Origin of the sequence: Duganella sp. 3397, from assembly GCF_031456625.1 — a bacterium.
Classification (GTDB): Bacteria; Pseudomonadota; Gammaproteobacteria; order Burkholderiales; family Burkholderiaceae_D; genus Rugamonas; species Rugamonas phyllosphaerae.
Map to the genome: position 1 here is coordinate 281,813 of NZ_JAVDVB010000005.1, position 115,343 is coordinate 397,155.

The 115,343-nt window shown below is 64.9% G+C and carries 93 protein-coding genes, 4 tRNA genes and 1 pseudogene (2 of these 98 running past the window's edge); 52 read left to right on the forward strand and 46 right to left on the reverse strand.

Annotation, left to right across the window (positions count from 1 at the left end; genetic code table 11):
* A protein-coding gene (locus tag J2X54_RS17750; RefSeq protein WP_310182348.1) for a TetR/AcrR family transcriptional regulator crosses the window boundary here: on the forward strand, positions 1–155 show its 3' end. The gene continues 424 nt to the left of window position 1, outside the view; the window shows 155 of its 579 coding nt (coding positions 425–579); the start codon falls outside the window, past its left edge; it ends in the stop codon at positions 153–155.
* Between the two features lie 9 nt (positions 156–164).
* Here J2X54_RS17750 and J2X54_RS17755 read toward each other — a convergent pair whose 3' ends face one another.
* The 6 genes from J2X54_RS17755 to J2X54_RS17780 form a co-directional block, all read right to left on the reverse strand.
* Positions 165–2,510: an ATP-dependent DNA helicase gene (locus J2X54_RS17755; RefSeq protein WP_310182349.1), complete on the reverse strand. Its 2,346-nt coding sequence runs from the start codon at positions 2,508–2,510 to the stop codon at positions 165–167.
* Position 2,511: 1 nt separating this feature from the next.
* Positions 2,512–4,164, reverse strand: coding sequence for a VRR-NUC domain-containing protein (locus J2X54_RS17760; RefSeq protein ID WP_310182350.1), 1,653 nt, complete (start codon positions 4,162–4,164; stop codon positions 2,512–2,514).
* Between the two features lie 244 nt (positions 4,165–4,408).
* Complete coding sequence (locus tag J2X54_RS17765) at positions 4,409–4,975, reverse strand: phasin family protein (RefSeq protein ID WP_310182351.1); 567 nt, start codon at positions 4,973–4,975, stop codon at positions 4,409–4,411.
* A gap of 57 nt (positions 4,976–5,032) precedes the next feature.
* Positions 5,033–5,203 (reverse strand): hypothetical protein, encoded by a 171-nt coding sequence (locus tag J2X54_RS17770; RefSeq protein ID WP_310182352.1) that lies wholly within the window; start codon positions 5,201–5,203, stop codon positions 5,033–5,035.
* 75 nt (positions 5,204–5,278) lie between these two features.
* Entirely contained in the window at positions 5,279–7,486 is a 2,208-nt protein-coding gene (locus J2X54_RS17775; protein WP_310182354.1) for an ATP-binding protein, read from the reverse strand.
* Positions 7,487–7,493: 7 nt separating this feature from the next.
* On the reverse strand, positions 7,494–7,910 hold the full coding sequence (locus J2X54_RS17780) for a helix-turn-helix domain-containing protein (protein WP_310182355.1): 417 nt from the start codon (positions 7,908–7,910) through the stop codon (positions 7,494–7,496).
* 157 nt (positions 7,911–8,067) lie between these two features.
* On the opposite strand from J2X54_RS17780, the gene J2X54_RS17785 reads away from it, so the two are divergent.
* Positions 8,068–8,916 carry an SDR family oxidoreductase gene (locus J2X54_RS17785; protein WP_310182356.1) on the forward strand — a complete coding sequence of 283 codons (849 nt, stop codon included), beginning with the start codon at positions 8,068–8,070 and terminating at the stop codon, positions 8,914–8,916.
* Positions 8,917–8,967: 51 nt separating this feature from the next.
* Here the strand turns inward: J2X54_RS17785 and J2X54_RS17790 are convergent.
* Together J2X54_RS17790 and J2X54_RS17795 are read right to left on the reverse strand one after the other, a co-directional pair.
* A tRNA-Leu gene (locus J2X54_RS17790) sits at positions 8,968–9,052 on the reverse strand.
* Between the two features lie 204 nt (positions 9,053–9,256).
* Positions 9,257–9,341 (reverse strand) — tRNA-Leu (locus tag J2X54_RS17795).
* 140 nt (positions 9,342–9,481) lie between these two features.
* On the opposite strand from J2X54_RS17795, the gene J2X54_RS17800 reads away from it, so the two are divergent.
* Complete coding sequence (locus J2X54_RS17800; protein ID WP_310182358.1) at positions 9,482–10,309, forward strand: hypothetical protein; 828 nt, start codon at positions 9,482–9,484, stop codon at positions 10,307–10,309.
* Positions 10,310–10,374: 65 nt separating this feature from the next.
* On the opposite strand, the gene J2X54_RS17805 is transcribed toward J2X54_RS17800, so the two are convergent.
* Positions 10,375–10,459 (reverse strand) — tRNA-Leu (locus tag J2X54_RS17805).
* A 330-nt stretch (positions 10,460–10,789) separates the two neighbouring features.
* On the opposite strand from J2X54_RS17805, the gene rnr reads away from it, so the two are divergent.
* From rnr to J2X54_RS17825, 4 genes are all read left to right on the forward strand, one after another.
* Positions 10,790–13,297: a ribonuclease R gene (gene rnr, locus J2X54_RS17810; RefSeq protein WP_310182360.1), complete on the forward strand. Its 2,508-nt coding sequence runs from the start codon at positions 10,790–10,792 to the stop codon at positions 13,295–13,297.
* A gap of 4 nt (positions 13,298–13,301) precedes the next feature.
* A complete protein-coding gene (rlmB, locus tag J2X54_RS17815) occupies positions 13,302–14,045 on the forward strand; it encodes a 23S rRNA (guanosine(2251)-2'-O)-methyltransferase RlmB (RefSeq protein ID WP_019922191.1) in 744 nt (247 codons plus the stop codon).
* Between the two features lie 205 nt (positions 14,046–14,250).
* Entirely contained in the window at positions 14,251–14,988 is a 738-nt protein-coding gene (gene cysE, locus J2X54_RS17820; protein WP_310182362.1) for a serine O-acetyltransferase, read from the forward strand.
* A gap of 30 nt (positions 14,989–15,018) precedes the next feature.
* On the forward strand, positions 15,019–15,696 hold the full coding sequence (locus tag J2X54_RS17825) for a YceH family protein (protein WP_070250865.1): 678 nt from the start codon (positions 15,019–15,021) through the stop codon (positions 15,694–15,696).
* Positions 15,697–15,816: 120 nt separating this feature from the next.
* Here the strand turns inward: J2X54_RS17825 and J2X54_RS17830 are convergent, their stop codons facing one another.
* The 4 genes from J2X54_RS17830 to J2X54_RS17845 all read right to left on the reverse strand — a co-directional run bounded on the left by J2X54_RS17830 (position 15,817) and on the right by J2X54_RS17845 (position 18,813).
* Entirely contained in the window at positions 15,817–16,767 is a 951-nt protein-coding gene (locus J2X54_RS17830; RefSeq protein ID WP_310182364.1) for a hypothetical protein, read from the reverse strand.
* A complete protein-coding gene (locus J2X54_RS17835) occupies positions 16,764–17,639 on the reverse strand; it encodes an ABC transporter ATP-binding protein (protein ID WP_310182365.1) in 876 nt (291 codons plus the stop codon). The genes J2X54_RS17830 and J2X54_RS17835 overlap by 4 nt, the downstream gene beginning before the upstream one ends.
* The gene (locus J2X54_RS17840) at positions 17,636–18,016 is read right to left on the reverse strand and encodes a GntR family transcriptional regulator (protein WP_310182367.1); all 381 of its coding nucleotides are present in this window, start codon (positions 18,014–18,016) and stop codon (positions 17,636–17,638) included. The genes J2X54_RS17835 and J2X54_RS17840 overlap by 4 nt, the downstream gene beginning before the upstream one ends.
* 86 nt (positions 18,017–18,102) lie before the next feature.
* Positions 18,103–18,813, reverse strand: a complete 711-nt coding sequence (locus J2X54_RS17845; RefSeq protein WP_310182368.1) for a DUF72 domain-containing protein — start codon at positions 18,811–18,813, stop codon at positions 18,103–18,105.
* Positions 18,814–19,293: 480 nt separating this feature from the next.
* On the opposite strand from J2X54_RS17845, the gene J2X54_RS17850 reads away from it, so the two are divergent.
* From J2X54_RS17850 to J2X54_RS17860, 3 genes are all read left to right on the forward strand, one after another.
* Positions 19,294–21,492 (forward strand): SulP family inorganic anion transporter, encoded by a 2,199-nt coding sequence (locus tag J2X54_RS17850; protein ID WP_310182370.1) that lies wholly within the window; start codon positions 19,294–19,296, stop codon positions 21,490–21,492.
* A 77-nt stretch (positions 21,493–21,569) separates the two neighbouring features.
* Positions 21,570–22,151, forward strand: coding sequence for a DUF1439 domain-containing protein (locus J2X54_RS17855; RefSeq protein WP_310182372.1), 582 nt, complete (start codon positions 21,570–21,572; stop codon positions 22,149–22,151).
* Between the two features lie 94 nt (positions 22,152–22,245).
* Positions 22,246–22,995, forward strand: coding sequence for a tetratricopeptide repeat protein (locus J2X54_RS17860; RefSeq protein WP_310182374.1), 750 nt, complete (start codon positions 22,246–22,248; stop codon positions 22,993–22,995).
* A gap of 76 nt (positions 22,996–23,071) precedes the next feature.
* On the opposite strand, the gene J2X54_RS17865 is transcribed toward J2X54_RS17860, so the two are convergent.
* The 3 genes from J2X54_RS17865 to J2X54_RS17875 form a co-directional block, all read right to left on the reverse strand.
* Positions 23,072–23,860 carry a UDP-2,3-diacylglucosamine diphosphatase gene (locus J2X54_RS17865; protein WP_310182376.1) on the reverse strand — a complete coding sequence of 263 codons (789 nt, stop codon included), beginning with the start codon at positions 23,858–23,860 and terminating at the stop codon, positions 23,072–23,074.
* A gap of 6 nt (positions 23,861–23,866) precedes the next feature.
* The gene (locus J2X54_RS17870; protein WP_070250856.1) at positions 23,867–24,361 is read right to left on the reverse strand and encodes a peptidylprolyl isomerase; all 495 of its coding nucleotides are present in this window, start codon (positions 24,359–24,361) and stop codon (positions 23,867–23,869) included.
* Between the two features lie 62 nt (positions 24,362–24,423).
* Positions 24,424–25,059 carry a peptidylprolyl isomerase gene (locus J2X54_RS17875; RefSeq protein WP_310182378.1) on the reverse strand — a complete coding sequence of 212 codons (636 nt, stop codon included), beginning with the start codon at positions 25,057–25,059 and terminating at the stop codon, positions 24,424–24,426.
* 250 nt (positions 25,060–25,309) lie between these two features.
* On the opposite strand from J2X54_RS17875, the gene cysS reads away from it, so the two are divergent.
* The 9 genes from cysS to J2X54_RS17920 all read left to right on the forward strand — a co-directional run bounded on the left by cysS (position 25,310) and on the right by J2X54_RS17920 (position 34,038).
* Positions 25,310–26,701, forward strand: a complete 1,392-nt coding sequence (gene cysS / locus J2X54_RS17880; protein ID WP_070250854.1) for a cysteine--tRNA ligase — start codon at positions 25,310–25,312, stop codon at positions 26,699–26,701.
* The gene (locus J2X54_RS17885; RefSeq protein WP_070250853.1) at positions 26,701–27,372 is read left to right on the forward strand and encodes a DNA-3-methyladenine glycosylase; all 672 of its coding nucleotides are present in this window, start codon (positions 26,701–26,703) and stop codon (positions 27,370–27,372) included. Before cysS ends, J2X54_RS17885 begins: the two co-directional genes overlap by 1 nt.
* Positions 27,373–27,583: 211 nt before the next feature.
* On the forward strand, positions 27,584–28,558 hold the full coding sequence (locus J2X54_RS17890) for an acetyl-CoA carboxylase carboxyltransferase subunit alpha (protein ID WP_070250852.1): 975 nt from the start codon (positions 27,584–27,586) through the stop codon (positions 28,556–28,558).
* Positions 28,559–28,807: 249 nt separating this feature from the next.
* A complete protein-coding gene (gene tilS, locus J2X54_RS17895; protein WP_310182380.1) occupies positions 28,808–30,289 on the forward strand; it encodes a tRNA lysidine(34) synthetase TilS in 1,482 nt (493 codons plus the stop codon).
* 141 nt (positions 30,290–30,430) lie between these two features.
* Positions 30,431–31,678, forward strand: a complete 1,248-nt coding sequence (locus J2X54_RS17900) for an aspartate kinase (RefSeq protein ID WP_310182381.1) — start codon at positions 30,431–30,433, stop codon at positions 31,676–31,678.
* 113 nt (positions 31,679–31,791) lie between these two features.
* Positions 31,792–31,884: transfer RNA gene (locus J2X54_RS17905), tRNA-Ser, on the forward strand.
* 231 nt (positions 31,885–32,115) lie between these two features.
* Positions 32,116–32,922: an integrase arm-type DNA-binding domain-containing protein gene (locus tag J2X54_RS17910; protein ID WP_310182383.1), complete on the forward strand. Its 807-nt coding sequence runs from the start codon at positions 32,116–32,118 to the stop codon at positions 32,920–32,922.
* Positions 32,832–33,461, forward strand: coding sequence for an RHS repeat-associated core domain-containing protein (locus tag J2X54_RS17915; protein ID WP_310182385.1), 630 nt, complete (start codon positions 32,832–32,834; stop codon positions 33,459–33,461). Before J2X54_RS17910 ends, J2X54_RS17915 begins: the two co-directional genes overlap by 91 nt.
* Before the next feature lie 10 nt (positions 33,462–33,471).
* Entirely contained in the window at positions 33,472–34,038 is a 567-nt protein-coding gene (locus tag J2X54_RS17920; protein WP_310182387.1) for a hypothetical protein, read from the forward strand.
* A gap of 563 nt (positions 34,039–34,601) precedes the next feature.
* Here J2X54_RS17920 and J2X54_RS17925 read toward each other — a convergent pair.
* From J2X54_RS17925 to J2X54_RS17935, 3 genes are read right to left on the reverse strand one after another with little or no spacing between them, the layout of a single operon-like run.
* Entirely contained in the window at positions 34,602–35,114 is a 513-nt protein-coding gene (locus tag J2X54_RS17925; RefSeq protein ID WP_310182389.1) for a DUF1302 family protein, read from the reverse strand.
* 46 nt (positions 35,115–35,160) lie between these two features.
* A complete protein-coding gene (locus J2X54_RS17930) occupies positions 35,161–35,928 on the reverse strand; it encodes a coniferyl-alcohol dehydrogenase (protein WP_070252154.1) in 768 nt (255 codons plus the stop codon).
* Between the two features lie 9 nt (positions 35,929–35,937).
* Positions 35,938–37,419, reverse strand: a complete 1,482-nt coding sequence (locus J2X54_RS17935; RefSeq protein ID WP_310182393.1) for a benzaldehyde dehydrogenase — start codon at positions 37,417–37,419, stop codon at positions 35,938–35,940.
* A gap of 278 nt (positions 37,420–37,697) precedes the next feature.
* On the opposite strand from J2X54_RS17935, the gene J2X54_RS17940 reads away from it, so the two are divergent.
* From J2X54_RS17940 to J2X54_RS17950, 3 genes are all read left to right on the forward strand, one after another.
* Entirely contained in the window at positions 37,698–39,515 is a 1,818-nt protein-coding gene (locus J2X54_RS17940; RefSeq protein ID WP_310182395.1) for a sigma 54-interacting transcriptional regulator, read from the forward strand.
* A gap of 69 nt (positions 39,516–39,584) precedes the next feature.
* Positions 39,585–39,857 (forward strand): type II toxin-antitoxin system Phd/YefM family antitoxin, encoded by a 273-nt coding sequence (locus tag J2X54_RS17945; RefSeq protein ID WP_310182396.1) that lies wholly within the window; start codon positions 39,585–39,587, stop codon positions 39,855–39,857.
* Positions 39,858–39,865: 8 nt separating this feature from the next.
* Positions 39,866–40,186 (forward strand): type II toxin-antitoxin system RelE/ParE family toxin, encoded by a 321-nt coding sequence (locus tag J2X54_RS17950; protein ID WP_070252161.1) that lies wholly within the window; start codon positions 39,866–39,868, stop codon positions 40,184–40,186.
* Between the two features lie 26 nt (positions 40,187–40,212).
* Here the strand turns inward: J2X54_RS17950 and J2X54_RS17955 are convergent, their stop codons facing one another.
* Positions 40,213–41,928, reverse strand: a complete 1,716-nt coding sequence (locus J2X54_RS17955; RefSeq protein WP_310182397.1) for a methyl-accepting chemotaxis protein — start codon at positions 41,926–41,928, stop codon at positions 40,213–40,215.
* A gap of 237 nt (positions 41,929–42,165) precedes the next feature.
* Here J2X54_RS17955 and J2X54_RS17960 point away from each other — a divergent pair, with 237 nt between their 5' ends.
* The 6 genes and pseudogenes from J2X54_RS17960 (at position 42,166) to J2X54_RS17985 (ending at position 49,040) form a co-directional block, all read left to right on the forward strand.
* Positions 42,166–42,501 carry a hypothetical protein gene (locus J2X54_RS17960; protein WP_310182398.1) on the forward strand — a complete coding sequence of 112 codons (336 nt, stop codon included), beginning with the start codon at positions 42,166–42,168 and terminating at the stop codon, positions 42,499–42,501.
* Between the two features lie 97 nt (positions 42,502–42,598).
* Positions 42,599–43,810 (forward strand): TolC family protein, encoded by a 1,212-nt coding sequence (locus J2X54_RS17965; protein ID WP_310182400.1) that lies wholly within the window; start codon positions 42,599–42,601, stop codon positions 43,808–43,810.
* Complete coding sequence (locus J2X54_RS17970; protein ID WP_310182401.1) at positions 43,807–44,382, forward strand: hypothetical protein; 576 nt, start codon at positions 43,807–43,809, stop codon at positions 44,380–44,382. The genes J2X54_RS17965 and J2X54_RS17970 overlap by 4 nt, the downstream gene beginning before the upstream one ends.
* Positions 44,379–45,488 (forward strand): efflux RND transporter periplasmic adaptor subunit, encoded by a 1,110-nt coding sequence (locus tag J2X54_RS17975; protein WP_310182402.1) that lies wholly within the window; start codon positions 44,379–44,381, stop codon positions 45,486–45,488. The genes J2X54_RS17970 and J2X54_RS17975 overlap by 4 nt, the downstream gene beginning before the upstream one ends.
* A gap of 6 nt (positions 45,489–45,494) precedes the next feature.
* A pseudogene (locus tag J2X54_RS17980) lies at positions 45,495–48,598 on the forward strand (efflux RND transporter permease subunit).
* A 67-nt stretch (positions 48,599–48,665) separates the two neighbouring features.
* Positions 48,666–49,040 (forward strand): hypothetical protein, encoded by a 375-nt coding sequence (locus J2X54_RS17985; RefSeq protein ID WP_070246315.1) that lies wholly within the window; start codon positions 48,666–48,668, stop codon positions 49,038–49,040.
* A gap of 13 nt (positions 49,041–49,053) precedes the next feature.
* Here the strand turns inward: J2X54_RS17985 and J2X54_RS17990 are convergent, their stop codons facing one another.
* The 4 genes from J2X54_RS17990 to J2X54_RS18005 all read right to left on the reverse strand — a co-directional run bounded on the left by J2X54_RS17990 (position 49,054) and on the right by J2X54_RS18005 (position 53,359).
* Positions 49,054–50,424: a Dyp-type peroxidase gene (locus J2X54_RS17990; protein ID WP_310182404.1), complete on the reverse strand. Its 1,371-nt coding sequence runs from the start codon at positions 50,422–50,424 to the stop codon at positions 49,054–49,056.
* Complete coding sequence (locus tag J2X54_RS17995; protein WP_310182407.1) at positions 50,424–51,137, reverse strand: hypothetical protein; 714 nt, start codon at positions 51,135–51,137, stop codon at positions 50,424–50,426. The genes J2X54_RS17990 and J2X54_RS17995 overlap by 1 nt, the downstream gene beginning before the upstream one ends.
* Before the next feature lie 19 nt (positions 51,138–51,156).
* Complete coding sequence (locus J2X54_RS18000; RefSeq protein WP_310182409.1) at positions 51,157–52,242, reverse strand: catalase family protein; 1,086 nt, start codon at positions 52,240–52,242, stop codon at positions 51,157–51,159.
* 238 nt (positions 52,243–52,480) lie between these two features.
* Positions 52,481–53,359: a LysR family transcriptional regulator gene (locus tag J2X54_RS18005; RefSeq protein WP_310182411.1), complete on the reverse strand. Its 879-nt coding sequence runs from the start codon at positions 53,357–53,359 to the stop codon at positions 52,481–52,483.
* A gap of 123 nt (positions 53,360–53,482) precedes the next feature.
* Here J2X54_RS18005 and J2X54_RS18010 point away from each other — a divergent pair, with 123 nt between their 5' ends.
* The gene (locus J2X54_RS18010; RefSeq protein WP_310182412.1) at positions 53,483–54,229 is read left to right on the forward strand and encodes an SDR family oxidoreductase; all 747 of its coding nucleotides are present in this window, start codon (positions 53,483–53,485) and stop codon (positions 54,227–54,229) included.
* A gap of 40 nt (positions 54,230–54,269) precedes the next feature.
* On the opposite strand, the gene J2X54_RS18015 is transcribed toward J2X54_RS18010, so the two are convergent.
* The 3 genes from J2X54_RS18015 to J2X54_RS18025 are packed head-to-tail and all read right to left on the reverse strand — an operon-like array spanning position 54,270 to position 61,179.
* Positions 54,270–55,208 carry a transglutaminase family protein gene (locus J2X54_RS18015; RefSeq protein WP_310182413.1) on the reverse strand — a complete coding sequence of 313 codons (939 nt, stop codon included), beginning with the start codon at positions 55,206–55,208 and terminating at the stop codon, positions 54,270–54,272.
* Positions 55,205–57,793: a circularly permuted type 2 ATP-grasp protein gene (locus tag J2X54_RS18020; RefSeq protein ID WP_310182414.1), complete on the reverse strand. Its 2,589-nt coding sequence runs from the start codon at positions 57,791–57,793 to the stop codon at positions 55,205–55,207. The genes J2X54_RS18015 and J2X54_RS18020 overlap by 4 nt, the downstream gene beginning before the upstream one ends.
* 41 nt (positions 57,794–57,834) lie before the next feature.
* The gene (locus J2X54_RS18025) at positions 57,835–61,179 is read right to left on the reverse strand and encodes a transglutaminase family protein (protein ID WP_310182415.1); all 3,345 of its coding nucleotides are present in this window, start codon (positions 61,177–61,179) and stop codon (positions 57,835–57,837) included.
* Positions 61,180–61,390: 211 nt separating this feature from the next.
* Between J2X54_RS18025 and J2X54_RS18030 the strand changes: the two genes are divergently transcribed.
* Positions 61,391–62,185, forward strand: a complete 795-nt coding sequence (locus J2X54_RS18030) for a transglutaminase family protein (RefSeq protein ID WP_310182416.1) — start codon at positions 61,391–61,393, stop codon at positions 62,183–62,185.
* On the opposite strand, the gene J2X54_RS18035 is transcribed toward J2X54_RS18030, so the two are convergent.
* On the reverse strand, positions 62,112–63,317 hold the full coding sequence (locus J2X54_RS18035) for a putative zinc-binding peptidase (RefSeq protein WP_310182418.1): 1,206 nt from the start codon (positions 63,315–63,317) through the stop codon (positions 62,112–62,114). The genes J2X54_RS18030 and J2X54_RS18035 overlap by 74 nt on opposite strands.
* 181 nt (positions 63,318–63,498) lie before the next feature.
* Here J2X54_RS18035 and acnA point away from each other — a divergent pair, with 181 nt between their 5' ends.
* The 9 genes from acnA (at position 63,499) to J2X54_RS18080 (ending at position 75,643) form a co-directional block, all read left to right on the forward strand.
* A complete protein-coding gene (gene acnA, locus J2X54_RS18040; RefSeq protein WP_310182905.1) occupies positions 63,499–66,135 on the forward strand; it encodes an aconitate hydratase AcnA in 2,637 nt (878 codons plus the stop codon).
* 34 nt (positions 66,136–66,169) lie between these two features.
* Positions 66,170–67,075 carry a GntR family transcriptional regulator gene (locus tag J2X54_RS18045; protein ID WP_070246339.1) on the forward strand — a complete coding sequence of 302 codons (906 nt, stop codon included), beginning with the start codon at positions 66,170–66,172 and terminating at the stop codon, positions 67,073–67,075.
* 22 nt (positions 67,076–67,097) lie between these two features.
* On the forward strand, positions 67,098–67,847 hold the full coding sequence (locus tag J2X54_RS18050) for a transporter substrate-binding domain-containing protein (protein ID WP_310182420.1): 750 nt from the start codon (positions 67,098–67,100) through the stop codon (positions 67,845–67,847).
* Positions 67,848–67,927: 80 nt separating this feature from the next.
* On the forward strand, positions 67,928–68,308 hold the full coding sequence (locus J2X54_RS18055) for a DUF2946 domain-containing protein (RefSeq protein ID WP_310182421.1): 381 nt from the start codon (positions 67,928–67,930) through the stop codon (positions 68,306–68,308).
* A 104-nt stretch (positions 68,309–68,412) separates the two neighbouring features.
* On the forward strand, positions 68,413–70,542 hold the full coding sequence (locus J2X54_RS18060) for a TonB-dependent receptor (RefSeq protein ID WP_310182422.1): 2,130 nt from the start codon (positions 68,413–68,415) through the stop codon (positions 70,540–70,542).
* A 12-nt stretch (positions 70,543–70,554) separates the two neighbouring features.
* Entirely contained in the window at positions 70,555–72,075 is a 1,521-nt protein-coding gene (locus tag J2X54_RS18065) for a PepSY domain-containing protein (protein WP_310182423.1), read from the forward strand.
* Between the two features lie 86 nt (positions 72,076–72,161).
* On the forward strand, positions 72,162–72,704 hold the full coding sequence (locus tag J2X54_RS18070; RefSeq protein WP_310182424.1) for a response regulator: 543 nt from the start codon (positions 72,162–72,164) through the stop codon (positions 72,702–72,704).
* A complete protein-coding gene (locus J2X54_RS18075) occupies positions 72,683–73,201 on the forward strand; it encodes an HD domain-containing phosphohydrolase (RefSeq protein ID WP_310182907.1) in 519 nt (172 codons plus the stop codon). Before J2X54_RS18070 ends, J2X54_RS18075 begins: the two co-directional genes overlap by 22 nt.
* Before the next feature lie 72 nt (positions 73,202–73,273).
* Positions 73,274–75,643 (forward strand): ATP-binding protein, encoded by a 2,370-nt coding sequence (locus J2X54_RS18080; RefSeq protein ID WP_310182426.1) that lies wholly within the window; start codon positions 73,274–73,276, stop codon positions 75,641–75,643.
* 3 nt (positions 75,644–75,646) lie between these two features.
* Here the strand turns inward: J2X54_RS18080 and J2X54_RS18085 are convergent, their stop codons facing one another.
* Entirely contained in the window at positions 75,647–77,023 is a 1,377-nt protein-coding gene (locus J2X54_RS18085) for a chloride channel protein (RefSeq protein ID WP_310182427.1), read from the reverse strand.
* Positions 77,024–77,196: 173 nt separating this feature from the next.
* On the opposite strand from J2X54_RS18085, the gene nhaA reads away from it, so the two are divergent.
* The 3 genes from nhaA to J2X54_RS18100 all read left to right on the forward strand — a co-directional run bounded on the left by nhaA (position 77,197) and on the right by J2X54_RS18100 (position 80,328).
* Positions 77,197–78,369 carry a Na+/H+ antiporter NhaA gene (gene nhaA / locus J2X54_RS18090; protein ID WP_310182428.1) on the forward strand — a complete coding sequence of 391 codons (1,173 nt, stop codon included), beginning with the start codon at positions 77,197–77,199 and terminating at the stop codon, positions 78,367–78,369.
* Positions 78,366–78,995 (forward strand): phosphatase PAP2 family protein, encoded by a 630-nt coding sequence (locus tag J2X54_RS18095; protein WP_310182429.1) that lies wholly within the window; start codon positions 78,366–78,368, stop codon positions 78,993–78,995. Before nhaA ends, J2X54_RS18095 begins: the two co-directional genes overlap by 4 nt.
* Positions 78,996–79,155: 160 nt before the next feature.
* On the forward strand, positions 79,156–80,328 hold the full coding sequence (locus J2X54_RS18100) for an aldose epimerase family protein (RefSeq protein ID WP_310182431.1): 1,173 nt from the start codon (positions 79,156–79,158) through the stop codon (positions 80,326–80,328).
* A gap of 16 nt (positions 80,329–80,344) precedes the next feature.
* Here J2X54_RS18100 and J2X54_RS18105 read toward each other — a convergent pair whose 3' ends face one another.
* The 9 genes from J2X54_RS18105 to J2X54_RS18145 form a co-directional block, all read right to left on the reverse strand.
* Entirely contained in the window at positions 80,345–81,505 is a 1,161-nt protein-coding gene (locus J2X54_RS18105) for a hypothetical protein (protein WP_310182432.1), read from the reverse strand.
* A 20-nt stretch (positions 81,506–81,525) separates the two neighbouring features.
* The gene (locus J2X54_RS18110; protein ID WP_310182434.1) at positions 81,526–84,270 is read right to left on the reverse strand and encodes a TonB-dependent receptor; all 2,745 of its coding nucleotides are present in this window, start codon (positions 84,268–84,270) and stop codon (positions 81,526–81,528) included.
* Between the two features lie 134 nt (positions 84,271–84,404).
* On the reverse strand, positions 84,405–85,685 hold the full coding sequence (locus J2X54_RS18115) for a hypothetical protein (RefSeq protein ID WP_310182435.1): 1,281 nt from the start codon (positions 85,683–85,685) through the stop codon (positions 84,405–84,407).
* A 206-nt stretch (positions 85,686–85,891) separates the two neighbouring features.
* On the reverse strand, positions 85,892–86,644 hold the full coding sequence (locus tag J2X54_RS18120; RefSeq protein WP_310182436.1) for a FadR/GntR family transcriptional regulator: 753 nt from the start codon (positions 86,642–86,644) through the stop codon (positions 85,892–85,894).
* Positions 86,645–86,688: 44 nt separating this feature from the next.
* Positions 86,689–87,312: an ABC transporter ATP-binding protein gene (locus tag J2X54_RS18125; protein WP_310182437.1), complete on the reverse strand. Its 624-nt coding sequence runs from the start codon at positions 87,310–87,312 to the stop codon at positions 86,689–86,691.
* Between the two features lie 8 nt (positions 87,313–87,320).
* On the reverse strand, positions 87,321–88,517 hold the full coding sequence (locus tag J2X54_RS18130) for a hypothetical protein (RefSeq protein WP_310182438.1): 1,197 nt from the start codon (positions 88,515–88,517) through the stop codon (positions 87,321–87,323).
* 52 nt (positions 88,518–88,569) lie between these two features.
* Entirely contained in the window at positions 88,570–89,535 is a 966-nt protein-coding gene (locus tag J2X54_RS18135; protein ID WP_310182439.1) for an acyl-CoA desaturase, read from the reverse strand.
* A 31-nt stretch (positions 89,536–89,566) separates the two neighbouring features.
* Complete coding sequence (locus tag J2X54_RS18140; RefSeq protein WP_070247886.1) at positions 89,567–89,881, reverse strand: metalloregulator ArsR/SmtB family transcription factor; 315 nt, start codon at positions 89,879–89,881, stop codon at positions 89,567–89,569.
* Positions 89,882–89,955: 74 nt separating this feature from the next.
* Entirely contained in the window at positions 89,956–90,282 is a 327-nt protein-coding gene (locus J2X54_RS18145) for a nuclear transport factor 2 family protein (protein ID WP_310182440.1), read from the reverse strand.
* Between the two features lie 108 nt (positions 90,283–90,390).
* Here J2X54_RS18145 and J2X54_RS18150 point away from each other — a divergent pair, with 108 nt between their 5' ends.
* Complete coding sequence (locus tag J2X54_RS18150; protein ID WP_310182442.1) at positions 90,391–91,290, forward strand: LysR family transcriptional regulator; 900 nt, start codon at positions 90,391–90,393, stop codon at positions 91,288–91,290.
* Positions 91,291–91,309: 19 nt separating this feature from the next.
* Here J2X54_RS18150 and J2X54_RS18155 read toward each other — a convergent pair whose 3' ends face one another.
* On the reverse strand, positions 91,310–91,765 hold the full coding sequence (locus tag J2X54_RS18155; protein WP_310182444.1) for an RES family NAD+ phosphorylase: 456 nt from the start codon (positions 91,763–91,765) through the stop codon (positions 91,310–91,312).
* Entirely contained in the window at positions 91,762–92,247 is a 486-nt protein-coding gene (locus J2X54_RS18160; protein ID WP_310182445.1) for an antitoxin Xre/MbcA/ParS toxin-binding domain-containing protein, read from the reverse strand. The genes J2X54_RS18155 and J2X54_RS18160 overlap by 4 nt, the downstream gene beginning before the upstream one ends.
* Positions 92,248–92,401: 154 nt before the next feature.
* Between J2X54_RS18160 and J2X54_RS18165 the strand changes: the two genes are divergently transcribed.
* The gene (locus tag J2X54_RS18165) at positions 92,402–94,600 is read left to right on the forward strand and encodes an OsmC domain/YcaO domain-containing protein (RefSeq protein WP_310182446.1); all 2,199 of its coding nucleotides are present in this window, start codon (positions 92,402–92,404) and stop codon (positions 94,598–94,600) included.
* A gap of 98 nt (positions 94,601–94,698) precedes the next feature.
* On the opposite strand, the gene J2X54_RS18170 is transcribed toward J2X54_RS18165, so the two are convergent.
* Positions 94,699–95,454 carry an NAD(P)-binding domain-containing protein gene (locus J2X54_RS18170; RefSeq protein ID WP_310182447.1) on the reverse strand — a complete coding sequence of 252 codons (756 nt, stop codon included), beginning with the start codon at positions 95,452–95,454 and terminating at the stop codon, positions 94,699–94,701.
* A gap of 90 nt (positions 95,455–95,544) precedes the next feature.
* Here J2X54_RS18170 and J2X54_RS18175 point away from each other — a divergent pair, with 90 nt between their 5' ends.
* On the forward strand, positions 95,545–95,925 hold the full coding sequence (locus J2X54_RS18175; RefSeq protein ID WP_310182448.1) for a helix-turn-helix domain-containing protein: 381 nt from the start codon (positions 95,545–95,547) through the stop codon (positions 95,923–95,925).
* On the opposite strand, the gene J2X54_RS18180 is transcribed toward J2X54_RS18175, so the two are convergent.
* From J2X54_RS18180 to J2X54_RS18190, 3 genes are all read right to left on the reverse strand, one after another.
* Complete coding sequence (locus tag J2X54_RS18180) at positions 95,926–98,994, reverse strand: efflux RND transporter permease subunit (RefSeq protein WP_310182450.1); 3,069 nt, start codon at positions 98,992–98,994, stop codon at positions 95,926–95,928.
* Positions 98,991–100,148, reverse strand: a complete 1,158-nt coding sequence (locus J2X54_RS18185; RefSeq protein ID WP_310182451.1) for an efflux RND transporter periplasmic adaptor subunit — start codon at positions 100,146–100,148, stop codon at positions 98,991–98,993. The genes J2X54_RS18180 and J2X54_RS18185 overlap by 4 nt, the downstream gene beginning before the upstream one ends.
* Before the next feature lie 84 nt (positions 100,149–100,232).
* The gene (locus J2X54_RS18190) at positions 100,233–100,850 is read right to left on the reverse strand and encodes a TetR/AcrR family transcriptional regulator (protein WP_310182452.1); all 618 of its coding nucleotides are present in this window, start codon (positions 100,848–100,850) and stop codon (positions 100,233–100,235) included.
* A gap of 92 nt (positions 100,851–100,942) precedes the next feature.
* Here J2X54_RS18190 and J2X54_RS18195 point away from each other — a divergent pair, with 92 nt between their 5' ends.
* Entirely contained in the window at positions 100,943–102,400 is a 1,458-nt protein-coding gene (locus tag J2X54_RS18195) for a TolC family protein (RefSeq protein WP_310182454.1), read from the forward strand.
* Here J2X54_RS18195 and J2X54_RS18200 read toward each other — a convergent pair.
* The gene (locus J2X54_RS18200; protein ID WP_310182455.1) at positions 102,397–103,332 is read right to left on the reverse strand and encodes a LysR substrate-binding domain-containing protein; all 936 of its coding nucleotides are present in this window, start codon (positions 103,330–103,332) and stop codon (positions 102,397–102,399) included. The two genes, J2X54_RS18195 and J2X54_RS18200, sit on opposite strands and share 4 nt — an antisense overlap.
* A 120-nt stretch (positions 103,333–103,452) precedes the next feature.
* On the opposite strand from J2X54_RS18200, the gene J2X54_RS18205 reads away from it, so the two are divergent.
* The 4 genes from J2X54_RS18205 to J2X54_RS18220 all read left to right on the forward strand — a co-directional run bounded on the left by J2X54_RS18205 (position 103,453) and on the right by J2X54_RS18220 (position 113,063).
* Positions 103,453–104,466 (forward strand): NAD(P)-dependent alcohol dehydrogenase, encoded by a 1,014-nt coding sequence (locus tag J2X54_RS18205; RefSeq protein WP_070250968.1) that lies wholly within the window; start codon positions 103,453–103,455, stop codon positions 104,464–104,466.
* Positions 104,467–104,613: 147 nt separating this feature from the next.
* Positions 104,614–107,199, forward strand: coding sequence for a bifunctional aconitate hydratase 2/2-methylisocitrate dehydratase (locus J2X54_RS18210; protein ID WP_310182457.1), 2,586 nt, complete (start codon positions 104,614–104,616; stop codon positions 107,197–107,199).
* 296 nt (positions 107,200–107,495) lie between these two features.
* Complete coding sequence (locus J2X54_RS18215; RefSeq protein ID WP_310182459.1) at positions 107,496–109,499, forward strand: hypothetical protein; 2,004 nt, start codon at positions 107,496–107,498, stop codon at positions 109,497–109,499.
* Positions 109,500–109,622: 123 nt separating this feature from the next.
* Entirely contained in the window at positions 109,623–113,063 is a 3,441-nt protein-coding gene (locus J2X54_RS18220) for an ATP-binding protein (protein WP_310182460.1), read from the forward strand.
* On the opposite strand, the gene J2X54_RS18225 is transcribed toward J2X54_RS18220, so the two are convergent.
* The gene (locus J2X54_RS18225) at positions 113,050–113,946 is read right to left on the reverse strand and encodes a LysR family transcriptional regulator (RefSeq protein ID WP_310182464.1); all 897 of its coding nucleotides are present in this window, start codon (positions 113,944–113,946) and stop codon (positions 113,050–113,052) included. The genes J2X54_RS18220 and J2X54_RS18225 overlap by 14 nt on opposite strands.
* Positions 113,947–114,045: 99 nt before the next feature.
* Between J2X54_RS18225 and J2X54_RS18230 the strand changes: the two genes are divergently transcribed.
* A complete protein-coding gene (locus J2X54_RS18230; RefSeq protein ID WP_310182465.1) occupies positions 114,046–115,209 on the forward strand; it encodes a mandelate racemase/muconate lactonizing enzyme family protein in 1,164 nt (387 codons plus the stop codon).
* Positions 115,210–115,312: 103 nt separating this feature from the next.
* Positions 115,313–115,343: the beginning of a hypothetical protein gene (locus J2X54_RS18235; RefSeq protein ID WP_310182466.1), read on the forward strand. It continues 365 nt past the right edge of the window; only the first 31 of its 396 coding nucleotides appear in the window; its start codon is at positions 115,313–115,315; its stop codon lies beyond the right edge, outside the window.

Sequence of the window (115,343 nt, forward strand, 5' to 3'; positions counted from 1 at the left end):
CCGGCCTGGCCCTGTCGATCTGGGCCGCGCTCGACGGCATGGTCATGCTGGAAATGCTCAACATCCGCCAGTTCAGCGAAACCGAACGCACCCAGATGCGCGAAGCGATGACGTCGATGGTGCGCCGGCAGTTTGCCGAGGCAGCTGCTAAATAAGGCGCGGTATCACGCCGGTATGGTCGGCATCGTCGGCATCACCGGTACTGCCGCCGTATCGATACGCCACCACGACGGCATCAGCGCCTGGATCTCGGGGCGGCCGAAGCGGTCGTCGATCAGGAATACGGTGCCCTGGTCGGATTGGGTGCGGATCACGCGGCCCGCTGCCTGCACCACTTTCTGCATGCCGGGATAGGTGTAAGTGTAATCGTAGCCGGCGCCGAAGATGGCGTCCATGCGCAGGCGGATCTGTTCGTTGACGGGATTGATTTGCGGCAGGCCCAGTGTGGCGACAAAGGCGCCGATCAGGCGCGCGCCGGGCAAGTCCACGCCTTCGCCGAACGAGCCGCCGAGCACCGCAAAACCGATGCCGCGGCTCTCGAGCGTGAAGCGCGCCAGGAACTGGGCGCGCTCGGCCTCGTCCATGCGGCGCGACTGGCGCCAGGTGGGCACGTCGGGGTGCAGTTCTGCAAACTTGTCCGCAGCCTTGGTCATGTAGTCGAAACTGCTGAAGAAGGCCAGGTAGTTACCCGGCTGGCGCAGGTACTGCTCGCCGATGAGCGCGGCGATCGGCTGCAGCGACCGCTGGCGGTGCTGGTAGCGGGTGGAAATATGCGACGCCACCTGCACCGACAACTGCTCGGCCACGAACGGCGACTCGACGTCCACCCAGGCGGTGGATTCGGGCATGCCCAGCATGTCGCCGAAATAATTCCAGGGGCTGAGCGTGGCCGAGAACAGCGCCGTGGTATGGGTGCTGTCGAAGCGCGGTTTTAAAAACGGCGCCGGCACGATATTGCGGATGCACACCAGCGAATCGGCGTGGCTGGCGCGCGCGCCCTCGGTCTTTTCGATGTCGAACAGCGCATGGTCGCCGAACGACTCGCCCAGTCGGCCGAACAGCAGCGCGCCGAAATAGAATTCCTGCAGTTCGGGATCGTGGTGGGTGGGATGCTCGGCCATGTAGTCGGAAATGGCAGCCGCCGTGGTTTGCAGCGCGATCATGAATTTTTCGGGCAGGGTGGCGTACGACTTGTAATCGACGTCCTGCTCTTTTTCGAGCTGGTTCCACAGCTTGTGCACGCGGTCGAGCGGTTTTTTCAGTTCCGGCGGCGCGGTCTTGCGCAGCAGGCGCAAGCTGGCGTGTTCCAGTTCGGCCGAGTACATCTTGCGCGCGCGCGAGACCATGTTGTGGGCCTCGTCCACCAGCACGCTGACCTTCCAGTCGTTGAGCACCGTCAGGCTGTGCAGCATCGCGCTCAGGTCGAAATAATAGTTGTAGTCGCCGATCACCACGTCGCACCAGCGCGCCAGCTCGGTGCCCAGGTAGTACGGACAGACGTCGTGCGCCAGCGCGACTGCGCGCAGGGTTTCGCGGTCGAGCGACAAAAACGCCGAGCCGTCGGCCGGCGGCCTGGTGATATCGAGCGCCGACTGGCGCGCGGCCGGCAGGCGGTCGTAAAATCCCTTGGCCAGCGGGCACGAATCGCCGTGGCAGGCCTTGTCCGGGTTGATGCAGGCGGTGGATTTCGACGCCAGTTCCAGCGTGCGCAGCGGCAGTAGCGGGGCGCCGTGGCGGATCACGTCCACCGCGTCGAGCGCCATTTGCCGGCCCGAGGTTTTGGCGGCCAGGAAGAACACCTTGTCCACGCCGTGCGCGCACGCGCCTTTCAACATCGGGAACAGGCTGCCCACGGTCTTGCCGATGCCGGTGGGCGCCTGCGCCAGCAGGCACACGCGCCGGTTGCTGGCCTTGTACATGGCTTCGGCCAGCTGGCGCTGGCCGGGGCGGAACTCTGGATGCGGGAACTGCATCGCCTTCAATTGCTCGTCGCGCGCGGCGCGGTGCGCCAACTCCTGCCGGGCCCAGTCGAGGAACCGGCCGCACTGCTGCTGGAAGTATTCCTGCAAGTCGAGCGCGCTGACCTCTTCCTGCAGGCGGGTTTCCTTCTGGCTGGCGATGTCGAAATACACGAGGGCGAGCTTGATGGTGTCGAGCCCGCGATTGCTGCAAAACAGGTAGCCGTAGATTTTCACTTGCGCCCAGTGCAGCTGGCGCTGGTTGGCGGCCATCCTGGTCAGGTCGCCGCGATAGGTCTTGACCTCTTCCAGGCGGTTGGTGCGCGGGTCGTAGCCGTCGGCGCGACCGCGCACGTGCAAGGGGCCGAAGTCGCCCGACAGCGCAATCTCGGTCTCGTAGCCATCGGCGCGGCGCGAGGCGACTACCGCGTGGCCGGCCATGCCTTCCTGCGCCGTGGGCGAGGGCGTGAAGCGCAGGTCGAGGTCGCCCTCCTTGGCGGTGAACTCGCACAGCGCGCGCACGGCGATGGTGTAGGTGCCGGCAGTTTCCACGTCAGGCCGCCCACTGCAAATAGCACACGGCCACCGGCATTTCGTGCGTGGCGCAGTAATCGATCCAGCGCAGCTGGTTGTCCTGCAGGCGGTCGCCCGGCCCTTTCACTTCGATCATGGTGTAGCGCCGCTCGGCGGGCCAGAACTGGATCAGGTCGGGAAAGCCGGTGCGGTTGGCCTTGATGTCTTGCAGAATGCGCTCGAAAGCGCGGCGCAGGTGCACCGGCGGGATGCACTCGAGCGCCAGGTCCAGCAAATCGTCGCTGAGCGCCTGCCAGTGCAGGAACGGCGACTGGATGCCGCGCTTGGCGCCGTGGTTGGCGCGGATGGTGGCGCGGTAGTCGCCGCTGTCGAGCTGGGCGAAGCAGGCGGCAAACTGGGCGGCGCGGCGGCGCTGGAAGTCGGCGCTGTGCAAGTCGGCCGGAGCGCGGTGGTACGGGTGGAAAAAAGCGCCCGGCACCGGGCAGAACACGGCTTCCCAGCACAGCAGCCCGAACAGCGAATTGATCAGCGAATTTTCCACGTAGTACACCGGTGCGTCTTCGCGCGCCAGGTGGTCGCGCACGACGAATTCCACGTAATGGTGCTCGGTGGGCAGCGGCAGGCTGAGGTCGATGCGCAGCGGCCTGGCCGGTGGCACCGGCGGCGGCTTGGCGTGACCGAGCTTGCGGGCCAGCCGTGGCGCCATGCGCAGCAGTTGCTGGCGTTCGGCTTCGGTTTCGGGCGCAGCCATGGCCTGCTGCAGCAGGTCGAAGGCGGCGCGCGGCTGCTCGTCTTTTTCCAGCACGCGGATGGCGCGGGCGCGCGCGCCAGGATACGGACACGCTGCGTACACGGCGTGCGCGGCCGGCCAGTCGCGCAGCTTTTCCAGGTGCTGGCCGATGGCAAAGGTGAGCTTGTGACGGCGGCTGAGCAGCCATTCGTTATCGTCCGCGCAGGCGGGCAGGTCGGCGATGATGGCGGCCGGGTCTTCACCAAGCTCGAAGCGTTCGCGGCAGCGGTGCAGGGCCAGGAAGTCGTCGATGTCGCGGCGCGTGCGAAAGCCGCGCGCTGCCGGTGGAAAGTCCACTTTCTCGTACTGGAAAATGCCGAGGTCCGACAGCACGAACTCGGTCCAGTCCTGGTGAAAATTGCCGAAGAAAATCAGGCGCAGGCGGTCGCACAGGTCTTGCACCAGGTTGCGGTAGGCGTGGTCGCCGGAATCGTTCCACCACTGCGAATACGGTTGCGGCGTTGCAAACTGTTCGCGCAGCGCCGCCAGCTGGTCGGCCTTGCGCAGGTGGCGCACGTTGGCGCCGAGCTGGAATATCTTGCCGATCTCGGGCTTTTGCAGCAGCTCGAACAATTGGTCGAGGTCGAGCTGGGGATCGTGTTCGATCAGGCCCAGCGCGGCCAGGGGCAGGGCGGCCGCGTGGGTGTCGCCGATTTCGGCGTAGATCAGTTTACTAGCGCGAAAGACCGTACCCTTGCGCATGACCATGCGCACCAAGAGCGCGCGCGAACACTGCGGCAGGGTGGGAAAGTGGTACAGGAAATCGCGTTCGTCGGCCGTGAGCAGGTCGTCGTAGCGTTCGCCTATCCACGTCAGTACCCGGTGAAAATTCTCCAGGTAGTAGAAAGGATTGTCGAGCGGATTGGCGAAAACATTGTTCATTGCGGGCACGGCAGGGAAAGGCGATGGCTGTATTTATGTACAGTGTATCGCTTTCCGAGGTGGATGCCCAGAGAAATTCTTGCGGCAGGTCCTGGTCAACCAGGATCCGCGACGTCCTCTCCGTCATTCCCGCGAAAGCGGGAATCCATGGAACATTTGCTTCGTCTCAGCATCGAAGACAGGAAACACGGGTCACAGGTGCTATGGATCCCCGCGTCCGCGAGGATGACGGAGCCGCAGGCTGCTATTTAGGTTCCGCAGCCTTGGCCGCTTCGGCCGCCTTCTGCTCGACCAGCGCATTGGCCTTGGCAATCTGCTCTTCCACCGACTGCACCGCCTGCTTGGTGGCCTTGGTCACCTGCTCGTAGCCGCTGAAGGCATTGTCGATCGCCGATTTGACGATCTGCACGGCGTTTTCCGAACCGGGACGGACGTTCTTGGTGACGTCGTAGATCAGCGCGCTGAGGTTGGTCTTGGCTTCGGCCATGTGGGCGTCGGCGGCGCGCGTAAACTCTTCGCGGATGTCGGCGATGATGGCGCCCAGTTGCTGGTTGTAGGCGGTGGCACCTGCCACACCTGGCTGCACCTTGGCGGCGGCCAGGCTCATCGCTGCCTTGGGATCGGCAGCCTGGCTCATTTCCTTGCCGGCGGCCAGGCCGTCGGCCATATGCGACTTGGCGGTGGCCATATTCAGGGCGACGACTTGCTCCACGCCTTGCACCGCGCGCGCGGTCAGGGTGTTGAAGGTTTCCAGTTGAAATTCAAACAGGGCTTTGGTGGCGTTGGCAAACTGCTCGGGATTGGTGAACATACGGTCTCCTCATGTGAATGATGGGCTGATGCTCCGGGGTGGTCCCCATGTTGTTATTTATTTGATGACGATGGCCAGTTTTTCGCAGCGGCTGTCGCGGAACGGACCACGGAACTTTTTCCAGCCCGGCCCCAGTTGCGTGGGCGAGCAAGTGAGCACCTTGGCATCGACGATGCTTTGCCATTGCCAGTAGTGCGCCGGTCCAGCCTGAAGTTGCCCACTGAACATAGTAAACGACAATAATGTTATGACACGAAGAAAGTGTTTAGACATGGCGCAAGAGTACAGCAAATCGCTGCGCCCTCAAAGTGGTGCGCTTTTTGGCAGACGCAGGGTGAACCGCGTGCCCAGGCCCACCTTGCTGGCCACGTCGATATGGCCGCCCAGCACGCCGGTGACGATGTTGTGGGTGACGTACAGGCCCAGCCCCGAACCACCGGCGCCCATGCGGGTGGTGAAGAACGGATCGTAGATGCGCGGCAGGTTGCCGCCGGCGATGCCGATGCCGTCGTCGATGACGTCGATCACAACCTCCTCACCGCTGTCGTGGGCGGCCACGCGCAGGGTGCCGGTCCTGCCGTCTTTGCCGCTGCCGAATCCGTGCACCACGGCGTTGTCGATCAGCTGCCGCAGCGCCTGCAGCAGCGGGGCGGGGTAGCTGTCGAGCTCGAGTGATTGGTCGAGCTCCTGTTCCAGGGTGACGCCTTGCCGGCGCAGGTCGGCTTCCAGCGCGTGCAATAGCTCGCCCACCTGTTCGCCCAGCCGGAAACGGCTGCGCTGCGACTGCGCACCATCGACCGCGATGCGGCGGAAGCTGGCTACCAGCGCCGCCGCCCGGTTCAGGTTGCGCAGCACCACCTGGTCGGCGCTGGCGGCCTGGTCGAGATAGGTTTCCAGCACCGAACGGCGCAGTCCGCCTTCCAGCTCGCGCCGCAATTCGGCCGTGCGTTCGCTCATGGTGCTGGCCATCACCAGGCTGTTGCCGATCGGCGTATTCAGTTCGTGCGCCACGCCAGCCACCAGCGCGCCCAGCGCCGCCAGCTTGTCTCGGCGCACCAGCTCGTCCTGGGTCAGGCTGAGGTTTTCCAGCGCCGCCGTCAGTTCCTCGTTGACTTGCTCGGCCTGGTCTTTAGATCGCAGTAGCTCCAAGGTGCGCGCCGCAACCAGCTCTTCCAGGTGCTCGCGGTGGCGCAGCAATTCTTCCTCGCGCCGGGTACGCGTGATGGCAATGCCGGCCAGGTGCGCGGCGGCGCCGATCAGGTCCAGTTCCTCGGCATCGGGCGCGCGCACGGTGCGGTAGTACATGGCGAACGAGCCGATCACGGTGCTGCTGTCCTGCATGATGGGGATCGACCAGCAGGCGCGCAGGCCGTAGCGTGAGGCCACGGCGCGGTAGGGCGCCCACAGCGGGTCATTGTCGATATCGGCCACGATCACGGTGGCGCGGCGGTGCATGGCCGTGCCGCACGAGCCGGCTGCGGGGCCGATGGGCAGGCCGACCAGCGCGTCGAGATAGGCGCTTGGCATGCTGGGGCCGCTTGCCGCCGCCACCGTGCGCCCGTCCGGCCCCAGCAGCATCACGGTGCAGAGCACGTCCGGCGACTGCGACTCGATCAGCTGCATCTGCCGTTCCAGCGTCTCGCCCTGCGGGGCCGAGCGGGCGATCATTTCCAGCAGCTTGTTCTTGCCGTTGCGTAGCGCTGCCGCGCGGTTGCGCGCAGTCACATCGACCACCCGCACGTGCATCAGCCGGTGCTCGCCGGAATTGAGCGGCACCATGCGCAGCTCGCAATCGATCAGGCGGCCGGTGCTGTGGCGCATGGTCAGCGCCACCATTTGCGTGGCGCCTGCCATCACGGCGTCCACCTGTTCGGCGAACACCTCGGTCGACGCACGGCCATCGGGCTGCAGCGGCGGGCACAGAGACGGCAGGCGGGTCTGCACCAGTTCCGCTTCGGTCAGGCCGAAATGCTGGCGCGCGCGGCGGTTGACGTCGAGCAGCAAGTTGCTGCCGCGCTGCATCAACAAGATGGTGTCGGGCGAGCCCGCCAGCATGGTGTGGTAATTGACTTCCAGCGTGGCCATGGTGGGCAGCGCGCGCGTGGCCGGCGCCGGCAGCATCACGTTCAGGCGCACCAGGATTTTGTCGGCCAGGTGGTCGGACTCCATCGACAGCGGCAGGTAGTCGGTGGCGCCGATGTGGAACGCGCGCGCGTGCTCTTCGGCATTAGGCGCGGTAGAGAGCAGGTACAGCGGCACGCCTGGTCCGCACAGCTGGCGCACCATCTGGCACAGCTCCAGGCTGGCGCTGCCTGCCAGCGCCACATCGACGATGGCCAGCGCCACGTCGCCGCTCCGCGCGGCCGCCAGTGCCTCATCGCCGCGGCTGACGGCATGCACCCGGTAGCCATGGCGCGCCAGCGTCTGCGCCAGGCTGGCGTGGTCGTACGCCGAGCTGGTGGCAAGCAGTATCGTGTGCGGCGTGCCGAGGGAAGAGGGGGGCGTCGGCATCAGGTTCTCACGCCGCCTCGGTGGCGGCCGCCCGCTGGGCTGCTTCGATCCGGGGGTAATTGGTCTCGATCCAGTTCACCAGTATTTCCAGCCGCGTGGCCGCCTCGCGGCCCAGCTTGGTCAAGCTATATTCGACGTGCGGCGGCACCGCCTGCTGCGCCACGCGTAACACCAGGCCGTCGTCGGCCAGGGCGTCGAGCGTCTGCGCCAGCATCTTCTCGCTCACGCCGCCGATCGCCCGCCGTAACTCGCTGAAGCGGTGGGTGCGCTCGAGCAGCACGATCAATACCAGCGTGCCCCAGCGGCTGGTGATATGGCCGAGCACGGCGCGTGACGGGCACTCGGCCACCAGCACGCGCGCTTGCAAATGTGTTTGCAACTGGCTTTCGCGCAGGGCCGCGCGCAGCGATTTTTGGTCGGTCATGGTCTGTCCAAAGCAAGAGGTGTACTTACCAAATTGTACGTACTTACAAAAAGTAAGTACAGCGTTTAGTATGAGGCCATGTCGCGTCCCTTAAGACAAACCTAACCGTGCGGCTTTACGCTGGCACATACTGTAACCAAGAAAAAAAGGAAACAACATGATCGTCATTACTGGTGCTACCGGCCAACTGGGCCGCCTCGTGATTACCCACCTGCTGAAAACCACGCCGTCCGGGCAGATCGTGGCCGTTGTGCGCGATCCGGCCAAGGCTGCCGACCTGCAGGCACTGGGCGTGCACGTGCGCCAGGCCGACTACAACGATCCGGCGTCACTCGATACCGCCTTTGCGGGCGCCGACAAGGTCTTGCTGATTTCGTCCAATGACATCGGCAACCGCGTTGCCCAGCACCAGAATGTGATCGACGCCGCCGTGCGCGCCAGCGCCGCGCTGCTGGCCTATACCAGCGTGCTGCACGCCGACACCAGCCTGCTGGGCCTGGCTGGCGAACACCGCGAAACGGAAGAGGCGATCCGCGCCTCGGGCCTGACCTACACCTTGCTGCGCAACGGCTGGTACCTGGAAAATTACACGGCCGGTCTCAAGGGCGCCCTCGAACACGGCGCGCTGAGCGGCGCTGCCTCGGACGGCAAGGTCGCGGCCGCAGCACGCGACGACTACGCGCAAGCTGCCGCCGTGGTGCTGGCCAGCGGCCAGCCTGTGGCGCAGGTCTATGAGCTGGCGGGGGATACCGCATTCACGCTGAGTGAACTGGCCGCAGAGACGGGCAAGCAGGCCGGCCGCGACCTGCCGTACCACAACCTGGGCCAGCACGAGTACCGCGAACTGCTGGTGACCGTCGGCCTGCCGCCGATCATTGCCGACATGCTGGCCAACTCGGACTTCGCCGCCTCCAAGGGTGCGCTGTTCGACGACAGCGGCACCCTGGGCAAACTGATCGGTCGTCCGACGCAGTCGCTGGCCGATGCGGTAAAAGCGGCGCTGTAATGAAAAAAGCCGCAAACCTTTAAAGGAATGCGGCTTTTTTGCGGAATTTTGTGGTGCCCACGGAGGGACTCGAACCCCCACACCTTGCGGCACATGGACCTGAACCATGCGCGTCTACCAATTCCGCCACGTGGGCACTGGTGCTGCTATTTACTGCTTTGCTTCTCTCTATCGCCTGTTCTGCAACAGAGGACCGAATCTTAAAGTAGCCTCGCCACTGCGTCAAGGGCATGGGCATGCTTTTGTGAAATTACTTTTGTTAAACTAATTATTGGCTCGTTCTGGAATGAAAAAAGCCGCAGACTCGATGAAAAGTCTGCGGCTTTTTTGCGGAATTTTGTGGTGCCCACGGAGGGACTCGAACCCCCACACCTTGCGGCACATGGACCTGAACCATGCGCGTCTACCAATTCCGCCACGTGGGCACTGTTACTGCTTTGCTGCTCTCTGCTGCGTGTTCTGCATCAGAGGCCAGAACTATACGGGACACTGCGCGCGCCGTCAAGTATGCGCCCGAAGTTTTTGTGAACGTGGGAAGATGCTGGCTTCACTGTCACCATGGATCATGATGAAGCTTTTATATTCCCGCGCGCCGCGCGTGTTGCTGGGCGCGCTGCTGCTGCAGCTCGCCGTCGTTGTTAACCACGCTGCCGCCGCCGAGCAGTGTGCCGCCGCAGTGGTGGCGTCAGTCAAGGCCACGGTGGAGGTCGGCGAAGCCGGTCAGCCCGATGGTCAGGATGGCGTCAGGATCGGCGACCTGGTGTCTGCCACCTGCAAGGTGTGGCCGCACGACCGCAAGGTGCTGCTGGCGGCCATGGTCTTTGAAACTGAAGTCGAGGACGGCAAGCACCTGGTGGTGGCCACCGTGGATGCCGCCACCAACCGCGTGCTGGCCAGGTACGGCAACAGCGTGGGCGAGGATGCCGCCACCGCCTTCGGCCCCAACAGCATCGTCATCGACAGCGCGCCTTACCAGTTGGCGCCAGCGGTGCGCGCGTTCGGCATCCGCTTTACCAGCAGCGCGCGCGGCGCCAGTTGCCCTGACGGAATCTGGAGAGATGAGCTGACCCTGTTCGTCCCGCGCGGTCAGTTCTTGTTGCCGGTGTTGCAGGGGGTGGCGATGTCGCGATCCGAGGCGCGGGAAGGGTGCTTCGGCGGTTCGTCGCCTACGCTGATCTATGACGAAGCCAAGCTGGCGATCGCCATCGACAAGGCGGTCAGCCATGGCTACGCGGATTTGCTGGTGAATGCGCGCATCGTGCGCAGCGAGCCGGGCAAGGATATCGTCGGCAAGGCGAGCACCGAGCGCGCGGTGCTGCGCTTCGATGGGCAGCAGTACCGGCCGATTAAACAAAAGCCCTGGTGGCTGTTGCTGCACTCGTTGGAAGAGTAAGCGGTGCGGCAATGAAAAAAGCCGCAGACCCGGTTAAAAGTCTGCGGCTTCTTTGCGGAATTTTGTGGTGCCCACGGAGGGACTCGAACCCCCACACCTTGCGGCACATGGACCTGAACCATGCGCGTCTACCAATTCCGCCACGTGGGCACTGGTGCTGCTAATACTAAAAAGGGTGGTCTCGTGCCAGATGAACTTGCGTTCCATACTGCACATCAACCCGGTCTAGCATTTCCTGCTATCTTACGTTTTTCAACGTTGTCGCTGCAAGAGGGCTAGATTATAGAGTAATCTTGCGTGATGTCAAACATCATTTTTGCGTCATGTCAGAAAAAACCGCCAAACTGCTTGCGAATTAGGCTATCCAGGCGTTTCCAAGTACACTACGGCTGTCGTCGCGGCATATATATGCACCGCGACGACTTTGCCAGGCCGGAAACACCGAGAACACTGTCAATCACAACACCATAGAAATAACTTTTGAGCCAAATTACACACACCATTCCAAGCCGTGAGGAAATTCTCGGCATCTTCCGCAGCGCCCAACGGTCGCTTGACCTGCTCGCGGTAGCGAAGTCGCTCGACGTTTCGACCGACGCCCAGGCCGTGCTCTCGCGCCGCCTGAATGCCATGCAGCGCGACGGCCAGATCGTCGTCGACGAGGCCGGCAATTTCACCCTCGCTGAAGATACCGGCTTCATCGCCGGCAAGGTCAGCAGCCACCGCGACGGTTTCGGCTTCGTGATCCCGGATGAGCCGGGCGAAGACCTGTTCCTGCCAGAAAAAGAAATGCAGAAAGTGCTGCATGGCGACCGCGTGATGGCCAAGGTGATCGGTGTCGATCGTCGTGGCCGCAAGGAGGGCACGATTGTCGAAGTCGTCAGCCGCGCCAATACCCACATCATCGGCCGCCTGCTCAATGAAAACGGCGTCTGGGTGGTCGCACCCGAAGACCAGCGCATCGGCCAGGACGTCCTGGTCGAAGGTTCGGTCGGCAAAGCCAAGGCCGGACAGGTCGTCAGTGTTGAGCTGACCGAGCAGCCGATGCGCTTCAAGCAGCCGGTGGGCAAGATCGTTGAAATCCTCGGTTCGCTCGACGACCCGGGCATGGAGATCGAAATCGCCGTGCGCAAGTTCAACGTGCCGCACGTGTTTTCGCCAGCCGCGCTCAAGCAGGCCAACAAGCTGCCCGACCACGTGCGCGAAGGCGACCTGGGCGAGCGCGTCGATTTGCGCGATGTGCCGCTGGTGACCATCGACGGCGAAGACGCGCGCGACTTCGACGATGCGGTCTATTGCGAACCGGTAAAAATCGGCCGCAGCAACGGCTTCCGCCTGATCGTCGCTATTGCCGACGTCAGCCACTACGTCAAACCGAACGACGCCCTCGATACCGACGCGCTCGAACGCAGCACGTCGGTGTACTTCCCGCGCCGCGTGATCCCGATGTTGCCGGAAAAACTGTCCAACGGCCTGTGCTCGCTGAACCCGGCCGTCGATCGCCTGACGCTGGTGTGCGACGCCGTTGTCACCGCCAAGGGCGAGATCAAGGCCTACCAGTTCTACCCGGCCGTGATCCATTCGGCCGCGCGCCTGACCTACACCGAAGTGGCCGACATCCTCGGCGACAAGAAGGGGCCGCAAGCGAAGCGCCGTCCGGGCCTGGTGCCGCACCTGGAAAACCTGTACGACGTGTTCCAGGCCTTGTTGAAAGCGCGCAGCGAACGCGGCGCGATCGACTTCGAGACCACCGAAACCTATATCGTCAGCAATCCATCGACCGGCAAGATCGAAAAGATCATCCCGCGCACCCGCAACGATGCGCACCGCCTGATCGAGGAATGCATGTTGACCGCCAACGTCTGCGCGGCCGATCTCTTGATCCGCAACAAGCACCCGGGCACGTACCGTATCCACGCCAGCCCGACCGCTGAAAAGCTCAAGCAGGTGCGTACCTTCCTCAAGCAGGTGAACCTGACCCTGGAAGGCGGCGACAAGCCGTCCGCCGGCGACTACGCGTCGCTGATGCGCCAGATCAAGGAGCGCCCGGACGCATCGCTGCTGCAAACCATGCTGCTGCGCTCGATGCAGCAGGCGGTGTACAGCCCCGACAATATCGGCCACTTCGGCCTGGCGTACGAGGCGTATGCCCACTTTACCAGCCCGATCCGCCGCTATCCGGACTTGCTGACGCACCGCGCCATCAAGGCGATTTTGGCCGGTAAAAAATACGAGCCGAAGATCCCTGAGTCGAGCGTACTGAACACCAACGTCTCTAACGCCACGCGCAAGCAGCAGGCCAAGGACAAGGCCGAAGGCAAAGAGAAAAAAGCCGCCGACCTGACGATCTGGGATGCGCTCGGCGTGCACTGCTCGGCCAACGAGCGCCGTGCCGACGAAGCGTCGCGCGATGTCGAAGCCTGGCTCAAGTGCTACTTCATGCAGGATAAACTGGGCGAAGAATTCACCGGCATCATCACCGGCGTGGCCACGTTCGGCATCTTCGTCCAGCTCGACCAGTTGTTCGTCGAAGGCATGGTGCACGTGACCGACCTCGGTTCCGACTACTTCCAGTACGACGACGCCCGCCATGAGCTCAAGGGCGAGCGCACCGGCAAGCGCTTCCAGCTGACCGACCGCGTGACCGTGCAAGTGGTGCGGGTGGACCTGGAAATGCGCAAGATCGACCTGCGCCTGTCCGGTCCCGACGCGCCGCCGCCGAAGCCTGAAGGCAGCGGCAACAATGGCAATAATGGCGGCAAGGATCGCAACAAGACCAACATCAAGCCGGGTCCGACCACGTCGCAGCGCCACGAGGTGAAAGCCACGGCAGCGGACAATAATGGTGGCAACAACGGTGGCAACAACGGTGGTAGCAAACCCAAGTCCCGTTCCCGTGGTGGCCGCAGCAAGAACAATGCCGCGGCGCCTGCCCCGGCAGCACCCCAGGCAGCAAAACCTGCCGCAAAAAGTAAGAAGAAGCGATAAGTAAATGAAGAACAAAATGATTTTCGGGTTCCACGCGGTGACCTCGCGCTTGCGTCACGAGGCCTCGTCGGTGGAAGAGATTTTTATCGACGCCACGCGCGACGACCGCCGCATGAAGGACCTGGTCGCCAACGCCAAGGCAGCCGGCGTGCGCATCATGCCGGTCGATTCGGCCCGCCTCGACAAGATCGTCGGCACCCGCCGCCACCAGGGCGTGATCGCCTTTGCGTCGCAGCTGGCGCTGGCGCGCAACCTCGATGAACTGCTCGACGCCATCGACGGCCCGCCGCTGTTGCTGGTGTTGGACGGCATCACCGATCCGCACAACCTGGGCGCCTGCCTGCGCGTGGCCGACGGTGTCGGCGCGCACGCGGTGATCGTGCCGAAAGACCGCGCCGTGGGCCTGAACGCCACCGCCGCCAAGGTCGCCAGCGGCGCTGCCGAAACCGTGCCTTACATCACGGTGACCAACCTGGCGCGCACGCTGCGCGAACTGAAAGAGCGCGACATCTGGCTGATTGGCACGTCCGACGACGGCGAAAAAGGCTTGTACGAAGCCGACTTCACCGGCCCGACCGCGCTGGTGATGGGTTCGGAAGGCGAGGGCATGCGCCGCCTCACGCGCGAAACCTGCGACGTGCTGGTGAGCATTCCAATGTTCGGCTCGGTCGAGAGTCTGAACGTGTCGGTGGCGTCGGGCGTGTGCCTGTACGAAGCGCGCCGTCAGCGTATCGCCAAGGAAGCGTAACCGCAAAACCAATGGGGGCGGACCCCGTACGGGCGCTGTTTACCCCTGAGACCCATGGGGTCGGACCCCGTACGGGCGCTGTTTACCCCTGAGACCCATGGGGTCGGACCCCGTACGGGGTCCGACCCCGCTGTGCCGGGGGTTCCTCCGGCGCATCCCCTCCAGATACGCTACCATACGCGTTTCCGTTGTCACTCGAACACCCATGTTCCACCACCTGCGCCAAGACATCAACAGCATCATCGAACGCGACCCTGCTGCGCGCAACGCCTGGGAAGTGCTCACCTGTTATCCGGGCCTGCAGGCCATCGTCATGCACCGCTGGGCGTCGTGGTGCTGGTGGCATGGCGCCAAGTGGCTCGGCCGCTTCATCTCCTATTGCGCGCGCATTATCACCGGCATCGAAATCCACCCCGGCGCCACCATCGGCCGCCGCGTGTTCATCGACCACGGCTTCGGCGTGGTGATCGGCGAGACCGCCGAAATCGGCGACGACTGCACCATCTACCAGGGCGTCACCCTGGGCGGCACGTCGCTGCACACCGGCGCCAAGCGCCACCCGACCCTGGGACGCGGCGTGATCATCGGCGCCGGCGCCAAGGTGCTCGGCGGTTTTACTGTCGGCGACTACGCCAAGGTGGGTTCGAACGCGGTGCTGCTCAAACCCGTGCCGCCGGGCGCCACGGCGGTCGGCAACCCGGCCCACATCGTGCAGAAGGATCTGCTCAATGCCGCCGCCAATCCGTTTGCTGCCTACGGCGTCACACCCAACGGCGACGATCCGCTGTCGAAAGCGCTGCGCAGCCTGATCGAAAACGCCGTGAAGCAGGAAGCGCGCATCGAGCGCCTGGTGGCTACCATGTGCGCAGCCGGGCTCGAGTGTCAGGGCGTGCCTGAATGTGATAAATTAAATTCCGATCAATTGAACAAGCTCGTCGAATAACACGAATAACCACAAGAAGGAACGCTGCAGATGGAAACTACGCCCGAAGGCCTCGAGATACTGGACCCGTTCGAGTTGCGCGTGCTGGCCGTGCTGGCCGAGAAGGAAGCGCTCACGCCCGACAACTATCCGCTGTCGCTCAACGCGCTGGTGAACGGCTGCAACCAGCTGTCGAGCCGCGACCCGGTGATGTCGATCTCGGAAGACACGGTGGCCGAGGTGCTGCAGCGGCTGATGCAGAACAAGTACGTCAACGGCATCACCCAGGCCGGCGCGCGCGTGACCAAGTACGAGCACCGCCTGCGCATCAAGTTTTCGCTCGAGCAGGACAAGCTGGCGGTGCTGACCATGCTGATGCTGCGCGGTCTGCAAACGGCCGGCGAAATCCGCACCCGCAGCGGCCGCCTGCACGACTTCAAGTCGGTGGCCGAGGTGGAACATGCGCTGCAATTCTTGATCGACAAGTATCCGCCGCTGGTGTCGAAACTGCCGCTGGCGCCCGGCACCAAGGAGCCGCGCTACGGCCACCTGCTGGCCGGCGAAGAAGCGCTGGCACGCGAGGAAACTGCGGCCAGCCTCGGTGGGTCTGTCGGTGGTGCGGGGCAGGGAACAAAAATCGGCGCGCTGGAGCAGGAAGTCCAGCAACTGCGCCGCCAGGTCGAGGACCTGACCGCGCAGTTCGCAGAGTTCCGCCAGCAGTTCGAATAACGACAAACGCCGCAAGCGCCGCAAGCGCCTGATCCAGCCTTCAGAGCAAGGCGCAGCGACGAAGGCAGTACGAAAGTACGGCGAGGAGTTGCAACGCCGCGCTGGAGGCTGGGTCAGGCGCTAGCCTTCTTCGCGGCGGCGGCGCATGCGTATCGCCACCGCGATCATCGCAATTCCGGCCGCGACACCGATCCACAGCCCCACGTTACCCAGCGTCGACCACGAATACATGAAGGCGGAAGCCGCTGTCGGCAGTCCATGCTCTTCCGACAGCACCAATGTGCGACCGTCAAACCATACCCACGAACCCGGCACCACGCCCAGCAATACCCGGTTGGTGATATTGCTGATGAACCAGCCGACGTTCAGGTCGAAGCCCAGCATCTTCTGTCCCCACACCATCAGCAGCGCAGCGCCCAGCGGCAGGCCTACGGCCCACACGAACACTTTCGAACGCACCATGCTCGAGATCATCAACAGCCAGCCCACCGTCGGCAGCGCCCACAGCACATACACCGGCAACAGGCCCAGCACGCGCAGCGGCGCCAGGTACAACTCGGGCGTGGCCAGCAGGTCGCCGAACAGCACCGTGCCATGCAGCGACAGCTTGATGACCACCGCCAACAGCAGGACCAGCGACAGCGCCAGGGCGATGCCCACCACGATCAGCGGTGCCACCACCAGGGCAGTGAAGGCCTTGGACAGCACCGTGGTCCGGTCCGATACCGGCAGCGACTTCCAGAACAGGATGCTGCGGTCGCGGCGTTCGTCGTTGAGCGCCCCCAGGCAATAGAAAAACACCAGGAAGCCGAGCACCATGTACACCGGCACGGCGGCGACGATATAGCCTTGCGCCAGCGTGTCCACCAGGCTGGCGCGAGCCTGGCCGTGGATGCTGACGGTGAGGCTCTGGGCGGCGGCCGCCTCGCCGGAAAACTGTACCTGCTTGCCGAGGAAAATCGCCAGCAGCGCCAGCGCCGCGATCATTCCCGCGACCACCACCGGCGTCCACACCAGCATGCCCTTGTGTTCCCACAGTTCGCGCTTGACCAGCCATTTCATGGTTTTCATTGTGGTTGTCCTTTCATGGTGGCGACAAACAGGTCGGCCACGCTGGGGGTGCGCACCTCGCCGAAGGTGGCTAACTGGGTACGGTCGGCGCGATCGAACAGCATCACCGACTTGCCGAACACGGTGCGCTGCGAGATCGGTCCCAGCGCGCTGGCCACGGCCACGAACTGCGGCTCGACCATCACCTCGGTAAAGCGTTCGCCCACTTCGTCCATGCTGGCGGCGAGCGCAATGCGGCCGTTCTCGATGAACATCAGGTCCGACAGGATGTGCTCGACTTCCTCGATCTGGTGGGTGGTGATGACGATGGTCTTCTGGTCGTCGAAATAGTCTTCCAGCAGGTTCTGGTAAAACTGTTTGCGGTACAGGATGTCCAGGCCCAGCGTGGGCTCGTCGAGCACCAGCAGCTTGGCGTCGATGGCCATTACCAGCGCCAGGTGCAGTTGCACCACCATGCCCTTGGACATGGCGTTGACTTTCATGTTCGGCGTGAGCTTGGTGCTGGCGATGTACTGCTCGGCGCGGGCGCGGTCGAAGCGCGGGTGCACGCCGGCCACGAAGTCGATTGCATCCTTTACTTTGAGCCATTTGGGCAGGATGGCGACGTCGGCAATGAAGCAAACGTCGTTCATCAGCAGTTCGCGCTCGGTGCGCGGGTCGCGGCCCAGCACTGACAGCGCGCCTTCGAACGGTGTCAAGCCGAGGATGGCCTTGAGCGTGGTGGTCTTGCCCGAGCCGTTGGGACCGACCAGGCCGACGATGCGGCCGGCGCCGATGGTAAAGCTGGCGTTGTCGAGCGCGACCTGTTTGCCGTAGTGCTTGGTCAGGCCGGTGGCAGTGATCACGGGCGAGTTGTTCAGTTCGGCATTCATGGCTGCGCTCCTGCTGGTGTGGTCGTGGCGGCGCCGAGCAGGGCAGCGGTGTCCAGCCCCAGGCGGCGGATGCGTTCGAGCATGGCCGGCCATTCCTCGCGCATGAAGCGCTCGCGTTCGCTCGCCAGCAATTTGTCGTGTGCGCCTTCGGTTACATACATGCCTAATCCCCTGCGTTTTTCCACCAGCGCCTCGTCCACCAGTTCCTGGTAGGCCCGCGACACCGTGATTGGGTTGAGTTGATAATCGGCCGCCACCTGGCGCACCGAGGGCAGGGCATCGCCTGCCTTGAGCAAGCCGTCGAGCATCATGCCGACCACCTTGTCCTTCAACTGCCGATAAATCGGCGCGTTGTCATTCCAGCCTGTCGTTGACATACATGGAGTCCTCTATTGATGTGGTGTTGTAGTGAACTATAACACTAAAAATCAAGAAGGCAACGGTGCTGTGGTCGTCGTTGGTTTCACGCCGTTTCGCGTTGGAGTTGCAAGGCGTTCGGCAGCGCCGCGCCCGACGCCGTGTTATCGAAGATGCACCAGGCCGCGCGCCCGGCAAGGTATGCCGCCACGTCGCGCAGGTACTCGTCGGCGTACGACGAGTAATACATGCGCGGGCTGCCGTGCAGGCGGACGTACACCATCTCGGTCGTGGGCACGAACGGCCCTGCTGTGCCCGCCGGCGGATCGGCGATCACGCGCGTGATGGCGTGGGATTGCAGCAGCGCCGTGGCGTCGTCGTCGAACCAGCTGCCGTGGCGGGCTTCGCAGGCGAGGGCACAAGAGAAATGCTGGCGCAGGCCGGTGAAGAAGGCGCTGGCCACCGCGGCATCAAACCGCAGGCTGGGGGGCAGTTGCACCAGGATGCAGCCGAGCTTGTCGCCGAGCGTGTTGGCCTGGCCGGCAAATGCAGCGAGCAACGTCTCGATATCGACCAGGCGCTGGTCATGGCTGATGCTGCGCGGCAGTTTGACGGCAAAGCGGAAAGCGGCCGGCACGCTGGCCGCCCAGCGCGCGTAGGTGGCGGGCTGGTGCGGCTTGTAAAACGACGAATTGATTTCTACCGCGTTGAGCACGCGCGCATAACGCTCGAGATGGCTGCCGTCGCCGGGAAACGAAGACGCCACGTCGCGGCCGATACTCCAGCCGGCGCAGCCGATGCGGATGGTGGTGTTCATCGGGGGATTGTAGGGCGCCGCGCAAAATCGCGTCGCCCGCATTCTAGCGTGATGGGCTACGTATAATCAATTACGTAAAAATACGTAGATCGAATAATTATTGATTTGCATAATGATTATTCACATTGCCGAGAATAAAAATCATTTTAATTTCCGATGGATAATTTGAATATATTTCTCAGAAATTTTAATTTCTGGAAATAAAAATATTAAAGCAAATTAACTTGAAAAACTTTTGTGCACTGCAAAAGTCCATGCTATATTTATTACCAAGCTCAACGCCAGACAAGTCCTCCACCCATGCCAGGCGATCCTTCGGCAAGGCAGAGCAGGACGCGGCACGCGGAATAACCGCATCGCCAGCATAAAAAACTTTGTTTTCATCTTCGTTATTGTTTTATCCCAGCTCATCCGGGAGGACGTCCTGCGCCTTGATGTAAAGCGCTGGTCGCCATTCACACTTTTACATGGACGCCCATCATGAAGAATCTTAAATATGATATTCCGGCCGCCCTCGTGGTCTTTCTCGTGGCTTTGCCACTGTGTCTCGGTATTGCGCTCGCTTCCGGCGCACCGCTAATGTCGGGGATTATCTCCGGCATTATCGGCGGCATCGTGGTGGGGGCGCTCAGCGGCTCGCAGACCAGCGTCAGCGGCCCGGCTGCCGGCCTGGCGGCGGTGGTGCTGGCGTCGGTGACCAAGCTCGGCGGCTTCGAGATCCTGCTGGTGGCGATCCTCATCGCCGGCGCTTTGCAAGTGGTCATGGGGCTGTGCCGCGCCGGCTTCATTGCCAATTACGTGCCGTCGAGCGTGATCAAGGGACTGCTGGCGGCGATCGGCATCCTGCTGATCCTGACCCAGATTCCGCACGCGTTCGGCTACGATCCGAAGAACGCCGACAATTTCTCCTTCTTCCAGGGCAATGGCGAGAACCTGGTCTCGATGCTGGGCCGGGCCGTCGAATTCATCACGCCGGGTGCGCTGGTCATCTCGGCATTGTCGATATTGATGCTGGTCTACTGGGGCAAGACGCCGCTGGGCAAGTTCAAGATGCTGCCGGCGCCGCTGTTCGTGGTGGCGTTCGCCATCGGCCTGAACGCTTTCTTTGCCGCGTTCGCGCCGTCGCTGGCAGTGACCGCCACCCACCTGGTGGACCTGCCGCAGCTCGACGCCAGCAATCCCGGCGCCTTCCTGCTGCTGCCCGACCTGCGCCACCTGGCCAACCTCGACGTCTGGATGGTGGGCATCACGATTGCCATCGTGGCGTCGCTGGAAACCCTGCTCAACGTGGAAGCGGTGGACAAGGTCGATCCCCTCAAGCGTGAAACCCCGGCCAACCGCGAATTGCTGGCGCAAGGCGTGGGCAATATGCTGGCCGGCCTGTGTGGCGGCTTGCCGGTGACGTCGGTCATCGTGCGCAGCACCGTGAACGTCCAGTCGGGCAACCGGACCAAGGCCTCGGCCGTGCTGCACGGCATGTTCCTGCTCGGCGGTGTACTGTTGCTGAGCCCCGTGCTGAACATGATTCCGCTGGCAGCGCTGGCGGCGATCCTGATCACCACCGGCTACAAGCTGGCCAACGTGGCGGTGTTCCGCGAGATGTACCGCAAGGGCGGCACGCAATTCATGCCGTTCGTCATTACTGTGGTGGCGATCGTCGCAACCGACCTGCTGACCGGCGTGGTGATCGGCCTGGCCGCCGGCCTGTTCTATCTGCTGCGCAGCAACTTCCGCAACCCGTACTCGCTGCAGCAATACAAGCTGCACATCGGCGACGTGATCAAGATGGAGCTGCCCAACCAGGTCTCCTTCCTGAACAAGGCCACCATCAAGGAAGCGCTGTGGAATATCCCGGACGGCTCGCAAGTGGTGATCAATGCCTCCGCCACCGACTATATCGACCACGATGCGATGGAAGTGATCGAAGACTACCGCACCGTGGCGGCCGAGCGCGACGTGCAACTGAGCGTGGTGGGCCTGCGCGAAGTGTATCGCCAGGATGCGCCCGACCAGTTCGTGCCGGTGCTCGACCACGCGACGCAGAAAAAGCTGGCGCCCGAAGCCGTGCTGCAAGTGCTCAAGGAAGGTAACCAGCGCTTCCGCGAGGGACGCCGCTTCGAGAACGATTATGTGCACCAGGCCAGCGCCACGGCCGGCGGCCAGCATCCGATGGCGGTGGTAGTCAATTGCATCGACTCGCGCACGTCGCCGGAAATCATTTTTGATGCCGGCCTGGGCGACCTGCTGACCATTCGCATTGCCGGCAACGTGATCAGCCGCGAAATCATCGGCAGCCTGGAAATTGCCGCCAAGCTCGGCGCCAAGCTGATCGTGGTGAAAGGCCACTCGTCGTGCGGCGCGATCGGCCTGGCCATGCAGCAGGAAGGCTCGCACAGCATCGGCGCCATTACCGGCAAGATCCAGTGGGCGATCCACCAGTGCGGCGACCACGCCCACCTGGGCGACAAGCAGCTGCGCGACCGCGTGGCGCGCCACAACGTGGAAAACTCCCTGGCCGAAATCATCGACGGCAGCGAGTTCCTGCGCGCAGCCATCCGCCGCGGCGAGATCGGGCTGGTGGGCGCCTTCCACGACATCGCCTCGCGCAACGTCGAGTTCGGCGAGCTGGTCGTGCCCGATACCTTCGATCCGCAGCGTCCGCTCCATATCGCCGCCTAGTCAAGTCCGACAGGCTGCCGGGACAGCGCGCTGCAGCTCGGTCATAATGGCGCCATCCCCATCGATGGAACCACCTCATGACCAAGCTGAAACGCTATTTTTCACTGTCCCTGTCGCTGCTGCTGATTGCCGGCGTGCTGTCGGCCTGCTCCGCCCTGATCGGCCCGCGCGACATCGAGGTCCGGCAGGAAAAGCTGCAGCAGAACCTCGATCGCAAGTTTCCCATGCACCACCGGGTGCTGGGCATCTTCGACGTCGAGCTGAGCCACCCGCAACTGGCCATCCTGGCCGAGAACAACCGGGTGGCGCTGACCTTCGACCTGAACGTCACGCCGCTGCTGGCGCGCCAGTCGTGGCGTGGCAACATGGCCATCTCCGGCCGCCTCCAGGTCGACCCGGTGCGCAACACCATCTACATCGCCGACACCCACGTCGACCAGTTTGCGCTCGACAATATGGACGCGGGCAAGCAGGCCCAGTTGGCCAGCGTGGCCAACCTGCTCAGCGACACGTTGGTCAAGAATGTGGCCGTGCATACGTTCAAACCGGAAGACTTGCGCTACGCCGGCGTGCAGTTCGAGCTGACCGCCATCGATACCCGCCCCGGTGCGTTGCTGGCGCGCTTGCGGCCAGCCGAACCAGGCCGTGCAGGCAGGTAAATCCGGCCGCGCGCCCGGTCTTAGGGATCGGGCGCTTGTGATGGCGCGTTGAAGCTTCTACAATCGCTTCCTTGAAGATACTGTAGAGGCAGCAATGGAAATTTTTGGCATCGGCATCCACATCCTGGTGGCGATCTTTTTTGCCGTGCACGCGGTGCGCAACGGCCAGCCGATTTACTGGCTGCTGATCCTGTTCATGTTCCCGCTGATCGGCAGCGTGGTGTATTTCATCGCCATCTACCTGCCCAGCTCGCGCATCAACCAAGGCGCGCGCAAGGTGGCCTCGGTGGCGGTCAAGACGCTGGACCCGGGCCGCGAACTGCGCGAGGCGCGCGAAGCGTACGAGTACACGCCCACCGCGCAAAACCAGATGCGCCTGGCCAGCGCGCTGCTCGAAGGCGGCAACGCGGCCGAGGCGGCAACCACCTACGAAGCCTGCCTGCAAGGCCCGTTTTCGGGCGACCTGGAAATCCGCTTCGGCGCGGCGCGCGCCACGTTCGCTGCTGGCCGCGCCGACGATGCCGTCAGCCACTTGCAAACCATTCGCGCCGCCAACGATGGTTTCCGCGCCGAGCAGGTATCGCTGTTGCTGGCGCAGGCGTGGGCAGCTGCCGGACGCCAGGACGAGGCCCGTGCCGAGTTCGAACATGCGTTGAGTCGCTACAGCGGTTTTACCACCCAGGCCGAATACGCGATCTGGGCGGCGGGCGCAGGCGACACCGACAAGGCCCGCGCGCTGGACGTGGAATTGCGCCGCACCATCGAGCGCTGGACGCCGCAGACGCGCGACCTCAACCAGCCGCTGATCAAGCGCCTGAATGCGGCGATGGCGGGATTGCGGTAAGCCTCAAACCCGCACGGCAAAGCTGGGGACGGACCCGGTACGGGGTCCGTCCCCACTCGCCGCAGCAAGCGTATTGTTACAGTGATGGAGGGGTAACAGCCCCATCGAGGCCATGGCGCGTGATCACGCCCGCGCCGTCGATGGCAATCCAGCCACCGCGCGGCGGCGTCGCTGCCGGCTCCCAGTCGGGCAGCACGTAGCGGCGCGTGTCGCCGACCAGGTGCAGGGCAGGGCGGTGGGTGTGGCCGTGGATCATGACGCGGGTATCGGTCTGCGCAAACAGGTCGGCAATCGCCTGCGGCGTCACATCCATGATCTCGTAGGCTTTGGTGCCCTGGTCCTTGCGGCTGTTTTCGCGCATGCCGGCGATGATCGCCTTGCGCTGCGCCAGCGGCATCGCCAGGAACTGCTGCTGCCAGGCTGGTTGCCGCACCATGGCGCGGAACTCCATGTACTTGACGTCTTCGGTGCACTGGGCGTCGCCGTGCACCAGCACCAGGCGCTGGCCGCCGATCTCGGTGATATACACTTCCGGCAGCAGGGTTGCGCCAGCGGCGGCGGCAAAGTCTGCGCCCACCAGGAAATCACGGTTGCCGGCGATCCAGTAGATGGCCGTGCCCGCATCGCTCACGCGGCGCAGCGCGGCAATGATGTGTTGGTTGAAGGGATCGCTGATGTCGTCGTCGCCGGCCCAGTATTCGAACAGGTCGCCGAGCAGGTACAACTGGGGCGCATGCCGCGCATGGCGTTCCAGGAAATCGTGGAACGCTGCCGTGATGGCGGGCTGCGCGGCCTGCAAGTGCAGGTCGGAGATGAACAGCGCGCTTGCGTCGGACGCGCGCGCGCCGGTCAGGGTATTGCTCATCAAGAATTACGCAGCCAATTCGATGCTTTCGATGATCACGTCTTCCGCTGGCACGTCGGCAAACATGCCGCTGCGGGTGGTTTTGACTTTGCGGATTTCGTCCACGATCTCGGTGCCTTCGACAACTTTACCGAACACGGCGTAGCCCCAGCCGTCCTGGCCCGGGTAGTCGAGGAAGGTGTTGTTCTTGATGTTGATGAAGAATTGCGCCGATGCCGAGTGCGGCGCCGAGGTACGGGCCATGGCCAGCGTGTATGGCTCGTTTTTCAGGCCGTTCTTGGCTTCGTTTTCAACGGTGGCGTCAGCTGGCTTTTGCTTCATGCCTGGCTCGAAACCGCCGCCCTGGATCATGAAACCGTCGATCACGCGGTGGAAGATGGTGTTGCTGTAGTGGCCGGCGTTCATGTACGACAGGAAGTTTTCCACCGATTTAGGCGCCAGTTGATCGTTCAGCTCGGCAACCATTTTGCCCTTGTTGGTGGTGATGATGACTTTGGTCATGATGTTCCTTGATGAGGTTAAACAATGAGGTTTAAAAATGCGGTTTAAAAAGCGGCTGGCCGCTATTCTACATTTTTGGGCTGAATCGGGGTTTTCAAAATGGTTGCAGACTTGACGATGATGGGCGTGACCGGGATATTCTGGAACATGCCCTTGTCGTCCACCAGCACGCCCTTGATCTTGTCCACTGTCTCGCGGCCGTCGATCACCTTGCCGAACACCGTGTAGCCCACGCCGTCGCGGCCGGGGAAATTCAGGGCCTGGTTATCGGCGACGTTGATGAAAAACTGCGAATTGGCCGAGTTGGGATCGTCCATGCGCGCCATGGCGATCGTGTAGGCGTCGTTGGACAGGCCGTTTTGCGATTCGCTCGGGACATTCTTGCGGGTTGGCTTGCTCTTGAGCTTTTCGTCGTAGCCGCCGCCCTGGATCATGAAGCCGTCGATCACGCGGTGGAAGATGGTGCCCTTGTAATAGCCGGACTTGACGTAGGCGAGGAAGTTATCGACCGATTTCGGTGCTTTTTCGCGGTCCAGTTCCACCACGATGTCGCCCATGGTGGTCTTGATTTGCACTTGCGGCTGCGCGGCTGGCTCGGCCGCAGCTGCGTTGGCGGACAGGGCGACAGCGCCGGACAGGGCCAGGCCGGCGAGCAGGGCGCTGACACGGCCGAACAATGAAGGCTGGGTTTGATGCATGTGGACTTCCTTTAGTGGACTATGCGGTTTTTATCAATGCTATACTTCTCCAAAACCATGCCATTCTACCTGCTGGCAGGTGGAAACAATAACACTACCGAGGCCCGGCAGTGGTCCATCACAACGCGCACCCCAATGCGCAAGGCAAAGCGAAACCAGGCGCGCCCTTACGGAGCAGCGCCCGGCTTTTGTATTGCCGCTAGTGAGTGGGCCAGCACGTGGCATCACGACAAGAATACGCAAGAGTCCGATGAGCAATTTAAAGATTTACAACACGCTGGCGCGTGACAAGCAGGCATTCGTTCCCATCGAGACTGGCAAAGTCCGCATGTATGTGTGCGGCATGACCATTTATGACTACTGCCACATCGGCCACGCGCGCATGATGATGGCGTTCGACGTGATGTACCGCTGGCTGCTGGCCACCGGCTACGAGGTCACGTACGCCCGCAACATCACCGACATCGACGATAAAATCATCCGCCGCGCGGTGGAAAACGGCGAGACGATCTCGCAGCTGACCACGCGTTTTACCCGCTACATGGACGAAGACACGGGCGCGCTCGGCATCCTGCCGCCCACGCTGGTGCCGCGCGCCACCGAATACGTGCCGCAAATGCTGGCGCTGATCGAAACGCTCGAACAGAAAGACCTGGCATACCAGGGCACCGATGGCGACGTCAATTACGCGGTGCGCAACTTCCCCAACTATGGCCGCCTGTCCGGCAAGTCGCTCGACGACCTGCGCGCCGGCGAGCGCGTGGACGTCAACACCGGCAAGCGCGATCCGCTCGACTTCGTGCTGTGGAAGGCCTCGAAAGAGTCCGAGCCGGAAGAAGTCAAATGGGATTCCAAGTGGGGCAAGGGCCGTCCGGGCTGGCACATCGAGTGCTCGGCCATGTGCTCGGCGCTGCTGGGCGAACATTTCGACATCCACGGCGGCGGCGCCGACCTGCAGTTCCCGCACCACGAAAACGAGATCGCCCAGTCCGAAGGCGCGTTCGGCCAGACCATGGTCAATTACTGGGTGCACAACGGGTTCGTGCGCGTCGATAACGAAAAGATGTCCAAGTCGCTGGGCAACTTCTTCACCATACGCGAAGTACTGAAAAAATTCGATGCCGAAGTGATCCGCTTCTTCATCATGCGTGCCCATTACCGCAGTCCGTTGAACTACTCGGATGCCCACCTGGACGACGCCCGCGTGGCGCTCACGCGCCTGTACACCGCGCTCGACGGCGTGGACGGCGATGGCGCCGACCTCGACTGGACCGAAGCCCACGCCGTGCGCTTTGCGCAGGCCATGGACGACGACTTCAATACGCCGGTGGCAATCGCCGTGCTGTTCGACCTGGCGACCGAGATCAACAAGAGCAAGTCGCCAGCGCTGGTGCGCCAACTGAAAGGCCTGGCCGACGTCATCGGCTTGCTCGGCCGCAGCGCCCAGCAATTCCTGCAGGCGGCAGTCGGCGAAACCGACACCACCGGCGACGCTGCCATTGCCGCCCAGATCGCGCAACGCGCTGCAGCCAAGAAGGCGCGCAACTTCGCCGAATCCGACAAGATCCGCGCCGACCTGCTCGCAGCCGGCATCATCCTCGAGGACAAACCCGACGGCACGACCAACTGGCGCCGCGCATAATGGTCACTGCCAAGGACAACGGGGCCGCTGTGCCCGATTCGGCCGGTCCGCTATCGGCCGTGCCGCCGTACTGGGAACAGGCCAAGATCGAGCTGATGAAGCGCGATCGCATCATGAAAAAGCTGATCCCGCAATTCGGCGACCTGCACCTGGTGGGTCACGACGACCCGTTTACCACGCTGGCGCGCTCGATCGTCGGCCAGCAGGTCACGCCCAAGGTGGCCGACGCCGCCTGGCGCAAGCTGCTGCTGGCGTGCCCCAAGTGCACGCCCGCGCAGGTGATCAAGGCCGGCGCCGAACAACTGTCCGCCTGCGGCCTGTCCAAGCGCAAGACCGAGTACATCCTCGACCTGGCCGACCATTTCAAGAACAAGCGCGTCCATAGCGCCCTGTGGGGCCAGATGGAAGACGAGGCTGTGATTGCCGAGCTGGTGCAAATTCGTGGTATCGGCCGCTGGACAGCGGAGATGTTTTTGATATTTAATTTGCTGCGTCCCAATGTTTTGCCGCTCGACGACCCCGGTTTGATCCAGGGCATCAGCCAGAATTATTTCTCAGGTGAACCTGTTTCCCGCAGCGATGCGCGCGAAGTGTCGGCCAACTGGGAACCCTGGCGCACGGTGGCAACATGGTACTTATGGCGTAGTCTGGACCCGGTTCCTGTAGAATAAGCACTCTAGGGAACCTCGACAAACCTACTGCGCGGTCCGCTATCGCCGCTGCGTTGCTCAGCGTACCTCCGTACGCTTGCGCTACTCGCGACGATAACGGACCGCTCGCTACGGTTTTTCGGGGTCCCCTTTTATCGCTGTGCGAGGCCGTTTTTGCTCGCCATAATCGGCTCCCGCGAGGGGCGCAGCCAAGAATAATCCCGGAGGTACAATGACCAAAACGACTTTCCTCAATTTTGAGCAACCGATTGCCGAGCTCGATGGCAAAATCGAAGAGCTGCGCTTCGTCCAGGACGATTCGGCCGTCGACATCTCGGAGGAGATCGACCGGCTGGCCAAGAAGAGCCAGCAACTGACCAAAGACATCTACGCCAAGCTCACGCCATGGCAGGTTGCGCAAATCGCGCGCCACCCGCAGCGTCCATACACGATGGACTACGTGAACGAAATCTTCACCGACTTCCACGAACTGCACGGCGACCGCACCTACGCGGACGACCAGTCCATCGTCGGCGGCCTGGCCCGCTTCAACGGCCAGGCCTGCATGGTGATCGGCCACCAGAAGGGTCGCGACACCAAGGAGCGCGCCATGCGCAACTTCGGCATGCCGAAGCCGGAAGGCTACCGCAAGGCCATGCGCCTGATGAAGCTGGCCGAGAAATTCGGCATTCCCGTGTTTACCTTCGTTGACACCCCGGGCGCATTCCCCGGCATCGACGCCGAAGAGCGCGGCCAGTCCGAAGCCATCGGCCACAACCTGTACGTGATGGCCGAACTGAAAGTGCCGCTGATCGCCACCATCATCGGCGAAGGCGGCTCCGGCGGCGCGCTGGCGATTGCCGTGGGCGACTCGGTGCTGATGCTGCAATACTCGACCTACTCGGTGATCTCGCCCGAAGGTTGCGCGTCGATCCTGTGGAAAACCTCGGAGCGTGCAGCCGACGCCGCCGAAGCGCTGGGCCTGACCGCGCACCGCCTGAAAGCCATCGGCCTGATCGACAAGATCATCAACGAACCGCTGGGCGGCGCCCACCGCGATCCGAAAGCCATGGCCACCATGCTCAAGCGCGCACTGGCCGACTCGCTGCGCCAGTTCCAGGGCGTCAAAACCAAGGACCTGATCGAAGCCCGCCACCAGAAGCTGCTGGGCTACGGCAAGTTCAAGGAAACCACGCCGCAGGAATAAAACCCGCCACCCCGCACACCACGGCGGGGGGGCGGACCCCGCGCACGGCGGGGTCGGACCCCGTACGGGGTCCGACCCCACGGGTCTCAGGGGTAAAAGGCGCCCGTACGGGGTCCGACCCCATGGGTCCACGGGTCTCAGGGGTAAAAGGCGCCCGTACGGGGTCCGACCCCATGTTCAGGGTACACAGCAATCGACCATCGGGGGCACGCAAACGCGTCGCCCCCGGTTCGCATTTGGAACCACACAATGAAGCAACAACTCCCCACGCTTGTCAGCACCTTCGCCCAGGCGGTCAGCGCCGCCCGCGCGCAGGTCGGCGACAGCCCGCGCCTGGCGATCGCCCTCAGCGGCGGCCTCGATTCTTCTGCACTGCTGCACCTGGCCCACGCCTACGCCGCCGAGCACGGCCTGCAACTGCACGCCTTCCACATCCACCACGGCCTCAGCCCCAACGCCGACACCTGGCTTACCCACTGCGAACAAGCCTGCGTGGCCCTCGGCGTGCCATTCCAGGCGCGCCACGTCGAGCTGCAACGCAAGGACAAGACCGGCACCGAGGAAGCCGCCCGCAAGGCCCGCTACGCCGCGCTGGGCGCGCTGTGCCGCGAACACGGCGTCGAACTGTTGCTCACCGCCCACCACCAGGACGACCAGGCCGAGACCGTGCTGCTGCAATTGCTGCGCGGCTCCGGCCCGGCCGGCCTGTCGGGCATGGACGCGGCCAACACGGCCGCCAGCCTGCTGGCCAACGAGCAACTGGTGATGGCCCGTCCATTGCTCACCGCGTCACGCAGGCAGCTGGACCAATACGTGACCGGGCACGGCATCACCCACATCCACGACGAATCGAACGATGACCCGCGCTTCGCCCGCAACGCGCTGCGCCGCACCATCATGCCGGCCCTGGCCGACGCCTTCCCCGGCTTCCAGGAGCGCCTGGCGCGCAGCGCGTCGCACGCCCAGGCCGCCCAGCGCCTGCTGACCGAGCTGGCGCAGCAGGACCTGGCCCTGTGTCTCGATGGCGACTGCCTCGACATGACCAGGCTGCGCACGCTGAGCCTGGACCGCATCCACAATTTGCTGCGCCACTGGTTCGGCACCCGTGGCCTGCGCATGCCGAGCGCGGCCTGGCTGTCGGAAACCGTCACCCAGCTGCTCGAGGCGCGCGACGACGCCCAGGTGCTGGTCACGCACCCGGACTGCCACGTGCGCCGCTACCGCGACCGCCTGCACCTCACGCCCAAGCTGGCCGACCTGGAAGGCACGCGCGAAGACCAGTTCGATCAGACCCCGGGCACGCCGTTCCGCTGGAGTGGCGAAGCGCAGCTGGCGTTTCCGGCCTATGGTGGCGTATTGCACTTCGATGCGATCGAGGCTGTTCACGCCGAGGCAGGCGAGGGCGCTGTTGTCAGCGCTGCTCCCGAAGCCGCGCCTGCTGGCGGCGAGGCCGATGCGCCGCCTACCGGCATCGACGCCGACTGGCTGCGCAGCCTGCCGCTCCTGATCGAATTCCGTCGCGGCGGCGAACGCCTGAAACGCGCCGACAACCGGCCGACCCGCCCCTTGAAATACCACTTCCAGGAACTCAACATCCCGGCCTGGGAACGCGGCCGTTTGCCGGTGGTTCACGCCGGCAAGGACCTGATTTTTGCCGCCGGCATCGGTATGGATTGCAAGCATTTGGGCGCAGGGGTAGGACGAATCCGGCTGCGTTGGCAGGCACAGTAGGAATTCGACACATTTGCCGAATTTTGTATGTGCATATGCCTATACGGTATGAGAATATGAGCTTTGTGACTTGTTATTTTGCACTGCCGCATGTAGAGTTTAGGGTTCCATTTACCTTTAATGAGCGGAAAACTCTCTGTTATGGCTTTAATCGTGCACAAATATGGCGGTACGTCGATGGGTTCGACGGACCGTATCAAGAACGTCGCGCGGCGCGTTGCCAAGTGGCATGACGCCGGTCACCGCATCGTCGTGGTGCCATCGGCAATGTCGGGCGAGACCAACCGCCTGATCGCCCTGGCCAAGGAAATTCAATACCAGCCCGATCCACGCGAACTGGACATGATCGCCTCCACCGGCGAACAGGTCTCGGTCGGCCTGCTGGCCATGGCGCTGCTGGCGATCGGCAAGAAAGCCGTGTCCTACGCCGGCTGGCAAGTCGCGATTAAAACCGATTCCGCCTACACCAAGGCCCGTATCCAGTCGATCGACAACGACAAGGTCAACCGCGACCTCGACGACGGCAAGATCGTCATCATCACCGGTTTCCAGGGCGTTGACGACCTCGGCAACATCGCCACGCTCGGCCGTGGTGGTTCAGACACTTCGGCCGTGGCAATCGCCGCCGCCATGAAGGCCGACGAATGCCTGATCTTCACCGACGTCGACGGCGTCTACACGACCGACCCGCGCGTGGTCTCCGAAGCGCGCCGCCTCAAGGCGATCACGTTCGAAGAAATGCTGGAACTGGCGTCGCTGGGCTCGAAAGTGCTGCAGACCCGCTCGGTGGAATTCGCCGGCAACTACCGCGTACCGACGCGCGTGCTGTCGTCGCTGACCGACCCGATGCTCGACATCGAAGAAGAAGCCAACTCTGGCACCCTGATTTCGTTTGAGGAAGACAAACACATGGAACAAGCAGTCATCTCCGGCATCGCTTTCAACCGCGACGAAGCCAAAATCACCGTGCTGGGCGTACCGGACCGTCCGGGCGTGGCGTACCACATCCTCGGACCGGTGGCTGACGCCAACATCGAAGTGGACATGATCATACAGAACCAGTCGGTCGAAGGTAAAACCGACTTCACGTTCACCGTCTCGCGCAACGACTACCAGCGCGCCATCGACGTGCTCAACGGAACCCGCGAAGAATTGGGTGCCGCCAGCGTGACCGGCGACGCCAAGGTGTCGAAAATCTCCGTGGTAGGCGTAGGCATGCGTTCGCACGTGGGCGTGGCCTCGCAGATGTTCCGCACGCTGTCGGAAGAGGGCATCAATATCATGATGATCTCGACGTCGGAAATCAAAATCTCGGTGCTGATCGACGAGAAATACATGGAACTGGCCGTGCGCGCGCTGCATAAAGCGTTCGAACTGGAAAAAGCATAATTTTTTAAAAAAAACCGTTGTGTTGCCTTGACCGAAACGGTCCTGGTCTATACTATGACGGTCGTCTGCTGCAGCGTAGTTTGGTGAAGCAGACATAGTTGAGTGATCGACTAGGAGACGTGGCCGAGTGGCCGAAGGCACATCCCTGCTAAGGATGCATACGGCTTATACCTGTATCGTGGGTTCGAATCCCACCGTCTCCGCCAGTTAAACGTTCGCTGATTTTCAGCAGCGTCCTAAAACCCCCACCGCTCATAGTGAAGCCTGGGGGTTTTTTGTTATCCGGCGTCCGCTAGCGTTCACAGCTGTACGCTAAAAGCCGGTGGTTTTGTGGGTATGGATGCGGGTATGACTTCTACCCCGCGCCGGCTCCTAGCCGCAAAACTTTCTACATTACATCCCCTTCCTGCAAATCAATTTTGATACGGGGAGGCAGTATGCCTAAGCTAGTCATTCCACTTACCGATCTCAAGCTGAAGACCACCAAAGCTGGTGCGAAGCTGATCAAATTGTCCGATGGCGATGGACTCTATCTCGAGGTGTTACCGAACGGGTCCAAGACCTGGCGCTTTCGCTTCCGCCAGGTCAACGGCAAAGAGAACTTGCTGACCTTCGGCCCATATCCCGACGTCAGCCTGGTTGAGGCGCGCACCAAGCGCGCGCAGGCGCGTCAGTTGCTGCGTGATGGCATCGACCCTGCCAGAGAGCGTGATGCGCAGCGTGTGGCCGCGGCTGACCAGCGTGCGCACACCTTCGAGCGAGTCGCCCGGGACTGGCATGCCAATAAAATGAAATCTTGGTCTCCGCAGTATGCGGAGAACGTCCTGCATCGCTTGGAGCAGGATATTTTCCCGGACATCGGCCCCGAGCCGATCATGGGGCTACCTCATCGACGCATTATCGCGGTCCTGCGCAAGATCGAGACCCGTGGCGCGGTAGAAATTGCCAAGCGCCAGAGAGCCGTCTGCCGTCAAATCTTCAGTTACGCGATTCAATCAGGAATGGCTGACCGTACCGGGCCAAGACCAAAGGCATTACCCATACCGATTTGCTGGGTAGTCCAACTATTCAGACGAAAATGGATGGACAGGGACTTGAGATGCGCACTCGGTACGAGCCGTACGGTCAAGTCGCCACTGGTGGGGTGCCGGCGATGGGCTACACTGGGCACAGGAATGATACGGATACAGGGCTGGTGTATATGCAACAGCGGTATTATGATCCGGTGGCGGGGAGATTCTTGAGCATTGATCCGGTGACCACCGATGCAGACACCGGTGACAGTTTCAACCGGTATGCCTACGCCAATAATAATCCGTTCAAGTACGTCGATCCAGATGGGCGCCAGGCGTTAAAAGTCCTTGTTGAGATTGTCAAAGCGCTAGTTAAAACTGAAGCTAAGAAGGGTGCGAAAGCGGGAGCAAAAGAAGCTGCAAAGGATGGGGCGAAAGTTGCTGCCGAAGGGGCGAAACGTGGTCCGAAAACAGATCCTACAGCACCGCACAATGCAAAAATCCGTGAGGTCGGAGATAAGGTGGAAGCTGAAGGGGGAGAAGTCCTTGCCGGCGGAGGACGGGCAAAAGAGATATTGATAGATACACCTGGTGGTGTGAAAAGTGGCCGTCGCCCCGACGTTATCTACCGCGACGCTGACGGCGTGGAACGGGGTACAAACGTCGGCAGGGCAAAAGCGGATGGTTCTCCTATCAAGCGCGAGGCGGAAGCACTAAAGGACTTGAACGGTCCCGGCAAACTGCCAACAGACTTCGTTCCATATAATTAGGAGGGCACAAATGCGATCACTTGGTATCCAGTTCCATGCGTTGGCTCAGGAGCTAGCCGCAGTCATTCTTGCGGCGACTGCGAAGACGGACATTCATATAATCTTGCATGGCGGGGTGCCGTTTTTCGCGCGCGAGATATCACCAACTTCTTTGGAAGATGAGATGGTAAGAGCGGCGTCCGAAACGACCTCTCTGAGCGTGTACTTATTTTTCAAACGCCCGGATCTTGATGCAACGACTCGTCTGAAATTTTATGACTTGAATCCTGGTGGAATCGTCATTGATATTGGTAGGCTCACCGCTCAAGGGCTGAAGCAGTCCGCGATATCGACAAAGACCGAGGACCCGCTGATGTACGAGTTTGCGAAAGCACTTGCAAATTGTTTACGGAAAATTAGTCATGCCGGCGTTACGGCAATAAATATTGACACGGGCGTAAGTCATCTCAATAAGAGTTCGCGGTATACGGATGGCGCAAAAAAACTGGAACAGGATGGTGTTCCAATGCTGCCATTTGCCGGGGGCGTGAAGTTACTTCTCGGCGATGTGCGCTCAAACGATTTGAAAATTCCGTAAAGGTTAGCACGGGCCGGCGGGCCGGGGTCAGATCCGCCATTCGCACACGAACTGATCACTGCCCTTTCTTCTTGAAACAGAAAAGCCACTCCCTCCGGCGCCCCGGATGCGAGTGGCTTGTTCTTTTTAGCTGCCAGGCGGCAGCCCCGGCCCAGCTGCTGTAAGCGTCCAGGCGTCCCATCTATGAATTCCTAATCGGCACCACCAAACTGTAACCTCGATCAACGCTAAAGCATTCCAAGGCTGGGGCATCGATGTGAATCAGCTGCTCTGGATGCGCGCTCAGAGCACCGGCGACGCGCTGTGGACTGCGGAACAAATTTTTACACGCAAGTTTTCTAAATAAGGGCTGAAAGTCCAAGTTATAATTAATGGACAAAAAAGAGGAACCAATTGTCAGAATTGCGCCGAAAGATACTTATCCCAGCGTTTACGTTGACCGAGATCTGTTCAGCTGCCGCCCCTATGGCAATTGAGAGGACGATTAAAGAGGCAGAGGGCCAAAAGACTTTCGCCTATCACGTGAGAAAAGTTGTTGACCCTTTCGACGGCAAGGAATCAAGCTACAACCTATTACCTGTCATTCTGGACAAGAATTCTGTACCTTGGGCAGCGCACCGGGCGTACCACGTTTTCAGTGCGCCGTAAGCTGGTGGACGTGGTTGCACCGAGGTTTGAAATTTGCGATGTACACGGCACATCTTGGAGGGCCCCGCAAATGACCGGCTGAACGGAAATTTCGCCGAGGCCACGCCACAAGCACCGAAGCTGCCGGCGTCGAATTCCGACAGCCAGTCCACCCGGCTCGAGACGATGCCCTTGTTGCGAAAATTCTGGTTGCCGTCGTCGAGGTTGTAGCCGGTGAAGTCGGCCGGGTCGGCGGCGTTGTAGCCGCCGGCCAGCAGGCGCGCACTGGCGTCCCTGAGCCGATAGGCGCCACTGTACTTGAAGGTGTTGTTCCAGCTGATTTTCAGTTCCGGATCGGACGTGGTGAACTCGTAGGCCTGGGCGGCCGGCAGGGCTGCGGTGATGGCGATGGCCAGTATGCTCCGGCGCAGGTTCGTGGTGGTGTGCATTGCTTTCTCCGTATTTTTAGTTATGGGTACTGCGGCGTAAATCGAATCAGATAAACGTGGATGCGAGCCCCCCATCGACTGCCAGGTTCACGCCGCTGATCCAGCGCGACTCGTCGCTGCACAGGAAGGCGATGACGGAAGCCACTTCGTCGGCATAGGCGGGGCGCTTCATGCGGTGGGCGTCGCGCTGCACGCGCTCCTCGCCCAGCATCGAGACGAAGTCACCGAGGATGGGGGTGAACACGGGGCCCGGCGCCACGCTGTTCATGCGTACCGAGTGGGCCAGGAACCAAGGCTGCGACTGCACGTAAGTCCAGACGATCAGCGCCTCCTTGAAGTACTGGTAGCAGGTCTCGTCGGGCACCGGGTGCTGGTCGAGCCACGCCTGGCCGGCGGCAAAGCCTTCGGTGGCGGCCAGCTGCTTGTGCAGGTCCAGCCGCAGCGGCCAGTCGGCGCCGAGGATGGATGCGACGTTGACGATCGAGCCGCCGGCCGGCATGCGCGGCAGCACGCTGCTGGTGAGATACCGCAGGCCCAGGTAATTGACGTGCGCCAGCAGCGCCGGGTTGGCGGTGCCGGGAACGCCGGCGATATTGCACAGGGCGTCCACCCGCTGCGGCAGCTGGGCGATGGCGGCGTCGATGCTGGCGGTGCTGCTCAGGTCCACGGCCACGAAGCCGTCGAGCGTCAGCCCCGGGTCGTTGCGGTCCATGCCGATCACGGTAGCGCCTTCGAAGCGCGCCAGGCGCGCCACTTCGGCGCCGATACCGGACGCCGCGCCGGTCACAACAATGGTCTTGTTACGTAGTTTCATACAGTCTCCTCAGAATGGATAACGGGGTGCTTCGGTCTTGATCGTGAGCCACTGGGTTTGCGTAAATTCCTCCCAGTCGATGGTGCCGCCGTGGCGCCCGCCGTTGCCCGACGTGCCGCCGCCACCGAACGGCGCATGGGCCTCGGCCAGCACGGTCTGGTCGTTGATGTGGACGTGGCCGGACGGCACGCGGTCGGCGATGTGCATGGCGCGGGCAATGTCTGGCGTGATGACGCCCAGGGCCAGGCAGCCGCTGGTGGCCGAGGCCAGCGCGATCGCTTCTTCGTCGGTATCGAACACCGTGATCGACGCCACCGGGCCGAACAGCTCTTCCTCGAAACAGCGCATGCCGGCGCGCGCGCCAGTGAGCACCGTGGGCCGATAGAACTGGCGCTCGTAGGTGCCGCCCGCCAGCAGGGTGGCGCCATCGGCCACGCTGTCCTGCACGATGCTGTGCAGGCGCGCGACCTGGCGCGCGCTGATCATCGGCCCCAGCGCGACGTCGCCGCCCATCGGGTCGCCGACGGGCAGGCGCCGGGCTTTCTCGACCAGGCGTTCGATCACGGCGTCGGCGATGCCGCGCTGGAGCAGCACGCGGCCGGCGCACATGCAGATCTGGCCCTGGTGCAGAAAGGTGGCCCAAGCAGCGTTGGAGGCGGCGATGTCGGGATCGGCGTCGTTGAGGATGATCAGCGCGTTCTTGCCGCCCAGTTCGAGCGACATTTTTTTCAGGTGGCGTCCGGCCAGTTCGCCCACGCTGTGGCCGGCGGCGGTCGATCCGGTAAACGCGATCATGCCGATGTCGGGATGGCTGCACAGCGCCTGGCCGGCGTCGGCGCCGCCCGGCAGCACGTGCAGCACGCCGGGCGGCAGGCCGGCCGCTTCGAAAATGCGGGCGATCAGCACGCCGCCGCTGACCGGGGTTTGCAGGTCGGGCTTGTGGACCACCGCGTTGCCGGTGGCCAGCGCCGGGGCGATCGAGCGGATCGACAGGATCAGCGGAAAATTGAACGGCGAGATTACGCCCACCACGCCATGCGGCACGCGCCGCGCGATGCTCATGGTGCCGCTGGCGGATGCCAGCAGCTGGCCTTTCGGTTGCGTGAGCATGGCTGCCGCTTCCTGCAGGTGAGCGGTCGCTTCGCGCAGTTCGAGGTCGGCCTTGGGGCGGATGGCGCCGGTCTCGCGCATGATCCAGGTGGCCAGTTCGTCGTGGTGCTGTGCGATCAGCGCAGCGGCGCGGCGGAAGATGGCGGCGCGCTCCTTGTAGTCCGACGTGGCCCACGCCTTTTGCGCGGCGCGCGCCTGCACGCCGGCGGCCAGCACGTCGGCTGCATTGGCCAGGCCGATGCGGCCCAGTTGCTCGCCGGTGGCCGGTTCGGCAAAGACGTGGGTGCCGCCGTGGGCGGAGATCCACTGGCCGTTGAAGATGCGGTCGCGCCAGAGGGCGGGGTCGAGCAGGGCGCTCACAGCGCCCGGGTGGTCGTTCATGGTGTCTCCTTGGTTGATGGGGGAAAGTCGGCCCGTTAGCACGTTCGTTGCATGAGGTCCGCTTGCCGCTCTTGTCATCACTATTACAAGTTGCGTGCCAGGGCTGGTCGTGGACTCCGCTAGTGCAGTGCACCATGTTGCTCTGGCCCGGACGACGCAGAATTTTGACGATGACGGCTGGCGCGCCGCAGCAAAAGTAGAACGCTGCACCGGCTTCATCAAATGATCAAACTGAAGAAATGCCGATGTATGATTTGGTAAAACAAGACGGGGGAGACATGAACAAGCGTGAACGCATCTCGCTGGCCGAGGTGTCCAGGACGACTGGCAAGGTATTGAACCGGGGCGACAGCGAACATCTGAACGAGGGCGCGCCGCCCACGTTGGAGGACATCACCCAGAGCCTGCATTTTTCGCCGGGCGATGGCCGCATCTGGCTCAACGGCCAGCGCATGCAGCTGCTGCACATGTCGTCACTCGGTTCGCTGCGGCGTGAACTGATCGAGAGCATCGGCGCCGAGCGCACCCGTGGCCTGCTCACGCGGGTGGGCTATTCGGCCGGCGCACGCGACGCCCAGCTGCTGCGCGAACGCTGGCCCGACGCCGATCCGGCCGCGCTGTTCTCGGCCGGCCCGCGCATGCACTCGCTCGAAGGCGCGGTGAAGGTGGAGGCGCTGCACTTCGAATTCGACGTCGAGCTGGGCACCTATCGCGGCGAATTTTTGTGGCATCACTCGGGCGAGGGCGAAGTGCACGCGGCCGATTTCGGCATCGGCACCGAGCCCGCGTGCTGGATGCAGACCGGGTATGCGATCGGTTACACCAGCTCGATGATCGGCAGATTGACGATCTACCGGGAAATCGAATGCTGCTCTATGGGCCACAAGCACTGCCGCCTGATCGGCAAGCCCGCCGACGAGTGGGATAACGTCGAAGAAGACCTGCGCTTCCTCAACGCCGAGGCCTTCGTCAGCACCACCGCCTATAGCGAACCACAGGCGCACAGGAAGGCCGCCATTCTCGAGGGCGACGACGAGCGGCCCTACGCCGACAAGGAAATGGTGGGCGTCTCGCCGGCCTTCAATGCCGCCTGCCACATGCTCAAGCGCGTGGCGCCCACCACGGCCACGGTGCTGTTTACCGGCGAGTCGGGCGTGGGCAAGGAGCTGTTCGCGTACATGTTGCACCAGATCGGTCGGCGCAAGGGCCGGCCGTTCGTCGCCGTCAACTGCGCGGCGATCCCCGAGACCTTGATCGAGTCGGAACTATTCGGCGTGGAGCGCGGCGCCTTTACCGGCGCCACCGTCTCGCGGCCCGGGCGCTTCGAGCGCGCCAGCGGCGGCACGCTGTTCCTCGACGAGATTGCGACACTGAGCCTGGTGGCGCAGGGCAAGCTGCTGCGGGCGTTACAGGAAGGGGAGATCGAGCGCGTGGGAGGCGTGCGCAGCACCAAGGTCGATGTGCGGCTGGTGGCGGCCACCAATGTCGATCTGCGCGAGGAGATACGGCAGGGGCGCTTTCGCGAAGACCTGTTCTTCCGCCTGAACGTGTTTCCGATCCACCTGCCGCCGCTGCGCGATCGCCGCGACGACATCCCGCTGCTGATGGGTTACTTCATGCGCCACTACGGCCAGAAGCACCAGCGCCGCCTGACAGGATTCACCGCGCGCGCGGTCGATGCGCTGCTCAACTACCATTTCCCGGGCAATATCCGCGAACTGCAAAACCTGGTCGAGCGCGGCGTCATCTACGCCAACGAGGACGGCCCGATCGACTTGCCGCACCTGTTTACCAGCGGCGAAGAAGCGCAGGCGTCGTACTTTTCGCTGGCGCAGACCGGGCGCCTGACCAGTACCACCAACGCCGGCAGCGCTGCCACAGCCACGCTGACGCCGGACGCCGCCGGCAAGGAGCTGCTCGACGTGCTGCCGGCGATGCTGGGCCCAGCAAAAAACTGGTCGCTCGACACGCTCGAGAGCACGCTGATCCTGGCCGCCGTCAAGCGCGCCGACGGCAACCTGTCGGCAGCGGCACGCATGCTGGGTTTGACACGGCCGCAGTTGTCGTACCGGATGAAGAAGCTTACACCCGAGTGAGTAACTAAATTTAATACCGAATTTAGTATGTCGATGCTATGATCTGGTCATCGCCCTGAGGAGGACCATATGAATTTTTCGAACATTCAACCAATCAGCTACTTAAAGACCAACACCAGTGACGTGGTCAAGCAAGTGCTCGAGACCCAGGACCCCGTCGCCATCACGGTCAACGGCAGAGTTCAGGCAGTTGTGCAAGACCCTGTCACTTTTCAGAAGACTCAAGACCAGATTGCCATGCTTCGCATTCTCGCTCTTGGCAGAAAGCAGATCGAAGAAGGTAAAGTCATGGATCATGATGATGTTGTTGCGCTTTTTGAGGCTGAAGACAAGGAAAGCTAAATCCACCAATGAAAATCATCTGGACGCATAATGCGCTGAACGATTTGCAAAACATTCGGGAACATCTCAAGGTGAACGAATCACCGGCCTTCGTCAGGAAGGTCACAGAAGAGATACTCAATGAAGTCAAGTCGCCCCGGGAGTGGCATAACAAGGGTACTTTTGTGCCTGAGCTGGAAGACTTGCACTTGACCACACACCGTCAACTCCTGGCCGGCCAGAACCGCATCATCATCGAACGTGGTCACGATGTTGTACATATTCATATGATTGCTCATACCAGTCGTGACCTTGAAGCGCTGATCCGCCGTCGCCTGCTTAGCTCTTGAGACACCTTGTGGACCGGCTGCAGTGACTAAAACTCTTCCCACTCGTTAGCGGCAGATTTTTTCGCCACCTTCTTCTCCTCGCCCGCCAAGGGTTTCGCTGGCAGCGCGATGGCGTTCTTGCCAGTCGCCTCGCGTGGCGCCGCCGGCCTGGCCGGTGCACGTGCAGGTCGAGGCATGCTCACGCTCGCACTACCATCGCTGGTCAGCCGGAACACCGCCACCGCCTGCGCCAGCGTTGCGGCCTGCTCCTGCATCGACTCCGACGCGGCAGCCGATTGCTCCACCAGCGCCGCGTTCTGCTGGGTGACCGCATCCATCTGCATCACCGCCTGGTTGATCTGCTCGATGCCGGCGGTCTGCTCGGCGCTGGCCGACGAGATTTCGGCCATGATGTCGGTGACCCGCTGCACGCTGGAGACGATTTCGCGCATGGTCTGGCTGGCGGTGTTGACCAGCTCGCTGCCGCTGGCCACCTTGACGGTGGAGGCGTCGATCAGCTCCTTGATTTCGCGCGCAGCCGAGGCCGAGCGTTGCGCCAGGTTGCGTACTTCCGACGCCACGACCGCGAAGCCGCGCCCGTCCTCGCCGGCACGCGCTGCCTCCACCGCCGCATTGAGCGCCAGGATATTGGTCTGGAAGGCGATGCCGTCGATCACGCTGATGATGTCGGCAATCCTGGACGACGAGGCGTTGATTTCGTTCATGGTGCCGGTGACCTGGTCGATCACCTGGCCGCCGCGCGCCGCTACCTCCGAGGCGCTGCGGGCCAGCGCGTTGGCCTGGCGGGCGTTCTCGGCGTTCTGTTTCGTGGTCGAAGTGAGCTGTTCCATCGAAGATGCGGTCTCTTCCAGGGAACTGGCTTGCTGTTCCGTGCGCGACGACAGGTCCAGGCTGCCGGACGCCACCTCCAGCGCGGCCGTGGCGATGGTGTCGGTGCCGCTGCGCACCGTGCCCACCGTGGTGGCCAGGTTGTCGTTCATCGCCTTGAGGGCTTGCAGCAGCTGGCCCATTTCGTCGGTGGTATCACTGTGGATCTGGCTGGTCAGGTCGCCGCTGGCCACGGTCTGGGCAATGCCGAGCGCGCGGTTGGCCGGGCGCGTGATCGAGGCGGTGATCCAGTACGCAATGGCGGCAGCGAGCGCCAGGGCCAGCGCACCGAGTCCCCAGGACAACTGCTGGCTTTGCCTGAAGGTAGCGTCTGCGGCATCGGCGGTTTTGGTGCTGAGCTCCTTCTGGCGCGCTGCCAGGGCGTTGGTCGCTTGCTTGAGGTCGCCAAGGATGGGCCGTAATTCGCTGGCCAGGAATTTGCGCGCGTCGTCCGGACGGTTGCCCTCGACATCGCTGATGATGCGGTCCTGGCCCGGCCGGTAGCGGCCGATATGGCGCTTGATTTGCGCGAACAGTTCACGCGCCTGCGGGTCCCTGAGGCTCCCTTCGAGCAGCTCGAGCGCCTTGTTGTTCGACTGCCGCGTGCTCATGATGCGATCGACCTGCGCCTTGCGGTCGGCCGCATCATCGCTGAGCATCAGATTGCGCAGCGAGATCGCTATCTCGTTGATGCCCACCAGCAGCTGGGTGGTGGCCTCGATCTTCGGCATCCTGTCGTGGACAATCTCGTCGGTACCGCCATTGATGCGCGCCATCATCGCATTGCTCATGACGATCATCACCAGCAACAGCAGGCATACCACGCCAAAACCCAGCCCCAACCGCAGGCCGATCCGCATATTCGATAACGTCATAGGTGTCTCCTGATGAGTTTGTCTGTAGGTTTTCTCTTCGGAATATCGTCCTGCAAGTCGCGCGAAAAAGGGCGGCATCAGCGCAGGTCGATGTCGATTATGACGCCACTTGCAGTTGAAAAACCAGTAGTCACTGCATCGTGAGAACGGCAAACAACACCCGGCGCCTGGCGCCGCTGCTATAATCGGCCCACTTCAAGGACTCCCGCCGTGCGCCGACTATTCTGTCTCCTGCTCATGCTATCCCTGCCGCTACATGGCTTTGCCATGCAGTGGGGCACGCTGCTGAGCGGTGAACATACGTCGGTCGCGCACGAAATCGAGCACGACGAAGGCGTCCAGCACCACCACGATGCCGACGGCGTGGTCCACTACGACGACTCCGGCGAATCGACCAGGCACATGTTCGACCACTCGGTTACGCCGCAGCCGCAGCCGCTACTGAGCGCCTTGCCGCTGCTGCCGGGCGCACCCGAACAGCTGGTGAGCACGGTGCCGGCGCACGTGGAGTCCCATATCCCCGATCCGCTGCTCGAATCTCCGCTAAGACCTCCCACCATCGCCCTCGGCTGAGCCGCCGGGGGAGATTGCGCTCGTCTGTCCGTTATGCATAGGCGTTGACAGTCGCAATCGCCCCTCGGTGACGTTTTCACTCACCGAAGGAGTTTTCATGCGCACCTTGCGCCTGCCGGCATTGCTTGCCGGCGCCCTGATATGTTATGCCCTGCCATCGATGGCAGGCACTACCCTGCACGCCATCGTCGAGCAGGCCTGGCAACGGTCGGTTGCCGTCACCACGCTCGCTGCGCTCCAGGAGGAAGCGGCTGCCGCCCATGACGTCGCACAATCGTGGCTGGCCGGCGCGCCCGTGCTGGGCCTGTCCGACCGCTCCGACCGCTGGCTCGACAACCGTCGCCTGCGCGAAGCCGAGGTGTCGATCGCCGCGCCGGTGCTGCTGCCGGGCCAGGCGTCGGCGCGGCAGCAGCTTGCTGCCCGTGCCGGTGAGGATGTCGAGGCGCAGCGCCACCGCGCGCGGCTCGAGGTCGCCGGTCAGGTGCGGCTGCGCCTGTGGGAAGCGGCTGCCGCGCACGAAATGCTGGCCGAAAAAGAGGGCCACCTGCACCACCTCGAAGACCTGCACGAGGACGTACAGCGCCGCGTGAAAGCGGGTGACCTGGCGCGCAGCGATGGTCTCCTGACCGGGCAGGAAGTATTGGCCGCGCAAGCCGAAGTGGCGCAGGCGCGCACCCGCGCGCGCGATGCCTTGCATCGCTTCGAGCTGCTGACCGGCGTGCCGGAGCTGCCGGCACCGGAGCCGGAGCCGCTGCAGCCGGTGCCGCCGGATGCCATGTCCCAGCACGCCCACTTGCGCGCCGCCGAAACCGCCGAGCAGCGCGCCCGCGCCAACGTCGCGCTGGCCGGCGCCGGCGTGCAGGCGCCGCCCACGGTCACGCTGGCCATGCGCCGCGAGCGCGACAGCGTGACGCCGGAATCGACTCGCAGCATCGGCATCGCCGTCCACGTCCCGCTCGGCGGCAAGCTGCGTAACCGGCCGGCAGAAACGCTGGCCGCCACCCAGCTTGCCACCGCTTCGGCCGAGTTGCGCGAGGCGCAGGCAGCACTTGCACTGGACTTTACGGCAGCGCGCCAGCAACTGGTGGACGTGGAAGAAGCGCTGCAGGCGGCCACCGTCCGCGCCGGCCTGCTGCGCGAGCACACCGCCTTGTTCGAGCAAGCGTTCAAGCTCGGCGAGCGCAGCCTCGCCGAACTGTTGCGCTCGCAAACCTTGCGCCACGAAGCCGAAGTCGCGGTGCGCCAGCAGCGCGTGGCGCTCGGCCTGGCGCATGCCCGATTGAACCAGGCACAAGGAATCCTGCCATGAAAAGACTCATCTCCATCTTGCTGCTGGCGCTGGCCGCCGGCGCCTGCACTGTCACGTTGGCGTCCCCCGGCGCCCACGGTCCCAACGGCGAACACCTCGACGGCGCGGCGGCCGCGAGTACCGGCGGCACGGCGCCGCGCGTGGAAACCTTCAGCGAACTGTTCGAACTGGTCGGTACGCTGTCGGGCAGCGAACTGTCGGTCATGATCGACCGCTACGAGACCAACGCGCCGGTCTTGGACGGCAAGCTCGACGTCGAGGTAGAAGGTATCAAGGCGCAGGCGCGCTTCCATGCCGACATCGGCGACTACGCCTTCGACGATCCCAGGCTGCTCGCGGCGTTGTCCAGGCCGGGCAAGCACGCGTTGCTGTTCACCTTGGTCGCCGACGGCGAGAGCGACTTGCTCGATGGCACGCTGGAAGTAACGGCGCAGGTGTCGCATGACCATGCGCCGGTCAGCCGCTGGTGGTGGCTGCTGTCGCTACCGCTGGCCATCGCCGCCGTCGCACTGGTCCGCTGGCGTTCGCGCCGCGCCCACGGTCAATTGCCACGCCAGGAACAACCAACATGAAAAACATCTACCCGGCAGCGCTGCTGTCCACGTTCGTCAGCATCGCCGCCATCGCCTCGCCCGGCGCCCACGGCCCCAATGGCGAACACCTCGACGCCCAAACGTCGCCAACCGGCAGCGGCCTGGCGCGCCTGCCCGACGGCAGCGTCAACGTACCCAAGCTGGCGCAGCGCCGCATGGAGATCCGCACCATCAAGGCCGTGGAAGCCGAGCATCCGCTGACGGTCGAACTCAATGGCCGCATCGCCATCGACCCCAACGCGGGAGGGCGCGTGCAGGCGCCGTTCGCCGGCCAGATCGAACCGGCGCTGCAAGGCTTGCCGGTTGCCGGCCAGCGCGTGCGCAAGGGGCAAGTACTGGCGCGGCTGCGGCCTGTCGCCAGCGGCGCGGACCGCGCCAGCCAGGAGGCCGCGCTGGCCGACCTGCAGGCGATGCGCGCGCTGGCCGAACGCAGGCTGGCGCGTCTCACCAGCCTCGAAGGCACGGTGCCGGCAAAAGACATCGACGCCGCCCGCATGGAACTGGCCAGTCTCACCGGCCGCGAAAGGGCGATCGGCGCCGCAGTGCGCGGCAGCGTGGCCATTGTGGCGTCGGCCGATGGCGTGATCGCCTCGCACAATGTGCTGGCCGGCCAGATCGTCGAGCCGCGCGACGTGCTGTTCGAGATCGTCGATCCGGGCCAGGTGATGGTCGAAGCATGGGCCACCGACGTCACGCTGGCCGGGCGCATCGCCAGCGCCACCTTGCCGGCAGCGCCCGATGCGCAGTTGACGGTGCTGGGCGGCGCGCGCAGCCTGCGCGATGGCGCCGTGCCGATCAGCTTCCGGGCGCAGGGCAAGGATTTGCCGCTGGCCGTCGGCCAGCCGGTCACGGTGCTGGTGCGCCAGCGCAGCGTGGTCAAGGGCATTGCGCTGCCGGCTGCCGCGCTGGCGCGCAATCCCGCCAACCAGACGGTGGTGTGGATCAAGTCCGGCGCCATGCGCTTCATCGCCCAGCCGGTGCAGGTGCAGGCGCTCGACGCGCGCACGGTCATCGTCACCCGGGGCCTGAGTGCCGAGAACCGGGTGGTGGTTTCCGGCAGTTCCCTGATCAACCAGATCCGGTAGGGCGCCATGTTCAATGCAATCGTACGATTCAGCTTGCACAACCGGCTGCCGGTGCTGGTGGCGGCGGCGCTGTTGATGGTCTATGGCGCGTGGACCGCGTCGCGCACCCCGGTCGATGTGTTCCCCGACCTGAACAAGCCGGTGGTCACCGTGCTCACCGAGGCCGGCGGCATGGCGCCGGAGGAAGTCGAGCAGATCGTCTCGTTTCCGATCGAGACCACCCTGAACGGCATGCCGGGCGTAACAAGGGTGAGGTCGGTATCGGGCATCGGCCTGTCCATCGTGTATGCCGAATTCGACTGGGGCACCGATGTCTATCGCAACCGCCAGCTGGTGGCCGAGCGGCTGGCGCTGGTCAAGCAGCAGTTGCCCGGCAAGCTGGCGCCAGTCATGGGGCCGGTGTCGTCGATCATGGGCGAGATCATGCTGATCGCGCTGCCGATCGACGTGCACCGGACGGACCCGATGAAGGCCAGGGAATATGCCGACTTCGTGCTGCGGCCACGGTTGCTGTCGATACCCGGGGTGTCGCAGGTGATCCCGATCGGCGGCGAGGTGCGCCAGTTGCGGGTGGAACCCGATACCGCGCGCATGGCGCAGTTTGGCATTTCGCTGGCGCAGGTGAGCAACGCCTTGCAGGGCTTTGCCGGCAACACCAGCGGCGGCTTCATCGATCTGAACAACCGCGAATACCTGATCCGCAACCTTGGCCGCACCGACCGCCTGCAAGACCTGAGCGGCCTGGCGGTGGACTACCGCAACGGCGCCCCCGTGCTGCTCGAGCAAGTGGCTGCGGTGCGCTACGCGCCGGCATTCAAACGCGGCGATGCTGGCCTCGATGGCAAGCCGGCCGTCATCGTCAGCGTGCAAAAGCAGCCCACCGGCGACACCGTGCGCCTCACCGCCGACATCGAAACTGCGCTGGGCGAACTGAAACAGGGCTTGCCGGCCTGGCCGCCCCGGTGGTGCTGTTTCGCCAGGCCGACTTCATCGAAGCGTCGATCGGCAACGTGGTCGATGCCCTGCGCGACGGCGCCATCCTGGTGGCGGTGGTGCTGTTCGCCTTCCTGCTCAGCGCCCGCACCACCGTCATCTCGCTGGTGGCCATTCCGCTTTCTCTCGGCGTGACCGCGCTGGTGTTGCACTGGCTCGGACAATCGATCAACGTGATGACTTTGGGCGGCCTGGCGATCGCCATCGGGGAGTTGGTCGATGATGCGGTGGTCGATGTGGAGAACATCCAGCGCAGGCTGAAACAGCGCCTCGAGCAAAATACGCCACAGGTGTCGGTACTCGAGACGATCTGGCGCGCATCGGTCGAGGTGCGCTCCGGGATCGTGTACGCCACCGTGATCGTGGTGCTGGTGTTCGTGCCGCTGTTTGCACTGCCGGGCATCGAGGGACGGCTGTTCGCGCCGCTGGGCATCGCCTACATCGCCTCGATTTTGGCGTCGATGCTGGTCTCGATGACGGTCACGCCGGTGCTGGGGATGGTTTTGCTGCCGAAGATGAAGCGCCTGCAGCACGGCGACAGCCCGCTGGTGGCGCGCCTGAAAGCGTGGGATGCCAGGCTGCTCGACTGGTCGTTCGGCCACCTGCGCGCCATCGTCGCTGGCGCCGTGATCCTGGTGGTGGCCGCCGCAGCCACGGTGCCGTTCTTGCCGCGCGCGTTCCTGCCGCCGTTCAACGAAGGTTCGCTGGTGATGGGCATGACGCTGGCGCCCGGTACCTCGCTGGCCGAAGCCAACCGCATGGGCGCACTGGCCGAAACCCTGATCGGGCAAGTGCCGGAGGTGGTCAAGGTAGGCCGGCGCACCGGCCGCGCCGAACTCGACGAACATGCCGAAGGCGTGCACTCGTCGGAACTCGACGTCGATTTGCAACCGTCGGCGCGCAGCCGCGAGCAGGTGATGGCGGCCATCCGCAGCCAGCTGGCGGAGATACCCGCGTCGGTGGCGATCGGCCAGCCGATCTCGCACCGGCTCGACCACCTGCTCTCGGGCGTGCGCGCGCAGATCGCCGTCAAGATTGTCGGTGACGACATCGACACCTTGCGCGGCCTGGCCGACACCCTGCGCGCGCAGCTGGCCGGGGTGCCGGGCCTGGTCGACCTGTCGGTAGAACGCCAGGTGCTGATCCCGCAGATCAAGGTGCGCGTCGATTATCGCAAGGCGGCGCAAGTGGGACTGGCGACGGGCCAGGTGCTGGCCGCCATCGAAGCCATGTCCGAGGGCACGCGGGTGACGCAGATCATCGACGGCGCGCGCCGCTTCGACCTGGTGGTGCGGCTGGGCGACCAGCATCGTGGGCCGCAGGACCTGGGCCGCCTGATGCTCGACAGCCCGGCCGGGCGCATACCGTTATCGAGCATCGCCACGGTGGAGGAGGGCGACGGCCCCAACCAGATCGGCCGCGAGAACGGCCGCCGCCGCATCGTGGTGTATGCCAACACCGACGGTTCGGCCATGTCGCGCATCATCGGCGACGTGCGCCGGGGTGTGGCCAAGACTGCGCTGCCCGAGGGTTACTTCATCAGCATCGAAGGCCAGTTCCAGGCGCAGGAACAGGCGCAGCACCTGATCACCGGCCTGTCGCTGGCGTCGCTGGCGCTGGTGTTCCTGGTGCTGTACACGCGCTACCGCTCGGCGGTGCTGGCGCTGGTCATCATGGGCAATATCCCGTTTGCGCTGGTGGGCAGCGTGGTGGCGATGTGGATCGCCGGCGTGTCGTTGTCGGTGGCCTCGATGGTGGGGTTCATCACCCTGGCCGGTATCGCCACCCGCAACGGCATCCTGAAGATCAGCCACTACGTCAACCTGTGCAAGTTCGAGGGCGCCGCCTTCGGCTGGCCGATGATCGTGCGCGGCTCGCTCGAACGCCTCACGCCGGTGCTGATGACGGCGCTGGTGGCGGCGTTCGCGCTGGTGCCGCTGCTGCTGGCAGCGGACGCGCCGGGCAAGGAAATCCTGCACCCGGTAGCGGTGGTGATTTTCGGCGGCTTGATCAGCTCCACCCTGCTCGACACCTTGCTCACGCCGCTGATTTTCTGGCGGGTGGGACGCCGGCCCCTGGAGCGCCTGCTGGCGCGGGACGGCGACGATACGTATTGACTTTGCACGCGGGCCAACGTGGCGGCGGCCCTGTCAGCCGCCACAGCATCATCGAATGGAGTAAAACATGAAAAAACTCATCACCGCACTGACCCTGGCGCTTGCGCTGGCCGCATCCCACACCGCGCTGGCGCACGAGAGCCCGGCCAGGCACGGTGGCATCGTCAAGAGCGCCGGCGACCTGTCGTTTGAATTGGTGAACAAGGACGGCAAGACCGCCATCTACGTGGACGACCATGGCAAGGGCCTGGCCATGGCCGGTGGCAGCGGCACGCTTACCGTGCTGAAAGGAGCCGAGAAAACGGTGGCAACGTTGTCCGCCGGCGGCGCCAACACGCTGGTCGCAAAAGATGGCATCAGGCTCGAAGCAGGCGCCAAGGTGGTCGCATCCATCGTGTTGCCGGACAAGACTACCGTGAGTGTGCGTTTCGCGGTCAAGTAAACGCTGCCCGTTGTCATGACCAACGGGCGTCGGCAATCCACCGCAGCGCTCCCAGCGACGGCATGAACAGGTACTCGCCGCCGCGCAGACGATTGAACGTGGTTACGCCATCGACACGGCGGCGCACCGGCTGCTGCGGGATGGTGAATGTGCCGGGCGTCTCGTGCAGGCCCACCACCGGATCGCGCTCGGTGCCCAGGTCGATGAAGTTGCCGCGGTTGATCCATTCCTGCTGCAGGAATTCGATGGTGTCGTAGGCGCGCGCGCTGATGAAGATGAAATAGATGCCGCGCTCGCCAGTGTCGTCCTGCGCGGTCAGCTCGCGATGCCACTTCGGCCCATACGTGGACGAGCGCCGGATGATGCGGTGGATGTTCACATCGGTGAGGATGGAGAGCTGGCTGTCGCGCGGATTCAGGCGGCGCATGTGGGCAGCGTGCGGGCACACCAGCCCGCGCGGGTCGCGCGAAAAGTCGAAACCGTTATTGCGCTGCGCGTCGGCGCCCAGCTCGGGATCATCGCGCTCGGGCGCCAGCGGCAGCGGCGCACCGCTGCGCCAGCGTCCCACCAGCTTGGCGGCCAGCAGTTCTTCGTCTGACTCGGACTGCGCCTGGCTGCGCACGAAATCGTTGAAGGCGCCCACCTGGCTCTCGTACTTGCGCAGCACCACGAACGAGCCGTTGCGGCCCAGTTCCGGCGGTTCTGGCATGGCGACCGGTTTGCCGGTTTCGCTGTTCTCGCCCAGGATGAATTCCCCGGCCGCGATCGCCCGCTCCTGGCCCGGCAGCGGCTCCACGCCGCTGCCGGCGACGAAGGGCTGCGAGATCGAATCGCGAAAGCCGAACGGATTTTTCGCGTCGGCGTCCGCGCCGAACGCGTGCCGGCCAACGAGGGTCACGCCGCTCGACTGGTCCAGCTCTTTCATTGCCTGGTCCAGCGCCACCGCCAGCGCGGCGTCGTCGCGCGCGTAGATCGTCAGGGCGATGTGGCAGGCGCCGGGTGCAAAGGCCTCGTCCCAATGCTCGGCCGCGTTGCTGCCGAAGTCGCGCAGCTGCTCCGCACGCAGCGCCATGCCTTGCTGGAACGGCAGTGGAAAGGTGTCGAGCGACGCTTGCGGCACGCCCAGCGCCTTCAGTCCCTGGAAGCTGATGGCCAGGCCCATCCAGGCATCGCGGTCATCGGTCCAGCCGGCCGCGGACGGCACGTGGTCGGCCATGCGGCGCAGCAGGTCGCGGCCACCGGCCGCGTCGTCGATATGCAGCATCGCGTGCACGCCCACGTACGGCTCCGGGCGCGAGCGCAGGATCAGGGCCTGGATGTCGTCGAGGGCCAGGGTGGTTTTTTCGCCTGTCAGACGCGTCTTGAGGTTGGTGAGTATGCTCATCAGTAATCGACTCCTTCCGGCTGGCCGATGGCAGCCCCCAGCGCCTCGAGCGCGCGGCGCGTGGCCTCGTCCTGCGGCGGGTTGGCGGCCATCTGGTCGAGAAAGGCGGTCAGGGCGCGGTCCATGCGCTGGAAGCGGCGCGTATCGACCACCGTCACCTGCGGGTTGGCCACGAACCATCCGGCAGCATCGATCTGGTGCCCGGCGATGAAGTCCTTCACTTGCGGGCTGTCGATGCCGGGCCAGCCTTCGATGTTGGCGAACAGGAGGTCCATCAGCTCGGGAATCTTGGTGGCGAAGTCGTTGATGTAGCTGTCCCAGTCGCCGTCGTAAGTGGTGGCGAACAGGATGCGGGTGTCGTTGTCGAAGAAGACGAAGCGCATGTCGTGCAGGGTGGAGACGCGCTGGGCGCCGTCCATATTGCCGTTGGTGAGATCGAAGATGCGGCGCAGGCGCTCGGCGCCGCCCGGCTTGAGGGGGGCAATGGCGGTGAGCTCCGAGACATTGCCCGACTGCTTGCCGGCGCGGCCGGCCGAATTGGCCGTGCCCTTCAGGTCGGGGTTGTGCTTGCGCACCATGGCTTCCAGCGCGATCTTGGCCAGGTGCGGCGCGTCGTGCGCAACCGCGTCGATGCGGCGGCGGATCGCCTCGAGTTTTGTCTCATCCTGCAGCCGTGGGTCGCCGGTGTTGGCATTTGGGGTAGTGTCGGTCATGTGTTGCTCCTGTAGTCGGTTAATCGGGGATGTCGGACGCCTGGGCCGGTTCCACGCGCGGGCGCGCGTTCATGGCATGGCGGAACGCGGTGGAGCGCTCGTACGCCACCCGGCGCACGCGCATGATGGCGCCGAGCGGCTGGTGCGCGGCCACGCCGTTCCAGGGATTGAACGACAGGCAGTCGTCGCCATACACCTGGCGCGCCGGATGCGCGGTGGACTGCGGCGCGAAGCGCAAGGTGGCCACCGGCTGGTGCGGCGACAGTTCCTCTGGCCACGCGATGGCCGCGTCTTCGACCGGCATGCGCGCAAGGTCCGCGCACAGCTGCACCGACAGCGTGTACTCGGCCCCTTGCGTTGCGAAGTATTCGCTGATTGCTTCGCGCATGCCCGCGTAGCCGATGTCGTCGATGTTCTTGCCGTGCAGCGCGCGCACCTCGTTCGATGCTGGCGCAATCGACAGCTTGGCGATATGGTCGCCGTAGCGCAGCGCCGCTTGCGTGTGGTAGGTCTCGCCCAGCGGATGGTGGTTGTCGCGCGCCAGCCCGTCGAGGGTGGCGCCGGGCGTGCCGCCCAGGCTTTCCAGCACTTGCTTGGCGCCGTGCGCAGTGCCGGCCACCAGGCGCTGGAAGGTGTCCGGCGCCTGGGCATTGGCTTCCAAAAGGCTCAGCATGCGCTGGTACTTGGGCAGCGTGCCGAAAGCGAGAGCAGGGAAGTTCACCATCAGGAAATCCTGGTTATGGCCGGTGATGTCGGGCACCAGGCGCTCGCCTTCGACGCCGATGATCTTGAAGGCGAAGCCGCGCGCAGCGGGAATTTCGTCGGAGTGGATGTCGCTGGGCGCAGACGACAGCCGCGCCACGATGGCATAGGTGCGCGGAGCGGCGAACACGCCCTGGCGCAAGGCGGGTGGCAGGTTGTCGTGAACGATCAACTCGCCCTTGAGCAGGCCGTTGGACTTGGCGTGGGCGTCGCGGATGGCGTGGCGGTGACGTTCAAAGGCGCAGCGCGACGAGGCGGCCATCTGCTCGACGATGCTGGCGATCAGTTGTTGCTCGTCGGGGTCAGGGACTTCGACGTCGGGAGTGTAGGGCAGGGGTGTCACGGTAACCTCCGCATGTTGAATGAAAGCGAGATAAAAAGAACGGTAGTGCTTTTTTATTTTACAAAAATACCATTATTTTGCCGGGATGCGCGACACGGTTGACCCGGTTGCGCGATGCGCAGTCAAGGTGTGGCATTTGACTTATCGCAAGTGGTGACTATCTAGAACGAAACCAGGTCCCCGCATACGTCGCGGACCGGCTGTTTAACGGCGACGCCACAAAAAGGGTATAGGCCTGTCAGCGTTTTTCCGTCGGCTTGAAATACTCGCAGATAAAGTTCACGAACGCGCTCACCTTGGTGCTCACCAGCCGCCGCGATGCATGCAGTACCCAGACCTCGATCGGCGGCCGGGTGGAGGCGCCCCATTGCACCAGGCGGCCCGCCGCGACATCGGCGGCCACGATCGCCACCGGCACCAGCGCGGCGCCCGCGCCTGCGACCACGGCATCGCGGATCGAGAGCGGAGAGGACAGCCGCAGCACCGCCTGCGGACGATAATGGCGGGTGGCGCCGTTTGCCGCGTCGACGACGATCCAGGTCTCGCCGTCCTCCATCCCGGTGCGCATCACGGCCGGGAAAGGCTGGTGATCGTCGGCCGGGCGCGGCAAGCCTGGCGGTGCGACCAGGACCAGCGGATTGGTGAGAAAGCAGCGGCCAACCAGGTCGTCGTCGGGGCGCGGGTTGGCGCGGATGACGACATCGATCGCGCCGTCGCGCAGGTCGACAAAGCCGTCGTCGGTGGTCACTTCGAGCAGCACGTCAGGGTAGGCCGCCACGAACGCCGCTGCCAGCGGACCCAATGACATATTGACAAACAGCAGCGGTGCACTGATGCGCAAGCGTCCGCTCGGGTGTTTCAGCCCGGCCTTGATCGCCTGCACGGTATCGGCAATGGCACCGAACGGTTCCTCGGTGCGCGCATACAGTGCGGCGCCTTCTTCGGTCAACTGCAGCGGCCGCACGCCGCGCTCGATCAGGCGCACGCCGAGGCTTTCTTCGAGTTCGCGCACGCGGCGCGACAGGGTAGCCTTGGACATGGCGCTGGCGCGGCTGGCGGCGCCGAATCCACCGTGTTTGGCGACCAGGTTGAAATCGGTGATTGCGGCAAGGTCCATCGTCGTTCCAGTTTTGAGACACGGTGTTCCGATCTTAGCAGCTGTGCAGGCGCCGGCCCTTGCCTTACGATTGCGCCAGGCGCCGATGCGTGCATCGGCATGGCACACCACAGGAGAAAAACCATGGAACACACTGGCAACACGATACTGGTCACGGGCGGCGGCTCGGGCATCGGGCAGGCACTGGCGCACCGCTGGCACGACGCCGGCAACCACGTCATCGTGACCGGACGCCGGCAGCAGGCGCTCGACGAGGCCGTCGCCGGCCGCGCTCGCATGTCCGCCTACGTCCTCGACGTGACGGACGACGCCGGAGTCGAAGCGTTCGTGCGCCAAGTGTGCGCCGAGCATCCGCGACTGAACATCCTGGTCAACAACGCCGGCGTGTACAGCGCGGAAAAGGTGACGGCGCGCCGCGACATCGCTGACGCGCAGCAGATGCTGGCCACCAACGTACTCGGACCGATCCGCATGACCAATGCGCTGATCGAGCACCTGAGCGCGCAACCTGGCGCGGCGATCATCAACGTCTCGTCCGGCCTGGCCTTCGTGCCCTATCCGGCCGCGCCCACCTACGGCGCCACCAAGGCGGCGATCCACTCGTACACGGCGGCGCTGCGGCCCCTGCTGGCCGGCAAGGTGGAAGTGATCGAGATCGTGCCGCCGCAAGTGCAGACCGAGCTCACGCCCGGCCAGTCGCAGGACCCCAACAGCATGCCGCTCGATGCATTTGCCGACGAAGTGATGGCGCTGCTGCAGGCGTCACCGACGCCCGCCGAAGTGTGCGTGGAGCGGGTGCGCTATTTCCGCGAGGCGGAAGCGAAGGGCCAGTTCGATGAGGCGCTGCAGATGTTGGTGCAGTACAGCTAATCTCCCCAGTCTGCTCCTATGGCTGCAGGATGTCGTGCTGTCAGGCCCCGCCCAGCACCGGCAACGGCGTCACCGTCACCTGCACGTCGAGTTCCTGGCGGCCGCCGCCGAGCACGATGCCGCGCATCGGGGTGACGTCGCTGAAGTCGCGTCCCCAGCCCAGGGTGATGTGCTCGTGCTGCACCAGGCAGCGATTGGTCGGGTCGAAATCGACCCAGCCCAGCGACGGGCAATACACCGAGACCCACGCGTGCGAGGCGTCGGCGCCGACCAGGCGCGGCTTGCCCTCGGGCGGGTGGGTGAGGATGTAGCCGCTGATGTAGCGCGCCGGCAGGCCGATGCTGCGCAGGCAGCCGATCATCAGCTGGGCAAAATCCTGGCATACGCCGCGCCGGCCACGGAGCACCTGTTCGAGCGGCGTGGAAATCTCGGTGGCCTTGCTGTCGAATTCAAAGTCTTCAAAAATGCGCCGGGTCAGGTCGAGCGCCGCGTCGAGCTGGGGCCGGCCCGGCGTGAAGCTCAGGCGCGCGTACGCTTCCAGTTCCGGGAACCAGTGCACGTGCGGCGACGCATACAGGTAGCGGCACGCCTCCAGCGTGGCCGCGCTTTTTTCCTTGCCCATCATATCGCGCACGCTCTCCCACGGCAGCGTGGCGGTGATCCTCGCCAGGGTAGGGCGCGCGCGCAGCAGCACGGTCGATTCGGCGTGCACCAGCAGGCTGTCGTGCGGCACCGTGAGCGCCACGTGGCGCACGTTGTTGCCGAAGTAATCGACGCCGTCGCGGCCTTCTGATACCACCGGGTCGAGCCAGACCAGGTGCGACTCGGTGTGCTGCCAGGCGAACGGGCGCGGTGTCATGTGCAGGTACTGCTGCGACAGCGTGACCGTGCTTTGGTACTGGTAGCGGGTCTCGTGGACCACGCGGTAACGGGCGCAGGCCACTGCGCCGATCGGCCACTCGATCATAGGAACCTTCATGATGTGCGCTTCCGCTGCTGTCCATTGTCGGTATAGCTGAAGAACTGTACGCTCAGATGCTCGGACAGCGCCGCGCTGGCAAGCTGGATCCGGTTGAGCAGCGCGCCCAGCATGTCGTTGCCGTGGGCCAGGTCGGTGCATGGCGTGAGCGCACCGAGTTCGTCGCGCAGCGGCAGCAGCAGTTCGGCGCCGCAGTCGCCGTGGGTCTGCTTGATGCGGCGCAGCGTGCCGAGAATGCCGTCGATCTGGAACAGCACCGAGCGCGGGTTGCTCTCGTCGCACAGCAGCAGGTCCAGCACCGGCAGCCATTCGGGCTGGGCGCGGTAGCGGGCGCGGTAGGTGATGATGCTGTCGGACAGTTCGAGCAACCAGTCAAGGTTGCCGTTATGGTCCATCGCCAGCGCGCGTTGCAGCACTTCGCACTGGAACTGCAGCCGCTCCAGGCGGCGGCCGATCGACATGAAGCGCCAACCGAGGTCGCGCGTCATGCCGTCGAGCGCAAAGCCGGCCAGCATCATCAGGGAGGCGGCGGCGTCGTCGAGGATGGTCATCGCGGCCGACTGCGACGGCCGTTCGCCCGGATGCACGGCCGGCTGCACCATGCGGTTCAGGGCGCGCCAGTTATCGACCGAAAACCGTTCGTGCAGCTGGCCGGCCACGCGGTGCAACTGGCGCTGCTGGCGCGCCAGTCCGGGTACGTCGGGCGACACCACCGCCAGCAGCAGCGCCGATTCGATTTCGGCGTCGCTGAAGATGGTGGCTGGCGCCGCACTCGTTTGCGTCTGCGTCATGCCGCCTAAAGTTTGCGACTGCGTCTGCGCGGGAACTGGCGCCGGTTTTTTGGCCGCGTCGAGCAGCTGGAAATGGATGCACAGCGCTTCCACCGTGGCCCACTCGGCGCCGCGCTGGTCGAAGCGGACGTTGAACAGGAAGTGCAGCGCCACCCGCAGCAGGCGGCCGATATTGTCGCAGCGCTCGGCGTGGCGGCCGTACCAGAGCAGGTTTTCCGCCACCCGGCTCGACAGGTTGGTGTCTTCGCGCACCAGGTTGTCGCTGGTGATGCTGCGGTGCTGCGGCCGTTGCACGTCCACCCGCGTGCGCGCCTGCACCCAGGTGTCCTTGCTGGCGCCGCCCATGTGCATGGTCAGCACGCGCGCATCGTGGCCGGTGGCCACCCGCGTCAGGCCGCCCGGCATGACCACGTAGCCGTTCGGCGTGGCGCAGGCAAACACGCGCAGGCCCACGGCGCGCGCCTGCAGGCCGGAGGTAATGCCGCCTTTCCATACCGGCGCCTGCGACAGGCGCACCACTTCCTGGGCGATGAAATTGTTCGGGTCGGCGCGCAGGCCGGCGATAAACGCCTCGCGCGCGGTGCCATCGAGGTCCCGGCCGAACACCGCCGATTGCGGACGCTGGGCAAAACTGGGCTTGATCACCAGGCGGTCGAGCTTTTCGATCACCGCTTCCAGTGCGGCCGGCTCGCCGCACCACCAGGTCGCCACCGACGGCATTTTCAACGGCTCGCCCAGCAGGCGGCGCGACAGCGCCGGCAGGAAGCCGAGCAGGGCGCCCGATTCCAGCAGGCTGGAACCGAGGCTGTTGGCCACCACCACGTTGCCGCGCCGGGCCGCTTGCGTCAGGCCGGCCACGCCCAGCATCGAGCTGTCGAGTTCCAGCGGGTCGCACGCTTCGTCGTCCACCCGGCGCAGGATCACGTGCACCCGATGCAGCCCGGCCAGGGTTTTTAAATAGACCACACCGTCGCGCACCGTCAGGTCGCCGCCTTCCACCAGCGCCAGCCCGAGATAGCGCGCCAGGTAAGCCTGTTCGTAATAGCTGGCGGTGCGCGGACCGGCCGTGAGCAGCACGATCAGCGGCACGTCGCCTTCGCGCAGCGGCGCCGGCTTGTCGCCGCTGGCCGCGCACAGCCGGCCCCAGTGCACCAGGCTGTCGTGCATGGTGCGGAAGAATTGCGACAGCGGCTGCACCTTCAATTCGCGCAGCAGGTCGGGGAAGGTGGGGGAAATGATGGCGCGGTTTTCCAGCGCATAGCCGGCGCCCGACGGCGCCTGCGTGCGGTCGGCAACCACCCACCAGCGGCCATCGGCTGCGCGCGCCAGGTCCACCGCGTAAAAGTGCAGGGCGACGTCTTCGAGGTGGCCGATATCGTGGCAGGGGCGCAAAAAGCCCGCGTGGCCGTGGATCAGCGCCGGCGGCAGCAGCCCTTCGCGCAGCATCTGCTGCTCGCCATAGACGTCGCCGAGGATCTTGTTGAGCAAGGTGGCGCGCTGGATCACCGCCGCCTCGATCACGGCCCAGTCGTCGGGCGGCAGGATCAGCGGCAGCGCGTTCAGGTCCCACGGCCGCTGGCGGCCATCGCGGTCGGCCGGCACGTTGTAGGTGACGCCGTTTTCGCGCACCTGGCGCTGCACCATCTCGTTACGCTGACGCATCATGCCCGGCGCTTCGAGGCCCAGGTTGTCGAGCATGGCGCGCCAGTGCGCACGCGGCACCCTGGCCGCGTCCAGCATTTCATCGAAGCTGTCGGGCGCGGCCAGGTAATGGGCGAGAAGGGGAGATGGCATGGCGCGAGACTATGGAACGATTGCTGGAACGAAACAATAGGTCAATACGGCTGCCAACGCAAGTCCAGGGTCATCGGGAAGCTCGGATTGTGTGCCTCTTTCATCACAGTCATCGGGCCCGGTGTGTGACCGTGCGGCCAGAAGCGCGCAAACCGGCGCGCCTCCGCGGCGTTGGCGTTGACCGGCGAACCGGCCTCGCTGCGTCCGCCCGGATGCACCACGTGGTAGGTGCAGCCGCCAATCGCGCGCCCGCTCCAGGTATCGACCAGGTCGAACGTGAGCGGCGCCTGCACGCGGATGCTCGGGTGCAGCGCCGACCATGGGCTCCACGCGCGGAAACGTACGCCAGCCACGTATTCGCCGGGCACGCCGGTCGGATGCAGCGGCAGCATGCGACCGTTGCAGGCGACGATGTGGCGCCCGTCCGTGAGGCCGCGCACCAGCAGCTGCATGCGCTCCACCGACGAATCGACATAGCGCGCGGTGCCGCCGGCGGAGACTTCCTCGCCCAGCACATTCCATGGCTCGATGGCCTGGCGCAGTTCCATTTCCACGCCTTCATAGACCACGGTGCCGAAGCGCGGGAAGCGGAACTCGATGAACGGCTCGAACCAGTGTTCCTCGAACTCGTAGCCGGAGGCGCGCAGGTCGCGCGCGACGTCGCGGATATCCTGCGCCACGAAGTGCGGCAGCATCCAGCGGTCGTGCAGCGCCGTGCCCCAGTGGACCAGCTTGGCCTGGAACGGCTGGCGCCAGAAGCGCGCCACCAGCGCGCGCAGCAGCAACATTTGCAGCAAGCTCATACGCTCGTGCGGCGGCATTTCGAAGGCGCGGAATTCCACCAGGCCCAGGCGGCCGGTGGGGCCGTCCGGCGAATATAGCTTATCGATCGAAAATTCCGAGCGGTGCGTATTGCCGGTCAAATCGACCAGCATGTTGCGCAGCAGGCGGTCGACCATCCACGGCTTGTCGCCGTCGTGCATGGTCGGCAGCACCTGGTCCATCTGCTGGAAGGCAATCGCCAGCTCGTACAGGTTGTCGTCGCGTGCTTCATCGACGCGCGGCGCCTGGCTGGTCGGTCCGATGAAGGTGCCCGAGAACAGGTACGACAAGGCCGGGTGCACCTGCCAGTACGTAATCAGGCTTTTGAGCAGGTCGGGGCGGCGCAGCATCGGGCTGTCTTCGGCGGTGGCGCCGCCGAGCGTGGCGTGGTTGCCGCCGCCAGTGCCGGTGTGGCGGCCGTCGAGCATGAATTTTTCGGTGCCCAGGCGCGTTAAGCGCGCTTCCTGGTACAGCGTGGACATGTTATAGACCAGCTCATTCCAGCTCGCTGCCGGGTGGATGTTCACTTCGATTACGCCGGGATCGGGCGTCACGCTGAGCAGCTTGATGCGCGGGTCGCGCGGTGGCGCGTAGCCTTCGAGGCGCAGCTTGAGCTTCAATTTGGCGGCGGTATTTTCCACCGCCGACACCAGCGCCAGGTAGTCCTCGACGCGTTTGAGCGGCGGCATGAACACGTGCAGGCGGCCGCCGCGCACTTCCACGCACAGCGCGGTGTGGATCACGTCGCGGGCGGCGGGGTCTTGCGGCGTGCGCACCTTGGCTTGATCGGCTGATTTGCCGGCTGCCAGGCCCAGCACTGGGCGCTTGTCTTTTTTTGCGACCGGCAGTGCGCCGCGCGGCGAAAACGGATCGACGTCGAATTCCAGGTCGGCTTCTCGCTCTTCCGGCAGGACCCACGGCAGCGTGGCCAGCGGCAGGCGCAGGCCCATCGGCGAATCGCCTTCGAGCAGGTACAGGTGTTCGCGGCGCAGCGGCCAGGCCGAGGTGCGCCAGTTGGTGCCCAACATGACCGACGGATCGTAGTCGGCAGCCTTCAAAGGCAGCACGTAGCCGGCCACCTGGCCCAGGCCGCGCTCGAGCAGGCGCGCCAGGCGGCGCCGTTCTTCCGGCGACTTCAGGTCGGCCTGCAGAGGATCGATATTGCGCGGCAGCGCCTGTTCGCGCTGGGCTTGCAGCAGCACGTCTTCGTAGGCGGCAATCGGGCTGTTGGCGGGCAGACGCAAGTTCTTGGCCAGTTCGGCGATGAAGCTGGCCGCTTCGTCGCTGCCATAGCCATCGTTGACGTGATCGTCGGAGAACAGCGACGCGTCGTACCACATCGGCTGGCCATCGACGCGCCAGAAAATATTCAGGGCCCAGCGCGGCAGCGGCTCGCCCGGGTACCATTTGCCCTGGCCGTAGTGCAGCATGCCGCCCGGCGCGAAATGGTTTTTCAGGCGGTGCATCAGGTTGCCGGCCAATTCGCGCTTCTTGTCGCCGTGGGCCAGCGTGTTCCATTCGGCGCCGTCCATGTCGTCGATCGAGACAAAAGTCGGCTCGCCGCCCTGGGTCAGGCGCACGTCCTGGCGCTTGAGGTCAGCATCGACTTGCTGGCCCAGCTGGTCGATCTTGTGCCAGTCCGCTTCCGAATACGGTTTGGTCACGCGCGGGTCTTCGTGGATGCGGGTGACCGTCATCTCGTGGAAGAACGTCACCTCGGCCTGGTCGGTATAGCCGCTCACCGGCGCGGCCGACGACGGCATCGCCGTGCAGGCCAGCGGAATATGGCCTTCGCTGGCCAGCATGCCGGACGTGGGGTCGAGGCCGATCCAGCCGGCGCCGGGGATGTACACCTCGGTCCACGCGTGCAGGTCGGTAAAATCTTCGGCCGCGCCGCTGGGGCCGTCGAGCGCCTCCTGGTCGGCGCGCAGTTGAATCAAATAGCCGGAAACGAAACGCGCGGCCAGGCCCAGCTCGCGCAAGATCTGCACCAGCAACCAGCCGGTATCGCGGCACGAGCCGGAACGCTTTTCCAGCGTTTCTTCGGGCGCCTGCACGCCCGGCTCCATGCGCAGCAGGTAGGCGATATCGAGCTGCAGGCGCTGGTTGATGGCGACGAGGAAGTCGTTGGTGAGGATCGGTTCGGCCAGCAGGGCGGTGCGGGCCGACTCCACCCATTCTTTCACCAGCGGACCGGCCGCTTCGGTGCGCAGATAGGGGCTGAGTTCGGCAGTCAGCTGTTCGGGATACGCGAACGGGAATTTCTCGGCGTATTTCTCAACGAAGAAGTCGAACGGGTTAATCACCGTCATGTCGGCCACCAGGTCCACCGTGAAGTCGAGCACGTCGGTTTTTTCCTGGAACACGAAACGGCCGATGTAGTTGCCGTAAGGGTCTTGCTGCCAGTTGATGAAATGGTCTTCGGGCTGCACCGTCAGTGAGTACGACAGGATCGGCGTGCGCGCATGGGGAGCCGGGCGCAGGCGTACTTCGTGCGGCGACAGGTTGACCAGGCGGTCATAACGGTAACTGGTCTTGTGGTGCAGCGCGATACGGATAGCCATGCGGAATGCCTTTTCGATGTTGGGCGCGACCTTGAGTCATCGCGATGAGCTTGTTTAAGCATGATTCATACCTGATATCCCAGCGTAACACGCCGCGCACCGCAGGCACGTTTCTTGATGATAGTGTCGATGATAAGATGCGTTGTGGTCAATTTCCCAGCGCGGTGCGCCATTATGGTGCAGACCATCCCGAACTTGAAAGCGATTCCCCATGTGGCTGCGCACTGCCTGCACCCTCGGCTTCACCCTCGACGCTCCCACGCCGTTCATCTTGATGTTGCGGGCGCGCAGCGGCGCCCAGCAATGGGTGGCGCGCGAGTCCTATACGCTCACACCCAGTGTTCCTGTCGTGGAATTTACCGATATGTATGGCAACCTGTGCCAGCGCCTGGTGGCGCCCGCCGGTGAATTTTCCATCGAGACCACTGCCGACGTGATGACTGCCGACGAGATCGACGTGGCGCCCGGCGCGCCGTTCGACGCAGTGCAGGACTTGCCCGACGGCGTGCTGACCTTTCTGCTGTCGAGCCGCTATTGCGAGTCCGAGCAGTTCACCACCATGGCGGCGGAAATCGTCGCCGGCGTAGCGCCCGGCTACGACCAGGCGGCCGCACTCTGCGACTGGATCCGGCGCGAGGTGCGGTTCGATCCGGCCACCGTGTACGGCCAGATGACCGCCACCGAAGTCAACCTGCGCCGCGAAGGCGTGTGCCGCGACCTGGCGCACCTGGGTATCGCCCTGTGCCGCAGCCTGTGCATCCCGGCGCGGATGGTGGTGGGATATCTGCACGGTCTGGTGCCGATGGACCAGCATGCGTGGTTCGAAGCCTGGGTGGGCGGGCGCTGGTACACCTTCGATCCCACCCAGCCCAACGCGCGCGGCGGCCGCGTCACGCTCGCTTACGGACACGACGCCGCCGACGTGGCGATCTTCAACCAGTTTGGACCGGCGTCGCCGCCGGTGCTGATGCAGGTGGCGGTGGAGCTGCTGGCGCCGCCGGCTTAGTGTCGAGATTGCTTGCGGGCTCAGGCGTGGGCTTTTTTGCAGGCTTCGGCAAATTCTTGATGCCGGTCTTCTTGTACGAGGCCACCACCTTGTGCACGAAGGTCAGTTTTTCCAGCACCGGGGTGCTGAGCTTGAACGGGTACGAATCCGGCATGCCGATGCTGCGATTGAGGCTGTTGAGCACATAGGTCAGGGCGAACCAGTCGGAGATGGTGTCGTCGAACGTTTCTACCCGGGTGGTGGGCAGGGTCACGCCATCGAGTGACGGCTCGTCGGCCTTGGCGGGCTTGAGCGACAGGCCGCACGCGTGCGCGGTTTCCAGCGTGTCGATCATGTGCAGGTAGTGGGCCCAGGTTTCGGCCCAGTCTTCCCACGGGTGGGAACTGGCGTAGCTGCTGACGAAACGCTGTTCCCAGTCGGCCACCGGGCCGTCCTTGTAATGGCGCTGCAGCGCTTCGCTGTAATCGGCGCGTTCGTCGCCGAACAGGGTGCGGAAGCTGTCCTGCCACGCGGTATCGACCACCAGCCGGTCGAAATAATAATGGCCGCTCTCGTGGCGGAAATGGCCGAGCAGCGTGCGGTAGCGCTCGTGCATCTGCTCGCGCGTGCGTTCGCGCTCAGCCGGATCGGCTTCGGCGATGTTGAGCGTAATCAGGCCGTCGTCGTGGCCGGTCATCACGCATTCGTCGGGCGTGTCGCCGTCTTCGAGGAACTGGAATGCCAGGCCGGCTTCCGGGTCATCTTCTTTCGAGTTGGGCGTGAGGTTCAGCGCCGACAGCGAAAACAGCAGGCGGCGCTTGGCGGTTTCCAGGCGCGACCAGAGAATGTGGTTCTTTTCCGACGACAGCGTCGGGATCACCACCGTCAGCTGGCAAGACTCGCACAGTTCATGCTCGTCCTTGGCCGGGATCATCCAGTTGCACACATTGTGTTCCACGTAGTTACCGCATTGCTTGTACAGCTTGCCGGCATCCTTTTTGTTCAGGCTGCGCCACAGGCCGTTATCGGCCGGTTCGTAGGCATTGATGGTGCGCATTGCAGGCTGGAAGCCGAGCATGCTGTCGCAGTTCGAGCAGTGGGTATTTTCAAAAAACACTTGCTGGGAGCACTTGTCACAGTGGAACGTTTTCATTTGGCACCGGTTGTCAGAAGTTGTGGAAGTGGAGATGTTGTAGTTTCACAATCTAACAGTAAATTCAGGTTTGCAACGCTCGTGTAAGACTATGCCTCGCAATCGTGCGGGGGGGTAGCGCACGCATTTATTGGCTGCATTATTGATTGCATTTATAAGTGTAATTATGCAATCATGAATGATGAAAAATTTCACCGTTCCGTCCGACGTGGCCACGCTCGATCACGCTGGCCTGCACTACCAGGTAGTCGATCTGCCGGCCTTGCTGGGCGACGACCTGCACCGCTTGCCGGTGGTGCTGCGCCTGCTGCTGGAAAACCTGGTGCGCAATACCGCAGGTAGCGAGCGTGACGCCGGCGTGGCGGCGATAAAGCGATGGCTCGCTACCGGCACCAGCGAAGCGGAAATCGCCTTCCAGCCGGGCCGCGTGCTGATGCACGACACCACCAGCACGCCGGCGCTGGTCGATATCGCCGCCATGCGCGACGCCCTGGCCGAAGCGGGTCATGATCCGGCGCTGCTCAATCCGGGATTACCGGTGGACGTGTCGGTGGACCATTCGCTGGCAGTGGAGTTTTTTGCGCGCCGCGACGCAGCCGAGCGCAACCTGGCGCTGGAAATGCACCGCAACCAGGAGCGCTACCGCTTCCTGCGCTGGGCCGCGCAGGTGATGCGCGGCGTGCGCATCCACCCGCCAGGCACCGGCATCATGCACACGCTGAACCTCGAACAGCTGGCCACCGTGGCGCACGCGGAAGAGCGCAACGGCGTGCTGTGGGCCGTGCCCGACACCCTGGTCGGCACCGACAGCCATACGCCGATGATCAACGGCATTGGCGTGCTGGGGTGGGGCGTGGGCGGACTGGAAGCGCAGACCGTGATGTTCGGCATGCCCACCATGCTGCGCGTGCCCGACGTGATCGGGGTGCGCCTCACTGGCTGCCTGCCTGCCGGCGTCACCGCCACCGACCTCGCGCTGACGGTCACGCAGCGCCTGCGCGCGGTTGGCGTCTCCGGAGAGTTCGTCGAATTTTACGGCACGGGCGTGGCCACGCTCAGGGCCGGCGAACGCGCGGTGGTGGCCAATATGGCGCCTGAATACGGCGCCACGAGCGGCTACTTTCCCATCGACGAGCGCACGCTGGCCTACCTGTGCGAGACCGGCCGGACGCCGGCAGCGGCAGCGCTGGTGGAGGCCTATGCAAAAAGGGTGGGCCTGTGGTATCAGCCGCACGCCGCGCCGCGTTACACGCGCACCATCGACATCGCGCTGGACGCGATTGGCATGCACGTGGCCGGCCCGCGCCGCCCGCAGGACCTGTTGCCATACTCCTGCACCGCCGCCGCACTGGCGGCACTCGATTTCACGCCGACCCGCGCGCATGCCGAGATGCCGCGCCACCCGGTCGCGATTGCCGCCATCACCAGCTGCACCAACACGTCCGATCCGGCGCTGCTGATCGCCGCCGGCCTGCTGGCGCGCAAGGCGCGCGCCTTCGGCTTGACGGTGCCGGCGTGGACCAAGACTTCGCTCGGTCCCGGTTCGCCGGCTGCCGGCGCCTACCTGGCGCGCGCGGGCCTGCTCGATGACCTGGCGGCCGTGGGCTTCGATATCGTCGGTTTCGGCTGCACCACCTGCATCGGCAATTCCGGCCCGCTGACGGAACCGGTCCGCCAGGCGCTTGCGGCTGGCGAGATCCACCCGGTCGCCGTGCTGTCGGGGAACCGCAATTTCCCAGGGCGCGTGCATCCGGACCTGGACCTGGGTTTCTTGATGTCGCCGCCGCTGGTAATCGCCTTTGCGCTGGCCGGCAACGCCGAGATGGACTTGAGCTGCGACCCGGTCGGCTACGGCTCCGCCGCCACGCCGGTCTATTTGCGCGAGCTGTGGCCCACCCCCGGCGAGGTGGCGCAGGCGCTGCAGGCGGGCACGCAGCCCGGCGACTATCCGCGCGCGTTTGCGCTGGCATCGCGCAATCCGCTGTGGCACGCGCTGGAGGTACCCGCCAGCGCGCGCTTCCCGTGGGACCCGGCGTCCACTGCGCTGCGCCGCCCGCCATTTGCCTCGCTGGACGAGGGCAGCCAGCTGGGACACAACAGTGCCTATCCGCTGCTGGTGCTGGGCGACGACATCACCACCGACCACATCTCGCCGGCCAGCGCGATTCCGGCCGACAGCTTCGTCGCCGATTTCCTGGTCGCGCGCGGCGACGACCGCCACGACCTCAATGTGTTCGCTTCGCGCCGGGGTAACTGGGAAGTGATGCTGCGCGCCGCCTTCTACAGCAAGACCTTGCGCAACCTGCTGGCGCCCGGCCTGCCGGTGGCCCATACGTTGCACATACCGACCGGCGCGGTCGCGCCGATCTTCGAGGTGGCGCAGCGTTATCGTGATGCCGGGCAGCCGGTCGTGCTGGTGGCGGGGGAGCGCTATGGCACCGGCTCGTCGCGCGACTGGGCCGCCAAGGGCCAGCGCCTGCTGGGTATCCGCTGCGTGCTGGCGGCAAGCTTCGAGCGCATCCACCGTTCCAACCTGGTCGGCATGGGCATCCTGCCGCTGCGCCTGCCCGCCGGCGTCAATCCGGCCACCCTGGCGCTGGCCCCGGGCGACCGCATCGAGATCGATGCGCGGCCCGAGCTGATCGCGCCGCGTGGCCCGGTTACCGTGCGCATCGTGCGCGCGGACGGCGCGTTGGAGCAGATGACCTGCACCGCCGCCGTCGAAACCGCGCTGGAAACCACGCTGCTGCGCCACGGCGGTGTGATACCGTTCATCCTTCAACAGACCATCGCGGCGCAGCAGGGCAGGCAACTCTGATAGCCTTGCTGTTAGCCGATAACTGGACCGCACGATGAAAAGCACCGACAACACGATAGCGCGCCAGATCGTGGCGCTGATCCAGGCGCAGGGCTGGCCGGCCGGCACCCATTTGCCGGCGCAGATGCTGGCTGACCGCCTGCGCGTGTCGCGCCAGCCGGTGGGCGAGGCGCTGGCGCTGCTGCACGAAAAAGGACTGCTCACGCGCGAGCGCCACCGGGGCTTTTTCACTGCCAGGCCGCTGGCCGAGCCGCTGGCCGACATCGTGCGCGGCCTGGGCCTGGAGGAGACCGACGTGGTCACCAGCGTGTACTTCCGCATCGCCGACGACCTGCTGCGCGGCGAACTGCCGCTGGCGTTTTCGGAGCAGCTGATCAAGACCCGCTACGGCCTGACCTCGGCGCAGTTGAACGCAGTACTGGGCCGCATCGCCGGCGAGGGCTGGGCCGAGCGCAAGCCCGGCTACGGCTGGGAATTTTCGAGCATGCTGACCACGCCGGACAGCCTGCTGCAATCGTACCGCCTGCGCCTGGCGCTGGAACCGGCCGCGTTGCTCGAACCGGCGTACCACCTGGCGCCGGCAGTGATTGCCCAGTGCCGCGCGGTCGAGCAGCAGTTGCTGGCTGGCGGCATTGCGACTGCCAGCGCCGACCAGTTGCACGATCGCGGCGTGCGCTACCACGAGAGCCTGGTCGAGGCGTCCGGCAACCGCTTCTTCATCGACACCATCCGCCGCGTCAACCGGGTGCGGCGCCTGCTGTCCTACCGTTCGATGCAGAGCCGCGCGCGGTATGCCGAACATTGCAAACAACACCTGCACGTGCTCGACCTGCTCGAGCGCGAACGCAACGACGACGCCGCCGAATTTTTGCGCCAGCATCTGCAGCACACCATCGCAGCCCTTTCAAGCATCGACCACATACTGCAACCGCCAACCTGACCTTCACTCGACGAGGCTTACCATGACCGACACCGGCACCATCGCCATCAACCCCGCCATCCGCGCCGCCTTTGCGCCCACCGGCACCCTGCGCGCCTCCATCAACCTCGGTAACCCCATCCTGGCCAACCCCGGCGACGGCGTCACGCCTGGCGGCGTGTCGGTGGACCTGGCGCGCGAGCTGGCCGCGCTGCTGGAACTGCCTCTGGAACTTGTGGTGTTCGATACCGCCGGCAAATCGGTGGCGGCGGTCGAAAGCGGACAAGCCGACGTGGGCTTCTTCGCCATCGACCCGGTGCGCGGCGCCGACATCGCCTTTACCGCGCCGTACGTGCTGATCGAAGGCTGCTACCTGGTGAAGGACGATTCACCGCTCACGCATAATGAGCAGGTGGACGACCCGGCGCTGCGCGTGGTGGTGGGCAAGGGCAGCGCCTACGACCTGTATCTCACGCGCGAGCTGCAACACGCCACCATCGTGCGCGCGCCGTCGTCGCCGGCGGTGGTGGACGTGTTCCTGGCGGAGCAGGCCGACGTTGCCGCCGGCGTGCGCCAGCAACTACAACTCGACGCCGACCGGCTGGGCGGCCTGCGCCTGCTCGGTGAGCGCTTCATGGTGATCCAGCAGGCGATGGGTATCGCCAAGGCGCGCGGGGACGAAGCGGCGCAGGTGCTACACGCTTTCGTCGAAGCGGCCAAGGCGCGCGGCCTGGTCGATGCCGCGCTGGCGCGCCATGGCGTTCAAGGCGCTTCGGTGGCGCCGCCCGCCTGAGCAAGGGCAGGGCAGGGGCTGCGACAAAATGTCCTGCTGCAGCCTGCCGCGCTGCATGACCACTGCGGTAAAATAGGCAGATGTACAAGTCCCCACAACGCCGACGTTACCTCGCATGGCTGCTCTGCGCCGCCATGCTGGTGACAGCGTTGATGCCGACGTTGTCGCGCGCATTCGCGCCGGAACGGACCGCCGGCGCCGCGTGGCTGGAGATCTGCTCGGCCATGGGTACCCGTTACGTCAGGGCGCCCGATAGCCCGGACCCTTCCGACAAGCGAAGCGGCAGCATGAACGACTGCCCGTATTGCCGCGTCCACTTCGACGTGCCGGTGCTGCCGCCGTCACCGCCACTGGCGCCGCAGTTTGCTATCCTCTCCGAACGGCCTGCGCTGTTCTACCATGCACCGACACCGCTGTATTCGTGGGTGATCGCGAACCCGCGTGGTCCTCCCGCTGTCTGATATCGAGCACGTTTAGTTCCAGCCTGCCGCCGGTCGTGACCCGCTGCGCCAGCTGGCCACGGTCCGCCCATGGCGGCCGGGATATTCATACATGCCCCCAATTCATGCACACCCATTTGACCCTCGTTTTAACTTCCCTGCGCACGGCCGCCGTATGCGCGCTGGCGTTGCCGCTACTGGCCAACGCCCAGGATACCGACGCCACCCTGCCCACGGTCGTGGTCACCGGCCGTGACGACAGCGGCGGCCTGCACAGCAGCGCCGGCACCGGCTCCAACCTCGACCTCTCGCGCTTCGAGACGCCGGCCAGCGTGGACGCCATCACCGGCCAGCAGCTCGAGCAGCGCGGCGACCGCAGCCTGGTCGATGCCATCACCCGCGCGCCCGGCGTGAGCGCCATGCCACATCCGGGCAATGGCGGCTCGTCGGTGGCTGCGCGCGGTTTTACCGACACCCTGTCGGTCATGCGTTTGTACGATGGCATGCGCCAGTACGGCGGCGTGGGACTGACCTTTCCGTTCGATACCTGGGCCATCGAGCGCATCGAAGTGCTGCGCGGACCGGCGTCGGTGATCTACGGCGACGGCGCCATCGGCGCGGTGATCAACGTGGTGCCGAAGCAGCCCACGCGCGGCGGCATCGAGACCGACGTGCAGGCGGGGCTGGGCACCGAGCACGGCCGCCGCTTCGCGGTAGGCAGCGGCGGCGCCATCGATGAGCGCTGGTCGTACCGTTTTGACGCCAGCACCGACCGGGCCGACGGCTGGGTGGACCGGGGCCGCTACAGCAACCGCGCCGTCTCGGGCGCAGTACGGCTCGAAATCTCGCCGCGCCTCAATGTGCGCCTGAGCGCGGCGCGGGGCCGGCAGCAGCCGATGAATTATTTCGGCACGCCGCTGGTGGACGGCAAGCCCGATCCGGCGCTGGCGTCCAAAAACTACAATGTCGCCGACAGCGTGATGCAGTACGACGATCGCTGGCTCGACCTGCTGCTCAACTGGACTCCGAACGACAGCACCACCGTGCGCAGCCGCTTCTACAATATCGACAGCAGGCGCCACTGGCGCGATGTCGAAGCGTACCGCTACAACGACGCCACCGGCCTGATCGACCGGTCCGACGCCACCGAGATTTATCACGACCAGTCGCAGACCGGCAACACCACCGACGCCGCCTTCAAGGGCCATCTGCTGGGCCTGGAAAACCGCTTCGCCATCGGCTTTGACGTCAATTCCAGCGCCTTCAAACACAGCAACAACACCTACGTCGGCGACGCCACCTCGGTCGATCCCTATCAACCTGATCCCGGCTGGTTCAGCAGCCCGGTCCCCACTACTCCGCGCTACGCCAGCAAGGCGCGCCAGTACGCGGTGTTCGCCGAAAACCGGCTGGCGGTCACCGGCCAGTGGTCGCTGTTGGCTGGCGTGCGCTACGACCATGCCAGCGTGCGCCGCACCGACCTGGTGGCCGATCGCCTCGCTTATGACAAAACCTTCAGCAACGTCGGCTGGCGGCTAGGTACCGTGTACCAGGTCACGCCGGCGCTGGCGCTGTACGGCCAGGTGGCCCGGGCGGCCGATCCGGTCAGCTCCCTGTTCTTCCTGTCGGCCGCCAACAGCGCGTTCAAGAACGCCACCGGCCGGCAAGTGGAGGTCGGCGTCAAGCAGGCCTTTGCCGGCAACGCCGCCGAGTGGACGCTGGCCGTGTACGACATCACCAAGAACAACCTGCTCACGCGCGACGCCACCAATCCAAGCCGCAGCCTGCAGGTGGGCGAGCGTACCTCGCGCGGCGTGGAAGCCACGGTGACAGCGGCGCTGGCGCCCGGTTGGCGCGTGGAGGCCAATGCGTCGCTGCTGCGCGCGCGCTTCGAGGACTTCAGCGAAGTGGCGGGCGGCCTGCTGGTGTCCCGCGCCGGCAACACGCCGCCAGACGTGCCGCGGCGCCTGGCCAACCTGTGGCTCCACCACGAGCTCGCCCCCGCCTGGACCGCCAGCGCGGGCCTGCGCTACGTGGGCGAACGCAACGCCGACAACGCCAACACGCTCAAGCTGCCGTCGTACGCGGTGACCGATGCCGCGCTGCGCTGGAAGGTCTCCAGCGCCACCAGTGTCACACTGCGGGTGGCCAATCTGTTCGACCGGCGCTACTTCACGACCGCCTACTACACGCCTACCCAGTGGTTCTATGGCCAGGACCGGCGCGCGGACCTGGTTGTCAACCACCGCTTTTAAGGGAGGCCGTCGATGCGCCGCATTGTGTACCTGGTCCACCGCTGGACCGGCATCGCCATGTGCGCCCTGGTGGCGCTGTGGTTCGTCAGCGGCGTGGTGATGCTGTTCGTCGGCTATCCCAAGCTCACGCCCGCCGAGCGCCTGGCCGCGCTGCCGCCGCTGGCGGTCGGCGTCACCACCGAGCCGGCGCAAGCGCTGGCGGCCAGCCGCGCTGCTGGCGCCAACGTCGCCGCGGTCAGCACCATCACGCTCACCGCGATCGGCGCCCGTCCGCATTACCAGTTGCTGGCGCAGGATGGCCGCACCACGCAGGTGGATGCCATCACCGGCGCCCTGGCGCACCAGCCCGATGCGCAGGCGGCGCTGGCGGCCGCACGCATGTTCCGGCCCGGGGTGGCGGCGCACTATACCGGCCTGGTAGAGGAAGATCGCTGGACCCACTCGCGCGGGCTCAATCCGCACCGGCCGCTGCACGTGGTGGAACTCGATGACGACGCCGCCACGCGCGTGTATGTGTCGTCGGCAACCGGGCAAGTGATGCTCGACGCGCCGCGCGCCGAGCGTTACTGGAACTTCGCCGGCGCCTGGCTGCACTGGCTGTACCTGCTGCGCCAGCAGAACACAGATCCGGTGTGGACCTGGATCCTGATCGGCCTGGCCGCCGTGGGCACGCTGTCGGCGGTGACCGGCATGGTCAATGGCGTGCAGCGCTGGCGCTTCCGGGGCCGCTATAAAAGCGGCGCACGCACACCGTACCGCGAATTGGCCATGCGCTGGCATCACTTGCTGGGCCTAGTGTTCGGCGTGGTGCTGTGCACATGGATCTTCAGCGGCCTGATGTCGATGAACCCCTTGGGCGTGTTCGATGCGCGCGGCGCCAAACCGGATGCGGGCGCCATGCAGGGCGGCTCGCCGGCCAGCGTGCGCTTGCCGCAGCCGGTGGCGCAGGTGCTGGCGTTACTGCACGCGCAGTCGTTCGCGCCGCGCGAGCTGGAATGGCGCGTGTTCGATGGCGCACCGTTCATCGTGGCGCGCGATGGCAGCAACGATACCCGCATCGTGCAGGCCGATGGCGAACGCTTGGTGGTGGCGCGGCAGTGGCCGCAGGCGCGCCTGGCAGCTGCCGCCCGCAAGCTGCTGGCGTACCCGGTGCAGTCGGTCGAGCTGTTGAGTGCGCCGGACGCCTATTACTACCGGCGCGGCGATGCCTCCATGTACGGCGGCAACGAGCGGCGCCTGCCGGCCTTGCGCGTGGTGTTCGACGACCCCGGCCGCACCTGGGTGTATCTCGACGCCGCCACCGGCCAGGTGGTGCTGAGCGTGGATAGTACCCAGCGCATCGGCCGCTGGCTGTTCAATTTTTTGCACAGCTGGGACTTGCCGGCCTTGCTGGCGCCGGGGCAGGGCTGGGTGCGCGTAGCGGTCCTGGTCGTGCTGAGCCTGGGAGGGCTGCTGCTGAGCGCCACGGCGATTGTCATCGCGGTGCGGCGAGTACGGCGCGTGGTGTTGGTCAGTCGGGCGGAAATTCCTTAAAAGTAACTTTTCCGCATGTTATCAGAGCATAATGTCACCAACAATAGCGGTCTGTGCTCCCGGGCCGCATTCAATGGATGACGCCCATGACAGTTTTGGTAATTGACGACGACCAGATCAACCTGGACCTTTTTTGCCTGATGCTCAGCATGCTCGACATGGCCACTCCGGTGCCGCTCAGGCATGCCCAGGCGGCCCTGGAATGGTGCACCTCAAATACGCCGGACCTGGTGGTGGTCGACTACCTGATGCCCGATATCGACGGCCTGGCTTTCCTGCGCCGCTTTCGCGCTTTGCCGGGCATGCGCGAGGTGCCGGTAGTGATGGTCACCGGCGCCACCGAAGTGGCGATCCGCCACGAAGCGCTGCGCTTGAGCGCCAACGATTTTCTGACCAACCGGTCAACGGCATCGAGTTCAATGTCAGGATCGGTAACCTGCTGGCGCTTCAGCACGCTCGCCAGCAACTGGCGCAGCGTGCCGAGACGCTCGACATCGCCGTGCGCAAGGCCACCGCCGACATCGTCGCCCGCGAGCACGAAGCGATCCACCGCCTGTCGCGCGCTGCCGAGTTCCGTGATGCCGACACCGGCTTTCACCTGTCGCGCATGGCGGCCTACTCGCGCCTGATCGCCGTCCAGCTGGGCTTGCCGGAAGCAGAGTGCGACCTCATCTGCGACGCCGCGCCGATGCACGATATCGGCAAGGTAGGCATTGCCGACGCCGTATTACTGAAGCCGGGCCCGCTCAACGACGAGGAGCGCGCCATCATGCAGCGCCACCCCCAGATCGGCGCCGACATCCTGGCAGGCAGCGAGTCGCCGTTGCTGCAGGCGGGCGCCGTGATCGCGATCAGCCACCACGAGCGCTACGACGGCGGCGGCTACCCGCATGGCCTTGCGGGCGAGGCCATTCCGTTGTACGGACGCATCATCGCCGTGGCTGACGTTTTCGATGCCCTGACCAACGCCCGCCCCTACAAGCCGGCCTGGCCGCTCGAGCGCGCCATCGACTTTCTGCAGGCGCAAAAGGGAACGCATTTCGATCCCGCTTGCGTCGATGCGCTGCTGGCTAACATGGATGCGGTGCTGGCGATCCAGCGGCGCTTCCAGCACGATCAAGCCTGACCCCGGACATCGCCCACCATGCCCGATTCAAGACGCTCTCGCACCCTTATCGTCGCCACCGGCGCTGCGCTCTTGTTGACCATAGCGGCCACCCTTGGCGTAGCGCTATACGGCGCCCGGAACAGCGAAATCGAGGCCTGGCGCGAGCAGCTTGATGGCACGGCCTTGCTGCTGGCGGAGCAAACCGCGCACGAGATGAGCGCCGCCGACCTGGTACTCGACAGCATGCTCGAGCGCATACGCCTGATCGGTGTACGCGATGGCGCCGATTTGCGCCGCAGTTTGGGCGGCCGGGAAGAGTTCGAGCGACTGTTGGAGCGCAACCGGGTGCTGCCACAGATCGACGTTGCCAGCATCGTCGCGGCGGACGGCCAGGTCATCAACTTCTCGCGCAGTTTTCCGGCACCGCCGATCAACCTGGCCGAACGCGACTACTTCCAGGCCCACCACGCCCGCGCGGACCTGGGCCTGTACATCAGCGCGCCGGTGCGCAACAAGGGCAACGGCGCCTGGACGTTCTATCTCTCGCGCCGCATCTCGGCGCCCGATGGCAGCTTTATCGGCGTGGTGCTGGTGGGGATATCGAGCCGGCAGATCAGCAGCTTTTACAGCAAGATCAAGCTGGACGGGCAGGGCACGGTCACCCTGTTCCGGCGCGACCGTACGGTGCTGGCGCGCTGGCCGGCAGAGGACGCCGTGCTCGGTACCATCGCCAGCGACGTGCGCAGCTACGAAGACATCGAACGCCAGTTGCGCCTCGCCGGCACGGCGGTGGATGACAAGGTGCAATCGGCGCCAGGCGTCGCCCGCACCAGGACGCTGGCTGCCAAACGGGTGATTCCGAATTATCCGCTGATGATCAAGGTCGCCATCCCGGAGCAGGTCTTCCTCGAGCAATGGCGCTATTTTGCCGGGCAACTGGGGCTGGTGGGTGCCGTGTGCGGCCTGGCGGTGCTGGCCGCCTGCGTGACGGTCTGGCGCGCCATGCACAAGCGCGACCTGGCCCTGCGCGAGCAGCGCACGCTCAAGGTGGCCGCCGACCAGGCCAACGCGGCCAAATCGGTCTTCCTGGCCATGATGAGCCACGAAATCCGCACGCCGCTCACCGCGATCATCGGCTTTGCCGAACAGCTGGCGCAGCAAGGGCCTACGCCAGCCGGTGAGCTGGGCGGCATCATCGCCCGCAACGGCCAGCACCTGCTGCAACTGATGAACGACGTGCTCGATATGTCCAAGGTGGAGTCGGGCAAACTGGTGCTCGAACGATTGCCGTTTGCGCCGGCGGAAGTGCTCGACACCGTGTCGGCGCTGATGCGCGGGTCGGCGCGGCAGCGCGCCATCGCCTATACCGCTGAACTGCGCGCCACCGTGCCGCCGCAGGTGATGGGCGACCCCACGCGCTGGCGGCAAATCCTGCTCAACCTGGTCTCGAACGCCATCAAGTTCACCGAGGAGGGCGGGATCGAGGTGGCGCTCTGGTACGACCAGCAGCACGAGCTGCTGTATTGCAGCGTGCGCGACACCGGCATCGGCATGGATGCGCAGCAGGTGGCCGCGCTGTTCACACCGTTCAACCAGGCCGACAGCAGCGTGGCCCGGCGCTTTGGCGGCACCGGCCTGGGGCTGTACCTGGTGCACCAGCTGGCGGGTGCCATGGGCGGCGGCGTGACGGTCGAGAGCACTCCGGGCGTGGGCACCATCATGACGGTCTCGATCCAGGCGCCCGGGGCCATGATTGCCGAGCCGGCGCCGTCTGCATCGCTCGACTGCGCACCGCCGCAACTGGCCGGCCGGGTGCTGGTGGTGGAAGACGGCGCCGACAACCGCATGCTGGTGCGCGCGCTGCTCGAGAGCATGGGCGTGGAGGTGCTGTGCGCCGACAACGGCGAGCAGGGCGTGGCGCGTGCGCTGGCCACGTTGCCCGACCTGGTACTGATGGATATCCACATGCCGGTGATGGACGGCGTGACCGCCACCGCGCGCTTGCGCCAGGCTGGCTTCCAGCGGCCGGTGGTGGCGCTCACTGCCGACGTGATGGCGGCGGACCGGGCGCGCTACCTGGCCGCGGGCTTCGACGACTGCCTGGCCAAGCCCATCGACCGCGCCGCCTTCAGTCGCGTGGTGGCGCAGCATTTGCCCAAGCCGGCGCTGGCCGGACATTTTTCGAACCTGCCGGGGTTTGCGGCGCTGGTACGGACTTTTCGGAACGGCATCGCCGAACGGGTGTCAAAAATCGCTGCCGCACTGGCGCACGATGACCTGGCAGCGGCCATCCACGAGGCCCATTCGATCAAGGGGTCGGCAGCCACGTTCGGCTGCCCCGAAACCGGGGAGCGCGCGCAAGTGCTGGAAGCGGCCTGCCGCAGTGGCGACCGGGCAGGTGCTGCCGCGGCGCTGGCCGCGCTCGAGCAGGCCAGCATACGCGAGGCTGCCGGCCCCTGACGGTCAGGGCCGGGTGGCGCTGTCGTCGGTGTCGCCGGCGGCTGTCGCCAGGGGGAAGGTGCGCCGCGGCGGCAGTTGTATCATCGCCAGCGCCGTGTACAACGGTGGACTGAGCACGCGCGAGACGGTGCTGGCGATCACCGCGCACGCCATCAGGCTCAGTACCATGCCGTGGCCATCGACCATTTCCATCACGATGATGAAGGCGGTGAGCGGCGCCTGCGTGGCGGCGGCCAGGAAACCCACCATGCCCAGCGCGATCACGGCCGGCGCGTACGGGTAGTTGGTCAGCCAGGCGACGTCGTGGCCCAGCGCGGCGCCGATCGACAGCGACGGCGCGAAGATCCCGGCCGGCACGCCCGACCAGGCAGTGAGCCAGGTGGCGATGAACTTGAACAGCGCAAAGCCGCCCGGCACGTGGCCGTTGCTGTCGAGCAGGGCGCGGGTGGCCTCGTTGCCGCTGCCGTACGTGGCGCCGCCGGTCACCGCGCCGATTACGGCCACTGCCAGGCCGCAGCCGACGGCAAAGCGCACCGGGTAGCGCTGGCGCCAGCGGCTGGGCGCATCGGGCGAGGTGCCGCGCAGGGACGCGAGCAGCAGCCGGGCGAACAGGCCGCCGGCCAGGCCGGTCACGAGCGTCACCAGCAGGCCCGGTCCCACCAGCGCCAGGCCGATCGGGCCCGGATGAATCACGCCGAAGTGGGTGCCGTTGCCGTACACCGAGACCGCGATCAGGCCGGCCAGCACGATGCCGGAGACGATCAGGCCGCTGTTGCGCTGCTCGGGAGTGCGCGAAAGTTCTTCGATGGCGAACATCACGCCGGCCAGCGGCGTGTTGAACGCTGCCGCGATCCCGGCAGCGCCGCCGGCCACCAGCAGCGAATGGGCGCTGACGCCGCTGCCGCGCGGCAGCCAGCGGCGCGCGGTCAGCATCACGCCGGCGGCGATCTGCACCGACGGTCCTTCGCGGCCCAGCGACAGGCCGCCCAGCAGGCCGGCCGAAGTCAGGCCGATCTTGGCCAGGCTCAGTCGCAGCGACACCAGCAGCGGCCGGCGGCCGCCCGACAGCGCCGGGTCGAGCGCGGCCATCACCTGTGGAATGCCGGAGCCGCCGGCGCCGCGCGCAAAGCGTCGCGTGGTCCAGACGATGGCGCCGCACAGCAGCGGCGTCCAGAGCAGCGGCAACCACCAGCCCACGCTGGCGATGCCCTTGAACAGCCCCAGCGCCTGTTCTGCCAGCCAGGTAAAGCCGACCACCACCAGGCCGGCGACGGCCGCCGCGCCCACCACCACGGTGCGGGTGATCCATACCTCCGGCGACGCGAACTCGCGGCGAAAGGCGGTGCGCATGTCGTGCGGGTTTTTGTCTGGCGGGTGCATGGGAAAGGAGGTTCGGGAAAGAAGCCTGTCATTATATTCCTATGCAGGAAACTGTACCGTACGTCAGCCAAAGTGCGGTTCTGTTATCATGATCATGGGTGTACACACATATCGTGTGGCAGGGAATGCGTCAGGTCGGGCCGCCGCGCGGCACGTTATCGTCTATAGCGCCTATGAACATCATCCCCAAGCCCATTTCCAATACCTTCAATCGTTTCGTCGAGTCGGAAAAAGCCGGCGGCATCCTGCTGATCGTCTGCACCATCGTCTCACTGCTGCTGGCCAACTCGCCGGTGGCTGCGCCGTATCTGCAATTCTGGCACCTGCCGCTGGCCGGCCTGTCGGTCGAGCTGTGGATCAACGACGCCCTGATGGCGATCTTTTTCCTGCTGATCGGCCTGGAACTGCAGCGCGAAATCCAGAGCGGCGAGCTATCGACGATCCGCAGCGCGCTGCTGCCGATGGTGGCTGCTGTCGGCGGCATCGCCGTGCCCGCGCTGATCCACTTTGCCCTCAACGGCGGCACGCCCAGCCAGGCCGGTATGGGTATCCCGATGGCCACCGACATCGCTTTTGCGCTGGCGGTGCTGATGCTGCTCGGCAGCGCAGTGCCCACCTCGTTGAAGGTCTTCCTCACCGCGCTGGCGGTGATGGACGACCTGGGCGCCATCATCGTCATCGCCGTGTTCTACACGTCCGCGCTAGCGCCGTGGTACCTGCTCGGAGCGCTGCTGGTGTTTGCCGCGCTGTTCGTTATGAACCGGGTGCTGCGCGTGCGCGCGCTGTCGCCATACCTGGTCGGCGGCGCCGTGATGTGGTTCTTCATGCTCAAGTCCGGCGTGCACGCCACCATCGCCGGTGTGCTGCTGGCGTTCGCCATTCCCTATTCGACCAAGGACGAGGACCAGGAGTCGCCGTCGCACCGGCTCGAGCACTTCCTGCACACGCCGGTGGCGTTTATCATCCTGCCGATTTTCGCGCTGGCCAATACCGGCATCGTCATCGGCGCCGGCTGGATGCAGGAACTCGCTTCCCATAACAGCCTGGGCATCCTGGCCGGGCTGGTGCTGGGCAAGCCGCTGGGCATCGCGATCGCCTGCCTGCTGGCAGTGACCGTGGGCCTGTGCACACTGCCGTCGGACCTGAAATGGCGCCACGTGATTGGCGCCGGCATGCTGGGCGGGATCGGCTTTACCATGTCGATTTTTATTACCAACCTGGCCTTCGCCACCGACCCGGCGCTGATCAACGCCTCCAAGATGGCGATTTTGCTGGCATCCCTGGCCGCCGGCGTGGCGGGCTTCATCTGGCTCAAGCTGTTTGGCAAGCCGGCCAACGCGCAATGACGGGCGGCTGGTTCGACACCCTGCGCCAGCTGAACCTGGCGTGGTTCTCGCTCATGAATGCGGAGGCCGGCCTCGATGGCTGGCAACTGGCCGGCGCGCTGTTCGCGGCAGAGCGGGTGATCCTGCTGGCGCCTGCGGCGCTGGTGGTGCTGTGGCTGTCCGGCCGGCGCGGTGCGCGCCACGCGGCCGTGGAGGCTGCGCTGGCGGTGCTGTGCGGCTTGAGCATCAGCGGCGCTATCGGGGCACTGTGGTTCCATGGCCGACCGTTCGCAGTCGGCATCGGCGAGTGCTTCCTTGACCATGCGCCCACCAGTTCCTTCCCCAGCAACCACGGCACCATCATGCTGGTGTCGGCCCTGATGCTGGCCACCAGCGCGGCGCCGCTGGCCCGGCGCTGGGGACTGGTGCTGTTGCCGCTGGCGGTGCTGGTGGCGTGGTCGCGGGTGTTCGTGGGCGTGCACTGGCCGCTGGACATGCTGGGCGCTGCAGTGCTGGCGCTGGCGCTGGTAGCCGTGTTCCGGTTGCACCGCCTCGGCGCAATGAGTGCGGTCGTTACCGGATGGGGCGTGGCGGCCTACCGCCGTTTGCTCGCGCCGCTGATTGATCGGGGATGGTTGAGACCGTAGTTTGGTTTTTTGGTGGATAATACAAATGTTGCCATTTGCGCCAGCGGATTCCACGCGACGCCAACGACACCTATCCAGCGTAGCGCCGGATATTGATTCTAACAATTGCGGTCGCGGACTTGTGCCGACGGCCCGCATTTCTAACGAGACTGCCAACGACATGAATATTTCCATCAGACCCGCAACGACGATCCTGCTCTCCACCCTGGTCGGCCTGTCCGCCTGCAGCCAGATGCCAGCCGGCGACAAGGCTGCTTCAGTCTCCGCCTCGCGCGCATCGTTCGGCACCTTGTCGAACGGCGCCAAGGTCGAAGCGGTCACCCTGAAAAACGCCGCCGGCATGTCGGCCACGCTGATTTCATACGGCGCCACCGTGCAGAGCCTGCGCTTCCCCGACAAGCAGGGCAACGCCGCCGACCTGGTGGTCGGCTACGACAACCTGGCCGGCTACGAAACCACCCCCGGCTTTACCAACGTGACCGTGGGCCGCTACGCCAACCGCATTGCCAAGGGCACCTTCGCACTCGATGGCAAAGCGTATCCGCTGTCGCAGAGCGAACCGCCGAACACCCTGCACGGTGGGACCATCGGCTGGGACAAGCGCAACTGGGTCGTCAAATCGGTGGACCAGACTGCCGACAAGGCGTCGGTTACCTTTACCCTCACTTCGCCGGACGGCGACCAGGGCTTCCCCGGCACCGTGATGGCCGACGTCACCTACGAGCTCAATAACAACAACGACCTGACCATCCGCTACGGCGCCACCACCGACAAGCCCACGGTCGTCAACCTGACGTACCATAGCATGATCAACCTGTCGGGCATTCCGGCTTCGCGCCTGGCCACCGACGCCGATCTGACCATCGAATCGGACGCCATCCTGCCGGTCGATAAAACCCTGATCCCGACCGGCACCCCGCTGCCGGTAGCCGGCACGCCGTTCGATTTCCGCAAGCCGGCCAACGTGACCGAGCGCGCCCGTGCCGAGCATCCGCAGCTGGCGCTGGCCAACGGCGGCATCGACCACAACTACATTCTGCGCGGCGGCAAAACCGCCACGCCAAAACCGGCCGTCACGCTGGAAGACCGCCATTCCGGCCGCGGCCTGAAAATCGCCACGACCGAACCGGGCATGCAGGTCTACACCGGCAACTTCCTCAAGGGTGAAATCGTGGGCAAGGGCGGCCAGCGCCTGACCAAGTACCAGTCGATCAGCTTCGAGGCGCAGGGTTACCCTGATGCGCCTAACCAGCCGGCATTCCCGTCCACGCGCCTCGATCCGGGCCAGAACTATGCCCAGACCACGGTGTTCCACTTCTACCTGCTGAAGTAAGCCACGCTGTAAGCCATTACTGCGGCGCCACGTAGTTCGATTCAGTGGCCGGCGGCGCCGCAGGTGATAACAGCTTGCCGGTGTCGGTGTCGTAGCGGAAGGTCTCCACGATCTGCCCGGTCGCCACGCGCAGGATGCCGCCCTCCAGGTCGTCGGTGACGTCGATGCTCACCGGCGCCTGCCGTGCGCACGCGACGGCGGCGCCGGTCTCGAATCCTTTGCCGGCCTGCGCCGGCTTGATCAGGCAAGGCGCCGCCCCGACCGCCACTCTGCCCAGCTCCAGCCACCCCTCGGGCGTGATGCGGTGCCGGTAGATCGGCCGTCCCCGCACATCCATGGTCGTAAACGTTTCGCCACGGCGGTAGGTGCGTGCCGGACCATTGATACTTTTTACCCCCACCACGTTGTGCGTGAGCAGGCCTTGCCCGTCAATGTAATAGTGACCGATCTGGGTGCCGGCGTTGAGCGGCCAGCGCAGGTGCATATGCATGTGCGGCGGGGCGTCGGTGTGGCCGTGCGGGTAGTTGGTGTCGAAGCCCATCACCTGGATCGCGCCCAGCTTTTCCTGCGCCACGAACTCGCCCAGGCCCGTGCGTCGTATTACTTCGCGCTGGGCGAACTGCAGGTTGTCGGCCGCGCGTCGTTGCCGGGCGGGGAAGGCGCCCTGCGCATAGGCGCCGGCGCGGCGCGCGACGTCGGCATGTTCGAAGCGCAGCACCATGCCAGGTTCGACGATGTGGGTGGCAAATTCCCCTGCCGTGACGGCGTCGCTGGCGACTGGCGGCATTGCCACCGTGACGATATCGCCGTCAGCCGAAAATGGCAGGTCGCCGCTTTCGAGCACCACGCGCTTGACGGCGCCGGGAGCGGCGCGGAAGCGCAGCGCCAACGTGCGCCGCGCAGGCAGCGCCAGGGCCACCAGGGTTTCGCGGCGGTTGTCGCGGGCCAGGGCAGGGTCGTTCAGCACCGTGCAGGCCGCGCAGCTGTCGGCCAGCAGCGCAACCGGCGCCATGTTGTCGTCATCCGGTTGCTTGACGAATTTGAGCACTACCGTGACGCGGTCCGATGGAATAGTGGGATCGGCTTGCGCGTCATCGGCCCACGCCGGCGCCGTGCCAGCGATCAGCGCGCCGGCCAGCAGTGCGGTCGGCAGCTGCCACACGAGGGGCAGGCGCAAGGGGGCTAACCGGCGCGCCATCACAGGTCCGCCTCGTAGGTCAAACCGACAAACACCGTGCGGCCCACCGGGAAGTAGTTATTGAGCAGTTCGCGGTTGGCGCCCTGGCGCACCACGAACGGTGCGCGGGTCAGATTCTGGCCCTGCACCACCGCGCGCAGCGAGCGGCTGAACTGGTAGCTGGCCTGCACATCGACCTGGTTGCGCGCCATCGCCACCAGGTCGCGTTCGCTGGTGTCCTGGTCCACCGATTCCAGCGCCTTGCCAATGCGGTTGTACGACAGCCGCACGTCGAGCGGGCCGGCCGCATACGACAACGTGGCGTTGGCGATGAAGTCCGGCTGGTGGATCAATCCGGACGAGCGGCGCGTGGCGGGGCCGCCGTTGGCGATACTGGCGCCGCTCATCGGCTGGTTGAAGAAGCCCTTGAGCCAGGTGATGTTGGTGGAAAAACCCAGCCCGCGCAGCTCGCGCGGCAGAAACATAAAACGGTCGGCGACGTACTGCAGTTCGATGCCGCGCAGGCCGGCCTTGGCGGAGTTGAGCGGCTGCGCGATGGTCACCTGCGAGTAGGTGCGGCCCTGGTAATCGGTGGCGGGGCCGACGGCGCTGGTGGTAAAAATCTCGTTGCGGATGTCCTTGTAAAACGCCGCCGCAGAAACGACGCCGCCGCGCGGCAGATACCATTCGTAGGCCACATCGTAGTTCCACGCTTCGCGCGGCGCCAGCGCCGGGTTGCCCTGGTTGACGGTCAGGCTGCCATCGGTGCCGACCGCGAAGGTCCGGCGCGCGGCGTACTGGGCAAAGTCCGGGCGGCCAATGGTCTTGCTGACGCCGCCCTTGAGGCGCATGTCGGCGCTTAGCTGGTACGTGACCAGTACCGATGGCAGCAGGAAGCGGTAGTCGCCGTTGCGGCTTGATGGCGTGTAGGCAGTGCTGCCGGCTGCGGTAGGCGCCTGGTAGCCGTCCACTTTCACATCGGTGCGGTCTTCGCGCACGCCGGCCAGCAGCATCCAGCGCTCGCTTTGATAGATGCCTTGCGCGTAGGCCGCTTTCACTTTTTCGGTGTCGCGGTAGTCGTCGCCGAAATTGTTGGCCAGCTGGTTGGTGGCGATGAACGACGATGCGTAGGTATTGGTCAGCTGCGCCGCGCGCTGGCGGTCGGGCAGCAGGTAGCCGGCCTGCGGGGTTTCGTAGGTGGGGAAGCTCGACGGAATCAATACATTGGCCAGCGAGCCGATGGCTTGCTGGGCTGCAGCGTCGCGGGGCACCAGTTCCTGGTAGCGCACGTCCCAGGCCTGCCTGGTCTTCGTGAGGTTGACGCCCAGGTTGAAGCCGAAGCCGCGATCGCCGGGTTTGAAATTGTGCTTGTAGTCGGCGCGCACGAAATCGACGTTGTTATCGAGGTCGCGGTTGATGTCGCGCCAGTACAGGCCCTTGTAGCTGGCCGGGTTGGTGGCGGTCTGCGGATTGTCGAAGGCCAGGCGCGGCGCGCCGCCGGCCAAGGTGTACGAATACGCCAGCGCCGGGAGATACTGGGCGGTGGTGGTGCCGGCCCTGGGGTTGGTGGTGTACTTGATCATCTGGCGGTACTCGCGGTAGGTCGCCTTCGATGATGACGCGGTCACGCCGATGTCGGCATCGGCGCCCGCCTCGAACAGTCCATCCACCGTAAACAGGTTGGTGCGGCGCTTGACCGGCTGGTAGGTGAACCCCTGCTGGACGTCGCCCAGTGCGAAGCGCCCGCCGGTGGCGGTGAGCCCTACTGGCGCACCGGGGCTGGTCAGGGTTTCGTAGCGGGTTTCGGTGTCCTTGTCGGCATAGTGGCCCGCAAAAGCCGAGACGTGGCTGCGTGCGCCGAACCGGTATTCGAGCTTGGTATTGAGGCTGGCGCGTTCGCGCAGGTTGTCGAACGCGTAGTCCTGGTTGCGTACCGGCGCCTGCTGGCCGGTGGCAGACAGGTTGCCAAACGGCGTGCGGGCGCCGCTGGCGGTGTAATACGTCCAGCCGGCGCCGGCGGTGTCGCCGGGCAGTTCCGAAAAGGCGCTCGAGGGCAGTCGTTGCAGTTCGCCCGAGACCACGATGCCGAACTGGCGGCGGTCGCCGAAGATGGCGGCGCCGGTGGCGTCGGCGCGGCCCGAGTTCTTTTTGCCGGACAGGAATTTTCCGGCGCTGGAATTGCGTCCGGCAAAGGCGTTGGCGACAAAAAAACGGTCCTGATCGCGCGCAAACGCACTGCGGCTCACCAGGTTGACCTGGCCGCCCAGTGCATGCGGATCGTATTCGGCGGTGACGGTCTTGATGGCCTGGATTTGCGATACCAGTCCCGCCGGCAGCATCTCCAGCCGCGCGCCCCGGTACGTCTGGTCGGCCGAGGCGATCGGCACGCCATCGACGGTGACCAGGTTGTAGCGGCTGTCCAGGCCGCGGATGGTGGCGCGCTGGTAGATGTCGCGGTTCTTGGTGGCGTCGCCGCCGCCTACCACCGACAGGCCCGGAATGCGGCGCGCCGCTTCCACGATATTGAAGTCGGGCAGTTGGCCGATGTCGTCCTGGCTGACCGCGTCCACGATCTGGCGCGTAGCCTTCTTGGTCTGCACGGTGGCGTGTTCGGCGGCGCGCAGGCCGCTGACGACCACTTTCTGCACTTCGGTTCCCGGTTCAGGTTCCGGCTCCGGTTGTTGTGCACGGGCGGGCAGGGTCATCAGGACCGCCGCCGCCAGCGGCAGCAATGGGAGGGAAGTAAGACTGTTTTTGATACGCATATGACTGCTCCAGGGAGGCTGATTCGATAAGGTCCGGTTACTGTTCCGGTCGGTGAGGATCGGAGAAAATGGTAGCAACGATGAACCGGCCCCGAAGGCCTTTAACAGTCAGGTTTAACGGTGAAAAGGCACGGCTATTTGATGCGCACGCCGATGACCTGGACGTCGGTGGTGCCGGACGCGCGCAGCGCGCATTGCAGCAGGATCTCGAACGGCCGCACGCTGCCGTCGGGCCGTACGGCCCCGGCCAAAACAGCGCGCAAGCGCTCGCGGTTGAGCAGGAAATCCATGGCCGCCTCGGTGCCGACCGACGAGGTGCCGCCGATCATCAGTACGTGGCCATTGCCGCTCAGGTTGGGGGTGTAGGCCAGCACTGCAAAGCCGTGTTTTTCGCGCTCGGCGCCGGAAAATTCGTACAGCGCGCGCTCGCCGCTGGTCGGGGTGTCGTTGCGCACCAGGATTTTGTCGTTGGGGATGTCGAGGTCGATGTGGTAGTTCAGGCGGTCGCGAAACAGCGATACCCACGGGTTGGCGTCGGCGGTGCCCACCAGTACCGCGTTGGACTGCTTGAGTTCATTGAGTTGCAGGTCGCGCGCGTAGCGCACCCGCAGGCCGTGCGGCGCGTTCGCTGCCAGCTTGCCCAGCTCCACCGCCAGCGTCACCGAGATCACGCCCGTGTAGCGGCGCCAATGGAAAGGTGGCGGCGCCGGGCCATGGGCGTTGTTTGCAGCGGCGTCGAAGCGCTTGGCGATGTAATCGTCGAGCGACACCTGGCGGCCGATGGCTTTCTGGTGCATCACCAGTTCCGAGTCGGCGGGGACGAACAGCGTTTCGTGGCCGGCAGACAGCAGCGAGCTCCAGAAGGCGTCCACCGGGTCGGCAGGTTTTTCGGGCGCGGCGAGCGCGCCGACGATCACGGCCAGCAGCAGGGCGGCAAAGGCGCCGAACAGGGTGCGGTATCGATGGGCGGTGATCAGGTTGCGCCAGCGTTTGGGGGCGGCCGCCAGCACCGGCGGTGCTGTGGCTGACGTATCGGCAGGATCGAGCACGAAGGGCGCCGGCGCGGGCGTAACGGTATTGGCGACAAACACCGGGCTGTAAGAGCCGCGCGGAATGGCGATGCGTACCGGGTCGCTCAAACCTTCGCTCTCGTAATATTTTGCCAGGCGCTTTCTCAGCATCGCCGCCGTGGTGCGCACGATGGTGTCCTCGGCCGGTATGTAGTTGTCGGGCCGGCCGAAGACGTGGATGCCGATGTGCTGCTCGGTCAGCCGCACGCCTTTTTGCGTGAGCACCGCCTCGCACACGTAAGCCAGAAACGCCGACAGCCGTTCGCTACGGGCGAATTCGGCGCTTGCCAGTACTTTTTCCAATGCCACGCGTTCGGCCGGCGGCGCTTCCGGTTCCAGGTCCATCGGGACAGGATAGCAAACCGGTATGACCGGCACGTGACAGGCGTGCCGTCAGCGCACCGCGCATGCTGGCGTGCGCCGCGCCAGCGCGGTGGCGATACCTAAAAATGCTGACGAAGTGGTGGGCATCGAGCGCGTAGCGACTGCGCACCGGCGACTGGCGAACGAGGTCAAGCGGGACCTGCGGCAGCAGGCCGAATTGTTGAAAATTAAACCTGCTGCTGCGCCTGGTGGCGTTCGTGCACCTGGCGTAGTCGTTCGCGGCTGTTACTGAGGTGCGTGCGCATCGCCGCGCGCGCCGTTTCCGGCTCGCCGCGCGCAATCGCGTGATAGATGTCTTCGTGCTCGTTGGCCATGCGCGCCAGGTAGCGTACCGGGTCGTCCTCGGTCAGACGCACCGGGTCGATGCGCGCGCGCGGTATCAGGTTCGTGCCCAGGTGGTCGAGGATGTCGTGGAAGTAGCGGTTGCCCGAGAATTGGGCGACCAGCATGTGAAAGCGGATGTCGGCTGCCACCGTTTCCTGTCCCGCGCGGGCGGTGGCAATAAAAGTATCGAGCGCCGCGCGCAGTTCGGCCAGTTGCTCCGGCGTGCGTCGGCTGCTGGCCAGGCCGGCCGCCTCGGTCTCGATGCTGATGCGCAGTTCGAGTATGGCCAGCAGGTCGTGCACCGTGACCACGGTCGCCGGATCGAGGCCGAGCACCACGCCAGTACGCGGCGGCGCGCACACGAAGGTGCCGATGCCGTGCCGGGTTTCCACCAGCCCCGCTGCCTGCAGGTGCGAAATCGCCTCGCGGACCACGGTACGGCTTACGCCCAGCAATTCCATGAACGCCGATTCGGTCGGTAGCTTGTCGCCGACCTTGAGCGTGCCTTGCCGGGTTTGTTCGTTCACGTATGCGACCACGCCTTGCGCGAGGTTGCGGTGTTTTTTGGCGGGCGGCGGGGTGATGGCAGAGTTCATGGCTGAGGATCGTGAAAGAGTGAAGCTGGGGCGCAGGATAACATTTATCGATCCGCTTGCAGCGACTCGAACGCCACCACCTGCGCCCCCACGGCCTGGGCAAACGCCTGGTCGTGGCTCGACACGAATACCACCGCATTGGCGCTCTTTTCACGCAGCAGGTCGACCAGTACCGCGTGCGCATCGACATCGAGCCCGTTCGACGGCTCGTCGAGCAGCAGTACCGACGGATCGCCGATCCACGCTGCCGCCAGCATCAGCTTCTTTTGCGTGCCCAGCGACATATCGCCGCAGCGCGTGGCCAGGTGGCCGTCCAGGCCGAAGCGCTCGACCACCGCATGCACCTGCGGCGTGAGCTGGCAACGCTTGGCGTGGGCGACAAACGCCAGTAGCTCACTGCCGGTGATGAACGGGTAGATCGGACATTCGTCGGGCGCGTACGCCAGCCGCAATTTGGCCTCGACCGGTTGCTCATGCAGCGCATGGTTGTCGATCCAGACTGCGCCGCTGTCCGGCGGCGTCACGCCGGCCAGCACCCGCAGCAGCGTCGATTTGCCGATGCCGTTGGGGCCGCGCAGCATGTAGGCGCCCGGTGCGCAGGCCAGGTTGATCGAGCGCAGTATCTGCCGCGATCCATACGATTTACATACTTGTTCAACACGCAGCATGGCAGTCCTCAAGTCAGGCAGGCAAAGGTGGCGGCAGTCCACAGGCCGGTAACGACGGTGCCGATCACCACGGCGTGGCGGTCGGTATGCAGGTGCGGGAGCGATAATGCCGCCAGCAGCACGAGATACGACGCCACCGACGCCGCGCCGTGCCAAGGCGTGGTTGCGCCCATGTGCCAGGCAGCGATGGACAGGGCGGCCAGCAGCGGCAGGCAGCACGCGCCCACCACCGCCAGGTCGAACGGCCGCCACCAGCGCGGCGCCAGCGGCAGTGCGCCGAAATAGTCCACGCTGGCCACGTGCGTGAGGTGCAGGAAGCGCAGCATACCGCTCATGATCAGGACCACCACGCCTTGCGCAATCACGATCGTCGGGAAACTGCGGGCATCGCCCTCGAAGACGCGCGCCAGGCTCCAGGCGCCGGCCGTAATCAACAGCGCAGTCAGCGCCTTGCCGGTCAATTCATTGCGGCGCGCGCGCCAGAGCATTGCCAGCGACAGGCGCCACGGTCCGAAGCGGGTGACTGCGCCGTTGCCGGCATGGCTGATACGCGGCAGCGTAAAGCGCCTGCGCACGGCCGGATCGGGAGCAGGGGAGCCGCGCCACGCCGCTACCACTGCGCAGGCGCCCACCAGCAGCTCGACGGCTATCGCCGCCCGCGTGCCGAAACAGGCGGCCAGCAGCACGCACGCCGCCGCCAGCGCCAGGGTTTGCACGCTGGCCAGCCGCTGCTCCAGCACGGCCAGCTGTACTACGAGGGCCAGCACGATCACGTCGCCGAGCAGCAGCGTGTGCGCTAGCGGGCGCTGGTGGGCGATGGTCACCTCCATGGCGCCTATCGCCAGCAGCAGCAAGGGGCCGTTCGCCAGCACCAGCACCAGCACATCGACGTGGCGCAACTGGCGCGCGGTGTATGGGAGCGACTTGAGGAAGCCCATGAACGGCCCACCCTCGATCTGCGCGCGTTGCATGCCGGCCCAGAGGCCCGCGAACGCCAGCAGCGCGCCCAGGTGCACGCTGCGCTGGACCACGTCGTGGTGCGGCGCCAGCAGCGAAAGCAGGGGATAGGCCAGCGTGGCGATATTGCTGAGCAGCGAACTGCCCAGGGCAGCGCTCAAGCCGAAGAACAGCACGGCCGCCTGCCAGCGCCGCAGCAGCAGGCGCGCCGTGGTGACCGTGTACCAGCGCAGGCGGTGGGTAAGCAACGAGTTGGCGAAGATGGTGCGCTCCAGGTGATGGCGATGTCGCGCCGTCAGTTCAAGTTTGTTCCGGCGCAGCTGCCAACGGCAGGGCAGCAGCGAGCGTGGCACGCTCGCCGACCGCGCGCAGTTCCGGTCGCACCGGCAAATCGGCCGGCAGCTTGACATCCCACGCCAGGCCGGCGCACTGCATGCCGCGCAGCACCCACCATCCCGGATCCCATTCGCCTTCGGCAAGGCCAAGGCGGGCCGACCCCGGGTAAGCGTGGTGATTGTTGTGCCAGCACTCGCCCATTGTCAAGAGCGACGTGAGCTGGATGTTACGGCCCTGCACCGCGGCGCCTGTCACTTCGTAACGCATGCCGCCGTGGTTGTGGGCGAAGTAGCCGATCAGCCAGTGCCCGATCACGCCGGCCGTCACCCGCGCGCACACGCCCCAGAACACGAAGCCCCAGCCGCCCCACCAGTACAGCAGCAGTGCCGGCGGCAGCTGTTGCAGCATCCAGGTGCGCTCGAGGAAGCGGTAGAAGCGATCGCCGGCCACGCGCGCTTCGAGCTCGATGTGCGGGGGCGATGCCAGGTGCAGGTCGCAGTGCAACTGCCACCAGGCGTCAGTCCACAGGCCGCGGCCATGGCGCAGGTAGTCGTGGCACACGGGCAGGCGCTGGGCGTAGTCGCGCAGTTCGTGCTGGCGCAGCAGGCCGAGGGGACCGGCCAGGCCCACCTGCACGCCGAGATACACCAGCAGGTATTCGAGCCACTTCGGACACTGGTAGCTGTTGTGTATCAGCTTGCGGTGGCTGCCGAGCGAGTGCCCGAACAGCAGCACCACGCCCGTGGCGACGATGAAGACGACAAACGCGGCCACGCTGAAATACACGGTGCCGCCGATGATCGCGGCGCCGGCCATTCCGATCAGCCACAGCGATTTGACGGGCGCGTAACGCACTTCGCCATCGATCACGCACGCGTCGTCCGCGCAGCGCACCCGGTGTTGCAGCAGACTTGCCGCCCGTTCGGTCATGGTCATCCCCTGGTGAGTGTTCTACTGCTGGTCAGTTACCGGATTTTTTCAGTGCGCGCGACTCGCGCTTGAGCGGCCCGGCGACTGGGCACACTTCGAACGCATAGCCGGTAAGGGTGTTGACCAGGCGGTCGCGATTGAGCTGGTAGTAGACGAACTGGCCCTCGCGCTCGCGCGTGACCAGGCCGGCGTTTTCCAGGATGGACAGGTGGCGCGAGATGGCTGGCGCGCTCATGGAAAAGCGCTGCGCCAGGTCGGACGTGGACAGCCGCGCCTCCGACAGGTAGGCGAGGATTTGCCGGCGCGGGCTGGACGCCAGCGCTTCAAAAACAAGATCGAGGGCCATGAAAGGATTAACCTATTAACGAATTTGTTAATAGGTTAATCGTTGTTTTGAGCGATGTCAACGAAGTTATGCCGTTACCGGATTTCCAGTGCCGCGATCTTCGCCCCAGCGAGTTGAAAATCAAAACCCAGCACCACCGGGCTGCCGGGGAAATTACCCGACACTTCACCCTTGATCACGCAACCGCGCGCCGTCAGCGTGCAATCGAGCGGTGCGATGGTGGCGGCATACTTGGCACCGGTCGCGCGCTTCCAGGCGCGGATGGCGTCGTGGCCCTGGTGGCGTTCGTGCTCGTCGCGTACCTCGCCGTCTTCGCCAAAGCACGCTGCGACACCGTCGGCGTCATGGGCATTGTCCGCATTGAAATAATCCGCCACCACGGCTGGCAGTTCGATCATCATGTTGTTCTCCTGTGTGAGTTGTGCGAGTGATCATGGTATGCGGAAGGATTCGGGCACGATACGCGGTTTGCGGTATAAACTGTCAACTTAAAGTTAATAGTCAAACGCATGAAACCGTATTCGATGGAAGCGATCCGCATCTTCCTGGCCGTGGCCGAGGCGCGCAGCTTCACGGCTGCCGCGATCCGCCTGGGCGTCACGCCCGCCGCCGCCAGCAAGGCCGTCAAGCTGCTCGAGGCGCAGCATGGCGTGATGGTTTTTGTCCGCAATACGCGGCGGGTGGCGCTCACCGAAGCCGGCAGCGCCCTGTATGCCAGCCTGCTGGCGGCCACCGCCCAGATCGACGACGCCTTCCTGGCGCTCACGCGCTACCGCGACCGGCCTGCGGGCACCTTGCGGCTCACGGTGCCGCGCGCATTGGGCGCGTTGGTCCTGAAAGAACTGGCGCCGCGCTTTCGGCACGCCTATCCCGACGTGGCGCTCGATATCTCGCTCGACGATGGCGAAGTGGATCTGCTGGAACAGGGTTTCGATGCCGGCATCCGGCTCGGGCACCAGGTCGCGCAGGACATGGTGGCGGTGAGGCTGACCGAAGATCTGCACTGGTCGGTGGTCGCTGCGCCGGCGTACCTGGCTCGCGCCGGCCGCCCGAACATTCCCGAAGACCTGGTACGCCATGCCACCGTGCGCTATCGCTTTCACTGCTCGAAGGCGCTGGCGCCGTGGGGTTTCGTGCGCGATGGCGACCGCTTCCAGGTGGAGACCGGCCAGCAGCTGGTCGTCAACGACACCGGCCTGATCGCCGATTTTGCGCGCTCCGGGCTGGGACTGGCCTATTTGCCCGACATCGAAATCGCCGACGACCTGGCGGCGCGGCGACTCGAGCGCGTGCTGCAGCCGTTCGTGTCGCGCACTCCGGGGTTGTTCCTGTACTTTGCCGCCAAAACCCAGAGCCAGCCCAAGCTGCGCGCCTTCATCGACATGGCGACAGCCGGCGCTATTCCTTAGTGCCGCGGCCGGGCGAGCGCTATTTCGCCAGTCGCCGGTCGAATGAAAATGGCCGCAATGCCGTCAGTTGCACCTGCGGGTAGTCCGGGTGCAGCGGATTGATGACGAAGTTGGCTTCTTCCGGCACGATCACGGACGGAATTTTCATGGCCAGGGTGTCGCCGCGCCGTAGCCATTCGCCGCCGAACGATTGCGCGGCAGTGGACAGGGGCAGCGCATCCCACCCGTCTGGCAACACATTGTCGCCGGGCTCGTACACCGCGCTGTCATCGGGCAGGTCCACGGCCACCAGCAGCAGGGGCGGGCAGGGCGTTGTACCCAGGTGCACCAGCTTTTCAAGCGAGGTGATGGCGATGGTGCCGCCGCAATACAGCGCCGGCAAGCCGATCGGATTCCAGCGCCCGCCATACAAGGCCGCGCCGGCGCAATGCCGGTCGAGCGCGTATTTGCGGTGAGCAATGCGCCAGAGTCTCATAACGCACCGCCGGTGGCGATGGCGTTGAGCACCTGGCGTACCGCGATGGCGCCGGGCTCGGTATCGAGATAGTCCATCGGCGCGGTATCGTGGAAGGTCAGGTTGGGCGTGCGCAGCCAGGCTTTGGCGGCCTCCTCGTCGTCGAACACTTCCTGCGCCAAGCTCATCAGGTCCGCCAGCCGCCACATCCGCTCCGAAGCGGCTGCATCCATCAACGCACCTCGCTTGACCAGGGTGTGGGCGGTGGTTTCCGGCAGGCGTGCAATGCTGCGGATGCGCTGGGCCGGAACATCGAAATAAATGCCGGCGTCCTTGATCATGCCAGCTGGAAAACCTATGCGGATCGCGTCAACCGCATCGCTGCCGCCCGACAGGCGCATCAGTTCGGCGAAACTGGCCGGCTTGGCCTGGCTGGCCGGATCAGGGGGCGCGGTGCGTGGGGAGCGGGGAGCGCCAGTTCCGGTCCGGGCTTTGTCTGTCATGATAACCTCCGTATGGAAGTTTAGGTTATACCTTCTGGAGGTGGTTTGCAAATCTCGTTGCTTGATGCTTGCTCATACGCAAACCACGCAGCCGCGCCGATTTGACCGATAATGCTGTCACTCTCATTTTTAGCACCAGAATTGGAAGCCTCCCATGGAAATCAAGGTCAACTTTCTCGACAAGCTGCGGCTCGAAGCCAAGTTCGATGATTTTACGGTCATCGCTGACCAGCCCATCCGATACAAAGGCGACGGCTCGGCCCCCGGCCCGTTCGACTATTTTTTGGCGTCGTCAGCCCTGTGCGCAGCGTATTTCGTCAAGTTGTATTGCAACACGCGCAATATCCCGACCGAGAATATCCGCCTCTCGCAAAACAATATCGTCGATCCTGAAAATCGATATAAACAGATCTTCAAGATCCAGGTCGAGCTGCCAGCCGACATCTCCGACAAGGACCGCCAGGGCATCCTGCGCTCGATCGACCGCTGCACGGTCAAAAAAGTGGTGCAGGAAGGCCCCGACTTCGTGATCGAAGAAGTGGCCAACCTCGACGCCGATGCGCAGGCCCTGCTCACCCTCAATCCCGGCGCCGCCGTGCGCACCTTCATTCCCGGCAAGGACCTGCCGCTCGAGCAGACCATTGCCAACATGTCGGGCGTGCTGGCCAACCTCGGCATCAAGATCGAAATCGCCTCGTGGCGCAACATCGTGCCCAACGTGTGGTCGCTGCATATCCGCGACGCCCATTCGCCGATGTGCTTCACCAACGGCAAGGGCGCCACCAAGGAAAGCGCGCTGGCCTCGGCCCTGGGCGAGTACATCGAACGCCTGAACAACAACCATTTCTATGCCGGCAGCTACTGGGGCGAGGACATCGCCAACGCCGACTTTGTCCACTACCCGAACGAGCGCTGGTTCAAGCCGGCCCGCCGCGACAAGCTGCCGGCCGAGATCCTCGACGACTACACGCGCGATATCTACGACGCCGACGGCGAACTGCGCGGCTCGCACCTGATCGACACCAACTCCGGCAACACGGAGCGCGGCATCTGCGCGCTGCCGTACACGCGGCTGTCCGATGGCGCGACCGTGTACTTCCCGAGCAACCTGGTGGAAAACCTCTACGTCAGCAACGGCATGAGCGCCGGTAACACGCTGGTCGAAGCGCAGGTGCAGTGCCTGTCCGAGATCTTCGAGCGCGCCGTCAAGCGCGAAATCATCGAGGGCGAAATGGCCTTGCCGGATGTGCCGCAGGACGTGCTGGCCAGGTATCCCGGCATCGTGGCCGGCATCAAGGGGCTGGAAGAGCAGGGCTTCCCGGTGTTGGTCAAGGATGCGTCCCTGGGGGGCGTGTACCCGGTCATGTGCGTGACGCTGATGAACCCGCGCACCGGCGGCGTGTTTGCCTCGTTCGGCGCCCATCCGAGCCTGGAAGTGGCGCTCGAGCGCAGCCTCACCGAATTGCTGCAAGGTCGCAGCTTCGAAGGCCTCAACGACCTGCCGCAACCGACGTTCGCCAGCGAAGCGGTGACGGAGCCGAACAATTTTGTCGAACACTTCATCGATTCGAGCGGTATCGTCTCGTGGCGCTTCTTCAGCGCCAGGGCCGATTACGATTTCGTCGATTGGGACTTCTCGGGCAAGGGCGAAAACTCCAACGCCGAGGAAGCGGCCACGCTGTTCGGCATCCTCAAGGACATGGGCAAGGAAGTTTATACCGCCGTGTACGACGACCTCGGTGCGGTCGCCTGCCGCATCCTGGTGCCCGGCTATTCGGAAGTCTACCCGGTAGAAGACCTGGTCTGGGATAACACCAACAAGGCGCTGCTGTTCCGCGCAGATGTGCTCAATCTGCACCGGCTGGACGATGACGCGCTCGAAGCGCTGCTCGAACGACTGGACGACAACGAGCTCGATGAATACGGCGATATCGCCACCCTGATCGGCATCGAGTTCGACGAGAACACCGAGTGGGGCCAGCTCACCACGCTGGAGCTGAAACTGCTGATCAACCTGGCGCTGACAAACTTCGACGAAGCCAAGGAACTGGTCGAGTCCTTCCTGCAGTACAACGACAACACGGTCGAGCGCCGCCTGTTCTACCAGGCGCTCAACGTGGTGCTGGAAGTGGAGCTCGACGACGACATGGCGCTGGCAGACTACGAAGTCAACTTCCGCCGCATGTTCGGCGACGCGCGCATGGACGCGGTGCTCGGCTCCGTGGCTGGCACGGTACGCTTCCATGGTCTCACGCCAACGAGCATGAAGCTCGAAGGCCTGGACCGCCACGCGCGCCTGATCGACAGCTACAAGAAGCTGCACGCAGCGCGCGCCAGGGCGGCTGCACGCTAGGCCACGCGGCCGGCGCTGGCCCGCCGGCTCAACTGGCGGCTCAACCGGCAACTCAACTAGCAACTCAACTAGCAACTCAACTGGCTTCCTTTTGTGGCCTAGCTCCCGCCCACCTGCCGGTTCACCCGGCGGTTCATGGCGACGATATCGGCATGAGTGGGGGCGGGCCCCAGTTCTGCAAACAGCGCCGGCAAGCGATCGCGTTTGGCGGCCGCTTCGCCCTTGACGGCGGCCGCCAGCGCTGCGCGCATGGTGTCCGCATTGTCGTCGCAGCAGTAGGCCGGGGTTGACGGCTGCTGGCGCCACGATTCTTCCAGGGATCCCGCATCGACCGCATCGAAACCGATATCGTCGACCAGCGTCATGGCCGTCTGTTTGGCTGCCTCGTCGTCGCCAGCCACCGCAATCGCCAGGCGGTCGGTCGCACCGGCCGGTCGACCCAGTTCGGCCAGGCTGTAGGCCAGGATGTTGTTGAAGCTTTTGATCACCGGGCGGCCGATCTGCCGCACCACCCAGATGCTTTCCGCCGTTCCCTCGTCGATCTCCGCGATGGGCTCATCGCGCATGCCGGGATAGTAATTGCTGGTGTCGATCACGGCGACCGTGGGCGCGACTGCGTCGAACAGGCCGGCGGGCAGGTCGCGCATGGCCGGCAGCGGTATAGCCAGGATCACCACTTCCACGTCTTGGACCACATCTTGCAGGCTCGCTGCGGTGGCCTTGGCCGCGTCGGCCAGTTCGCGCGCGCCCTCGACGCCACGGGTGTTGGCGACGCGGACGTCGTGGCCTGCCGCAACCAGTTTGCGGGCGAGCGTGCCGCCGATATTGCCGGTGCCGATAATTCCGATGCGCATAATTCCTCCTGTGGGATTCTTCAAGCAGCCAGTTTAGGCAGTCCATGAGATAATGGGAAGTACCGACTAAAAAGTAAGTAGCTAACCAAAATGAGCCAGCAAGAACGCGTATGGAACTGCAGCGATCCCGAAAAACGCCGCGAATGGGCGGCCAGCACCACCGAAACGCTGCGCGTGCTGGAAGGGAAATGGAAGATCATCATCCTATGCCAGCTGTTCGCAGCCAAGGCGCCGCTGCGGTTCTCGGACCTGGAACGGCTGATCGACGGCGTCAATCAAAAGATGCTGATCCAGCAGCTCAAGCAGCTGGAACAGGACGGCATCGTGCTGCGCACGGTGTTTGCGCAAGTGCCGCCCCGGGTGGAATACGCGCTCACCGACATCGGTTTTGCGCTGGGGCCGTCGATGCAGGCGCTGATCGAGTGGGCCGAGATGCGTCGCTCCCGGTCCACTCCCCGAACTATCGCCTGATCACGCGGCCTTTGCCGGCGGCGCGATCTTGAACCAGATCGCATACATCGCCGGCAGGAACACCAGCGTGAGCACGGTGCCGGCGATGGTGCCGCCGATCAGCGTGTAGGCCAGTGTTCCCCAGAATACCGAGTGGGTGAGCGGGATGAACGCCAGCACGGCGGCCAGCGCGGTGAGGATCACGGGCCGTGAGCGCTGCACCGTCGCTTCCACTACCGCGTGGAACGGATCGAGTCCCGCCTTCTGGTTGTCGTCGATCTGGCCGATCAGGATCAGCGTGTTGCGCATCAGGATGCCCGACAGCGCGATCAAGCCCACCAGCGCATTGATGCCGAACGGCTGCCCGAACGCGATCAAGGTCGGCACGACGCCCATCAGGCCCAAGGGACTGGTCAGGAACACCATCACCATCGCCGCGATCGAGCGTACCTGGAAGATGATGATCAACAGGGTGATCGCCAGCATGATCGGGAACAGCGGCAGCATCGCCTTGGTGGCCTTGCCCGATTCCTCGATCGATCCAGCTTCAACGATGTGGTAGCCGCTTGGCAGTTTGGCGATGATCGTTTGCAGCTGGGCAGTGAGGGCGCCCGAAACGTCGGGCGGCTGCAGGCCGTCGGCGATGTCACCACGGACGGTCATCGTCGGTACACGGTCGCGGCGGCGCACCAGCGGTTCCTCGAACCGCACGTCCACCGTGCCCACCTGCGAGAGCGGAATGCGCTGGCCGTCGGCGCCCGACAGCGTGAAGTCGGCGATGCGGGCCGGGTCCAGTCGGTTGCCGCCGGCGGAGCGCGCCATCACCTGCACGGTACGGATATCCTCGCGCACCGCGGTCAGCGGCACGCCGCTGAGCAAAAACTGCAGTTGCTGCGCCACCGAGGTGGACGTCAGGCCCACTGCCTGCAAACGGTCCTGCTGCAAGGTGAAGTGCAGCGAAGGCGTGCGCACGCCCCAGTCGTTGTTCACGGTGCGCATCATCGGGCTCGCTTGGAGCACATGCTGCACCTCGGCCGCAATGTCGCGCAGCTTGGCCGGATCGGGGCCGCTCACGCGGTAGGCCACCGGGTACGGCGAGTACGGACCGAACACCAGTTGCGTCACGCGTACCTGCGCTTCCGGCGCGAGGCCGCCGGCAATGACCGTGCGCAGCCGCGTTTTCAGCGCGTCACGTTCGTCCTGGCTGTCGGTGCGGATGACGATCTTGGCGAACGACGGATCGGGCATCTCCGGTCCCATCGCCAGGTAGAAGCGCGGCGCGCCCTGGCCGATGTAGGCGGTGACGATTTTCGCTTCCGGCTGTTGGGCCAGCCACGCTTCCACCTTGGCGGTGGCGGCGCTGGTCTGGCCGATTGCGGTACCGAACGGCATCTGCACTTCGACCAGCACTTCCGGCCGGTCGGACACGGGGAAGAACTGCTTCTTGACCACGGCCATGCCGCCGACGGACAGCGCGAACAGTCCCACCACGGCGCCGGCAACGACCCACTTGCGGGCGATCGCGCGGCCCAGCAGGTCGCGGAAACGCTGGTAGCGCGGCGTGTTGTACATCGCTTCGTGGCCGCCTTCGACCTTTTTCAACTGCGGCAGCATTTTTACGCCCAGGTAGGGAGTGAACACCACCGCCACCACCCACGACGCGATCAGCGCGATGCCGACGATCCAGAACATATTGCTGGTGTATTCGCCTGCGGACGAGCGCGCAAAACCGTTGGGCATGAAGCCCACTGCCGTGACCAGGGTGCCGGCCAGCATCGGCGCGGCCGTGTGGCTCCAGGCGTAGGCCGACGCGGCGATGCGGTCGTAGCCTTCCTCCATTTTGACCACCATCATCTCGATGGCGATGATGGCGTCGTCCACCAGCAGGCCTAGTCCCAGGATCAGCGAACCGAGCGTGATGCGATCGAAGTTCTTGCCGGTTGCTGCCATCACGATGAATACCACCGCCAGTGTCAGCGGCACGGCGGCGGCGACCACGATGCCCACGCGCCAGCCCATGCTGACGAAGCACACCACCATCACCACCAGCAGCGCCACGAAGAACTTGACCATGAATTCATCGACCGACGCCCCGATATTGACCGCCTGGTCGGTGACCTTGGTCAGGCCCATGCCCAGCGGCAGTTCGGCATTGATGGCGCCCACTTCCGTGTCCAGCGACTTGCCCAGGTCCAGGCCATTCCAGCCGTCGCGCATCACGACGCCCAGCAACAGCGCCGGTTCGCCGCCGTTGCGCAGGATGAAGCTCGACGGATCTTCGACGCCACGCTTGACGGTGGCGATGTCCGACAGCTTCAGGGTGCGGCCCTGCACCACGATCGGCGTGTCGCGGATTTTTTGCAGCTGGTCGAACGCACCGTCGAGGCGGATGAATACCTGCGGTCCCCTGGTATCGATCGAGCCGGCAGGCGTCAACACGTTCTGGTTGTTCAGTGCAGCGAACACCTGCTGCGGCGCCACGCCCAAGGTGGCCAGGCGCTCGTGCGAGAATTCGACGTCAATGCGTTCCGGCTGCTCGCCGATGATGTTGACTTTTTTGACGCCCGGTACATGCAGCAGCCGCTGGCGCAGGGTTTCGGCGTCGCGCACCAGCAGGCGCTGCGGCTCGCCCTTGGCCTTCAAGGCGAACAGCGCAAACGTCACGTCCGCGTATTCGTCGTTGACCATCGGGCCGATCACGCCCTGCGGCAGGTTACCCGCCTCGTCGCCCACCTTTTTACGGGCCTGGTAGAACTGCTCTTGCACCTCGGCGGGGGGCGTGCTGTCCTGCAGCGTCAGCGTGGTGAAGGCGAGGCCGGGGCGGGTGTAGGTTTCGCTGCGCTCGTACCAGCGCAGTTCCTGCAGGCGCTTTTCAAGCTTTTCAGCCACCTGGTCCTGCATTTCCTGCGCGGTGGCCCCGGGCCAGGCGGTGATCACGGTCATCACCTTGATCGTGAAGGCCGGGTCTTCGGCGCGTCCGAGCTTGAAGAACGAGACCACGCCGGCGACCGAGATCAGCAGGATCAGGAACAGGGTAATCGCGCGCTCGCGCACGGCCAGTGCGGAGAGGTTGAAGCGACCCGCACTCATTGTTTGGCTCCGGTGGTGGTCGCTGGTGAGGCTGCTGCCAGCCTTACCGCTTCTCCTTCGCGCAGCAGGTGTGCGCCCAGCGCCACGATACGCTCGCCCGATTTAAAAGGTCCGGTGACAAAGGCGACGTCCTCGCCCAGGCGCTGCACGGCCACCGGTCGCCAGGTCACCTTGGCCGGTTGCCCGTGGATCAGCCACAGGCCCGGTCCCTTGCCGGCATCGTGCAGGGCGCCCATCGGTACCGACCAGGCGCCAACGTTTGCTTGCGTGTCGGCGCCGGTTCCGGCTTTCGCACCGGATGCCGCATCGGGCAGCGCGATGGTCACGGTCGCACCCAGTGGCGCTGCAGCCAGCGGGCCTTCCAGCACATAGCGCGCCTCGTAGGTACGGGTGGCGCGATCGGCAGTGTCGGACAGCTGGCGCAGGCGCGTGGGAACGGCTTGCCCGCTTTGGCCGAACAGCGTGGCCAGCCCGGTCGATCCCAACTGCGGGCGCAGGGTTTCGGGCAATGCGATCACGGCTTCGCGGCTGCCGGCGCGCGCCAGGCGCAGCACCGGCTGGCCGGCAGCGACCACCTGGCCCGGTTCGGCCAGGGTGTCCATGACGATGCCGTCGGCATCGGCCACCAGTTCGGCGTAGCGGCTGGCGTTGCGCGCCACTTCGGCCTGGGCTTCGGCTGCCTTCAGCTGCGCGTTTGCGGCATCCGCTGCGGCGGCTACCTGGTCGTAGGCAGAGGCGGAAATGGCGCCGGTGCCGCGCAAGTCGCGGTAGCGGGCTTCGTCTTGCGCGGTTTGCCGGGCGCGCGCCCGCGCGGCAGCCACCGCTTCCAGCTGGGCGGTGGCAGCCAGTTTCAGGTCGATCGGATCGATACGCATCAGCACCTGGCCGCGCTTGACCTGCTGGCCGGTATCGACCAGCCGTTCGAGGACTTTGCCGGCCACCCGGAACCCCGGTTCGCTCTGGACGCGGGCGGCGACCGTGCCGGTGAAGGTCCGCGCGCCGAGTGCGGCTGCGCTGAGCGTGGTGGTGCGCACCAGCGGCGCTTCGGTACGAGGATCGGAAGGTGGCGATTTGCCGCAGCCGGCCAGCAGCAATGCCAAGGTAGGCAGGCAAACGGCGGACAGGGCAGCGGTGGCGGCAAGGCGGCGAGGCATAGAAATCCCGTGAGTGAACAAAACAGGATTTCATTTTGAGACTAGTGACTAATTATGTCAACGGTCACGTTCGATTTAGAATGATCATCTCGATAAGCTGCGCAGCACCAGGCTCGATAACTGGGCGGGGGCGTGGTCGACCGAGTCGAAGCTGTACTGCAGCAGCAGCGGGTTCAGGTAAGGCCGCAGCACCAGGTAGATCGCGCTGACGGTTTCGTCCAGCGGCGTCTTGCGTTCGAAGTCTTCGTTGTCGCGGCCCAGGCGCAGGATGTCCGTCAACACACCCTGGATGCGCAGCTCGTAGCGCTGCGCAGAATCCCAGCGTTCGGAGGCGGCGGAGGAGGCGATGTCGAACAGCTTGCGATCCTCGAAGAACAGCCGCATGCTGGACACCACGATGGTCTTGAACAGGCGGCGCAGCTTCTCCGGCGCGCCTTCCGCGCCATCGACAGCCGCGCGCACGTCGGTTTCGATTTCGAGCAGGCAGGTGGCGCAAATCTGTTCGCCGATGGCCTGCTTCGATTCGAAGAACTTGTAGATATAGGCCTTGGAAAAGCCGATTGCCTTGGCCAGGTCGGAGACGGTGGTCTTTTCGTAGCCGTACAGGCGGAAGTGGGCGGTGGCGGCGGTGACGATCCGGTCGCGCACATCGTGGTCGGCCGGGCCCCGGGTCGGGCCATTGTTGGTAGTTGCAGTAGTCATGGCCGACAGCTTAACCCCCATCGCCGATTTGCACAATAAGTGACTAAATAGTGATATAGTCACTATCGTCTTTTCTTCTCTAGTGGAATTCCATGATCCCGACCCGACCTTTGATTGCGCTGGCGGCAGCCTGTTTTGTGACAGGTTGCGCCACCGCTCCGGCCGTGGGGCCCGACTACGCGCGCCCCGATCTGCAACTGCCGCAGCACTACCTGGCCCAGTCCACCGCGCAGGCAGCCGACCTGTCCGAGTGGTGGCAGGATTTCCACGATCCGCAACTCGATCAGCTGATCACGCTGGCGCTGGCGCAGAACCTCGACCTGGCGCAGGCGTCGGCCCGCGTGGCGCAGGCGCGTGCCGGTCTTGGCGCCGCCCAGGCAGCGCTGCTGCCGTCTGCGAACGTGAACGCGCAGGCGGCACGCGCCTACCAGTCGGTGGAAACGCCGCTGGGCCAGGTGCTCAACTCGCAGCCGGGCTTCGACCGTTACGGCAGCGCCTACGAGGCCGGCATCGGCGCCGGCTGGGAAATCGACCTGTTTGGCGGGCTGCGGCGCGGGCGCGAAGCAGCGCTGGCCGAGTACCAGGCGTCCGCCGCCGGCGCGGCCGCCACCCGGCTGGCGGTGGCCGCGCAGACGGCCGACACGTATATCACCTTGCGCGGCCTGCAAGCGCGGCTCGAGGTCGCCCGCAAGCAGGTGCGCACGCAAGAGGGCTTGCAGGCCACCCTCAATCTGTTGCTGGGCAAGGGCCTGGTGCCGGAACTGCAAGTACGCCAGGTAGAGGGCGCGCTGGCACAGGTGCGCTCGTCGTTGCCGGTGCTGGAAGCGGCGCAGGATACCGCCATGAATGCGCTCGACGTCATGCTGGGCAGCGCGCCCGGTACGCAGCGTGCGCAACTGGTCGCAGCATCTGCCATCCCGGCCGCGCCGGTCATCACGGCCACCGGCACGCCCGGCGACCTGTTGCGCCGCCGCCCCGACCTGATCGTGGCCGAGCGCCGGCTGGCTGCATCGAATGCCCGCATCGGCGTGGCGATTGCCGAGTTCTATCCGAAGTTTTCATTAAGCGGCATGATCGGCAGCGCCACCGCCATCTCGGGAGGCAACCTGCTTACCAATGACGCCAGCCAGGCATCGGCCATGCTGGGCCTGCGCTGGCGCCTGTTCGACTTCGGCCGCATCAACGCCCAGATCGACCAGGCGCGCGGGCAGGAAGCGGAAGCGCTGGCAGCCTACCGCCAGTCGGCGCTGCGCGCCACGGCCGACGTGGAAAACGCGTTGACCGACATGAATCAGCGCAACCGCCAGGCCGCCACGCTGGAGCAGGGCGTGCAGGCGTGGCAGCAGGCGCGCCAGGCGTCGTTTGCCGCTTACCAGAAGGGCGTGGTGAGCCTGATCGAAGTGCTGCAGGCGGACGACAGGCTGCTGCAGGCGTCCGACCTGCGCGCGCAGGCGCAAACCGAGGCGGCGCGCGCGGCGGTAGCGGCGTTCAAGGCGCTCGGTGGCGGCTGGCAGCCGGCGCCGCAAACCGAGTCGGTGGCACAGCGTTAATCCCGGTTGGCCGGCGGCCGCGCATCGAAGATGTCGGGCCGGCTTGCCGCCAGGTCCACCAGCGTATCGACAGCGATGCGTACCTTGGGCTGCAGGTGCCAGGTCTTCTGCCACAGCACGTGGATCGGCATCGCCCCGCCGCCCATATCCGCCAGCACCTGCACCAGTGCGCCGGTGCGCAAGGCGTCGCCCGCGAGCCAGGTGGGAAACTGCGCCAGGCCGCTGCCGGCCAGCGTGGCCTGGAGCAGGGCGTCGCCGTCGGGCAGTTCGTGGCGCACCGGCACCTCGTGCGGGACGATGGCGCCGGCCGCATCCTTCAACAGCCAGGTGGATCTGACCGTGCGGCGCCAGCCTGCCAGGCAGTCGTGCGCCGCCAGGTCGGCGTGGCTGCGCGGCGTGCCCTTGCGCGCCAGGTAGTCTGGCGCAGCGCAGATCACCATGTGCTGGTCGCCCAGGCGGCGCGCGATGAGGTCGGGATGGTTGCCCAGGGTACCGATGCGCACCGCGAGATCGATGCCTTCGACAACCATGTCCACCGCCTGGTCGCGCAACGTGAACGACAGGTCGAGGCGGTCGTGGCGCGCCGCCAGTGCCAGCAGGGGTGGCACGACATGGCGCCGGCCGAACGTGGTGGGCAGCTCGATACGCAGCCGGCCTGCCGGTTCGCGGTGGCCGGTGGCCAGAAAAGATTCGGTCTGGTCCAGTTCCTCCAGCACGCGCCGGCAACTGAGCAGGTAGGCCTCGCCCTCGGTGGTGAGCGCGATGCGGCGCGTGGTCCGGTGCAGCAGTTGCACGCCCAGCCGGGCCTCCAGCCGCGAAATGCTTTTGCCCACCGCCGAACCGGTCACGCCCAGCTCTGCTGCGGCCGCGCTGAAGCTGCCCTTGTCGATCGCGAGCACGAATTCGCGCAGTCCTGCAAAACGGTCTTCCATTGATTGTGGAATATGAGGATGGAAAGACTGGAATCATAACTACTTACTGAAGCTGGTGGAAGCAATTAGACTGTTTCCTCGTTGAGCACCGCTGCGGTCCTCACGCTACAGGAGAACACGATGAAAGCATGGCTACTGAAGGATTTTGGTTTGAATAACCTGCAACAGGGCGAGGTCCCGACCCCGGTGCCACAGGCGGGCGAGCTGCTGGTGAAGGTGGGCGCGGTGTCGCTCAACTTTCGCGACAAGGCCATCATCGATGGCATTTACGAGCCGCACCTGGTGCCCAAGTCGCTCATTCCGGTGTCGGACGCGGTGGGCGTGGTGGTCGCGACAGGCGCCGGTGTTACCCGCTTTGCCATCGGCGACCGCGTCAACTCGCACCTGTATTCGCGCTGGATCGATGGCGAACCAGGCCCGGACGAGCCGGCGTACTGCTTCGGCATGCCGCTTCCGGGCGGGCTGGCCGAGTACATGATCATCCACCAAGACAGCGCGGTGCGCGCGCCAGCCGGCATGACCGACGAGGAAGCCTCGACCCTGCCGATCGCGGCGCTCACTGCCTGGTACGCGTTGATGGATGTCGGCCGCCTGCAACCGGGACAGACCGTGCTGGTGCAAGGCACCGGCGGCGTCTCGATCTTTGCCGCCCAAATCGCTGCAGCCCACGGCGCCCGTGTGATCGCCACGTCCAGCAGCGACGCCAACCTGGCCAAGGCCAGGGCGTTCGGCGTGAGTGATGGTGTCAACTACCGCACCCACCCGGACTGGGAGCGCGAGGTGCTGGCGCTAACCGGCGGCAAGGGCGTGGACGTCACCATCGACGTGGCAGGTGGCGCAGGGCTGAATCAATCGGTGCAGGCGACCAAGGCGGCCGGGATTATCGCCCAGGTGGGCTTTCTGACCGGGCAGACCACGCAGTTGCAACTGATGCCGGTGATCTTCCGCCAGACCACGATCCGCGGCATCGCGGTGGCGCCGCGCACCTCGTTCGACCGCATGAATCCCTTCCTCGACCAGCACGGCATCAGGCCGGTGATCGACAAGGTGTATGGCTTCGACGAAGCGGTGCAGGCTTTCGAGCACCTGGCGCGCGGACCGTTCGGCAAGGTTGTGATCAAGGTCGCACAGTAAAGGCAGTGTTTTGTTGCTCGGGAGACTCACGGTTCATGGAGTCTGCTGTTATATGTCTTATATAAGACTCATTGAGGTACAATAGCGGCCGGAGCAGGTGAAGTTGGCCTGGTTCCTTCCGCTACCCACCCTGAATGAGAGTTTTTCATGCTAGCTGCCTACCGCCAGCACGTCGCTGAACGTGCATCCCTCGGGATCCCTGCGTTGCCTTTGTCCGCCGATCAAACGTCGGACCTGGTCGAACTCCTGAAGCATCCGCCAGCCGGCGAAGAACAGTTCCTGGTTGACCTGATCACCAACCGCGTACCGGCCGGCGTCGATGATGCCGCCAAGGTCAAGTGTGCGTTCCTGGCCAGCGTGGCCAAGGGTGCGGAAACCTCGCCGCTGGTCTCGCGCGAGCTGGCCACCCGCCTGCTGGGCACCATGCTCGGCGGCTTCAACATCAAGCCGATGATCGACCTGCTCGACGATCCGGTCGTTGGCGCCATCGCTGCCGAAGGCCTGAAAAAGACCTTGCTGATGTTCGATTACTTCCACGACGTCAAGGAACTGGCCGACAAGGGCAGCGTCAGCGCGCAAGGCGTGCTGCAATCGTGGGCCGACGCCGAGTGGTTCACCTCGCGTCCTGAAGTGCCGCACAGCCTGACCATCACCGTTTTCAAGGTTACCGGCGAAACCAATACTGACGACCTGTCGCCGGCGCCCGACGCGACCACCCGTCCCGACATTCCGCTGCACGCGCTGGCGATGCTGAAGAACCCGCGTCCCGGCATCAACCCGGAAGAGCCGGGCAAGATCGGTCCGCTGAAACAGCTCGAAGCACTGAAAGCCAAGGGCCACCTGGTCGCCTACGTCGGTGACGTGGTCGGTACCGGTTCGTCGCGCAAGTCCGCCACCAACTCGGTGCTGTGGTTTACCGGCGAAGACATCCCGTTCATCCCGAACAAGCGTTTCGGCGGCGTGTGCCTGGGCACCAAGATCGCTCCGATCTTCTACAACACCATGGAAGACGCCGGCGCGCTGCCGATCGAGCTCGATGTGACGCAAATGGAAATGGGCGACGTGGTCGAACTGCGTCCGTACGAAGGCAAGGCGCTCAAGGATGGCAAGGTCATCTCCGAATTCACCGTCAAGTCGCAAGTGCTGTTCGACGAAGTGCGCGCCGGTGGCCGTATTCCATTGATCATCGGCCGTGGCCTGACCACCAAGGCGCGCGAAGCGCTGGGCCTGCCCGCATCGACGCTGTTCCGCCTGCCGCAAAACCCGGTCGATAGCGGCCGTGGCTACTCGCTGGCGCAAAAAATGGTCGGCCGCGCCTGCGGCATGCCGGAAGGCGAGGGTATTCGTCCTGGCACCTACTGCGAACCGAAGATGACTACCGTCGGCTCGCAAGACACCACCGGCCCGATGACCCGCGACGAGCTGAAAGACCTGGCCTGCCTGGGCTTCTCGGCCGACCTGGTGATGCAGTCGTTCTGCCACACCGCCGCCTACCCGAAAGTGGTGGACGTCAAGATGCACCGCGAACTGCCGACCTTTATCGAAAACCGCGGCGGCGTGGCCCTGCGTCCGGGCGACGGCGTGATCCACTCGTGGCTCAACCGCCTCCTGATGCCAGACACCGTCGGCACCGGCGGCGACTCGCACACCCGCTTCCCGATCGGCATCTCGTTCCCGGCAGGTTCCGGCCTGGTGGCGTTTGCCGCCGCCACTGGCGTGATGCCGCTCGATATGCCGGAATCGGTGCTGGTGCGCTTCAAGGGCACCATGCAGCCTGGCGTGACCCTGCGCGACCTGGTCAACGCGATCCCGCTGTACGCGATCCGCCAGGGCATGCTCACGGTGGACAAGAAGGGCAAGAAGAACATCTTCTCCGGCCGCATCCTGGAAATCGAAGGCCTGCCGCAGCTCAAAGTCGAACAGGCGTTCGAATTGTCCGACGCGTCGGCCGAGCGCTCCGCTGCCGGTTGCACGGTGCACCTCGATAAAGAGCCGATCATCGAGTACATGACCTCGAACATCACGCTGATGAAGTGGATGATCGCCAACGGCTACCTCGACCAGCGCACGCTGGAGCGGCGCATCAAGGCGATGCAGGCCTGGCTCGACAAGCCGGAACTGCTGGCGCCCGACGCCGACGCCGAATACGCCGCCGTCATCGAGATCGACCTGGCCGACATCCACGAGCCGATCGTGGCCTGCCCGAACGACCCGGACGATGTGAAAACCCTGTCGGAAGTCGCCGGCGCCAAGATCGACGACGTGTTCGTCGGTTCGTGCATGACCAATATCGGCCACTTCCGCGCGGCGTCGAAGGTCCTGGAAGGTAAATCGGACATCCCGGTGCGCCTGTGGATCGCGCCACCGACCAAGATGGACCAGCAGGTGCTGACGTCCGAAGGCCATTACGGCTCGCTGGGCCGCACCGGCGCGCGCATGGAAATGCCGGGTTGCTCGCTGTGCATGGGTAACCAGGCGCAGATCCGCAAGGGCGCCACCGTGATGTCGACGTCCACGCGTAACTTCCCGAACCGTCTCGGTATCGAAACCAATGTGTACCTGGGTTCGGCCGAACTGGCCTCGGTGTGTTCGCTGCTGGGCCGCATCCCGACCCGTGCAGAGTACATGGAGCACACCGGCGTGCTCGATGCCAATTCGGCCGACATCTACCGCTATATGAACTTCGACAAGATCGAAGAATTCAGCTCGGTGGCCGATACCGTGAACGTTTAAACACGGCTCACCCCGAGAACCCCAACGGGCTGTTGCAGCTCGCTGGGGTTTTTTTATGAGCGCTCTCAAAACAAAATTTAATAGGGTTTCGCTTAGCAAAATTTTGTTTTGCTGGGCTTGTGATTGCCCGGAGCTTACTCTCGGAAAGTTTGATTGATGTCAATTTCGCCCTGTTTTGGTGCGCCTAGAGTACTGCGTAACGTTGGACAGGCGGTTGTCCGCGCATTACCTGGCCACAGGTCTTCCAGCGTTGGCGCGAGCGTTCGCTTGCGTTTAATCTGCCTGGGAGAATTACCGTGCAACACTCATTGACCTTCCATCCCCGTTTTCAACCGCGCGCCATGGCCGTTGCTGTCACCACAGCGGCTTCCACTGCGCTCTGCGCCGTATTGTCGTCGGCGCCAGCCACGGCAGCGGCCGACTCCGCAACCAACTCCGCAACCAACTCCGCCATCACGCCGCCTGGCACCGTCTACAGCGTCATCAACCTGTGGCCCGAAAGCGGTGGCACCGCCTTGCTTAACGAACGCGGCCAGGCCGCCTTCAATTCCTTCAACTACTACGGCGCCACCAACGGCTTTTTCGACGGCGACCGCGTCCACCCTATCGGCACCCTCGGCGGCACCTACACCCTGGTGCGCGGCTTGAACAACCTCGGGGTGGTGGTGGGCAGTTCGGAAGACGCCGCGCCACGCAGCAACATCCTCGGCTTTACCTGGACTGCGGCCGGCGGCATGCGCGCGCTGCCGGGAACCTCGGTGGCCAGCGCGGAAGACATCAACGACCTGGAGTACATCGCCGGCCTGAATGCCGAAACCGGCATCTCTTCGCGCGCCGTGCGGTGGAATCCGGGCGGCGCCCTTGTACCGTTCGGGCCGCGTCCGTTTTCGCTGTCCATCGCCCATGCCATCAACCGGCAAAACATCGCCACCGGGTATGGCGACGCCGCTTCCGGGGCCATTACCGCCATGTTGTGGGATGCCAGCGGCAGGCGAACCGACCTGGGCACCTTGGGCGGCACCCGGGCGTTCGGACTGCATATCAACGAGCGGAGCGAAGTGGCCGGCCGCTCCGACACCGCCAGCAGTCCGAATGAGCAGGCTTTTTTCTGGAGCCGCCTGACCGGCATGGTGCCGATCGACGGTGGCGGTCCGGTGACCGATGTGACCAGCCTGAACGATCGCAGCGAGGCGGTCGGCTACGCGCTGCGCAACGACCAACGCCTGTTTGCCTACAAGTGGACGCCCACCGGCGGACTCGCACGATTGCCCGGTTATCCGCTTGCCGACAGCTTTGCCAGCGACATCAATAACGCCGGCGAGATCGTCGGCACGGTCCAGTGGCCGGGCGGCCAGGGCGCGACATTCTCGCGCGCCGTGCGCTGGGCGGGCCTCACCACCCCGATCGACTTGAACAGCCGCCTCTACCGGGCGCCGCCAGGACTGGTCGTGCAATATGGTCAGGCGATCAATGAAGCGGGCGTCATCCTGGCCAACTCGAATGCGGGCCTGGTCATGCTGCGTCCCGGCACGCGCGGCACCGACGCGCCGGTGCTCGGTCCGATCACCACCTTGCCGCGCACGGTGGAACTGGGCCAGGATCTCACGCTGACCGTCAACCTCATCGACAACTCGCCCACGCAAACCCACCAGGCCAGCGTGGTGTGGACCGATGGCTGCCCGTCACCTGCACCCATCGTACGCGAGGCCGGCGGCGTGGGGCAAGTCACACTGCGCCACCGCTTCTGCGCCGCCGGCTTCCAGGCGGTGCGCGTGCGCGTCACCGACTCGGCTGGCCGCTCGACCGAGCTGGTACAGGACGTGACGGTGGATGATCCGGCGCTGGCCTCGGTCAGCGGCGCCGGCACGCTGCGCCTCGGCACCGGCGCTGCCCCCGTCGGCCGGGTAAGCAGCGCGGCGCCATTGCGTTTTTCTCTGTGGGTGCCGCTGGGTGGCGATACCAACCGCGCGCCAGCGAAGGCGCTGGTGCTGAGCGGGCCGTTCCACTTCCGCGGCGAGCAGATCGGCGTCAGCCGTGCAGGACAGGTGGCCCACGTGAGCGGCACCGGGCGATTCAACGGCCGTGCCGGCTACCGCTTCACGCTCGAAGCGCATGATGGCGGCAGCCAAAGTGGCGCGCCGGATCGCCTGCATGTGCGCATCACCCATGTCGATGCGGTTACCGGCGCCGAGGTCGTCGATTACGACAACGCTGCCCCGGCCACCCTGGCTGCAGCTGCAGCTGCAGCGACGCTCGACCGCACTGTGGTGGATGATGGCGGCGTCACCCTGCGCGACTAGGCCGCCCCGCGCTGAAACCGCTAGTCGGTAGCGTTTGTGATCTGCCGAACATAAGGAAGGCGCCGGTTGCCTCATACTGTCGGCTTGGCAGCTCATCAACCCGACCATCGGCAGTATGTTCACATGACACAAGACCACGGTCAGCGCCCGGCGGCGGATGCCCGCTTCCTCGACAGCGGCAGCGAGATGGCGGCGCTGATCCGCGCCCACGACTGGGCGTCCACCTCGCTGGGACCGATATCATCCTGGCCGCAAAGCCTGCGCACGACCGTCAGCCTGTGCCTGGCCTCCAATTTCCCGATCAATATCGTCTGGGGGCCGGATCGGATCCAGATTTATAACGATGGCTACCGCGTGCTGTGCGGCGACCGCCATCCGGCCACGCTGGGCATGGATTACCGGGTGTGCTGGGAGTCGGCATGGGCGGCGCTGGCCGCGCCGTTCGACTGCGCGGTGCGCGGCGAGACCTCGTACCTGGAAAACCAGCGCATGTTCCTGTTCCGCAACGGCTACCTGGAAGAGACGTTTTTCACGTTTTCCCTCAGCCCGATTCGCGACGAGAGCGGCGAGATCGGCGGCCTGTTCCACCCGGTGACCGAAACCACGCTGACCATGCTCGGTGCGCGCCGCACCCGCGCCGTGCGCGACCTGACCGCACAACTGGCGCCATTGCAAACCGGCGAGCAGGTGTTTGCGCAAACCGCCGTCACGCTTAAGCAATTCGAGTTCGACCTGCCGTTCGTGCTGCTGTACGAGTTCGACGCGGAGACCGGCGATTACGTGCTGCGCCAGCGCAGCGGCATCGAAGCGTCGCCGCTGGTCGCGCCCGAGCGACTGCTGGCCGGCGCTTCCGCCACTGGCGATGCGGCCGGCGCGACGGCAGGCTTCTGGCCGCTGGCGCATTTGCTGCAATCTGCGGCCGAACCGCGCATACTGGAGCTGCCCGGCTTGCGCCAGGCGCTGGGCGATGCGCCATGCGGACCGTATCCCGATGCGCCCGACCTGGCAATGGCCATTCCCGTGATGCGCCCTGGCGCCACGCAACCGGTGGCGCTGCTGCTCACCGCCGCCAGCGCACGGCTGCCATTTTCTGCCGACTACCGCGGCTTTTACGAACTGCTGGGCGCCACCCTGGGCACGGCGCTGGCGCGCGTGGCCGCGCACGAGGAAGAGCGCAAGCGGCTGAAAATGCTGGCCGAGATCGACCACGCCAAGACCGTGTTCTTCTCCAACGTCAGCCACGAATTCCGCACGCCGCTCACGCTCATGCTCGGCCCCCTGGAAGACCTGCTGGCCATGCCCGATGTGACGGCGCCGCAGCAGGCGCTGCTGGCCACGGCCAATCGCAACGCCCGGCGACTATTAAAACTGGTCAACGCGCTGCTCGATTTCTCGCGCATGGAAATGGGCCGCACGTCGGCCACGTTCGAAGCCACCGACCTGGCCACCGACACCGCCGAACTGGCCAGCCACTTCGCGTCCGCCTGCGAACGCGCCGGCCTGTCGCTGGGCATCGATTGCCAGCCGTTGCCGGCGCCGGTCTGGATCGACCGCGGCATGTGGGAAAAGATCGTGTTCAACCTGCTGTCCAACGCGTTCAAATTCACGCTCGAAGGCGGCATCAGTGTGCGTCTGCGCGCGGTCGATGGCATGGCCGAACTGGTCGTGGCCGACACCGGCGTGGGCATTCCGAGGGCCGAGCTGGGGCGCGTGTTCGAGCGCTTCCACCGTATCGAGGGACAGCCCGGGCGCTCGGTGGAAGGCACCGGCATCGGGCTGGCGCTGGTGCACGAAATGGTGCTGCTGCACGACGGCGAGATCACCGCGGAGAGCGAGGCCGGGCGGGGCGCGTTGTTCCGGGTGCGGATTCCGATGGTGGCGCGCAGCGCGGCGCCTGTCACACACCGCCAGCCATCGGCGCGGCGGCACGTGCACGCGCCCGTGTACCTGAGCGAAGCTGCGCAGTGGATCGACAGCGGCGCCCACACCGGGCCGGGCGCACCGCAGCGGCAGCACGTCAGCGGCCACATCGTGCTGGCCGACGACAACAACGACATGCGCCGTTACGTGCAGAAAACCCTGACAGATGCCGGCTACCTGGTCACTGCCTGCGTCAACGGCGCCCAGGCGCTGGAGCGCTTGCGTAGCAGCGACTTGCCCGACCTGGTGGTAAGCGACGTCATGATGCCACTGGTGGACGGCTTTGCCTTGCTGTCCGAGGTGCGCTCCGAGTCGCGCATGCGCGAGCTGCCGTTCATTTTGCTCTCGGCGCGGGCCGGCGAGGAAGCGCGCATCGAGGGCCTGGCCGCCGGCGCCGACGACTACATCGTCAAGCCGTTCAGCGGCCGTGAACTGCTGGCGCGGGTGGAAGGCGCGATCAGCCTGGCGCGCCTGCGCCGCGAAGGCGGCGAGCGCGATAGCGAATTGCGCCTGCGGATCGAGGCCGACCGCAACAAGGACGAATTCCTGGCCATGCTGGCGCACGAGCTGCGCAATCCGCTGGCGCCGATCAGCGCCGCCGCCGAGTTGATGGGCCTGGGCCTGCTCGACGCCGACCGTCTGCAGCGCACCAGCGGCATCATCACGCGCCAGGTGCGCCACATGACGGCGCTGGTGGACGACCTGCTCGACGTCTCGCGCGTGACGCGCGGCCTGGTCGAGATCGAGCGCCAGCCGCTCGACCTGCAACTGGTGGTTGCCGCCGCCGTGGAACAAACCCGGCCCCTGATCACGGGACGCGGCCATGAACTGGCGCTGCACCTGCCGGCCGGGCCGGTACTGGTACTGGGCGACTACAAGCGCCTGGTGCAGGTGCTGGCCAACCTGCTCAACAACGCCGCCAAGTTTACGCCGTCCGGCGGCGCCATTGTGCTGGCGCTGGCGGTAAGCGAGGACCGCGTGCGCGTCTCGGTGCGCGACAACGGCATCGGCATCGCGGCCGAACTGACGGACCGCATCTTCGACTTGTTCGCCCAGGCCACGCGTACCCCGGACCGCTCGCAGGGCGGGCTGGGCCTGGGCCTGGCCCTGGCGCGAAAACTCACCGAACTGCATGGCGGCAGCATCGGTTTTGTCAGCGCCGGCGCCGGCGCTGGCACCGAGTTCACGGTAGAGCTGCCGGCGTACGGCGGCCTGGCGCAACTGGCGCGCGACAATGCACCGGCAGGCGCCGCAGGTGGCGACCAGCGCCTGCGCGTGCTGCTGGTTGACGATAACGTCGACGCCGCCAGCATGCTGGCCATGCTGCTCGAAGCGCAGGGCTACCTGGTGCAGGTGGAGCACGACGCCAGTGCCGCGCTGGCGCGCGCCGCCGCGTGGGCGCCCGCCGTGTGCATCCTCGACATCGGCTTGCCCGACATGGACGGCAACGCCCTGGCGCGCGAGCTGCGGCGCCGGCCGGAAGGGCGCGACGCCACCCTGATCGCGGTCACCGGTTACGGCGAAGAGCGCGACCGCGAGGCCGGTTTCGCCGCCGGCTTCGACGCCTACTTCGCCAAGCCGGTCGATACCGACCGGCTGCACGAGGTGCTCGAGCATGCGGCCAGAGTATTTATGGCACGCTGAACTCCGTGGCGATAAAATCGATAAAGGCGCGCACCTTGGCCGGCTGGTTCTGGCGGCTGAGGTAATACAGATACAGGTCGGCGTCGGGCAGGGTGTAGTCGGGCATGACCTGCTTCAAGCGTCCGCTGGCCAGGTACCTGGCGGCGTCCCACTCCGAGCGCTGGACGATGCCGTGGCCGGCCAGCGCCCACAGCATGACGATGTCGCCGTCGTTGCTGGAGACGGCGCCGCGCACCTTCACCAGTTCTTCCACTTTGCCTTTTTGCAGGCGCCAGGTGCCGTACACGTCGTCGTTCTGCCGGTGCAGGATGCAGCGATGGCGGTGCAGTTCGGCCGGCGTGCGCGGCTCGCCCCACTGTTTCAGGTAGCCGGGCGACGCGCATAAAAAGCGCCGGTTGGCCATCAGCTTGCGGGCCGTGAGGCGCGTATCGGGCAGCTCGCCGAAGCGGATCGCGAGGTCGTACGCTTCCTCCACCAGGCTGATGGGCCGGTCGGTCAGGTGCAGCTCCACTTCCACTTCCGGGTACGCATGGGCAAAGCGCGAGACGATGGGCGCGATGCGGGTGCGCCCGAAACCCGGCGTGGCGTTCACTCGCAGCAGGCCCTTGGGCGCGGCACGGCCGCTGGCCACCGATTCCTCCAGCTCGCGGATCTGGTGCAGGATGTGCGCGGCCTGCGCCAGGTATGACTCACCTTCGCTGGTGAGACTGATACGGCGCGTGGTGCGATTTACCAGGCGCACCCCCAGGCGCTGCTCCAGCACGGCGAGGCGCTTGGTGATGGCGGGCGGCGTGACGCCCAGTTCGCGCGCGGTGGCGCTCATGCTGCCCAGCTTGGCCAGCAGCACGAAGAAGGTCAGGTCGGGGGCCGCATCACTCTTCATTTGTCATTTTTTATTTAAAGTGAATAAAGGTTTCAAAACAGGTGAATTGTAGCAGTGTAGTTCAATAGTAGACTGGTTCCACTTTGACAGGAGAACCGCATGAAAATCGTTGAAATCCGCGAAAAAACCGTCCCGATCAGCTCGCCTATCCGCAATGCCTATATCGACTTCAGCAAGATGACCCTGAGCCTGGTGGCGGTGGTCACCGACGTCATCCGCGATGGCAAGCCGGTGATCGGCTACGGTTTCAATTCCAATGGCCGCTATGGCCAGGGCACCCTGATGCGCGAGCGTTTCATTCCGCGCATCCTCGAAGCCGATCCGGCCAGCCTGGTCGATGATGCCGGCACCAACCTCGATCCCCACAAAATCTGGAACTGCATGTTCACCAACGAAAAGCCGGGCGGCCACGGCGAGCGCTCGGTGGCGATCGGCACCATCGACATGGCGGTGTGGGACGCGGTGGCCAAGATCGAAGGCAAGCCGCTGTTCCAGCTGCTGGCCGACCGCTACGGCAACGGCCAGGCCGACCGCAAGATTTTCGTGTACGCCGCCGGCGGTTATTACTACCCGGGCCAGGATCATGGCAAGCTCAAGGACGAGATGCGCAGCTACATCGACCGGGGTTACACGGTGGTGAAGAAGAAAATCGGCGGCGCCGACCTCGACGAAGATTTGCGCCGTATCGACTCGGTGCTCAGCGTTTTACAGGATGGCCAGAAACTGGCGGTGGACGCCAACGGCCGCTTCGGCCTCGATACGGCGGTCGAGTATGCCAAGGCACTGTCGCAGTACGACCTGTTTTGGTACGAGGAGCCGGGCGACCCGCTCGACTTCGAGTTGCAGGCCACCTTGCGCAACTATTACAAGAATCCGATGGCCACCGGCGAAGACCTGTTCTCGATGCAGGATGCGCGCAACCTGGTCCGCTACGGCGGCATGCGCGCCGACCGCGACTGGCTGCAATTCGACTGCGCGCTCAGCTACGGCCTGGTGGAATACCTGCGCACGCTCGACATGCTGCGCGAGCACGGCTGGTCGCCCAAGCGCTGCATTCCTCACGGCGGCCACCAGATGTCGCTCAATATCGCGGCCGGCCTGGGGCTGGGCGGTAACGAATCGTATCCCGACCTGTTCCAGCCCTACGGCGGCTTCCCTGACGGCGTGACGGTCGACAACGGCCACATCATGCTGCCGGAACTGCCGGGCATCGGCTTCGAGGGCAAGGCAGACCTGTATCGCGAGATGGTGAAACTGGCTTAGCCTGGATCAAGCGAACGGTCGGACGCGGCGTGCGAGAGCGTTGTGATGGGGACTAGAATGATGATTCCTTTTGCAATGTTTTCAACCTTCTCGTGGAGCAATTATGGCTACCTCATTCGATCCGTTCTGGATGT

Coding starts and splice junctions, on each gene's coding strand:
- J2X54_RS17760 (WP_310182350.1), bottom strand. CDS start 4,164: ATGAACAATGTTTTCGCCAATCCGCTCGACAATCCTTTCTACTACCTG.
- J2X54_RS17765 (WP_310182351.1), bottom strand. CDS start 4,975: ATGTTCACCAATCCCGAGCAGTTTGCCAACGCCACCAAAGCCCTGTTT.
- J2X54_RS17770 (WP_310182352.1), bottom strand. CDS start 5,203: ATGTTCAGTGGGCAACTTCAGGCTGGACCGGCGCACTACTGGCAATGG.
- J2X54_RS17775 (WP_310182354.1), bottom strand. CDS start 7,486: ATGCCGACGCCCCCCTCTTCCCTCGGCACGCCGCACACGATACTGCTT.
- J2X54_RS17780 (WP_310182355.1), bottom strand. CDS start 7,910: ATGACCGACCAAAAATCGCTGCGCGCGGCCCTGCGCGAAAGCCAGTTG.
- J2X54_RS17785 (WP_310182356.1), top strand. CDS start 8,068: ATGATCGTCATTACTGGTGCTACCGGCCAACTGGGCCGCCTCGTGATT.
- J2X54_RS17800 (WP_310182358.1), top strand. CDS start 9,482: ATGATGAAGCTTTTATATTCCCGCGCGCCGCGCGTGTTGCTGGGCGCG.
- rlmB (WP_019922191.1), top strand. CDS start 13,302: ATGAAGAACAAAATGATTTTCGGGTTCCACGCGGTGACCTCGCGCTTG.
- cysE (WP_310182362.1), top strand. CDS start 14,251: ATGTTCCACCACCTGCGCCAAGACATCAACAGCATCATCGAACGCGAC.
- J2X54_RS17825 (WP_070250865.1), top strand. CDS start 15,019: ATGGAAACTACGCCCGAAGGCCTCGAGATACTGGACCCGTTCGAGTTG.
- J2X54_RS17830 (WP_310182364.1), bottom strand. CDS start 16,767: ATGAAAACCATGAAATGGCTGGTCAAGCGCGAACTGTGGGAACACAAG.
- J2X54_RS17835 (WP_310182365.1), bottom strand. CDS start 17,639: ATGAATGCCGAACTGAACAACTCGCCCGTGATCACTGCCACCGGCCTG.
- J2X54_RS17840 (WP_310182367.1), bottom strand. CDS start 18,016: ATGTCAACGACAGGCTGGAATGACAACGCGCCGATTTATCGGCAGTTG.
- J2X54_RS17845 (WP_310182368.1), bottom strand. CDS start 18,813: ATGAACACCACCATCCGCATCGGCTGCGCCGGCTGGAGTATCGGCCGC.
- J2X54_RS17850 (WP_310182370.1), top strand. CDS start 19,294: ATGAAGAATCTTAAATATGATATTCCGGCCGCCCTCGTGGTCTTTCTC.
- J2X54_RS17855 (WP_310182372.1), top strand. CDS start 21,570: ATGACCAAGCTGAAACGCTATTTTTCACTGTCCCTGTCGCTGCTGCTG.
- J2X54_RS17860 (WP_310182374.1), top strand. CDS start 22,246: ATGGAAATTTTTGGCATCGGCATCCACATCCTGGTGGCGATCTTTTTT.
- J2X54_RS17865 (WP_310182376.1), bottom strand. CDS start 23,860: ATGAGCAATACCCTGACCGGCGCGCGCGCGTCCGACGCAAGCGCGCTG.
- J2X54_RS17870 (WP_070250856.1), bottom strand. CDS start 24,361: ATGACCAAAGTCATCATCACCACCAACAAGGGCAAAATGGTTGCCGAG.
- J2X54_RS17875 (WP_310182378.1), bottom strand. CDS start 25,059: ATGCATCAAACCCAGCCTTCATTGTTCGGCCGTGTCAGCGCCCTGCTC.
- cysS (WP_070250854.1), top strand. CDS start 25,310: ATGAGCAATTTAAAGATTTACAACACGCTGGCGCGTGACAAGCAGGCA.
- J2X54_RS17885 (WP_070250853.1), top strand. CDS start 26,701: ATGGTCACTGCCAAGGACAACGGGGCCGCTGTGCCCGATTCGGCCGGT.
- J2X54_RS17890 (WP_070250852.1), top strand. CDS start 27,584: ATGACCAAAACGACTTTCCTCAATTTTGAGCAACCGATTGCCGAGCTC.
- tilS (WP_310182380.1), top strand. CDS start 28,808: ATGAAGCAACAACTCCCCACGCTTGTCAGCACCTTCGCCCAGGCGGTC.
- J2X54_RS17900 (WP_310182381.1), top strand. CDS start 30,431: ATGGCTTTAATCGTGCACAAATATGGCGGTACGTCGATGGGTTCGACG.
- J2X54_RS17910 (WP_310182383.1), top strand. CDS start 32,116: ATGCCTAAGCTAGTCATTCCACTTACCGATCTCAAGCTGAAGACCACC.
- J2X54_RS17915 (WP_310182385.1), top strand. CDS start 32,832: ATGGGCTACACTGGGCACAGGAATGATACGGATACAGGGCTGGTGTAT.
- J2X54_RS17920 (WP_310182387.1), top strand. CDS start 33,472: ATGCGATCACTTGGTATCCAGTTCCATGCGTTGGCTCAGGAGCTAGCC.
- J2X54_RS17925 (WP_310182389.1), bottom strand. CDS start 35,114: ATGCACACCACCACGAACCTGCGCCGGAGCATACTGGCCATCGCCATC.
- J2X54_RS17930 (WP_070252154.1), bottom strand. CDS start 35,928: ATGAAACTACGTAACAAGACCATTGTTGTGACCGGCGCGGCGTCCGGT.
- J2X54_RS17935 (WP_310182393.1), bottom strand. CDS start 37,419: ATGAACGACCACCCGGGCGCTGTGAGCGCCCTGCTCGACCCCGCCCTC.
- J2X54_RS17940 (WP_310182395.1), top strand. CDS start 37,698: ATGAACAAGCGTGAACGCATCTCGCTGGCCGAGGTGTCCAGGACGACT.
- J2X54_RS17945 (WP_310182396.1), top strand. CDS start 39,585: ATGAATTTTTCGAACATTCAACCAATCAGCTACTTAAAGACCAACACC.
- J2X54_RS17950 (WP_070252161.1), top strand. CDS start 39,866: ATGAAAATCATCTGGACGCATAATGCGCTGAACGATTTGCAAAACATT.
- J2X54_RS17955 (WP_310182397.1), bottom strand. CDS start 41,928: ATGACGTTATCGAATATGCGGATCGGCCTGCGGTTGGGGCTGGGTTTT.
- J2X54_RS17960 (WP_310182398.1), top strand. CDS start 42,166: ATGCTATCCCTGCCGCTACATGGCTTTGCCATGCAGTGGGGCACGCTG.
- J2X54_RS17965 (WP_310182400.1), top strand. CDS start 42,599: ATGCGCACCTTGCGCCTGCCGGCATTGCTTGCCGGCGCCCTGATATGT.
- J2X54_RS17970 (WP_310182401.1), top strand. CDS start 43,807: ATGAAAAGACTCATCTCCATCTTGCTGCTGGCGCTGGCCGCCGGCGCC.
- J2X54_RS17975 (WP_310182402.1), top strand. CDS start 44,379: ATGAAAAACATCTACCCGGCAGCGCTGCTGTCCACGTTCGTCAGCATC.
- J2X54_RS17985 (WP_070246315.1), top strand. CDS start 48,666: ATGAAAAAACTCATCACCGCACTGACCCTGGCGCTTGCGCTGGCCGCA.
- J2X54_RS17990 (WP_310182404.1), bottom strand. CDS start 50,424: ATGAGCATACTCACCAACCTCAAGACGCGTCTGACAGGCGAAAAAACC.
- J2X54_RS17995 (WP_310182407.1), bottom strand. CDS start 51,137: ATGACCGACACTACCCCAAATGCCAACACCGGCGACCCACGGCTGCAG.
- J2X54_RS18005 (WP_310182411.1), bottom strand. CDS start 53,359: ATGGACCTTGCCGCAATCACCGATTTCAACCTGGTCGCCAAACACGGT.
- J2X54_RS18010 (WP_310182412.1), top strand. CDS start 53,483: ATGGAACACACTGGCAACACGATACTGGTCACGGGCGGCGGCTCGGGC.
- J2X54_RS18015 (WP_310182413.1), bottom strand. CDS start 55,208: ATGAAGGTTCCTATGATCGAGTGGCCGATCGGCGCAGTGGCCTGCGCC.
- J2X54_RS18020 (WP_310182414.1), bottom strand. CDS start 57,793: ATGCCATCTCCCCTTCTCGCCCATTACCTGGCCGCGCCCGACAGCTTC.
- J2X54_RS18025 (WP_310182415.1), bottom strand. CDS start 61,179: ATGGCTATCCGTATCGCGCTGCACCACAAGACCAGTTACCGTTATGAC.
- J2X54_RS18030 (WP_310182416.1), top strand. CDS start 61,391: ATGTGGCTGCGCACTGCCTGCACCCTCGGCTTCACCCTCGACGCTCCC.
- J2X54_RS18035 (WP_310182418.1), bottom strand. CDS start 63,317: ATGAAAACGTTCCACTGTGACAAGTGCTCCCAGCAAGTGTTTTTTGAA.
- acnA (WP_310182905.1), top strand. CDS start 63,499: ATGAAAAATTTCACCGTTCCGTCCGACGTGGCCACGCTCGATCACGCT.
- J2X54_RS18045 (WP_070246339.1), top strand. CDS start 66,170: ATGAAAAGCACCGACAACACGATAGCGCGCCAGATCGTGGCGCTGATC.
- J2X54_RS18050 (WP_310182420.1), top strand. CDS start 67,098: ATGACCGACACCGGCACCATCGCCATCAACCCCGCCATCCGCGCCGCC.
- J2X54_RS18055 (WP_310182421.1), top strand. CDS start 67,928: ATGTACAAGTCCCCACAACGCCGACGTTACCTCGCATGGCTGCTCTGC.
- J2X54_RS18060 (WP_310182422.1), top strand. CDS start 68,413: ATGCACACCCATTTGACCCTCGTTTTAACTTCCCTGCGCACGGCCGCC.
- J2X54_RS18065 (WP_310182423.1), top strand. CDS start 70,555: ATGCGCCGCATTGTGTACCTGGTCCACCGCTGGACCGGCATCGCCATG.
- J2X54_RS18070 (WP_310182424.1), top strand. CDS start 72,162: ATGACAGTTTTGGTAATTGACGACGACCAGATCAACCTGGACCTTTTT.
- J2X54_RS18075 (WP_310182907.1), top strand. CDS start 72,683: ATGGCGGCCTACTCGCGCCTGATCGCCGTCCAGCTGGGCTTGCCGGAA.
- J2X54_RS18085 (WP_310182427.1), bottom strand. CDS start 77,023: ATGCACCCGCCAGACAAAAACCCGCACGACATGCGCACCGCCTTTCGC.
- nhaA (WP_310182428.1), top strand. CDS start 77,197: ATGAACATCATCCCCAAGCCCATTTCCAATACCTTCAATCGTTTCGTC.
- J2X54_RS18095 (WP_310182429.1), top strand. CDS start 78,366: ATGACGGGCGGCTGGTTCGACACCCTGCGCCAGCTGAACCTGGCGTGG.
- J2X54_RS18100 (WP_310182431.1), top strand. CDS start 79,156: ATGAATATTTCCATCAGACCCGCAACGACGATCCTGCTCTCCACCCTG.
- J2X54_RS18110 (WP_310182434.1), bottom strand. CDS start 84,270: ATGCGTATCAAAAACAGTCTTACTTCCCTCCCATTGCTGCCGCTGGCG.
- J2X54_RS18115 (WP_310182435.1), bottom strand. CDS start 85,685: ATGGACCTGGAACCGGAAGCGCCGCCGGCCGAACGCGTGGCATTGGAA.
- J2X54_RS18120 (WP_310182436.1), bottom strand. CDS start 86,644: ATGAACTCTGCCATCACCCCGCCGCCCGCCAAAAAACACCGCAACCTC.
- J2X54_RS18125 (WP_310182437.1), bottom strand. CDS start 87,312: ATGCTGCGTGTTGAACAAGTATGTAAATCGTATGGATCGCGGCAGATA.
- J2X54_RS18135 (WP_310182439.1), bottom strand. CDS start 89,535: ATGACCGAACGGGCGGCAAGTCTGCTGCAACACCGGGTGCGCTGCGCG.
- J2X54_RS18140 (WP_070247886.1), bottom strand. CDS start 89,881: ATGGCCCTCGATCTTGTTTTTGAAGCGCTGGCGTCCAGCCCGCGCCGG.
- J2X54_RS18145 (WP_310182440.1), bottom strand. CDS start 90,282: ATGATGATCGAACTGCCAGCCGTGGTGGCGGATTATTTCAATGCGGAC.
- J2X54_RS18150 (WP_310182442.1), top strand. CDS start 90,391: ATGAAACCGTATTCGATGGAAGCGATCCGCATCTTCCTGGCCGTGGCC.
- J2X54_RS18155 (WP_310182444.1), bottom strand. CDS start 91,765: ATGAGACTCTGGCGCATTGCTCACCGCAAATACGCGCTCGACCGGCAT.
- J2X54_RS18160 (WP_310182445.1), bottom strand. CDS start 92,247: ATGACAGACAAAGCCCGGACCGGAACTGGCGCTCCCCGCTCCCCACGC.
- J2X54_RS18165 (WP_310182446.1), top strand. CDS start 92,402: ATGGAAATCAAGGTCAACTTTCTCGACAAGCTGCGGCTCGAAGCCAAG.
- J2X54_RS18170 (WP_310182447.1), bottom strand. CDS start 95,454: ATGCGCATCGGAATTATCGGCACCGGCAATATCGGCGGCACGCTCGCC.
- J2X54_RS18175 (WP_310182448.1), top strand. CDS start 95,545: ATGAGCCAGCAAGAACGCGTATGGAACTGCAGCGATCCCGAAAAACGC.
- J2X54_RS18180 (WP_310182450.1), bottom strand. CDS start 98,994: ATGAGTGCGGGTCGCTTCAACCTCTCCGCACTGGCCGTGCGCGAGCGC.
- J2X54_RS18185 (WP_310182451.1), bottom strand. CDS start 100,148: ATGCCTCGCCGCCTTGCCGCCACCGCTGCCCTGTCCGCCGTTTGCCTG.
- J2X54_RS18190 (WP_310182452.1), bottom strand. CDS start 100,850: ATGACTACTGCAACTACCAACAATGGCCCGACCCGGGGCCCGGCCGAC.
- J2X54_RS18195 (WP_310182454.1), top strand. CDS start 100,943: ATGATCCCGACCCGACCTTTGATTGCGCTGGCGGCAGCCTGTTTTGTG.
- J2X54_RS18200 (WP_310182455.1), bottom strand. CDS start 103,332: ATGGAAGACCGTTTTGCAGGACTGCGCGAATTCGTGCTCGCGATCGAC.
- J2X54_RS18205 (WP_070250968.1), top strand. CDS start 103,453: ATGAAAGCATGGCTACTGAAGGATTTTGGTTTGAATAACCTGCAACAG.
- J2X54_RS18210 (WP_310182457.1), top strand. CDS start 104,614: ATGCTAGCTGCCTACCGCCAGCACGTCGCTGAACGTGCATCCCTCGGG.
- J2X54_RS18220 (WP_310182460.1), top strand. CDS start 109,623: ATGACACAAGACCACGGTCAGCGCCCGGCGGCGGATGCCCGCTTCCTC.
- J2X54_RS18225 (WP_310182464.1), bottom strand. CDS start 113,946: ATGAAGAGTGATGCGGCCCCCGACCTGACCTTCTTCGTGCTGCTGGCC.
- J2X54_RS18230 (WP_310182465.1), top strand. CDS start 114,046: ATGAAAATCGTTGAAATCCGCGAAAAAACCGTCCCGATCAGCTCGCCT.